This is a genomic window from Streptomyces sp. NPDC057010 (genome assembly GCF_042673805.1).
Lineage (GTDB): Bacteria > Actinomycetota > Actinomycetes > Streptomycetales > Streptomycetaceae > Streptomyces.
This window is the reverse complement of sequence record NZ_JBHUSC010000024.1, coordinates 1-97,637: the sequence shown is the minus strand read 5'-3', so window position 1 is coordinate 97,637 and position 97,637 is coordinate 1. Positions and strand designations below refer to the sequence as shown.

Below are 97,637 nucleotides of genomic sequence, written 5' to 3'. Positions count from 1 at the left end.
GCCCGGCCGGGGGGGCCGCCGCGCGGCCCCGGGGGCGCGGGCCCGGGGCCGGGGGTGGGGTGTCGTCCGGGACGGGCTTCGATGTTCGGCGCCCACTCCGGCGTTGCTTCGTCCGGCGGGGGCTTGCGCCGAAATCATCTCGTTTTAGTCCCGGACGACACCCCACCCCGTCCCCACCCCCGACGGGCGGACGACACCCCTGCCCCGGCGGGCCGGGTGTTACGCCACGAACGTGCGGGGGGGTTCCGAGGTGCTGCCCGCGGCGCCCGTGACCACTAGGGCGGCTGCCGAGGCCAGGCGGGTGGCGGCTTCCTCGGCGACCGGGCCGCCCACCGTGAAGGGGAGGCGGACGTAGCCCTCGAAGGCCCCGTCCACGCCGAAGCGGGGGCCCGAGGGGACCCGTACGCCGACCCGTTCGCCCACCTCGGCCAGCCGGGAGCCGGAGAGTCCGCCCGCGCGGGCCCACAGCGTCAGGCCGCCCTGCGGGACCTCGAACTCCCAGTCCGGAAGCTCCCGTCGGACGGCCGCGACCAGCGCGTCGCGGTTCTCCCGGGCCTGTTCGCGGCGCATCCCGACGGCCTCCTGCCAGCCCCCGGTCCGCATCAGCCAGTTCACCGCGAGCTGCTCCAGCACGGGGGTTCCCAGGTCGGCGTAGGCGCGGGCGGCGACCAGGCTGCGGATGACGTCGGGGGCCGCCCGGACCCAGCCGATCCGCATGCCGGCCCAGAAGGCCTTGCTGGCGGAGCCGACGGTGATCACCGTGCTGCCGGCCGGGTCGAAGGAGCAGACCGGGCGGGGCATCTCCAGGCCCGGGTCCAGCTTGAGCTCCAGCATGGTCTCGTCGGCGACGAGGACGGTGCCCGCGGAGCGCGCCGCCTCGACCATCGCGCGGCGCTGCTCCTCGGAGGCCAGGGCTCCGGTGGGGTTGTGGAAGTCGGCCACGACGTAGGCGAGGCGCGGGGCGGAGTCCCTCAGGACCTGGCGCCAGACGTCCATGTCCCAGCCGGCCAGCCCGCCGGCCATGGCCACCGGTACGAGGCGGGCCCCGGCGGCGCGCATCAGCTGGAGGATGTTGGCGTAGGACGGGGACTCGACGGCGATCCGCTCGCCGCGCCCCGCGAAGAGGCTGCAGATGGCGTCGATGGCGCCCATCGCGCCGGTGGTGACCATGATCTGCTCGGGCATGGTGGGGATGCCCTGCTCGGTGTAGCGCTCGGCGAGCATGCGGCGCAGCGCGGGAAGGCCGGCCGGGTAGTCGCCGTGGGTGTGCGCGTACGGGGGCAGTTCCTCCAGCGCGCCCTGGACCGCCTTGGTGAGCCACGGCTCGGGGGCGGGCAGGGCGGCGCAGCCCAGGTCGATCATGGAGCCCAGGGATTCCGGGGGCAGCGGTTCCAGGCCGCGGGCGGGGAGCGGGTTCCCGGCGGGTACGGAGGTCCAGCTGCCCGCGCCCCGGCGGGATTCCAGGAACCCCTCTCCGCGCAGGGCCTCGTAGGCGGCGGCGACGGTGGTGCGGCTGAGCGAGAGGGCGACGGCCAGCTCCCGCTCGGCGGGGAGCCGGGCGGCGACGGGGACGCGGCCTTCGAGGACGAGGAGGCGGATCCCGTCGGCGAGGGTGCGGTACGCGGGCAGCTTGCGGGAGCCGGGGGCGGGGGGGCGGTCCTGCTGGGAGGTGATGAGGCGGGCCAGCTGTGCGGCACCGACCGCTGAGGTCCATTCGGCCATGGCGTTCGGTCCACCTTCATCGAATTGGCCTCGCGGGGTGAGTCGGAGGCCTGGATTGGATCGGTCTCTGGAGACACAGACTGTCACGGACCAGTCCACTCGCACCAGGGGGCGTGGCCCTCTCCCCGTGCGCCGTTCACCCGCCGGACCACCACCTCTCGCCACCGCGCGGGATACTGCCGCTGTGACGCACGTACGCCTTCGCCATCCGTATCTGGACCACCCGGCTCCGATCCCCTTCGCGCACCGGGGAGGCGCCGCGGACGGACTGGAGAACACCGCCGCCGCCTTCCGCCGGGCCGCCGAGGCCGGCTACCGGTACTTCGAGACCGATGTGCACGCCACGGTCGACGGGAAGCTCGTCGCCTTCCACGACTCCACGCTGGACCGGGTGACCGACGCGCAGGGCCGGATCGCCGAGCTGCCCTGGAAGCGGATCCGCGAGGCGCGGGTGGGCGGCACCGAGCCCCTCGCGCTCTTCGAGGAACTGCTGGAGGAGTTCCCGGACGCCCGCTGGAACATCGACGTCAAGGCCGAGTCGGCGCTCCACCCGCTGGTCAACCTGATCGCCCGGGCCGGGGTCTGGGACCGGGTCTGCGTGGGCTCCTTCTCCGAGGGCCGGGTGGCCCGCGCCCAGAAGATCGCCGGCCCGCGGCTGGCGACCTCGTACGGGGTGCGCGGGGTGCTCGGCCTGCGGCTGCGCTCGTACGCGATCCCCGCCGCGCTGCGCGTGGGGGCGGTCGCGGCCCAGGTCCCGGAGACCCAGGCGGGCATCCGCGTGGTCGACCGGCGCTTCGTGCGGACCGCCCACGAGCGGGGCCTGCAGGTGCACGTCTGGACCGTGAACGAACCGGAACGTATGGAGGCTCTCCTCGACCTCGGTGTCGATGGCATCATGACCGACCGGATCGACATCTTGCGCACGGTGCTGGACCGTCGCGGAGCCTGGGCCTGACATGCCCGCACGGGCCCCCGCGCGGACGCGGCGGCCCGTGCGGTACGGGGACAGGCGAGGGGGCACCCATGAGTGCGCAGACGACGGACGAAGCGGAACCGGGCGCCGAGGACGGCAGAGCGGCGGCCGCGCGCAAGCGCGAACAGCGGGGCTGGTACTTCTACGACTTCGCCGTCTCGGTGTACTCGGCGAGCGTGCTCACCGTGTTCCTCGGCCCCTATCTGACCTCGGTGGCCAAGGCCGCCGCGGACGCCGAGGGCTTCGTGCACCCGCTGGGCATCCCGGTGCGGGCCGGGTCCTTCTTCGCGTACTCGGTCTCGGCCTCGGTGATCCTGGCCGTGCTGCTCATGCCGCTCGTGGGGGCCGTCGCCGACCGGACGGGGCGCAAGAAGCCGCTGCTCGCGGCGGCCGCGTACACGGGCGCGGCGGCGACGACCGGGATGTTCTTCCTGGGCGGCGAGCGCTACCTGCTGGGCGGGCTGCTGCTGGTCGTGGCGAATGCCGCGCTGTCCGTCTCGATGGTGCTCTACAACGCCTACCTGCCGCAGATCTCCACCCCGGACGAGCGGGACACCGTGTCCTCGCGCGGCTGGGCCTTCGGCTACACGGCGGGCTCCCTGATGCTCGTCGTGAACCTGGTGCTCTACATGGGCCACGACTCCTTCGGTCTCTCCGAGGGCGCGGCCGTACGGATCTGCCTGGCCTCGGCGGGCCTGTGGTGGGGGGCCTTCGCGCTGATCCCGCTGCGCCGGCTGCGGGACCGGGCGGTGGTCCGGGAGCCCGGGGCGGGTCCGGCCGTCAGCGGCTGGAAGCAGCTGGTCGCCACGCTGAAGGACATGCGGCGCTACCCGCTGACCCTGTCGTTCCTGCTGGCGTACCTGATCTACAACGACGGCGTGCAGACGGTGATCTCCCAGGCCTCCGTCTACGGGTCGGAGGAGCTGGAGCTGGAGCAGTCCACCCTGATCGGGGCGGTCCTGCTGGTGCAGGTGCTGGCGGTGGCCGGAGCGCTGGGGATGGGGCGGCTGGCCCGGACCCACGGCGCCAAGCGGACCATCCTCGGCTCGCTGGCCGCCTGGGGGCTGACGCTGGCGGCCGGATACTTCCTGCCCGCCCGCACCCCGGTGTGGTTCTTCGCACTCGCCGCGATGATCGGGCTGGTGCTGGGCGGCAGCCAGGCGCTGTCCCGCTCGCTCTTCTCGCACCTCGTGCCGGCGGGCAAGGAGGCCGAGTACTTCTCGGCGTACGAGATGAGCGACCGCGGGCTGAGCTGGGTGGGCCCGCTGGTCTTCGGCCTCACGTACCAGCTCACGGGCAGCTACCGGGACGCGATCATCTCGCTGGTGGTCTTCTTCGCACTGGGTTTCGTGCTGCTGGCGCGAGTGCCGGTGCGGCGCGCGGTGGAGGCGGCAGGCAATCCTGTACCCGAGCGGATCTGAGGCGGAGAGCGGATCCGCGCGTGCGTCCGGCCCGGATCTGCGAACGAATTCCGAACGAATTTAGACGTTGAAGCAAAGGGCCGGTAGTGTACGCCTTTGGCCTGCCAGGCGGACCGTTACTGCGCGCATAAGAAGTGTAGACGTTGGGTGACATCTGCTGCCAGATGTGACAAAACGGGCATTGGTGGGTACAACAAGGGGCGGCACGACGGGCGACGCATGACCCGGAGCGGGAATCTATACCGCCGACCGGACGTTGACCGGATGACGACGACAGCGACACCTGTCCTGTGGGCGACAAGCCCGGGAGGCACGATTCATGAGTGAGCGAGCTCTCCGCGGTACGCGCCTCGTGGTTACCAGCTACGAGACGGACCGCGGCATCGATCTGGCCCCGCGCCAGGCGGTGGAGTACGCATGCCAGAACGGACATCGATTTGAGATGCCGTTCTCGGTTGAGGCAGAAATTCCGCCGGAGTGGGAGTGCAAGGCGTGCGGCGCCATGGCACTCCTGGTGGACGGGGACGGGCCCGAAGAGAAGAAGGGCAAGCCCGCGCGAACGCACTGGGACATGCTCATGGAGCGGCGCACCCGCGAGGAGCTGGAGGAAGTGCTGGCCGAAAGGCTGGCGGTCCTCCGTTCCGGCGCCATGAACATTGCCGTGCATCCGCGGGACAGCCGCAAGTCCGCCTGACAGCCGGACGCCGGATATACGCCGAGGGGCCCCGCCACACTGTGGCGGGGCCCCTCGGCATGTCCTACGGGGCCAGCGGCGGGCGGTAGGCGGTGTCGGGGCCCTGCTGCCCCTGCGGCCGGTCCTCGCGGATGACCTCGCCCTGGACGATCTTGCCGTCGGGGTAGTGGATACGGGCCTGCCGGAAGGCGTCGCCGAAGCCGCCGGCGGGCGCCGAGGTCATCCTGCGCTCCAGCGAGCGGGACGCGCGGCGGCCGATCCAGGCCCGGACCGGCGGGAGCAGGCACAGCAGGCCCGCCACGTCGGAGATCAGCCCCGGCAGCATCAGGAGCAGGCCCGCCAGCATGGTGAGGCCGTTGCCCCGGCCGGGCTGCTGCGGGGTGGGCGCGGTGCCCTGCTGGGCCTGCTGGAAGGTGTCGCTGAGGTTCTTGAAGGCTCGGCGCCCGGCCCGCTTGATGACCACCGCGCCCAGGACCATCCCGCCCGCGAGCAGCGCGGCCACGGTCAGCCCGCCGGCCGCCCCCGCGACCAGGCTGAGCAGCCAGATCTCCAGGATCAGCCAGGCGGCTACCGCCAGGGGAAGGAAGGTGCGGGCGGGCGAGCGCCGCCGGGGGGCCGTCGAGGTCGGAACGCCGGTCGTCATACCCCCAGTGTGCCCGGACCGGCGTAAGAGCGGCCTCAGCCGGAGGTGCCGGGCAACCCCTAGGGGCCGCGGCCGCACGGTCCCCGGGCCGGCGGGCGGGCCGGTCAGGCCCTGCGGTCGCCCGCGTCCTCACCCTTGCCGGGCAGCAGCCTGCCGGGCAGCAGCTTGGCGGCCTGCGCCTTGAGGCCCCACTGGGTGACCCGCCACAGGGCCTCCACCACGATGTCCTTGCTCATCTTGCTGTCGCCGAACTCCCGCTCGACGAAGGTGATGGGCACCTCCACCACCCGGAAGCCCTTCTGCACGGCCCTGCGGGCCAGGTCGACCTGGAAGCAGTAGCCCGCGGAGGCCACCTCGTCCAGGCCCAGGCCCTCCAGGGTCTCGCGGCGGAAGGCCCGGTAGCCCCCGGTCACGTCGCGGATCGGGACGTCGAGCATCAGCCGGGAGTAGGTGGACCCGCCGCGCGAGAGGATCTCGCGGCTCTTGGGCCAGTTCACCACCCGGCCGCCCGGCACCCAGCGCGAGCCGAGTACCAGGTCGGCGCCGGCCAGCGCGGTGAGCAGGCGGGGCAGCTCCTCCGGCTGGTGGGAGCCGTCGGCGTCCATCTCGACGATCACCCCGTAGCCGGCCTCCAGGGCCCACACGAAGCCCGCCAGGTAGGCCGCGCCGAGCCCCTCCTTGCCCTTGCGGTGCAGGACGTGGACGTGGTCGTCGCCGGCCGCCAGCTCGTCGGCGAGCTTGCCCGTGCCGTCCGGGCTGTTGTCGTCCGCGACCAGGATGTGGGCGTCGGGCACCGCCGCGCGGACGCGGCCGACGATCAGCCCGATGTTCTCCGCCTCGTTGTAGGTCGGAATGATCACCAAGGCTGTTCCGAGCGGCCCGTAGGTCCGCTGTCCGCCGTCGCTCACTGAGTCCCCTTTTGTGCTTCCGCACATCCTGTACGTCTGGTCGCAGAGAACGACTCTAGAACAGTGGTCGGAGCCCGCGGTCCTTCGGGCCGATCGGACTCCCGCTGGCTGCGGGCCGCCACGACCGTTGTCTACTGGACCGCCGGGCCCCGACCCGGGGCCACCCTCCCCCAACTGCCGCTGGAGGTGCCCCCACCGGCGAAACCTTCCCTCGCCCCCGAGGCGCGGGCGCGCTTGAGCAGACGGATCCGTCCGGCACGGACGTCCTGTGGTGGACCCGGCCGAACCTATCCGGGTCCGGGGGCCCGCACCGAACCGAGGCCCGCCGGATCACCCCTGTGGGCGTACGAATACCTCCCGGCCGCCGACGACCGTCGCGAGGCACACCGGCAGCTCGCCGCCGGGCGTCAGGTCGGGCAGCCCGGGGGTGCCGGAGCGGGGGTCGGTGGACCAGCGCGCGACCCGGTCGTCGGGGGCCTGGACGACCAGTTCGGCCGTCCGCCAGACCGCGTAGTCGGCCGGGGCGCCCGGGACGAGGACGCCCGCGTCGTCGCGGCCCAGCGCCCGCCAGCCGCCCCGGGTGTGGGCCGTGAACGCGGCCCGTACGGAGATGCGGTGCTCGGGCGTCCGGTGGAAGGCGGCCGCGCGCACGGTGCCCCACGGGTCGAGCGGGGTGACCGGCGCGTCCGAGCCGAAGGCCAGCGGGACACCGGCCTTGAGCATCGCCGCGTACGGATTGAGGGTGCGGGCGCGCTCGGCGCCGAGCCGGTCGGCGTACATGCCGTCCTCGCCGCCCCACGCCGCGTCGAAGGCGGGCTGCACGGAGGCGGTGAGGCCCAGCTCCGCGAAGGCGGCGATGGTGTCCGGGGTCATCATCTCGGCGTGCTCCACCCGGTGCCGGGCCGCGCGGACGCGCGCCAGGCCGACCCTCTCGGCGGCCGCCCGGACCCCCTCCACCACGGAGGTGATCGCCGCGTCCCCGATGGCGTGGAAGCCGGCCTGGAGGCCCGCCTCGGTGCAGGCGGCCACATGCTCGGCGACGGCCCGGGCGTCGAGGTAGCCGGTGCCGGTGTGCGAGGCGTCCTCGTACGGGGCGTGCAGGCAGGCGGTGTGCGAGCCCAGCGCCCCGTCGACGAACAGGTCCCCGGCGGCTCCCACGGCCCCGAGGGCCTTGGCCCGGTCGAGGTCCCGGTCGGCCCAGTAGCCGAAGACGCGCGGTCCCGGCCGCTCGGCGGCCAGGTCCTGCAGGGCCGTGAAGTCCTCGGCGGAGGAGATGTCGGGCCCGCCGCACTCGTGTACGGAGCCGATCCCGAGGGAGGCGGCCCGGTCGAGGGCGGCCCGCTGGGCCTCGGCGCGCTGGGCAGGGGTGACGGCGGCGAGGGCGGCCCGCCGTACGGCGTGGTGGTCGTCGCGGGTCAGCGGCTCGTCACCGGCCGGCCGCACCCCGGGGACGAGGTCGAGGAGGGCGGTGGTGACCACGGCCGAGTGCACGTCGATGCGGCTGAGGTAGAGCGGACGCCCGCCGGCGGCCTCGTCCAGCTCGGCGCGGCGCGGGGCGCGGCGCTCGGGCCAGCGGGCGGCGTCCCAGCCGTGCCCGAGGAGCACCCGGTCCGCCGGACGGCTCGCGGCGTGGGCGCGTACGAGGTCCAGCGCGGCGGAGAGGGACCGGGCTCCGGTCAGGTCCAGCCCGGTGAGGGCGAGGCCGGCGGAGGTGGCGTGGACGTGCGCGTCGGTGAAGGCGGGCGTGACGAGCGCCCCGTCGAGGTCGACGACCTCGTCCACGCCCTGCGCGAAGGCGTCGGCCGCGCCCTCGGAGCCGACCCAGGCGATGTGGCCGCGCTCGACCACCATCGCGGTGGCGAAGGGGTCGGCGGGGCTGTGGACCTCGCCGCCGCGGAGGAGCACGGTGCGGGTGCCTCCGGCGGCGTCGGCGGAGTTGGCGGTGCGGTCAGTCATGGGGAACAGTCTCGCCCCTCGGACGGGCGGGGGCGGACGCGGGTGCCGTCCGAGGGGGCCCCGCGCCGCGAACGCCGGCCCGGTCAGATGCGGGGCGGGCGGGCCTCGTAGGGGGTGGACAGGACGACGGTCGTGCGCGTCGAGACGTGGGCGAGGGCGCGGAGCCGGCCGAGGAGGTCCTCCAGCTCCAGCGGGGTGGCCACGCGGACCTTGAGGATGTAGTTCTCGTCGCCGGCGACGCTGTGGCAGGCCTCGATCTCGGGTACCCCGGCCAGCCGGTCGGCGATGTCGTCCGGGGCGCTCGGGTCGAACGGCTTGACCGAGATGAAGGCCGTAAGCGGAAGGCCGACGGCCTCGGGGTCGACCACGGCCGCATAGCCGCGGATCACACCGCGCTGTTCCAGCCGGCGTACTCGCTGATGGACTGCCGACGTGGACAGTCCCGTGGCCTTGCCCAGATCCGTGTAGCTCATCCGCCCGTCCCGCACGAGCAGATCCACGATCTGGCGGTCCAGCTCCTCCATTGCGCTCATAGCCGCACAACCTAAGGCCCAAGTGCGCTCCAGGCCCAGTGCTGTCCACCCACTGGCGGCACCTGCAGGGGGCATGTGACCAAGGCCACAGGGGTATGCAGGCGTAGGGAGGGCTGTTGTGGTTACTCGTGCCGCGCGACGGGAAGTGCTTGGTGTGGCCGAGGCCGAAGAACCTGCCCGCCCGGCCCACCCAAGGGGGAGTACATCCATGCTGAACACCAAGCGCGCCGGTCGCACCGAACCGGAGCCCCTGGAACTTCTCGATACCGAGGAGGGACCCGACGTCGAATACCTCGACGACGGCGAGGGCTTCGAGATCCATCACGCGGTCTGCCCCGACTGCGGCCAGTCGATCGCCCTCGTCGCCGACGAGGAGTTCCTGCCGCAGCACGCCCTTTGCCTGACCCCGTGGAACCCCTTCGGGCTCACGGTGTGCGCGGGCACCGGACGGCCCACCACCGACGCGCTGCCGACCGTCGGGCTGATCCAGCCCGGGGAGGCGCAGGAGCTGGAGCCCGTGGTCCACCTGAGCCTGCCCCAGGGGCTGGACTGGCGGACGCAGCCCTTCTCGCACGTCGGCGGTCCGGGCTCGCGTCCGGTGCGCATGATGAGCCCCGTGCTGCCGCAGCAGCAGACGCGGCAGCAGCACGCGCAGGCGGCCTGACGGCCCTCCGGGGCTCCTTTTCCGCGGTTACCAGTACGTTCCCTGCACCATGGCGGCCAGGCTGGCATGGTGCAGGATCAGGCCGTCCGGGTCCGCGGGGATCTCGACCTCGCCGAAGTGCGCCTGCCGGTAGGCGATGCGCAGCATCACGATCCCGTGCCGCAGGGCGGCGTAGAGGGTGTGGAACTCCATGTCCCGCGGGGTGTGGCCGGTGAGTTCGGCGTAGCGGCGCTCCAGGTCCTCGCGGCGCAGGAAGTCCGGCAGGCCGGGCTGGCCGAAGCTCACGGTGAGGTCCTGGAAGAACCGGTGGAGGTAGACCGTCCAGCCGAGGTCCACCTCGCGCGGGGCGTACGCCGCCATCTCCCAGTCCAGGACGGCGACCGGCGTGAAGCCGTCGTAGATGACGTTGCCGATGCGGGCGTCGCCCCAGTTGAGGACCGCCTGCCCCTCGTCCGCAGGCCAGAGTTCCTCCAGGCGGTCGAAGGCCCGCTCGATGAGCGGGGACGGGGCGAGTCCGGCGACCACCCAGGCGTAGTAGGCGCGTTGGGCGTCCACGTGGCGGCGCAGGGGGCTGCCCGCACCCTCGGGGAGCAGGAACTCCGCCTCCTTGCCGGGGAACTGGTCGTGCAGGCGGGCCAGCAGGGAGATGCTCTCCTCCTGGAGCCCGGCGCGCTCGGCGTCGGTGGCGGCGTGCAGCCAGTTGCCCTCGTAGGTGTAGGGCATGACGTCGGGCGGTACCCGGCCCTCGGCGCGGGCCATCACGAAGAACGGCGCCCCGAGCGGCTCCGGGTCCTCCTCCAGCCACTGCACGCGCGGGACGGGCAGGTCGGTGTGGCGGGCGACCAGGCTCATCACGCGGTGCTGGCGCGGCATGTCGTACGTCGGGAAGACGGTGTAGGCGGCCGGGTCGGCGGCGAGCCGCAGTGCGCAGGCGCGGACCGGGGCGTCGGGGTGCTCTATGTCGAAGAGCAGGGTCTCGCTGGACATGCCGTTGGACCCGGGGACGGACACGTTGGTGACCTTGGCGCCGGGGAGCCTGGTGTCCAGCCAGGCGGCGAGGCGCCGGCCGAGCTCTTCGGGCTCGCGGGTGGAGGTGCGCGGACGTGGTGCAGTGGCCATGGGTACCCCTTTCCTACGGGAACTGGCTGCTGGGACCGGGCGGCTGGACCTACGGGGCGACGGAGGAGTAGTCGGTGAAGCCGCTCGGGTCGTGCCGGCCGAAGCTGCCGTGTTCGAAGATGCCGTGGCCGGTCTGCCCGTCGAGGGTGAAGCGGGCCGAGTGGTCGGTGACCCCGAACGCCGCCATGGGGTGGGCGGCGGGGTCGGAGAGGTCGTAGACGCGGCGGTCGGTCCAGCCGCGCCCCTGCCAGCTGCCGTGCTGCCAGTCGGCGGCCGGCGGGTAGCCGGCGCCGACGGCGAGCGGGGAGGAGTTGAGTATCTCGACGCCGAGTTCGAGGGGCTTGCGGGCCGGATCGGTGAGGTGAACGACGGCGGTCTCGGGGTGGCGGGTGCCGGACCGGTAGCGGATCTCGGTGTGCGGCCAGCCGAGCTGGACGTCGTGGCGGCCGCTGCCTTCGGGGAAGACCTGGACGGCCTCGCTCAGGGTGCGGTGGCCGTCGGCGTCCTCCTGGGCGATGACCATGAGGAACCGGTCGGCGAAGCGGACGGGGATCCAGAGCCAGTGGAAGCCCTCGGGCCGGTACTCCTCGGCGGCCCGCCCGCCGTCCTCACCGGGGATCGGGCGCACGCCCCAGCTGCGGTCGCGGGTGCCGGTCCACTCCCCGGGCGTGAGGGTGAACTCCTCGCCCTTGGCCCGGATGGTGCCGGTGACGTTCCCGGCCTGCACGAACCGGCGGCCCTCCAGCATGAGCCGGTCGCCGCGCCGCTGGACGTGGTGGGGCTCCCACACGGCCGGGAACTCGGCGGTCCAGGTGACGTCGTACGAGAGCCCGTCCGGGTCGTCGGGATCGGCGGCGCAGCGCAGGGTGAGCCGGCGGAGGGGGGCGTCGACGGTGATGGAGAGCGGGCCGACGGAGAGGTTCATCCGGTCGTCGGTGAGGGCGTCGGAGGCACGGACGGCGAGCAGTTCGTCGCCGATGCGCAGGGTGGCGTAGGCGTCGATGACCCCGGCGTTGGGGTAGACACCGAGGCCGAGGATGAGGACGGCGCGGCCCGCGTGGTCGAAGACGTGGAAGATGCAGCGGTCGTAGGCGTTGCGGTCACCGCTGACGAGGTGCTTCATCGACAGGGGGGCCTGGTGGATGGGGTACTCGTCGAGGCCGATGGGCCGGTCGGCGGACATGGCGAACCTCCTGGACGGGGGCGGGGGCTGCGAGGCGCGGGCGCGGGCGCGGGCCGAGGGGCTGGGCCGGTCGGCCCAGGCGGATATGACGGTACGTCAGAAACCGCCCTCGGGGCCAGGGTTCTGGCACGACCTGACAGGGGGGCAGGATGCGCCGGGGGGGGTGGGGGTGGGGCGGCGGGGCGCGCCGGGCGGACCGAGAGCTGAGGCGGGGGCTTCGGGGGGCGGGGGCCCGGTTACCCGGCATCAGAGAAGGTTTGGGGGTTTCCCGTCAGTCTCATCGTCCTTCCGCGTCGGCCCGGCCTGTCAAGGGCGCTCCTCCTTCGTCGTCGCGTCGCTTCGCGATGGCCTTCGGCCACCCTTGACAGACCGGCCCGCCACGGAAAAACGAAGACCGACGGGAAGCCCCCAAAAGAACGGTCCACGGGTCACACGCATCCACCCGGGGAGGGTCAGGGAAGTGCGGGCCGCTTCCCGAGTTGCACGCCCAGGCCCACCACCCACGCCGGGCAGCACCAAGGGACCCGGCCGCCAGGCAGACGCCCATCCGGCCCCGCCAGGAGGCATGTCCGGACCAGGGGCGGCTCAACCTGCACGAAACAGCGGCGAGGAGCCCCTCGGGGAGCGGTGGGCGCGTCAGATCGCTACGCGCTCCTCGCTTCTCAGCGTCCGGCGGCCGTCTGGGGCTGGGAAAGGGGCCGCCACGGATCGCTACGCGGCTGAGGTGATCCGGCGGCGATCACCCCGCCATGGGCTGGTCATACGTCCAGCCCGGACGGGCGGCGGACGCTGAGCCGGGAGGAGCGCGTGGCGATCTGACGCGCCCACCGCTCCCCGAGGGGCTTGTCTCCGCTGTCTCGTGCGGGGTGGACCAGCCGCAGGCGGTGGTCAGACGCTGAGGGATGAGGAGCGCGTGGCGATCTGACGCGCCCACCGCTACCCGAGGGGCTTGTCTCCGCTGTCCGGTGCGGGGTGGACCAGCCGCAGGCGGTGGTCAGACGCTGAGGGATGAGGAGCGCGTAGCGATCTGGCGCGTCTCCCGCCTCGGGTGGGCTCCTCGCCGCTGTTGGGTGCCGGAAGGCAGATTGGGGAGCGGGCGCCGGCTCCCTGGCTCTGCCCGTGTGGATGCGTCTGACCCGTGGACCGTTCCTTGGGGGGTTCCCGGCAGTCCTTGTCTTTCCGGGGTGGGTCGGTCTGTCAAGGGTGGCCGTAGGCCATCGCGAAGCGACGCGACGACGAAGGAGGAGCGCCCTTGACAGGCCGGGCCGCCCCGGAAGGACTATGGGACTGGCGGGAAACCCCCAAACCCTCTCTGGTGCCGGAGCACTTGGGTCCCGACAACTCCGGAGCCCCCGCCCCGCAGAACGACCCCCTCGAACGGATCCCCGGGCCCGCCCGGCGGTTACCCGGCGCCCTGGTGGCGCGTTGCTTCGGCATGACCACCGTTGAGACTTCCACGCCGCGGATGGGCCGCCGTCGGCGGCCGATGGCGGCCGGTTACGAAGAATCGGTTCAGCAGGGGGGTCGGCAGCGGTATCCCGACCCGCCCATCTACAGCGCCATGATCGCCCGTTGGGCCGAGGACGGCCGGACCGTGCCGGGCCGGCGCGACCCGGAGTGGTCCCGGATCGCCTCCTCCCCCATCTGGCCGAACGGCCCGCTCTTCGGGGGCTGAGCCCGGCCGGGTGCCGCCCCGTGCGCCTACCGCGTCTCCGGACCCGCCAGGTGGCGGGCGATGACCATGCGCTGGATCTGGTTGGTGCCCTCGACGATCTGGAGCACCTTGGCCTCCCGCATCAGCCGCTCGACCGGGAAGTCCGCCGTGTAGCCGTAGCCCCCCAGGACCTGCACGGCGTCCGTCGTCACCGCCATCGCCGCGTCGGTGCAGAACAGCTTGGCCATCGCCGCCTGCCGCGAGAACGGCTTGCCCGCGTCACGCAGCCGCGCCGCCGCGAGGTAGAGCGCCCGGCCCGCCTCGATCTTGGTGGCCATGTCGGCCAGCATGAAGCGCAGTCCCTGGAAGTCGGCGATCGGGTGTCCGAACTGCTTGCGGTCCAGCGCGTACGTGAGCGCCTCGTCGAGCGCGGCCTGGGCCACCCCTATGGCGCAGGCGGCGATCCCGAGCCGCCCCGCGTCCAGTGCGGCCAAGGCGATGGTGAAGCCCTGCCCCTCCTCGCCGATGCGGCGCGCGTCCGGCACCCGTACGCCGTCGAAGTGCAGCTGGGCGGTGGGCGAGCCCTTCATGCCCATCTTCTTCTCGGGCACGGCGGCCGTCAGGCCTTCCGCGTCCCCGGGGACCAGGAACGCGGTGATGCCCTTGGCCCCCTCGACGCCGGTGCGGGCGAGGACGGTGTAGAAGTCGGCGACTCCGCCGTGGGTGATCCAGGCCTTGGTGCCGGTGATGATCCAGTCGTCGCCGTCGCGGACCGCCTTGGTGGTGAGCGAGGCGGCGTCGGAGCCGGCGGCCGGTTCGGAGAGGCAGTAGGCGCCGAGCAGGCCGCCGCCGAGCATGGCGGGCAGGTGGGCGCCCTGCTGCTCCTTGGTGCCGTAGCCGGCGAGGCCGTGGCAGGCCAGGGAGTGCACGCTGACGCCGAGGCCGACGGTCAGGCGGGCCGCGGCCAGCTCCTCCAGGACCTGGAGGTAGACCTCGTACGGCTGCTCGCCGCCGCCGAACTCGCCGGCGTACGGGAGGCCGAGCAGGCCCGCCTCGGAGAGGAGGGTGAAGACCTCTCGCGGGAACCGCCCGGAGTCCTCCTCCTCGGCGGCCCGGGGGCGGATCTCCCGCTGCGCGATCTCTCGTACGAGCGCGAGGAGGTCCCGGGACTCCTCGGTGGGCAGCTGTCGGTCCACCGGCTGCGGGGCGCGGTCTGTCATGGCGGCGCTCTCCTCCCTCGTCGGGCACGGCGGCGACGCGTGAGGTGTGGTACGCGCCACCGGGTCTCGGTGCTCTCACAGCCGATGGTGCCCTTCCGGATCACGGAAGGGGCAGTTCAGAGGCTGCGGCGGGTCGAGTATGCACGATCAGGGGCTTCCCGTCACCGGGGCAAGATCGTCTTTCCCGTCGGCGTCCCGGCCGGCCGTCTCCTCGGGGGCGGGCGGAGCGGGGCACTCCGGGACGAACTCCTCGATGACCGTGAGGGTCGCGCGCAGCTGCCGTACGAGCAGGGCGCCGAGCTCGGCCCGCGCGGGCTGGCCGACGGGGCCGCCGGCGAGGCCGCCGATCCACTCCAGGGTGATCCCCTCGACCGCGGAGAGCCAGCCCACCAGCGCGAGCCGGGCGACGGGAGGGAGGGTGCGGCGGCCGTACGCGCCTTCGGCGATGGTGGCGACCAGTTCCTCGCGGACGGCGTCGCGGATGGCGAGGACCTCGGCGTCGGAGCCGACGCCCCCGGTGACGATGGTGCGGTAGGCGGCGTGGTGGTGTTCGGCGTAGTGGAGGTAGCCGTCGATGGTGCGCCGGACCCGTTCGGCGTTGGGGAGGTCGGTCTCCCCGCCGGCGCGGGCGACGAGCTCGGAGACGGAGTCCTCGACGATGGCGAGGTAGTAGCCGCGCTTGCTCTTGAAGTAGTAGTAGATCAGCCCCTTGGCGACGCCCGCGTGCCTGGCGATGTCGTCCATGGAGAGGGCGTCGTACGAGGTGTCGGCGAACAACTTGCGTCCGGTCGCTATGAGTTCGGCCCTGCGGACCTGCGAACGCTCGGTCGTACCGCGCTGTTGACTATTATTCAAATTCAGCCCTAGCCTCGAACTGCCACAAGACGCCTGAAGTATGGCAGCACTTCCCCTGCGCACCGGACGACGTACGGGAGGAAGACCATGAGCAACGACAGCACGCGCAAGGGCACGAGACCGCCCGCCGAGGGCCGGGTCGACTGGAAGAAGACGGCCGTCGTCGCGATGCCCGCGGTCGTCGCGGTCGGGGCGATGGCCATGATCATGGCGCAGGGCGCGCTCGCCGCCTCCTTCGCCGTCTCGGGGACCAGTTTCCAGGTCTCCTCCTCGAAGCTGACCAGCAAGGGACTGGCCTCCTACGTGCAGACGGACCGCTCCGTCGACGGCAAGGGGCATCCCGTCGCACTGCTGGGCATCGGCGAGGCCACCCTCTCCGACATCTGCCAGTCCGCCGAGGTGGGCACCCCGCTCGGCACGGTGGTCTTCAAGCTGACGGCCGGCGGCCCGGCCGGGGAGGTCACGGCCAGCAATCTGGTGATCGACGGCGAGGACCTCGACGGCGACGCCACCTTCGGCACCGCGCAGATCGGCCGGGACGCCTCGACGCTGGACCAGGTCGGCGGGGTCAAGGGCGAGCCGGGGAAGTTCGGCCTCCAGGCCGGGGACATCGAGGTGGTGGGCGTGAAGTCGCACGCCTGGTCCGCGACCGGCGGCAACTTCAGGCTCAAGGGCATGAAGCTCAACGTCAGCCTGGACGGCAAGAAGTGCTTCTAGGCATCCGGCGGGAGTGGCTCGACCGGCGGCTCCCGCTCCCGGAGCACCGGCGGCGGCTGCGCGCATGGCGGCGGACCCGGCCGTTCTGGGGCGGGCTGCTGCTGGTGCTGGGCGGGACCGAGCTGCTGCTGGTCCCGCTCTCCCCCCTGACGGTGCTGGTCAGCCTGGGCCTGGGCGGGATCGCGGCCATCGGGATCGGGGTCGCGCTGATCCTGGCGGGGCTGTTCCTGTGGTTCCTGCCGCAGGCCCGGGCGTACGTCTCCCTGCACGCCCTGCTGCTGTCGGTGCTCTCCTTCGTGGCGACCAACCTGGGCGGCTTCCTGGTCGGGATGCTGCTCGGCATCGCGGGGAGCGCGCTGGCCTTCGGCTGGACCCCGCTGCCCGACGAGGAGGCGGGCGAGGAGGGTCCGTACGTCCCCCGCCTGGACGGCAGCGGTCCGCGGACACTGGCCGCCGCGCTGCCGGTGGTGCTGCTGGCGGCGCTGGCGACGGGCGCCCCGGAGGCCAAGGCCGCGCCCGTGGCGGGGCCGCCGATGGCGGCGCGGACTCCCCCGACCGTCACCACCTCGCTCTTCGCGCCGCAGGGCTTCGCGTTCGCGGGCGTGACGCACGTGCCGACGGTGAACGGGCCGCTCAAAGTGCTGGTCCTGAAGATGCGCGCGGCCTCGCTGCGCGACTACCGGCTGCGCACGCGCGACGGCGCCGACGAGTACGGGCTGGCCGCGACCTCCCTCGACCTGCGGGGCGACGTCACGCTGTACCTGACGAGGTTCAGCGGCTGCATCGAGGGGCTGCTGTGCGTCACCTTCAGCCCGGACGGGCTGCCCGCTCCCCCGGTGATCTCGCCGTTCGTCTTCATGACCCGGGTCAGCGCGGAACAGGCCCTCGTCACCTCTGACGTGATCGTCACCGACGGACTGCGCCTGGAGGCCTCGTGATCCCGGTGCAGGCGGCACCCCTGTGGGCGTACGGGATCGGTGCCACGTTCGCGGTGGCGGCCGGGCGTCAGCTCCAGTGGTGGGAGCGCTCGGTCCGGGGCGAGGGCGTCCGTACGAGGAGCCGCGCGGCCAATCCGTACCTGGCGCTGACCGTGCTGTACGCGGCCCTGCTGCTCGCCCCGACCGGGACGTACCTGCTGTGGCAGAACCCGGCGTGGGCCACCATGCACGTGGCGCGGGACCACAGCGGGGTCTGGGCGGGGTTCGCGCTGTTCCACGCGGGCTCGGTGGTGGTGGGGGCGCTGCTCGGCTTTCTGGCGGCGCGGCTGTTCGTGCTGGTGGGAGCGGGGTACTGGGGGTACCTGCAGGCGGTCGCCGGCTACTTCCTGCTGTTCTTCACCCTGGTCCACGGGTGGGACGGCAGCGGGTACCGGCGGGTGCTGAGCGCTGATCCGCGGGCCTACGCCGGCTGGTCCGCGGACAGCGTGGTCAACCACTGCCTGGACTTCGTGACCTCGGGGACGTTCCTGGCCCTGCTGGTCTTCGGCACGGCCGTGATCGGCACGATGCTGCTGGCCGAGATCGGCTGGCTGGTGGAGGGCTGGCGGCTGCCGGGGGCGGCGGCGGACCTCAAGGTGCCCCGGGTGCTCGCGGTGGTCATCGCGGGGGCGGGGGTGTACGGGCTGCCGCTGGCCGGGGCGGTGGGGGCGAGCGTCCTCGTACGGCTGCTGGGGTGGTGGCTGGGCGCGGCCCTGTTCGCGGGGGCGGCCGGGCTGGTGCTGCTGCCGGCGCGCTCGCCCGTACGCAGGCTGTACGGGATGGTGGGGATCCCGGACCGGCACTGGCGGGTGGAGCCCGAGGAGGCTCCTGCGGCGGATCGCGGGGCTACAGCCAGCCGACCTGGGTGACGAACATGGCGACGACGACCACGAGGGTCCAGCCGAGGACGTGCTCCAGCCAGGAGGAGTCGTCCTTGGGGCCCCCGGTGCGGGCGAGGTTCCGGGCGCGGGTGGTCGGGGCGGCGCTGTTGGCTGTCATGCCGTCCAATGTGCCAGCGTTCGCGGCTTTCGCGGTAGAGACGAGGCTCACTGGTGGCGCGCGTCACGCCGCCGGGCCCCGGCCACGCCCCCTGCTTCGGGGGGTGGCCGGGGCCCGGCGGCCGGTTCGGTGGGTCGGTTGTCGGACGCGAGTGTCAGACGCGGGTATCGCGGTTGCGGCCGGCCATCGCCGCCATGGCGAGGCCGAGGCACAGGGCGACCGCTCCGGTGATCACGTTGCTGACCACCGTCCGGGTCGTGTCCATCTCACCGGCGATGGCCCACGGGGCGATGATCGTCCACGCGCCGAGGCCGACCGCCGTCCACGCCATCGCGTGGGTGCGCTCGTAGGCGGAGCCGAGACCGCCCATGCACAGACAGAACGCCAGGCCGGCGATCAGGTTGTTGATGGCCAGCGGGGTCAGGACGCTGAACCCGGCGATCCATGGCGAAGCCGCCAGGTACAGGCCCGTGATCAGCGCCAGCGCTTCAACGGCTTGCGCGGCAGGGGTGCTCGTCACCCGCTCGAACCGAGTGCGCATCTCGGCAAGGTCCGGGTGGTGCTCGATGCTGCTGGGATGAGTGGTCATGGCGGGCTGCCTCCTATGAGAAGCCTTATATGCCCTTTATGCCCATATTCCGCCCGTTAAGCCGTTCGGACCAGCGGAGCTTTCTCAGAGCACGCCGACCGCCTGCAGCGCCGCGATCTGCGCCGCGCCCGGACTGGCCGGGGCGTAGAGGTAGCAGACGCCTCCGGTGCCGGAGACGACCTTGCCGGCCGCGTTGTGGCGCTTGGTGCGCAGCCAGATGTTCTCGAACTCTCGCCGCCGGTAGACCCGGCGCACGGAGGTGTTGTCGGGCGAGTTGGGATCGTTGGCGATGACGTCACCGGCGGCCGTGAAGCCGATGACGGTCATCAGGTGGCCGGCGGTGCCGTAGCCCGCGCCCGTGAGCTCCTCGGGACGGAAGGACTGCGAGGTGATGGCGGGGATGCCGGCGCGGACCAGGAGCTCCAGGTCGGTGAGGGAGGCGAGCCTGGTGACGACCCCGGCGAGCCCGCTGTAGGTGGCCGCGTAGGCGGCGTTGAAGGGCCAGTTTCCGCAGCCCTTGTAGGCGGCGTCGTAGGTGGAGCGGGCGGCGTGGCACACCTGCGGGTCGGAGTACTTCGGATCGACCCAGGTCAGGGCGGTGGCGCTGGCCCGGCGGCCCCAGTACTCGATGATCATCTGGGAGGAGGTGGGGCTGCACCAGGCCTCGCCCCCGTTGTCGTACTGGGGATAGCGGCCGGCGTGGACCTCCTGCGAGTAGCGCGGGACCTTCAGCTCGTGGCCCGGCCCGGTGCGCACGGAGGCGGGCACCGTGAACCGGTCCGGGACGGCGGAGGCCATCGCGCCGGCCAGCCAGACGGTGGGGCCGCGGCCGGCGCCGGGCTTGCGGTGGAGGGTGAGCCGCAGCTGCCAGTCGGCGAGGCGCAGGCCGCTCGCGGGGGCGTCGACGGCCACGGTGTCGGTCCAGACGGTGGTGCGGCCGTCGGTCTGGCCGTCCACGGAGGTGCGGCGGATGTCGCCGTCGCCGGAGGCCCAGCGGCCCATGACGTACCAGGGGGTGGCCGTGCCGTCGGTGTAGGTGCCGCGCAGCTCGGTCTGGATCCAGGTGCCGGCCGGCGTGCGGGCGTTCCAGGAGGCGATGGCCTCGGTGGCGGGCACGGTGGAGCGGTGCACCGGGGAGGTCCAGGTGGCGTACTCCCAGGTGCTCTTCTTCCCGGTGTGCGGGTCGGCGTACTCGGTGCGGCCGGCCGGCGTCCTGATCTCCAGCCCCGGGCGGGCGCCGTCGACGGCCGTGGTGCCCCGGTGGGTCCCGGCCCGCCAGTGGTCGTGGGTGAACCAGAAGAGGTTGTCGACGGTCCGGCCGCCGGCGCGGGGGGCGGGCGGGACGGCCGCGGCGGCCTTCCCGCCGGGGACGGTGGCCGCGGTCGCCGCGGTGGCGGCCGCGAGTGCGGCGACGAGTACGGCCCTGCGCGGTGTGGGTGCGGTCATCGCGGGCTTCCCCCTGGGTGGGTCGGTGCCGGTGCTTGCCGGTCTCACCCTTCCAGTTCCCGGCGGCCACGCGCCCAAGCCGGCGCCCGTGTCGGGGATGACGACCGTTCCAGCCGAAGGGGCCGGGCGGACCGGCTCCCGGCCCGGCCCCGCCCGGCCGGGCACCGCCTAGGCTGGGCCGCGTGGAGTCACACCGGTCACTTGAGTCGCTCGCGCGGGAGCTCGCCGCCCTGCCGCCGTCGCTCGGCCCCGTGCGCCTGATCGGGATCGACGGGCACGCCGGATCCGGGAAGAGCACCTTCGCCGGGCGGCTCGCGCAGGCCCTGGGGGGCGCGCCGGTGCTGCACCTGGACGACGTGGCCACCCACGAGGAACTCTTCGGCTGGGAGCGGCGGCTGCGCGCGCAGGTGCTGGAGCCGCTGGCATCGGGACGGCCCGCGCACTGGGCCCCGTACGACTGGGTGGAGCGCCGCTTCGGACCGGCGCGCGTCCTGGAGCCGGCGCCGGTGCTGCTCGTCGAGGGGGTCGGGGCGGGCCGGCGGGCGCTGCGCCCGCATCTGGCGCGGCTGCTGTGGATGGAGACGCCGCGCGCGCAGTCCTGGGGGCGCGGGCGCGACCGGGACGGGCGTGAACTTTCCGATTTCTGGGACGGATGGGAGCGCGCGGAGCTCGCGCACTTCTCCGACGACCCTTCGCGCCCCTTCGCCGACACCCTGGTACGCCAGAGCGGTACGGGATACGAGTGGTCTTCCGGGGCGGATGCAGCCTCGGGAACCCCCGCTTCCGTCACCGAGGGTGACGAACTCCCCCGGGCCTGAGCGGCCGCCGAAATCCCCTCCGCCGGGCCTTGACCGACCCGCTTGACCTGGGGCCCGCAGCGGCCTTACGTTCTGAATGCGCGGCCTTCACCGGCTGCCGCGGACACGAAGCCCCCGATTGTTCCCCCGTGATCGGGGGCTTCGTTCTGCCCGCGGACCCGCCCGCGGACCCCCTCCGCACCCGTGTCACACGAGGCGGATCCGCTCCGCTCCTTCACCCTGCGTCACGGCGTGCGCCCGGGGCGCACACCCGACCGGTGCCCGCCGCACCCTACGTAAGGGGCGAAACCGCAGGTACGATGCAGCCCTGATTTCATCGGCGCCGTAGGCAACTCGCATGCTCGAAGCGGGGTTTGCCGCGCACCACGGGGGCAGGCTTGTGGGGGACGTGATGGATTTCGGCACGCCGGGCAGCGCACACGCCCCGGCCGAGCTCGCCTGGCTCCGCGGGGTCGACGCCTGCACCATGGGGGCCTATCCGCAGGCCGAGGAGGAGTTCCGGGCGGCCGTACGGCTCGATCCCGCGATGGCCGACGCGTGGCTGGGTCTGCACGCGCTCCGGGTCGACACCACCAACGCGTTATTGCGCATGTACGCGCACCGGGACCGCTTCGGCGAGCAGCGCGCCCGGCACCGGCGGACGCTGAACTCCTGGTACTGGCTGGGCTGGTGGGTGCAGCCGGTCCTGGAGAGCCGGCGGGACCTGCTGCTGGCCCACGCCTCGCACTGGCTGGACGGACGCCACGTCCCGGAACTGGACCAGGCGCTGGCCGCGCTGCCTCCGGTGGACACCGATCCGCAGGTCCGGTTCCTGCACGCCTGCCGGGCCTACCTGGTCAAGGACTGGGAGCAGCTGGTCCGGCACACCGAGCCGCTGGTGGACGATCCGCTGCTGGGGATCGAGGCGGGCCTGTTCGGCGGGATGGCCCGGGTCCGGCTGGAGATGTACGGGCAGGCGGAGCCGCTGCTGTCGGCGGCGCTGATGCGGTGTCGCAGCGAGCAGCCGCAGCGCAAGGAGCTGCGGTACTGGCTGGCGCGGGCGCACGAGGGCACCGGCCGCAGCGCGGCGGCGCTGCCGCTGTACCGGGCGGTGCACCGGGTGGACCCCTCGTTCATGGACACCGCGGCCCGGCTGACGGCGATCGAGGACGGCGACGACACCGACGGGATGGCCGACCTGGCGGGCATGGCGGGGTACTCCGGCTACGGGACGTACGGCGGCCACGGCCCGTCCCCGGCCGGCGGGAACTTCGCGGCGGTGGCGCTGGGCGGCGGGCCCGTCCAGGACATCGCGGCGGACGGCCAGGCGGAGCCCGACCCGCTGACCGTGCCGCCGCCCGCGGGCCGGGTGGAGGGCGGCGTACGGCGCAAGACGGCCGTCCCGCCACAGGGCACGCCCGAGGGGCTGCCGCCGGGGCCGGCCGATCCGGAGGCGCTCGCCGAGGCGCTGGCGGAGCTGGAGCGGATGGTGGGCCTGGAGCCCGTCAAACGGCAGGTGAAGGCACTGTCCGCGCAACTGCACATGGCACGGCTGAGAGCGGGCCAGGGGCTGCCGGTGCAGCCGCCGAAACGCCACTTCGTCTTCTCGGGGCCGTCGGGGACGGGCAAGACGACGGTGGCGCGGATCCTGGGCCGCGTCTTCTACGCGCTGGGGCTGCTGGGCGGGGACCACCTGGTGGAGGCGCAGCGGGCGGACCTGGTGGGCGAGTTCCTCGGCCAGACCGCGGTGAAGGCGAACGAGCTGATCGATTCGGCGATCGGCGGGGTTCTGTTCGTGGACGAGGCGTACTCGCTGTCCAACTCGGGCTACAGCAAGGGCGACGCGTACGGCGACGAGGCGCTCCAGGTGCTCCTGAAGCGGGCGGAGGACAACCGGGACCACCTGGTGGTGATCCTGGCCGGCTATCCGGCCGGTATGGACAGGCTGCTGGCGGCCAACCCGGGGCTGTCCTCGCGGTTCACCACACGGGTGGACTTCCCGAGCTACCGGCCGCTGGAGCTGACCGCGATCGGCGGGGTCCTGGCGGATGCGAACGGGGACTTGTGGGACGAGGAGGCGCTGGAGGAGCTGCGGAGCATCAGCGGCCACGTCGTGGAGCAGGGGTGGATCGACGAGCTGGGGAACGGGCGGTTCCTGCGGACGCTGTACGAGAAGAGCTGCGCGTACCGGGACCTGCGGCTGGCCGGCTTCGCCGGGGAGCCGTCGCGGGACGACCTGGCCACGCTGCGGCTGCCGGACCTGATGCAGGCCTACGGCGAGGTCCTGTCGGGCCGCGGCCCCCAGGAACGCCCCGACCCGCCGCCCCTGTAGCCGCTGCGCGGGGCCGACCCCCGCGCCTCAAACGCCGGCGAGGCTATATGCAGCCCCTCCGGCGTTTGAGGAGCGGGGTCTGGGGCGGAGCCCCAGGGAACGGTGGAAGGGCGGGTAGGGGACCGCTCCGCGCAGCGGCTACGCCCCCCGGACGTACGCGCGGTGCGAAGGGTCGCGGACCTCGCCGACCAGCATCTCCAGGACGTCCTCCAGGGCGACGAGGCCCAGCACACGGCCGCCCACGTCGGCGACCTGCGCCAGGTGCGTGGCGTCCCTCCGCATGACGCTGAGGGCATCGTCCAGCGGCAGGGTCGCGGACAGCGTCGTCATCCGCCGCCACACCCGCTGCGGCACGGCCCGTTCCCGTTCCTCCAGGTCCAGGACGTCCTTGACGTGCAGGTAGCCCATGAAGGCGCCGCTGTCGGACCGGACGGGGAAGCGCGAGTAGCCGGTGCGCACCGTCAGCTGTTCGATCTGGCGCGGGGTGACGGAGGGGCCGACCGTGACGATGCGGTCCCTCGCCAGGAGGACGTCGGTGACCGGGCGGCTGCCCAGTTCCAGGGCGTCCTCCAACCGCTCCTGCTCGCCCGGCTCCAGGAGCCCGGCCTGCCGGGAGTCCTCGACGAGCCGGCCGAGCTGGGCGCTGGTGTAGACGGCCTCGACCTCGTCCTTGGGCTCGACCTTGAAGAGCCGCAGGACGAGCGCGGCGCAGGCGCCCAGGGCCCTGGTCACCGGCCCGCAGACGCGGGCGAAGGCGACCAGGCCGGGGCTGAACCACAGGGCGGTCTTCTCCGGCGCGGCCATGGCGAGGTTCTTGGGGACCATCTCGCCGATGACCAGGTGCAGGAAGACCACGGCGGCGAGCGCGAGCGCGTAGCCGAGGGGGTGGATCAGCCCCTGCGGTACGTGGACGGCGTGGAAGACGGGCTCCAGCAGCCGGGCCACGGTGGGCTCGGCGACCGCGCCGAGGGTGAGCGAGCAGACGGTGATGCCGAACTGTGCGGCGGCCATCATGCGGGGCAGGTTCTCCAGGCCGTGGAGCACCTGGCGGGCCCGCTTGGAGTCGGCCGCGAGGGGTTCGATCTGGCTGCGGCGTACGGAGACGAGGGCGAACTCGGCGCCGACGAAGAAGCCGTTGGCGAGGACCAGCAGCACGGCGAAGAGGAGTTGGAGCGCGTTCATCGGGAGGCGCCCTCCAGCTCGGCCGGCTGCGGGGCCGGGTCGCCGGGGCGGCCGGCGCCGATCCGGGCCGGTGCGGCCGCCGGCTGCGCGCCGGCAGCGGCTGCCGCCCGTACGGCCTCGGGAGCGGACCCGGCCGCGGGGACCGAGGTCAGCCGGACCAGCCGGACCCGCTCGGCGCGGTTGCGGCCGACCTGGCGGACGGACAGCTTCCAGCCGGGGAGTTCCGCGCGGTCCCCGGGGGCGGGGATCCGGCCGAGGAGGTCGGCGACGAGACCGGCGACGGTCTCGTACGGCCCTTCGGGCACCTCCAGGCCTATCCGGCGCAGGGTCTGCACCCGGCAGCTGCCGTCGGCCTCCCAGGAGGGGCGGCCGTCCTCGGCGGGCACGGCGGCCAGCTCGGGGGTGTCGTCCTCCACGAGGTCGTGTTCGTCGCGGACCTCGCCGACGAGTTCCTCGACGATGTCCTCCAGGGTGACCACCCCGGCGGTGCCGCCGTATTCGTCGACGACGACGGCCATCGGCTGTTCGCTGCGCAGCCGCTCCAGCAGCGGCTGCACCGGCAGGGAGCCGGGCACCAGCAGCGGGGCGACGCAGATCCGCGCGACGACGGTGCGGGCGCGTTCGGCCTCGGGCACCGCGAGGGCGTCCTTGAGGTGGACCACGCCGGTGATCTCGTCGATGCGGTCGCGGTAGACCGGGAACCGGGACAGGCCGGTGGCGCGGGTCAGGTTGAGCACGTCGGCCGCGGTGGCCGTGTGCATGAGGGCGCTGACCTTCACGCGGGGGGTCATGACGTGCTGGGCCGTGAGCTCGCCCAGTGAGAGGGTCCGTACGAAGAGGTCGGCGGTGTCCTGTTCGAGGGCGCCGGCCTGGGCCGAATGGCGTACCAGGGAGACCAGTTCGCCGGGGGTGCGGGCGGAGGCCATCTCCTCGGTCGGCTCCACGCCGAGCGCCCGTACGAGCCGGTTGGCGACGGCGTTGAGGCCGGCGATGACCGGTCGGAAGGCGCGGGAGAAGGCGTTCTGGGGGCCGGCGACGAAGCGGGCCACCTGGAGGGGCCGGGAGACCGCCCAGTTCTTCGGGACGAGCTCGCCGACGACCATCTGGACGGCGGAGGCGAGCAGCATGCCGATGACGACGGAGACACCGGAGGCGGCTCCCGCGGGCAGGCCGGTCGCGGCGAGCGGCCCGGCCAGCAGTGCGGCGAGGGCGGGCTCGGCGAGCATGCCGACCACGAGGGAGGTGATGGTGATGCCGAGCTGGGTGCCGGAGAGCTGGAAGGACAGCTCCCGCAGGGCCTCGACGACCGTGCGGGCACGGCGGTCACCCTCGGCTGCGGCGCGCTCGGCCTCGGGCTTCTCCACGGTGACCAGCCCGAATTCGGCTGCCACGAAGAATCCGTTGGCGAGGATCAGTACGAATGCCGCCACGAGCAGGAGTAGCGGGATGGTCATGCCGCCGCCTCCGTGGGGAGGGCGGCGCGGGTATTACCGGACGATCCGTCCATTGCTGGAGGGAGTCACTCCTCAAGTCGCAGGGGACCCGCAGGCCCCGGGGGCCCGGGGCGAGGGGGAGGGCGCACGGCTGCGCCCCGCACCAGGGTAGTCATTGAGATCGCGGCCGCAACGGTACGCAGCGACGAGGCTCGGCGGGGTCAGTGGTCGTTTTCGCCGGTTCCGCGGGATTCGGCGAGGGCCCGCAGGGCGCGGGCGTCGCCGATCGCCTGGGCCCTGGCGACGCCGGGCTGGATGCCGAGGACGGGCAGGCTGGTGCCGTCGCTGAGGTCGAGGAACACCCACGGGTCGCCGGGGCGGAGGTTGACGCGCAGGATCTGCGCCCATTCCAGGCGGCGGGTGGTGGTGATGTTGACGACGGTGACCCCGGCCTCGTCCGCGACCACCTTGGGGCGGCTGAGCAGGACGAGGACGGAGGTGAGCAGCACGGCCGTGAAGAGGAAGCTGATCCGCTCCCCGGGGCTGAGGGTCTCCAGGAGGAACGAGATCGATCCGATGGTCACGAACATGGCGGCCCCGACGCCCAGCAGGACGGCCCGGGTCCGGTTCGGCCGGAAGGTGACCGGCAGGGCGGGCTGGGCAGGCTGGGCGGCGGGGTCGCTCATGGTGCTTCGGGTGCCTTCGGGAGGGGTGTCGTGTCGCGGGTCAGAGACGGCAGGCGTGGATCGAGGTGGTGAGGATCGCGCGCGCGCCGAGCTCGTACAGGTCGTCCATGATCCGCTGGGCCTCCTTGGCCGGGACCATGGCGCGGACCGCGACCCAGCCCTCGTTGTGCAGCGGGGAGACGGTGGGCGACTCCAGGCCCGGGGTGAGGGCGACCGCGCGCTCCAGGTGCTCGGCGCGGCAGTCGTAGTCCATCATCACGTAGCTGCGGGCCACCAGGACGCCCTGGAGGCGGCGCAGGAACTGCTGGGCCTGCGGGTCCTCGGGGTCGGTGCCGTTGCCGCGGATGACGACGGCCTCGGAGGTCAGGATCGGCTCGCCGATGACCTCCAGGCCGGCGTTGCGCAGGCTGGTGCCGGTCTCGACGACGTCCGCGATGATCTGGGCGACGCCCAGCTGGATCGCGGTCTCCACGGCGCCGTCGAGGTGCACGACGGAGGCGTCGATGCCGAGGTCGGCGAGGTGCTTGGCGACGATTCCCTCGTACGAGGTCGCGATCGTCATGCCGTGGAAGTCCTGGGGACCCTTCGCGGTGCCGGGCTTGGTGGCGTAGCGGAAGGTGGAGCGCCCGAAGTTCAGCGGCAGGATCTCCTCGGCGGAGGCGCCGGAGTCGAGCAGCAGGTCGCGGCCGGTGATGCCGATGTCGAGCTTGCCCGAGGAGACGTAGATCGCGATGTCCTTGGGGCGGAGGTAGAAGAACTCCACCTCGTTCTCGGGGTCGACGACCACGAGCTCCTTGGACTCCTTGCGCTGGCGGTAGCCGGCCTCATGGAGCATCGCCGACGCCGGTCCGGAGAGTGAACCCTTGTTGGGGACGGCGATGCGCAGCATGGGGCTTCCTTTGATGCGTGGGTTTTACGGGGAATACGGGCGGGTGTACGTGCCGGAGCTCAGAGGTGGGAGTAGACGTCGTCGAGGGAGATCCCGCGCGCCACCATCATCACCTGGACGTGGTAGAGCAGCTGGGAGATCTCCTCGGCGGCGGCTTCCTTGCCCTCGTACTCGGCGGCCATCCAGACCTCGGCGGCCTCCTCGACGACCTTCTTGCCGATGGCATGGACGCCCTTGCCGACGAGCTCGGCGGTACGGGAGGTGCTGGGGTCGCCGTTGGCGGCCTTGAGCTGGAGCTCTGCGAAGAGCTCTTCGAAGCTCTTAAGGGGTTTGTTCGCCATGATGTCCCTAGAGTACGGGCTCACCCGGGTTCCCCCGTGCCGGGGTTCACTCCTTGGACTAGCGCCAGGGTTCGCTGACGGTCCGCAGGGTCATGGCGGTGGAGACGGCGGCGGTGACCGCTTCGTGCCCCTTGTCCTCGTTCGACCCCTCGAGTCCGGCGCGGTCCAGCGCCTGCTCGTCGTTGTCGCAGGTCAGTACGCCGAAGCCGACGGGGACTCCGGTGTCGATCGACACCTGTACCAGGCCCTGGGTGACGCCCTGGCAGACGTAGTCGAAGTGCGGGGTGCCGCCGCGGATGACCACGCCGAGGGCGACGATGGCATCGTAGCCGCGGCCGGCCAGGACCTTCGCCACGACCGGGAGCTCGAAGCTGCCGGGGACGCGGAGCAGGGTCGGCTCGTCGATGCCCAGCTCGTGCAGGGCCCGCAGGGCGCCGTCGACCAGTCCGTCCATGACCTTCTCGTGCCACTGGGCCGCGATCACGGCGACGCGCAGGTCTCCGCAGTTCTTCACGCTCAGTTCGGGTGCGCCCTTGCCGCTCACAGCTCTGCTCCTCGTGGTTCGTGGATGTTCGTACGGGTGGTGGTGCGTGCTTACTGGTTGCCGCAGGCGGACGTGGTCACGGCCCCGTCCAGCCAGGGCAGGTCGTGGCCCATCCGGTCCCGCTTGGTGCGCAGGTACCGCAGATTGTGCTCGCCGGCCTCTACGGGCATCGGCTCCCGGCCGGAAACCTTGATCCCGTGCCGTTCGAGGGCGTCGGCCTTGTCGGGGTTGTTGGTCAGCAGCCGGACGCTGCGCACGCCGAGGTCGGCGAGGATCTGGGCGCCGGCCCCGTAGTCGCGGGCGTCGGCGGGCAGGCCCAGCTCCAGGTTGGCGTCGAGGGTGTCGCGGCCGCGCTCCTGGAGCTCGTACGCGCGCAGCTTGGACAGCAGTCCGATGCCGCGGCCCTCGTGGCCGCGCAGGTAGATGACGACGCCGCGGCCGGCGTCCCGGATCCGTTCCATGGAGGCGTGCAGCTGGGGGCCGCAGTCGCAGCGCTGGGAGGCGAAGATGTCGCCGGTCAGGCACTCGGAGTGCATGCGGACGAGGAGGTCCTCGCCGTCGCCGGCGGCGGCGAGGTCGCCGTGGACGAGGGCGATGTGCTCGACCCCGTCGACGGTGGAGCGGTAGCCGTACGCCGTGAACTCGCCGAAGGCGGTCGGCAGGCTGACCTCGGCCTCGCGGCGCACGGTGGGCTCGGCGGAGCGGCGGTAGGCGATCAGGTCCTCGATGGAGATGATCGTCAGGCCGTGCTTGCGGGCGAAGGGGATCAGCTCGGGCAGGCGCAGCATGACGCCGTCCTCGCCGGCGATCTCAACGATGGCGCCGGCCGGGCGCAGGCCCGCGAGGCGGGCGAGGTCGACGGCGGCCTCGGTGTGGCCGTTGCGGACCAGGACGCCGCCGGGCTTGGCGCGCAGCGGGAAGATGTGGCCGGGGCGGACGAAGTCGCCGGGCTCGCAGGCACCGCCGGCGAGGAGGCGCAGGGTGGTGGCGCGGTCGGCGGCGGAGATGCCGGTGGTGACGCCGTGGGCGCCGCTCGCGTCGACGGAGACGGTGAAGGCGGTCTGCATCGACTCGGTGTTGTGCTGGACCATCTGGGGCAGTTCGAGCCGGTCCAGCTCCGCGCCCTCCATGGGGGCGCAGATCAGGCCGCGGCACTCGCTCATCATGAAGGCGATGATCTCGGGGGTGGCCTTCTCGGCGGCGATGACGAGGTCGCCCTCGTTCTCGCGGTCCTCGTCGTCGACGACGACGATGGGCCGGCCCGCGGCGATGTCGCGGATGGCCTGCTCCACGGGGTCGAGGCGGAAGCTCTCCTCCGGGACGTCGAGCATGCTGGGCACGGGGGTGAGGGAGGTCATGCCGTTGCTCCTTCCAGGGCCGGGGCGGGGGCGGTGCGCGAGCGGAGCCACCAGTCGCGCATGCCCCACAGGACGAGCGCGCCGTAGATGACGTAGACGAAGCCGGAGAACGCGTAGCCGTTGGCGAAGTTCAGGGGGACGCCGACGAGGTCGACCAGGAGCCAGGCGAACCAGAACTCGACCATGCCGCGCGACTGGGCGTACATGGCGACGATGGTGCCGACGAAGATGTAGGCGTCGGGCCAGGGGTCCCAGGACAGCGCCGGGTAGGCGGTGAACAGCAGCGCGACGGCGACGGTGCCGACGGCGGCGGCGCCGACCAGGACGCCGCGCTCGCGCCAGGTGGCGAAGCGGACCGCGAGCCCGCCGTCCTGGGCCTGCTGCCGGCCCCGGTGCCACTGGACCCAGCCCCAGGCGGCGACGAGCATGACGACGACCTGCTTGCCGGCGCTGCCGGACAGGTGGCCGGCGGCGAAGGCCACGAAGAGGATGACGCCCGAGAGGAACTGGGCGGGCCACGTCCATATGGAGCGGCGCCAGCCGAGGGCGAGGGCGATCAGACCGATCGTGTTGCCGATCATGTCGGACCACTTGATGTGTTGGCCGAAGGCGGTGAAGGCCTCGGAGTTCAGCCAGTTCAGCGTGCTCACCGGCCCGCCTCCCGGTCCGCGCCGAGCAGCCGCTCGACGTACTTGGCGAGGACGTCGACCTCAAGGTTGACCGGGTCACCGGGCTGCTTGATGCCGAGCGTGGTCAGCGCGAGGGTGGTGGGGATGAGGCTGATGGTGAACCAGTCGGCGGCGGCCTCGACGACGGTGAGGCTGACGCCGTCGACGGTGATGGAGCCCTTCTCTACGACGTAGCGCGAGAGGTTCGCCGGGAGGGCGACCTTGACGAGCTCCCAGTGCTCGGAGGGGGTCCGGGAGAGGATCTCGCCGGTGCCGTCGACGTGCCCCTGGACGAGGTGGCCGCCGAGCCGTCCGCCGAGGGCCATGGGGCGCTCCAGGTTGACCCGGGAGCCCTTGGTGAGGGCGCCGAGGCTGGAGCGGTTGAGGGTCTCCTGCATGACGTCGGCGGTGAACTCGCCGTCGGCGGTCTCCACGACGGTCAGGCAGACGCCGTTGACGGCGATGGAGTCGCCGTGCTTGGCGCCCTCGGTGACGACGGGGCCGCGCAGGCGGAAGCGGGAGGCCTCTTCCAGCTGCTCGACGGCGGTGACCTCGCCCAGTTCTTCGACGATTCCGGTGAACACTTCAGTGCTCCTTGAGGGCTGTGGTGACGGAGGGAGCCGCGGGGACGGCGGTGATGCGGATGTCCGTGCCGATGCGGACGGTCTCGGTGATCTCGAGCCGGAGCGCGTCGGAGATGGTGGTGATGCCGGCGTCGGCGAGGGCGGCGGGGCCCGCGCCGAGGAGGACGGGGGCGAGGTAGCCGACGACCTTGTCGACGGCGCCCGCGGCGACGAAGGCGCCGGCGAGGGTCGGGCCGCCTTCGAGGAGGACGGAGCGGACCCCGCGCCGGTGCAGCTCGGCGAGGAGCGCGTCCACGGAGATCCCGTACTTGTCGTACGGGAGCCGGGCCAGCTCCACCCCGGCGAGGTGGCGGGTGTCGGCGTCCTCGGCGACGGCGATCAGGGTGGGGGCGGCCTCGTCGAGGACGCGGGCGGTGGGCCGGATGGTGGCGTGGGTGTCCAGGACGACGCGCAGCGGCTGGTCGGCCCCTTCGATGCCGCGTACGGCGAGGTGCGGGTCGTCGGCGCGCAGGGTGCCGGAGCCGACGACGACGGCGTCGGCCTCGGCGCGCAGCCGGTGGACGTCGGCGCGGGACTCGGGGGAGCTGATCCAGCGGCTGGTGCCGTCGGCGGCGGCGATCCTGCCGTCGAGGGTCGCGGCGTACTTCCACAGGACGTACGGGCGGCCCAGGCGCACGGAGGTCAGCCAGGCGGCGTTCCCTGCCTCGGCCTCCTGCTCCAGCAGCCCGGCCCCGGTCTCGATCCCGGCGGCGCGCAGGGTGGCTCCACCACCGCTGGCCTGCGGGTTCGGGTCGGAGACGGCGTAGACCACGCGGGCGATGCCGGCCTCGATGAGGGCCTGGGCGCAGGGTCCCGTACGGCCGGTGTGGTTGCAGGGTTCGAGGGTGACGTAGGCGGTGCCGCCGCGGGCGGCGCTTCCTGCCGCGCGCAGGGCGTGGACCTCGGCGTGCGGGCCGCCTGCCCGCTGGTGCCAGCCTTCGCCGACGACGGTGCCCGAGGCATCGGTGATGACGCAGCCGACGACCGGGTTGGGGCTGGTGGAACCGAGTCCGCGGGCGGCGAGCTCGATGGCTCGGCGCATGGCGCGGGTGCCCGCGTCGGGTGCTGCGTGCGCGGCGTGTGTCGCCACCGGGTCCTCCTGCCTCATCGGGCACGGACTCCGGGGCCTGTCGGGATACGACAGATGAAGCGGTACAGCTCACACGGGGGCGCCGAGGCCGGAAAACGGTCCGATCGGGCACATCCCTGGGGATATGCCGACGAACCGCCGACGGCGGCGTACCGGTGACTGGCCCGCCGCGCACTGCCTCCCATCCGGACTTTAACCGTCGGTCCAGGAATCTCACCTGGTCAACCGGCCGCTGGCTGCGGACGGGTCGCGGACTATAACCGCCGGTTCGGAATTACACCGACCCCGGAGTGCGCTGCTACTGGTACTGAAGCCAGTCTGCCACGGGTGATCGGCGGCCATGCAGGTGATGGGGTGTGGGCTGGCTCACAGCGGGGGGCTTCTTCGGGGAGTCGATCAAGTGGACCGGGGGTTGGTCCAGACCTATTGACGGGTTGGTCTAGTCCTCTTAACGTTCCCTTCATCTTCCCCCGGGAACAGCCCGTCAGATGTGCGCACGTCACGGGCCAACACGCGCCACCTTTCTGCCTGTTGTGTCCTGATGTGTCCTGCCATCCTCCCCTCCCCAGGAGGCACCATGCTGTCCCCCACACGTACGAGAGCGATGCTCCTGGCATCCGGCGCCGCAATCGCCGGACTGCTGGTGGGCGGGCTCTCGGCGGGCGTCTCGCACGCTGCCGACAACGAGTCGTGTCGCCCCGACGGGCTGTACAAAACGGCCGGCGTCGACGTCCCGTACTGCTCGGTCTACGACTCCGAAGGCCGCGAGAAGATGGGCGCCGACCACCAGCGCCGCGTCATCGGTTACTTCACCGGCTGGCGCGACGGCAGCAACGGCGAGCCCGCCTACCTGGCGAACAACATTCCGTGGTCCAAGGTCACCCACCTGAACTACGCCTTCGCCCACGTGGGCGCGGACAACAAGATCTCGGTCGGTGCGGACAACGCGAACAACGCCGCCACCGGAAAGACCTGGCCGGGCGTGGCGGGCGCCGAGATGGACCCGGCCCTCCCCTACAAGGGCCACTTCAACCTGCTGACCAAGTTCAAGAAGCAGTACCCGAACGTCAAGACGCTCGTCTCCGTCGGCGGCTGGGCGGAGACCGGCGGCTACTTCGGGGACGACGGCAACCGCGTCGCCTCCGGCGGCTTCTACTCGATGGCCACCAACGCGGACGGCTCGGTCAACCAGGCCGGCATCGACACCTTCGCCGACTCCTCCGTCGAGTTCATCCGCAAGTACGGGTTCAACGGCGTCGACATCGACTACGAGTACCCGACCACCATGAAGGACGCGGGCAACCCGCTGGACTGGCAGCTGTCCAACGCGCGGCGCGCCGGGCTGGTCCAGGGCTACGCCGCCCTGATGAAGTCGCTGCGCGAGAGGCTCGACCGCGCGGGCGCCGCCGACGGCAAGCACTACCTGCTCTCCGTCGCCGCCCCCTCCTCCGGCTACCTGCTGCGCGGCATGGAGACGTTCCAGATGCAGAAGTACCTGGACTACGTCAACATCATGTCCTACGACCTGCACGGCGCCTGGAACGAGTACGTCGGCCCCAACGCCTCGCTCTTCGACGACGGCAAGGACGCCGAACTGGCGGCGGCCGGCGTCTACTCCACCTCCCAGTACGGCGGCATCGGCTACCTCAACACCGACTGGGCGTACCACTACTTCCGCGGCTCCATGCCCGGCGGGCGCATCAACATCGGCCTGCCGTACTACACCCGCGGCTTCAAGAACGTGCAGGGCGGCACGGACGGCCTGTGGGGCAAGGCCCCCGCGACGACCTGCCCGGCCGGAGCGGGCCTGACCAAGTGCGGCGACGGCGCGGTCGGCATCGACAACCTGTGGCACGACAAGGACACCAACGGGGCCGAGTCCCCCGCGGGCTCCAACCCGATGTGGCACGCCAAGAACCTGGAGAAGGGCGTCGTCGGCGACTACGTCACGAAGTACGGCTTCCCGGCGAACACCACGCTGACCGGCACCTACGCCCGCAAGTACGACTCCACGCTGGTGGCGCCGTGGCTGTGGAACGCCCAGAAGAAGGTCTTCCTGTCGACGGAGGACGAGCAGTCGGTGGCCGCCAAGGCCGACTACGTGGTGAACAAGGGCATCGGCGGCACGATGGTCTGGGAGCTGGCGGGCGACTACGCCTACAACGCGGCCAAGGGCCAGTACGAGATGGGCAGCACGCTCACCACCCTGATGTACGACAAGTTCAAGGCCGCCGCCCCGTACGGCGCGAACAAGGCGGGCGCCGCCCTGCCCGCCCAGGCCGTGGACATCAGGACGGAGTTCACCGAGTTCAAGCTGGGCGACTCCAACTACCCGATCACCCCGAAGCTCAAGATCACCAACAACACGAAGAGCACGCTGCCCGGCGGCACCGAGTTCCGGTTCGACTACGGCACCTCGGCCCCGAACAACGCCTCCGACCAGTCCGGCTTCGGCACGACGGTGATCAGCAGCGGCCACACCGGCACCAACGTCGGCGGCCTGAAGGGCGACTTCCAGCGGGTCTCCCTCAAGCTCCCGGCCTGGCAGACGCTGGCCCCGGGCGCCTCCGTCGACCTGGCCTTCAACTACTACCTGCCGGTGTCCACGCCCTCCAACTGGACCGTGACCATCTCCGGCACCACCTACGCCCTCGCCGGGGACCTGGCGCGCGGCACCACGGTGACGGAGCCCGGCGGCACCCAGCCTCCGACCACGCCTCCCACCACCCCGCCGACCACTCCCCCGACCACGCCGCCGACCACGCCGCCGGGCGGGACCTGCACCAACCCGGCGTACGCGGCGGGCACTGTCTACAACAGCGGCAACGTCGTCTCCCACAAGAGCCACAACTGGAAGGCCCAGTGGTGGACGCAGAACGAGGAGCCCGGCACCACGGGCGAGTGGGGCGTCTGGAAGGACCTGGGCGCCTGCTGACACCCGGTGGGTGAAGCGCACGAGACGTGAGGACCCGGTGGCCCGGCGGCCACCGGGTCCTCGCACGTGTCTACGCTTCGGGGGTGAGCACCCATGCCGCCGCAGCCGTCGCGGACTTCGAGGAACACCGGCCCCGGATGTTCGGCATCGCCTACCGGATGCTCGGCTCCGCCGCCGAGGCCGAGGACACCGTGCAGGAGGCCTACCTGCGCTGGAGCGCCGCCGACCGCAGCGGCATCGAGCGCCCCGGGGCCTGGCTGGCCAAGGCCGTCACCCGCCTGTGCCTCAACAACCTCACCTCGGCGCGGGCCCGGCGCGAGGAGTACGTCGGCCCCTGGCTCCCGGAACCGGTCCTCACCGGGGGCGGAGCGCTGGGCCCGCTGGAGTCCGCGGAGCAGCGGGAGGGCGTGTCCATGGCCCTGCTGGTCCTGCTGGAGCAGCTCACGCCGGCGGAGCGGGCGGTGTACGTGCTGCGCGAGGCCTTCGCGTACGGACACCGGGAGATCGCCGAACTGCTCGACCTCACCGAGGCCAACTGCCGGCAGGTCTACCGCCGGGCGGCGGCCCGGGTGGCGGCGGGCACTCCGGAGCGGCGCTTCGCACCGGACCCGGCGCAGTGGCACGGCCTGGTCGAGTCCTTCCTGACCGCCGCGCGCAGCGGGGACCTGGCCCGGCTGGAGAGCCTGCTGAGCGCCGACGTCCGGTACGTGTCGGACGGCGGCGGGGTCGTCAATGCGGCCAGGCGGCCGATCACGGGCCGGAACAACGTGGCCCGCTTCGCGATCGGGGCGCTGGAGAAGTACGTGGCGGGCGTGCCGATCACGTTCGCGGAGGTCAACGGAGCACCGGCGCTGCTCTTCGGCGACGGGGCGGTCCTCCTGGTCGAATTCGAGAACGGGCTGGTCAGCGGCATGAGCACGGTGGTCAATCCGCAGAAGCTGGAATTCCTCCGGCGGCAGCTGTCACATTCCTGAGGGCTGTCCGGTCTCCGCTGGTGAAGGCACCCGATCGAACCCAGCGGAGGACGACACCATGAGCACCATCCTGGTCACCGGAGGCACCGGAATCGTCGGAAGTCTCGTCAGCGGGCGGCTCGGCGCGGCGGGCCACGAGGTCCGCGTCCTGAGCCGGCACGCCCCGGACCACCCCGTCGACCTGCGGGACGGCAGCGGGCTGGGCGCGGCGATGGCGGGCGCGGAGGTGGTCGTGCACTGCGCGAGCGACACGCGGTACGGGGGCAGGGGCGACGAGACGGCCGCGCGGCACCTGATCGAGGCCGCCCGCCGGGCGGGGACCGTCCGGAACATCGTCTACATCTCGATCGTCGGGGTGGACGAGGTCCCGCTGCGCTACTACGAGACGAAGCTGAGGGTGGAGCGGCTGCTGGAGGAGTCCGGGCTGGGCGTGACGATCCTGCGGACGACGCAGTTCCACGACTTCGTCGCGCAGGTGGTCGACAAGGCGGCGAAGCTGCCGGTCCTGCCGCTGCCGAAGGGGCTCCGGGTACAGCCGATCGCCGTCGAGGAGGTCGCGGACCGCCTGGCGGAACTCGCGGTCCCGACCCCGTCGGGCCGCGTCCCGGACATGGGCGGCCCGGAGGTCCACAGCCTTCCGGACGTGGCCCGCGCCTACCTGGAGGCCACGGGCCGCCACCGCCGGATCCTCCTGTTCCCCCTGGCGGGCAAGGCCTACGCGGGCTTCCGCCGGGGCGGCCACCTGTGCCCGTCCCGGGCGACGGGGCGGGGCACGTTCGCGGAGTTCGCGGCGGGGCGGGGCCGGTAGCGGCAGGACCGCCGCGTCCCGAACCGGTGGGTCAGTATCCGAAGCCTTCCTCGTACGACGTGGACGAGCCGGGCCCTCCCACGCGCCAGACGTCGTACGCGAGCCAGCCGGCCCCCGTCAGCGCGGCGGCGACGACCGCCGCGGTGATGCCTGCCAGCGCCCGGGCGAGCACCGGCCGCCGGCGGGGGTCTGCGACACGGGCCATCAGCAGGATCAGGGCGGACGGGATGAAGGCGAAGGTGCCGAAGCAGGCCAGCACGACGCCGAACACGCAGACGCCCAGGCCGACTCCGAGGCACAGCATCTCGAAGCCGTTGCGTTCCCGGATGAAAACGGTCCAGGCGATCGCCACGAACGGGGGGAAGAGGATCACCCCGAGCGGCGACAGCAGCCCCCAACCCGCCACGAGGGCCGCGAGGAGAACGGCCGCCCCCGCCATGATCCTTTGCAGCCGGTGCACCCGCTCCACCGGCGCCGCCGGGGCGGACGGCTGCTCCGGCGCCACCGGTATCGCCGCACCCGTGCCCGTGCCCGTGCCCGCCATGCCCCTACCTCGGATCCTTCATCGCGCCTGAAACCAGCTTCGCGATGGTAAACGGAGGCTGCGGCATCGACCCAACCAGGGGCGCTCACGTCCCGAACACGGCCTCCTGCGCCGCCTCGCGTGCGGCCTCCCGGGCTCCCGACAGGATGGCGGAGCCGCCCAGGGTCGTGGCGCGGACCGCGGTCGGTACCGGGGTCAGGGTGGTCAGGCGGTGGGCGACCCGGGCGGCCAGGGCGGGGCCGCCCGCGCGGCCCAGTTCGCCCGCCAGGACCACGCAGCCCGGGTCCAGGACGGCGGTGACCGCTGCCGCGCCGAGGGCCAGGCGTTCGGCCAGGGCTTCGAGGAAGGCCTCCCCCGCGGCTCCCGCCACGGCCTCCTCCGCCGGGCCCGTGAACCCGTGTTCCGCGGCCAGGGCCGTCACGGCGTCCCGGCCCGCGAGGGCGTGGAAGCCGCCGCCGCAGTCGGTGGCCGAGGGCAGGGCGCCGGTGCCCGGGACCGGGAGGAAGCCGATCTCGCCGGCCCCGCCGGAGGCGCCCCGGCGCAGCCGGCCGTCCAGGACCACGGCGGCGCCCACCCCGGCGCCGAGCCACAGCAGGACGAAGGAGTCGAGGTCGCGCGCGACGCCCAGGCGCTGCTCGGCGAGGGCTGCCAGGTTGGTCTCGTTCTCGACGATCACCACGGCGGGCAGGCCGCGCTGGAGGGCCGTCACCAGGTCCCGGTGCCAGGCGGGCAGGCCGATGCTGTCGCGGAGTTCACCGGTGGCCGGGGCGACGAGGCCGGGGGCGCCGATGACGACGGTGTGCAGCTCGTCGGCGCCGGCCTCGCGGGCGGTCCGCAGCAGGGCCGCCACCGCGTCCTCGGGGGCTCCGACGGGCAGGGCGGCCTCGGCGAGGGGCCGGCCGAGGAGGTCGGTGACGACGGCGGTGACGCTGTCGGTGCGTACGTCGAGGGCGGCGAGGTGGGCCCGGCGGGCGACGATCCCGTAGAGCTTGGCGTTGGGGCCGCGCCGCTGTTCGCCCGATTCCCCGACGACCTCGATCAGTCCGGCGCCGGTGAGCCGGTCGACGAGGTCGGCGACGGAGGGGCGGGAGAGGCCGGTCATGGTCTTGAGCTGGGTGGCCGTCAGCGGACCCGCCTCCTGCAGGAGTTGCAGGGCGAGGCGGTCGTTGATGGCGCGGGCCGTGCTCGGCGAGGCGGGGGAGAGGGCAGAGGTCACGGCGCCATCCTAGGGAGTCGTATCCACTAACTATCAGGCAGGCTCCCTGATAGTTTAGCTGTCATGACCGGGGACACCGACCTCAGCCCGGCGCGCCTGCGCCATGCCCGTTTCGCGATCGCCGCCGTCTTCTGCGCCCACGGTGCGGTGACCGGCTCCTTCGCCACCCGCATCCCCTGGATCCAGGAACACGCCCAGCTCGGCGCCGGCACCCTGGGGCTCGCCCTCGCCTTCCCCGCCCTGGGCGCGGCGCTCGCGATGCCGCTGGCCGGGCGGATCAACCACCGTTTCGGCGCCCGCGCCGCCCTGCGCGGACTGCTGGCCCTGTGGACCCTCTCCCTCGTCCTCCCGAGCCTCGCCCCGAACCTGCCCACGCTCTGCTTCGCGCTGTTCGTCTACGGAGCCACCTCCGGCATGTCGGACGTGGCGATGAACGCGCTCGGCGTGGAGACCGAGAACCGGCTGCGGCGCTCGATCATGTCCTCGCTGCACGGCATGTGGAGCGTGGGCGCGCTCCTCGGCTCGGCCGCCGGTACCGTCGCCGCGCACGCGGGGGCCGACGCGCGGCTGCACCACCTGATCGCCGCGCTGGCGCTCACCGCGGCCGGGCTGGTCGCCGTAAGGGGGGTGCTGGATCTGAAGGCCGCCCCGGACGCGGAGGCTCCGGCGCACTTCGCGCTGCCGCCGAAGTCCGCGGTGCTCATCGGGGGGATCGGGTTCTGCGCGGTCTTCGCGGAGGGCGCGAGCCTGGACTGGTCGGCGGTCTACCTGCGGGACGTGCTGAACACCGACGCCGGTCTGGCTGCGGCCTCCACCACCGCCTTCGCGCTGACCATGGCGGTCGTCCGGCTCGCCGGGGACCGGGTGGTGGACCGGTTCGGGGCCGTGCGCACGGTCCGGGTGGGCGGGGCGTTCGCGACGGCGGGCGGGCTGCTCGTGGTGACGGCCCGGCATCCCGCGGCGGCGCTGGCCGGCTTCGGGCTGATCGGGATGGGCGTGGCGGTGGTGGTCCCGCTGGCCTTCGCGGCCGCGGCGCGCAGCGGGCCGGCCCCGGCGCAGGCCATCGCGGGCGTCGCGACGATCACGTACACGTCGGGGCTGATCGCGCCGTCGGCGATCGGGGCCGTGGCCGACGCGAGCTCGCTCGTGGTCTCCTTCGGGCTGGTCACCCTGCTGGCGTTCGCGTTGGTGGCGGGGGCCTCCGTACTGCGCCAGAAGACCCCCGGACAGGGGGCTGACCTGCCCAATCGGGACGAGCCCGCCGCGATACGGCCGTAAAATCGGTGCCGGCCCGCGCCGTGAACCGACGCCGTGCGGCCTTGGATGCCCGACCGGCTGACGAAACGGAAGTGGTGGACCATGGGCCTCGGCGTGCGCTGGACCCTGCACGGAGACGGGCGGACCCCCGCCCCCGGCGCGGTGGTGCGGCCGGACGAGCGGCTTTCGTGGCCGCGGACCGCGGGGCTCGGCGCCCAGCACGTCGTGGCGATGTTCGGCGCGAGCTTCGTCGCGCCGGTGCTGATGGGTCTGGACCCGAACCTCGCCATCATGATGTCCGGCATCGCGACGGTGATCTTCCTCCTCGCGACGCGCGGCCGGGTCCCGTCCTACCTGGGCTGCTCGCTCTCCTTCGTCGGCGTCGCCGCGGCGATCCGCGCCTCGGGCGGGGACAGCGCGGTCGTGACCGGCGCCGTCTTCGTCGTCGGCGCGGCGCTGTTCCTGGCCGGTCTGGCCGTGCAGCGCTTCGGCGCGCGGATCATCCACGCGGCGATGCCGCCGGTGGTCACGGGCGCGGTGGTGATGCTGATCGGCTTCAACCTGGCGCCGGTGACGGCCTCGACGTACTGGCCGCAGGACCAGTGGACCGCGCTGCTGACGATGCTGTTCACGGGGCTCGCGGTGGTCTGCCTGCGCGGGTTCTGGTCGCGGATCGCGATCTTCCTCGGGCTGGTCTTCGGGTACGGGATCTCCTGGATCTTCGATCTGCTCTTCGGCCGGATCCACTCCCCCGCGGGCGGCGCGGAGGCCGTGGACCACTGGCGCCTCGACCTGTCCGGGGTCGGCAAGGCGGACTGGATCGGACTGCCGTCCTTCCACGCGCCGGCCTTCGAGTGGTCGGCGATCCTGATCGCGCTGCCCGTGGTGATCGCGCTGATCGCCGAGAACGCCGGTCACATCAAGGCCGTCGGCGAGATGACCGGCGACCCGCTGGACGACGAGCTGGGTACCGCCATCGCGGCCGACGGCGCCGCCTCGATGCTGTCCACCGCGGTCGGCGGCCCGCCGAACACCACCTACTCCGAGAACATCGGCGTGATGGCCGCGACCCGGGTCTACTCCACGGCGGCGTACTGGGCGGCGGCGGGCTTCGCGCTGCTCTTCGGGCTGTGCCCCAAGTTCGGCGCGGTCGTCGCCGCGATCCCGGGCGGAGTGCTCGGCGGCATCACCGTCATCCTGTACGGGATGATCGGCCTGCTCGGCGCCCAGATCTGGCTCAACGGGCGGGTGGACCTGCGCAATCCGCTGAACCTGGTGCCGGCCGCGGCGGGCATCATCATCGGCGTGGGCGGGGTCAAGCTGCACCTCACCGACAGCTTCGAGCTGGGCGGCATCGCGCTCGGCACGATCGTGGTGATCACGGGCTACCACGCGCTGCGGTACTTCGCCCCCGCGCACCTGAAGCGGCAGGAGCCGCTGCTGGACGCCGGCACCTCTGCCTACGACGACCAGGACGGCGTGGACACGCCGCGTTGACGCGGGCGTTGACGCGGTTTCGCCCGAACCGGGGAAGCGCACGGCCAAGCTCCCCGGATCCGCCGCGCGGCCTGCGACCCTGCCCTTCATGGAAGCGGTGCTGGCGCGGATGCGCGCCCTGGACGAGCGGCTCCCGCCACAGGACGGTGTCGCCGTCTTCAACCGGGTCTACCTGACGGTGACGCAGACCCTGCACCGGCGGATCGCGGACGGCGGGTTCCCGGCGCCGCGGCGGGCCGAGACGCTGAGCGTGCGGTTCGCCGAGCGGTACCTCGCGGCGGTGGAGGCCGACCGGCCCCCGGCCTGCTGGCGGCCCCTGCTCCAGCACCGCCGCCATCCCGGGATCCGCCCGCTCCAGCACGCCCTGGCCGGGATCAACGCGCACATCGGGCACGACCTGGCGCTGGCGGTGGTCTCCACGTGCCACGCCCTGGGCTGCGGGCCCGACGCGCTCGAAGGCGACTTCGACCGGGTGGGCGACACCCTGGTCGCCCTGGAAGAACACATCCGGGAGGAGCTGATGCCGGGCCCGGACCTCCTGGAGATCGCCGACCCGCTGACCCACCTGGTCGGCTCGTGGAGCCTGGACCGGGCCCGCGCGGGCGCCTGGGCGGCGGCCCGCCTGCTGTGGACGCTGCGCCGCTCCCCCGAGCTGGCCGAGGAGTTCCGGGAATCGCTGGACGCGGGCGTCGGCCTGGTCGGCCGCTGCCTGCTGACGCCGACCGCCTGTGTCCCCGTACGGGCGTGACGGCGGGCGCGGGAACCCGCGTACGGCATGAGAACGGGCCGCCGCCGCGCTCGTGCGCGGGGGCGGCCCGTGGCCGGGGATCCCGGAGGATCAGTCCTCGGGGAGTTCGACCGGGGCGATCTCGTCGTAGACGTCGCCCGGGCCGGGGTTGGTGGCGTCCGTGGAGCCGCCGAGGTGGTGCATGACGCCCCAGACCGCGTTGAGGGCGGTCTGGACGGCGCCCTCGGCCCAGCCGGCCGTCCAGGAGATGTCGTCGCCCGCGAGGAAGATGCCGCGCTTGTCCTCGGGGAGGCGGTCCTGCATGAAGTGGGTGAACAGGCGCCGCTGGTAGCGGTAGTGGCCCGGCAGGTTGGCCTTGAACGCGCCCATGAAGTAGGGCTCGTTCTCCCAGGACACGGTCACCGGGTTGCCGATGACGTGGCGGCGGATGTCGACCTTGGGGTAGATCTCGCCGAGGGACTTCAGCATGACCTCCATCCGCTCGTTCGCGGACAGCGGCAGCCACTTCAGGCTGTCGTCGCACCAGGTGTAGGACAGGCAGATGACGGCCGGCTGGTCCGGGCCGTTGTCCAGCAGGTAGGTGCCGCGGGTCATGCGGTCCGTCAGGGTCATCGACATGACGTCGCGGCCCGTCTCCTCGTCCTTGTCGAGCCAGAACGGGCGGTCGACGGGGATGAAGAGCTTGCTGGACTCCATGTAGTGGGTGCGCTCGATCGCCGTCCAGTGGTCGATCGGGAAGAGCGTGTCGTCGCACGCGATCTTCGACAGGAGCATCCAGGACTGCGCCGTGAAGATCGCGGCGCGGTACGTGCGGATGTCGCCGGAGGCGTCGGTGACCGTGATGCGGTTGCCGGCGGTGCGGTGCAGGCGGGTCACCGCCGGGCGCGGGGTGCCCTCGTGCAGGGAGGACAGCGAGGTGCCCTGCGCCCAGTGGACGATCTTCTCGGGCTCGCGCTCCCACAGGCGCACCGGCAGCTGCTGCGAGCCGCCCACGATGCCGCGGTGGTGGTCGTCGGCCTCGGTGTAGACGACGCGCAGGATCTCCAGGATGGAGTTCGGGAAGTCGGTGTCCCAGCCGCCCGTGCCGAAGCCGACCTGGCCGAAGATCTCGCGCTTGCGGAAGGACTGGAAGGCCTCCGACTTGCAGAGGAACCCGTAGAAGGTCTCGTCGTCGAGCTTCTCGACGAGCTTCGCCCAGATCTCGCGGATGCGCGGGACGTCCCGCTCGCGCATCGCGGTGTTCATGTCGGAGAAGTCGGCGCCCTCGTCGAGGCAGGCGTTCCACGCGTCGGCGACGTCGCGGTAGATCTGCGGGAGGTCGGCGATGGTCTCGGCGTAGTGCGTCTCGCCCTTGAGGTCGACGACCGTGGAGGGGGTCGACTCGGCGAGCGGGTTCGGGAAGGGCTCCGTGACCAGGCCGACGAGGTCGATGTAGTGCTGGAGGGCGGTGGAGGACGGCGGGAAGCGCATGGCACCCATCTCCGCGGTCAGGCCCTCGGTGCCGGCGCCCTCGAAGCCGACGGTGCGCAGGCGGCCGCCGATCTGGTCGGCCTCGTAGACGACGGGCTTGAGGCCCATCTTCATCAGCTCGTACGCGGAGATGATGCCGGACAGTCCGCCGCCGATGACGGCGACCTCGGTGCCGTGCTCGGTGGCCGGAATCTGGCCCAGGCCCGCCGGGTGGGCGAGGAAGTCGTCGTACGCGTACGGGAAGTCCGGACCGAACATGGTGATCGGCGGCTGTCCGTCGCTGTGCGGGACGGCGGTGGTGGGCACCGTGGACGTCATGGGGCCACGTCTCCTTGCGGCAGAGCTGAGGGGGGCGGGAAGCGGGGTTTTTCAGACGAGGGAGGCGTAGAGCCCGGGGCGGCGGTCGCGCAGGTAGGGGTTGGTCGTGCGCGACGCGTGCAGCAGCTCGGGGTCGGCCTCGCCGAACACCAGCTCCTCGCCGCGGCCGGCCCGGGTGCGGGTGACCCCGTCGGGGCTCGCCAGGCAGCTGAGTCCGACGAACTCGAACTCGCCTTCCGGACCGGTGCGGTTGACGTACGCGATGTACATCTGGTTCTCGAAGGCCCGTACGGGGACGAGCTGTTCGGCGACGAACTGGAACGGGTGCATCTGCGCGGTCGGCACCAGGAGGAGGTCGGTGCCGGCGAGCGCGTGCGCCCGGACGTTCTCGGGGAACTCCACGTCGTAGCAGATCATGATGCCGATGCGGAGGCCGCCGAGGTCCGCCTGGACGACGGGGGTGTCGCCGGGGGTGAAGGCGTCCTGTTCGAAGCAGCCGAAGAGGTGCGTCTTGCGGTAGTTCGCGAGGCGCGCGCCGTCGGGGCCGATCAGCTGCGCCGCGTTGTACACGGCCTCGCCCGACCGCTCGGGGTAGCCGTACAGGACGGCGACCCCGTGGCGGCGGGCGATCTCGCCGATGGCGCGGGCGGACATGCCGTCGGCCGGTTCGGCGAGGCCGGCGATGTCCTGGGGGGCCAGGGCGTAGCCGGTGAGGAACATCTCCGAGGTCACGAGGAGCCCGGCCCCGCTCTGTGCGGCGCGCTCCGCGGCCTCGTCGAGCGCCTTGAGGTTCTCGGCGGTGTCGCCGAGCCGTCCGGAGCTCTGGAGGAGTGCGGTGCGCAGCGGGGGCATGGGCTGACCTCTGTGGCAGGAGGGGTGGGGGCCATATGACGGTACGTTCGCGCGTTCGACCGGGACAAGCCGTGACCGTTGCGCTGCGCGCATCGATTCGTTGCGTGTTGGCGGGCGGGGGCGGTGATTCGTTGCGCGGGGTCCCCGGGAGGCCCTGCGGGCCCCCTTACCGGCCGGTGCGGAAGGCCGGGTGGGTGGCCAGGAAGCGCAGGTCGTCGAGGATGTCGGGGGTGTGGTTGGAGACGACGCGGCCGCTCCAGGTGTCGACGAGGGCGGGGACGGTCAGGTCGCCGTCGAAGTGGTGCCCGGCGGCCTCGTAGGCGAGGCGCAGCGCGGTGTGTCCGGCGGGGGCCTCGGTGTCCGGGACGAGGAGGGTGGCGGGGACGGTGTCCCCGAGCCCCAGCTCGGCGAGGGCGGCGGCCGCCTGCCGGGAGCGGGGACAGCCGGCGGAGAGGTAGAGGCGGTAGCGGTACGGAACCGGCGAGAACCCGGCCCCGAGGCGGCCCCGCAGCTCGGGGGCGGGCGCGGTGCGGGGCAGAACGGTGTGCGACATGACTCTCCTGAGGCGGGAGGGGCCGGGCCGGACTCCTGGCGGAGGGCCGGCGGAGTCGACCGGGGGGGACGGTGCGGTCGGCCCCGGGGCTCCTTGTGGGGGCCGTCCGGGGTCGAGCACAGGTCGCGGCGCGGTCGGCGTCGGATCCTGGCGGGGCCTGGGGTTGTCGAGGGGCGGGCGGTGGGTGCCGGTGCCCCTCGTGGGGCCGTCTGGGGTGAGCCGAGGGGGCGGCGTGGCCCAGGGGCCGAGAGCCGTACCGGGGCAGCCCGGCAGGCGGCGCGGTCAGTGCCCGGCGTGGGCCCCGGGCCGTGCCGCGGTACCGCCTGCGCAGGCGGTACCGGGCGGGGGCCCGTGGCCGTGCCGCGGTGGCCGGGCCGCGGTGGCCGGGAGGCCTACGCCGGGCGGTGCCGGGCGTGGGCCCGTGGCCGTGCTGCCACAGCCTGGAGGCCTACGCGGGGCGGGTGCCGGGCGTGGGCCCGTGGCCGTGCTGCCACAGCCTGGAGGCCTACGCGGGGCGGGTGCCGGGCGGGGGCCACGTAACCGTGCAGCCGTGACCGGGAGGCCTGCGCGGGCGGTGGCCGGGAGGCTTGGGCGGCGGCGTCAGGCGCGGGGGCCGAAAGCGCTGCAGACTCGGAGGAGGTCGATGTGGAGGCGCCGCGTCAGCCACCAGCGGCGGAGGGTCTGTGCCCCCGCGTACGCCGTTCTGGCCTCGTCCACCGGTCCCGCCCCCGTCCCGTCAATCCCGCCCCGCCCCGCGGTGGTTACGCTTCCCGCTGGGGGCGCCGGCCAATCCTGGCCGCCCTCGCAGTCTCATGGCGGCGTACGGGGCCGTCAAGAAGGCGGTGACGACCGACCGGGTCGCCGCACCGACGGAAGGAGCTCCGCACCCATGTCCGCCGAGGTAGCCGAGGTACTCGACAATCCGGTCTGGGCCGCGCTGACCGGGCCGCACCGCGGCTTCGCCGAGTACGGACCCGCGGGGCTGGCCGCCCGCTACACCGGGGACACCGCCCCGTGGGCCGGGCTCGCCGATCCGGAGGACCCGCGCGCCTGGGCGGACCTCGCCGAGCTGGCGGGCCCCGGGGAGGAGGTCTGGCTGACGGGGCTGCCGACACCGCCGCCGGGCTGGGAGACGGTGCTGAACCTGCCGGGCGTACAGCTGGACGGCCGGGCGGTACGGGCCGAGGCGGCGCCGGAAGCGGTGGTGCTGGGGCCCGCCGACGTACCGGAGATGCTGGAGCTGGTCGAGCTGACCCGGCCGGGGCCGTTCCTGGACCGCACGGTGGAGCTGGGCACGTACCTCGGGATCCGGCACGAGGGACGGCTCGTCGCGATGGCGGGGGAACGGATGCGGCCGCCCGGGTGGTCGGAGATCAGCGCGGTGTGCACGCATCCGGAGCACCGGGGGCGGGGGGTGGCGGCCCGGCTGATACGGGCCGTGGCGCTGGCGGTGCGGGAGCGGGGGGACGAACCGTTCCTGCATGCGGCGGCGGCCAACACGTCCGCGGTGCGGCTGTATGAGGCGATGGGGTTCACGCTGCGGCGGCGGCCGGTGTTCGTGGGCCTGCGGACCCCCGCCAAGGAGGCCTGACCGCCGGGCCCGTGGGGCTCTGCCCCCGGGACCCCGTGGGTGGGTGCGGCTCGCTCGCCGGTGCGGCTCAGGGATTCGGGGCTCCGCCCCGGACCCCGCTCCTCAAACGCCGGAGGGGCTGGTTTTTGCCCGGCCGGGGCCGGATGCGCCCAGAGGGGCGGGATGCGCCCGGACGGGCGGGGCGCGCCCCGGCGATGTGCTCGCCGGGTGGGCCGGGGCGCCCGGGGTGGTCGAGGCGCCGGTCAGGCGGGTGTGCCCGAGGATGGTCGGGGCGCCGGTCAGGCGGGTGTGCCCGAGGGTGGTCGGGGCGCCGGTTAGGCGGGGGCGCCCGAGGGTGGTCGGGGCGCCGGTTAGGCGGGGGCGCCCGGGGGGCCGGGGCGCCGGTTAGGCGGGGGCGCCCGAGGTGAAGCGGCGCAGGAGGGGGGAGAGGACCAGGACCGACTTGGTGCGCTCCACGAACGGTTCGCCCGCGATGCGTTCCAGCACCCGCTCGAAGTGCCGCATGTCGGAGGCGAAGACCTGCACGAGGGCGTCCGCGTCGCCGGTGACGGTCGACGCGGACACCACCTCGGGGTACCGCTCCAACCCTCGCCGGATGTCGTCCGGCGAGGTGTTGTGGCGGCAGTAGATCTCGATGAAGCCCTCGGTCTCCCAGCCCATGGCGGCGGGATCGACGCGGACGGTGAAGCCGGTGATGGCCCCCTCCGCCCGCAGCCGGTCCACGCGCCGCTTCACGGCCGGGGCCGAAAGCCCGACCTCGGAGCCGATGTCCGCGTAGGAGCGGCGGGCGTCCTCGGCGAGGGCGTGCACGATGCGTTCGTCGAGATCGTTCAGTCGCACTGCGGGTGGATCACTTTTCTGCTGTGGCCACTTCTTCCGTGGCCAGTCGGGAGCGGCGGACGCCGTAGAGGAAGTAGAACACGAGGCCCACGATCATCCAGCCACCGAAGACCATCCACGTGGCGGTATCGAGCTCGAACATCATGTAGGCGCAGGCGACGGCGCCCAGGATCGGGGTGACGGGGAAGAGCGCCACCTTGAAGGTGCGCGGCATGTCCGGGCGGGTCCGGCGCAGGATGATGACGGCGACGTTGACCAGGCCGAAGGCGAAGAGGGTGCCGATGCTGGTGGCGTCGGCGAGCTTGCCCAGCGGGATGAAGGCCGCGAGGACGCCGCAGAACAGGGACACGATCACCACGTTGGCGCGGGGGGCGCCGGTCTTCTCGTCGACCTTGGCGAAGACCTTGGGGACGAGGCCGTCGCGGGACATTGCGAAGAGGATGCGGGTCTGGCCGTAGAGGACGGCGAAGACGACGGAGAAGATCGCGACGATGGCTCCGGCGGCGAGGACGACGCCCCACACGCTGGTGCCGGTGACGTCGGTCATGATCTGGGCGAGCGCGGCCTCGGTGCCCTCGAAGTCCTGCCACGGCATGGCGCCGACGGCGACGAAGGCGACGAGGACGTAGAGGACGGTGACGATCGCCAGCGAGAGCATGATCGCGCGCGGCAGGTCCTTCTTCGGGTTCTTGGCTTCCTCACCGGCGGTGGAGGCGGCGTCGAAGCCGATGTACGAGAAGAACAGGGTGGAGGCGGCGGCGCTGATGCCGGTGACGCCGAGCGGGGCCAGCGGGGTGTAGTTGCCGGCCTTGATGCCCATGACGCCGATGCCGATGAAGAGCAGCAGGGTGACGATCTTGACGGCGACCATGATCGAGTTGACCGTGGCGCTCTCCTTGGCGCCGCGCATCAGGAAGACCATGGAGAGCAGGACGACGACCAGCGCCGGAAGGTTGATGAACCCGCCGTCACCGAGCGGCGTGGAGACCGATTCGGGGATGGTCTTGCCTACGGTCCCTTGGAGGAACTCGTTGAGGTACTCGCCCCAGCCGACGGCGACGGCGGCGACGGAGACGGCGTACTCCAGGACCAGGCACCAGCCGCAGATCCAGGCTATGAGCTCGCCCATGGTGGCGTACGCGTACGAGTACGAGGAGCCGGAGACCGGGACGGAGCCGGCCAGCTCGGCGTAGGAGAGGGCCGAGAACAGGGCGGTCAGGCCCGCGAGGATGAAGGAGATCGTCACGGCGGGGCCGGCCTTGGGGGCGGCGGTGCCGAGGACGACGAAGATGCCGGTGCCCAGGGTGGCGCCGATGCTGATCATCGTCAGCTGCCACATGGTGAGCGAGCGGCGCAGCGTGCCGCCCTCGCCCTGGCCGCCCTCGGCGACGAGCCGCTCGACGGGCTTGCGGCGCAGCAGCGGGTTCACGGGCTTGCGCGTCTCCGGGGAGAGCGGGGGTGCCTGGCCCTGATCGAGCACGAGGGGACTCCTTTGACACTGCGGATGGGGACGGTTCAGGCGTCGACCGCAGCGGTCCGGAGCAGTTATCAGACAGGTTCGGGCCCGTCTGGGCATGGGGGGACCGCCGAGCAGGCGGTCCGCGCCACTCCACGTACAGGGGGTGAGCCTACGAGCTGAGTGATACCGCCCGTAATGCACCATCCTTGCACATTGGCGGACGATCGTTGCGCGGATCCGCCCGCCATGGTCGTTTGTTGCGCGCGGACGATCGATCACTGCGCAGCCCACCCGCGCACCCATTCTTGACACTTCGTCAGATCTGCCGCAGCGTGCCGCCATGGATCTGGACGTGCTCTACGAGATCGACGTACCGAGGCCCTGGCACGGGGCCCACCCGCACGGTCAGCGGGCCGCCGAGCAGCGCGCCTACCGGGAGGCCGTCGAGCAGATCCGGCTCGCCGACCGGATGGGTTTCCGCACGGTGTGGGCGGTCGAGCACCACTTCCGCGAGGGCCGCTCCCACTGCCCGGCCCCCGAGGTGCTCCTCGGGCACCTGGCCGGGCTGACGGAGCGGATCCGGCTCGGCTTCGGGGTGACCCTGACCCCCTTCGGCTTCACGCCTCCGCAGCGGATCGCCGAGAAGGTGGCCACCGTGGACGTGCTCTCCGGGGGCCGCGTGGAATGGGGCACCGGGCGTTCCACGCCCATGGAGCAGACGGCCTTCGGGGTGGACCGGGAGCGGTCCCGGGAGGACTGGCGCGAGGCCATCGGGATCGTCACCGGGATGTGGCGGGAGGAGTACTTCGAGTACGCCTCCGAGCGGTTCCGCTTCCCGCGCCGGATGGTCACGCCCAAGCCCGTGCAGGACCCCCACCCGCCCGCCTGGATGGCGGCCACCTCCCCCGGCTCCGCCGAGGTCGCCGGGGCGGCCGGGCTCGGGCTGCTCTCCTTCTCGATCATGCAGCCGCTGGAGGCGATGGCCCGGCAGGTGGCGGCGTACCGGAATGCCGCGCGCACTCCGCAGCCGCTCACCGACGTCACGACGGACCGGGTCAGCGCCTACACCCTCGTCCACGCGACCGCCCCGGGCACGGCGCCCGGCGCGCGGGTGTGGTCCTCGGTGGCCTGGTGGTACTCGAACCTCGCGCAGTTCACCCTGGAGTGGGAGCTGCCGCACCTGGATCCCGAGGAACGCGAGCGGACCTTCCCGCTGCTCACCCCGATACTGGAAGGGGAAGTTCCGGTACGGGAGTTCAGCGACGGGGACATGATCCTGATCGGGGACGCGGAGACGATCGTCGCCAAGGCCAAGCGGTACGCGGACCTCGGCGTGGACCAGCTGATCTGTTACGTGCAGTGGGGCTACCTGGAGCACCGCGAGATCCTGCGGACCCTGGAGATCCTGGGGAAGGAAGTCATTCCGGAACTGGCCCGCTACCAGCCCCGGACGGCCGCCCCGTGACCGCGCCGGCCGGCGGCCCCGACACCTCGCCCGTACCCGACTACGCCGCCCTGCACCGCCTGGACGGCCACCGGCTCGTGCTGCTCGGCGCCGGCAACGGCATCGGCCGCCAGACCGCCCACGCCCTCGCCGCCGCCGGCGCCCGCGTGCTGTGCGCGGACCTCGACGGCGAGCGCGCCCGCGCCGTGGCCGCCGAGACCGGGGGCGTCCCGTACACCGCCGACGTGACCCGCCGCGCCGCCGTACGGGCCCTCTTCGAGGAGGCGCCCGCGCTGCTGGGCGGCCCGGTGGGCGGGGTCGTCGACATCGTCGGCATGGCCCGGTACGCGGGGCTCACCGACCTCGACGACGCCGGCTGGGACTGGCACTTCGACATGGTCCTGCGGCACGCCTGGCTCGCCGTCCGGTACGGCGGCGAGGCCGTCGCCGCGGCCGGCGGCGGCCCGCTCGTCTTCGTCGCCTCGGTCTCCGGGCTGACCGCGGCCCCGCTGCACGCCGCGTACGGGGCCGCGAAGGCCGGGCTCATGTCCCTGGTGCGCTCGGCGGCGGTGGAACTGGGCCCGCGCGGGGTACGGGTGAACGCGGTGGCGCCGGGCGTGGTGTGGACCCCGCGGGTCGCCGCCCTGCTGGGCCCCGAGGGGCGGCGGCGCAACGCGGAGAACGCCCCGCTGGGCCGGGTCGCCGAGACCGCGGACATCGCGGCCGCCCTGTACTTCCTCGTCTCACCGCTGTCCTCGTACGTGACGGGACAGACACTGGTGGTGGACGGCGGCGTCGGGGTGAAGTTCCCGTATCCGACGATCGGAGGCGAAGAGTGAGACCACTGGGCGCTGACGGTGACGCCGGCGGTGCCGCCGCCGGACGGTGGCAGGACCCCGGCCCCTTCCTGCGCGGGGTCGCCTGGCTGGACAAGGGCCGGCCGGTGCGGGCGGACCCGGCGGACACCATGCGGCTGCCGTGGGACACGGGCGAGCGGGCCACCCTGCCCATCGGAGTGCGGCTGGAGTTCACCACCGCAGCGGCGCGGGCGGTGGAGATCCGCTACCGGGCGACCGTGCCCGGCCCCACCGACGCCCTGCGCGACCTCGCGCACGGCTTCGCCCTGTGGGACCGGCACGGCGTGGTCTGCGAGGTGTTCACCGAACCGGCCGCGGAGGCCGTCGTACGGATGGAACTGGGCGGCGGCACCGGCCCCTTCACCCTCCACCCGCCCGAGACCCAGTCCCCGGTCATCCTCGGGCTGCGCGGGATCGGCGGCCCGCTCGCGCCCGCCCCGCCCGCCCCGCGCTGGGTGGTGCACGGCGACTCCATCACCGAGGGCTGGTGGTCCACCCGCCCCGCCCACGGCTGGCCCGCGGTCACCGGGCGGGCCCTGGGCTGGGACACCGTCAACCTCGGCTACGCGGGAGCCGCCCGCGGCGAACTCGCCACCGCCGAACAGCTCGCGGGCCTGCCCGCCGATGTCCTCACCCTCGCCTTCGGCACCAACTGCTGGTCACGGGTGCCCTATTCGGCGCCGCTCCTGTACGAGACCACGCGCGTGTTCCTCGAACTGGTCCGGCAGGGACATCCGCGGACCCCGCTCCTGCTGGTCTCCCCCGTCCTGCGGCCCGACGCCGAGCGCACCCCGAACCGGCTCGGCGCCACCCTGGGCGCCCTGCGCGACGCGATGGAGCGCGCCGCCCGGGAGCGGATCGCCGCGGGCGACGACCGGCTGGCCGTTCTGCCCGGCCGGGACCTGCTGGGGCCCGAGCACCTGGAGGACGGACTGCACCCCAACGACTCCGGACACCGGGTCCTGGGCCTCGCTGTGGCCACGGCCCTGCGGCGCGCCGGGTTCGACGGGGGGTGAGTGAAACACCCCACAGCGACCGCCGTGAACAGATCGCTCCCGACGGGGCGTGTCCTGAGCACAGTTGCCGGCGCCTAGGCGGCGGGCACGACGGACACCACAGTGGGAGAGATCAAGATGGGCATGAAGCGCGGAACCACCCTTGCCGCGGCGGCGATCGCCGTCGTCCTGGCGGCGAGCGCATGCGGTCCGGCGGACGACAAGGCCGCCGACACGGCCCAGCCGGCCGGCGCCGCCTCCGCCCAGGCCTCCTCACCGGCCGCGGCGGCGGCCGGCTCCGGGGCCAAGCCGGCCGGGCAGCTGGCGGTCGCGAGCAGCGACCAGCTCGGCCCGGTCCTCACCGACGGCTCCGGACTCACCCTCTACCGTTTCGACAAGGACACCGCCAAGCCGTCCAAGTCCAACTGCGACGGGGACTGCGCGAAGACCTGGCCGGTGGTCGCGGCCGGTGACGCCACCGCCGCGGCGGGCATGGACCCGGCGCTGCTGGGCGAGGTGGTGCGCAGCGACGGCACCAAGCAGCTGACGGTGGCCGGCTGGCCCGCGTACCGCTTCGCCAAGGACGCCAAGCCGGGCGACTTCAACGGACAGGGCGTCGGCGGGGTGTGGTTCGCGTTCGCCCCGGACGGCAAGAAGGCGGCGAAGGCGGCTCCGGCCGCGGGCGGCGCGGCGGAGGCCGGCGCGGGTCTGTCCGTGGCGAAGGACCCCAAGCTCGGCGACCACATCGTCGACGGCAAGGGCATGACCGTCTACCGGTTCAAGCCGGACACGGCGTGGCCGATGGTCTCGAAGTGCGAGGGCGACTGCGTGGCCAAGTGGCCGGTGGTCCCGCCGGTGGACAAGGCCAACGCCAAGGGGATCACCGAGCGCAACTACCTGGTGCTGGACCGCCCGGACGGCAAGAAGCAGCAGACGGTCGACTGCTGGCCCGTCTACACCTTCACCGGTGACAAGAAGCCGGGCGACATCAACGGCCAGGGGGTGGGCGGCACCTGGTACGCCGTCTCCCCCGACGGCAAGCTCATCACCGTCCAGTAGCCCCATGTGACCGCGCGGCCCCTCGCCCGACCTCCCCCCGGGCAGGGGCCGCGCACCGTTCCGCCCCGGCGGGCCGGTGCCTAGACTCGGCCGCATGCTGCGCGCACTGGCCGTCGACGACGAGAAGCCGCTCCTGGAGGAGCTCCTCTACCTGCTGCGCTCCGATCCGCGGGTGCGCAGCGCGGAGGGCGCCTCCGACGCCACCGAGGCGCTGCGCCGGATCACCCTCGCCCTGGAGGCCGGGCCGGACGGCGCGGACGGCATCGACGTGGTCTTCCTCGACATCCACATGGCCGGGCTGACCGGTCTGGACATCGCCCGGCTGCTGGCCGGGTTCGCGCGGCCGCCGCTGATCGTGTTCGTCACCGCCCACGAGGGTTTCGCCGTACAGGCCTTCGACCTCAAGGCCGTGGACTACGTGCTCAAGCCCGTGCGCCCCGAGCGGCTGGCCGAGGCCGTGCGGCGGGCGTGCGCGCAGCTGGGCCGGGCCGGGGAGGCTCCGCCTCCGGCCGCCGGGGCCGCCCCCGCCGTGCCGGTGCAGCGCCGGCCGGCCGCCGAGGTGACCGTCGCCGACCGTACGCCGGACCAGATCGCCGTCGAACTGGGCGGCGTCACCCGGTTCGTGGCGATCGCCGACATCTCCTATGTGGAGGCGCAGGGCGACTACGCCCGCCTGCACACCGACGAGGGCAGCCACCTGGTGCGGATCCCGCTGTCCACGCTGGAGGAGCGGTGGGCGGCGCGCGGGTTCGTACGGATCCACCGGCGGCACCTGGTGGCGCTGGGCCGCATCGACGAACTGCGGCTGGACGCGGGCACGACGAGCGTGCGGGTCGGGGCGGCGGAGCTCCAGGTGAGCCGGCGCCATGCGCGGGAGCTGCGGGACCTGCTGATGCGGCACGCGACCGGCTGACCGTCCGGCGACGTCGTGGTGCCGTTCGTCGCACGGCGAGCGGCGTACGGCGATCCGGCGGGACCGTCGGCCGCCGAGGGCTGCGCGCCCGGCTATCGTGGATCTTCCGGTGCGGGAGGAGCGCGATGTCCGAAATCCAGGCGCTGCTCGACGCGTTGAGCGGGGTGCCGCGCAGCGTGCCGGCCGGGCCGGCCGAGGCGGAGGCGCTGCTGGCCCGGCTGCGGAGTGCGGCCGCGCGGTGGGCGGACGTCCTGTACGAGGCCGGGGAAGGTGTCCGCGGCCAGGTCCCACCCCGCGCGGAGGCCGCGCTCACGCTGGCCTTCCGGCGGGCCGAGGAGTCGTACGTGGAGCTGGAAATCGCCCTCCGCGACTGCGCCGACCACCACGACCCGGCCGTCTGACCGGCTGATTTCAGCCCGTCCGGCGTTTGAGGACCGGGTCCGGGCGGAGACCGGGGGGACGGTGGAAGGGCGGGTAGGGGACCGCTCCGCGCAGCGGCACCCCGCCCACCGGGGCCGGGCCGGATCATGCCTGTCGCGGGTCCGCAGCCCTGCATAGACTCCCGTAACCCGCCCCCGTCCGAAGGACCCCCGGTGAACCAGACGTACGCGCTGACCGCGGTCGCCGTAGTCGTCCTCGCCACCGTCCTCGTCGGCGCCCTCGGCCTCCGCATATCCCGCACCACCTCCGACTTCTACGTCGCCTCCCGCACCGTCGGCCCCCGCCTCAACGCGGCCGCCATCAGCGGGGAGTACCTCTCCGCCGCCTCCTTCCTCGGAGTGGCCGGGCTGGTGCTGCTCCAGGGGCCCGAGATGCTCTGGTACCCGGTCGGCTACACCGCCGGATACCTCGTGCTGCTCGTGCTCGTCGCGGCCCCGCTGCGCCGCTCGGGGGCGTACACGCTGCCCGACTTCGCCGAGGCGCGCCTCGAGTCCCAGACGGTGCGCCGGATCGCGGTGCTGTTCGTGGTGGGGGTGGGCTGGCTGTACCTGCTGCCGCAGTTGCAGGGCGCGGGGCTGACGCTGGAGATCCTGACCGGGGCCCCGCACTGGGTGGGCGGGGTGGTCGTCGCCTCCGTGGTGGGCGCGGCCGTGGCCGCCGGCGGGATGCGCAGCATCACCTTCGTGCAGGCCTTCCAGTACTGGCTGAAGCTCACCGCCCTGCTCGTCCCCGCCTTCTTCCTCCTCGCCGCCTGGACCGGGGACGGTACGCCGCGGGCCGTCTTCGACGCCCCGGCGGTCTTCCGCGAGCACACGGCCGTCACGCTCGCCGAGGACGTCCGGATGTCGGTGGACGCGCCGCTGACGCTGACGGTGACCGGTCAGGTGGACGGTCGGACGTACGAGGCGGCCCCGCTGACCCTCGCCGCCGGGCAGCACTCCGTACGGGCCCGCGCGCGGCTGGAGTTCACCCCGGGTTCGGTGGTCCCGGAGACCCGGGCGGAGGCCGGGCTCAGTGCGTCCAGCTGGTCGCAGCCGCTGGCCGGGGACCGGCCCGAGTACCGGCTGTACGCGACGTACGGGCTGATCCTGGCCACCTTCCTCGGCACCATGGGGCTGCCGCACGTCGCCGTGCGCTTCTACACGAGCCCCAACGGGCGGGCCGCGCGGCGCACCACGCTGGTGGTGCTCGGGCTGGTCGGGGTCTTCTACCTGCTGCCGCCGGTGTACGGGGCGCTGGGCCGGATCTACGCCCCCGAGCTGGCGCTGACCGGCGACGCGGACGCGGCGGTGCTGGTGCTGCCGGAGCGGATGGTGGGCGGGCTGCTCGGGGAGCTGCTGGGGGCGCTGCTGGCCGGGGGTGCCTTCGCGGCGTTCCTGTCGACGGCGTCGGGGCTGACGATGGCGGTGGCCGGGGTGCTGCACCAGGACCTGCTGCCGGCGCGCGGGGTGCGCAGCTTCCGGTTCGCGGTGCTCCTGGCGGTGCTCGTGCCGCTGGCCGGGAGCGTGGCGGCCCGCGACGTGCCGGTGGCGGACGCGGTGGGGCTGGCGTTCGCCGTGTCGGCTTCGTCGTTCTGTCCGCTGCTGGTGCTGGGCATCTGGTGGCGCGGGCTGACCCCGCCGGGTGCGGTGGCCGGGCTGGTGACGGGCGGCGGGGCGGCGCTGAGCGCGGTGCTGGCGACGCGGGCCGGGCTGGCGCCGGCGGGCTGGGTGCACACGCTGCTGGCGTGGCCGGCGGCCTGGTCGGTGCCGCTGGGGTTCCTGACGATGGTGCTGGTGTCGCTGGGCACCCGGTCGCGGATCCCGGCCGGTACGGCGGCCACCCTGGCCCGGCTGCACCTGCCGGAGGACGTGGCCGGGGACCGGGCGGGGGGCGGCCGGTGACCGGGGCCGTGGTGGCGGTGCTGGCGGTCGCGGGTGCGGTGCTGCTGCTGGGCGCGGGCTGGGCGGCGGGCCGCCGGCACGCCCTGCGCGGGGAGCGGGCGGCCGGGCCTGATCTGGGGACGCCGGTGGAGCGGGCGACGTTCCACACCCTGCACACGGCTTCGCTGGCCGCTCCCCCGCTGCGGGCGGGGCTGACGGAGGACGCCGCGCGCAAGGCCGCCCGGCGGCTGCGGTCGCTGCTGGGCACGGAGGCGCTGTGCCTGACCGACCGGGAGTCGGTGCTGGCGTGGGACGGCCCGGGCGCCGACCACCACGAGCGGCGGGCGATGCAGCGGGTGGCGGTGATGCTGGAGTCGGGGCGCAGTCAGAGCGTGCGGACCGAGTGCCAGCGGCCGGAGTGTCCGCTGAAGTGGGCGGTGGTGGCGCCGCTGACGGGCGAGGACGGGATGCTGGGGGCGCTGGTCGCCTACGGGTCGCGGGAGTCGGCGGTGCTGGTGCGGGCCGCGACGGAGGTCGCGCGGTGGGTGTCCGTCCAGCTGGAGCTGTCCGAGCTGGACCGCTCGCGGACGCGGCTGATGGAGGCGGAGATCAAGGCGCTGCGGGCGCAGATCTCCCCGCATTTCATCTTCAACTCCCTGGCGGCGATCGCCTCGTTCGTGCGGACGGATCCGGAGCGGGCCCGGGACCTGCTGCTGGAGTTCGCGGACTTCACCCGGTACTCCTTCCGCCGGCACGGCGAGTTCACCACCCTCGCCGAGGAGTTGCGCTCCATCGAGCAGTATCTGGCACTGGCCGGGGCCCGGTTCGGGGACCGGCTGAAGGTGACCCTGCAGGTGGCTCCGGAGGTCCTGCCGGTGGCGCTGCCGTTCCTGTGCCTCCAGCCGCTGGTGGAGAACGCCGTCAAGCACGGCCTGGAGGACTCCACCGAGGAGTGCCGGATCACCATCACCGCGCAGGACGCCGGTCCGGAGGCGGTGATCACCGTCGAGGACAACGGGGTCGGGATGGATCCGGCCGTGCTGCGCCGGATCCTGGCCGGTGAGGGCGGCGGTTCCGCCTCCGGCATCGGGCTGCCCAACGTCGACGAGCGGATCCGGCAGGTGTACGGCGACGCGTACGGGCCGGTGATCGAGACGGGGGTGGGTGCGGGCATGAAGGTGACGGTGCGGATCCCGAAGTACCGTGCGGGCGTGCACAGCTCCCCGCCCGGCCGCCGCGGCTGAGGCCGGTGCGGCGGGGCCGGGAACGGCCGTGGCCCCGGCCGTCCGGTGGGGACGGGCGGGGCCACGGAAAAGCGGGAGGGGGTTAGCTCCAGCTGGCGTGCAGCGGCTTGCCTTCGGCGTAGCCCGCCGCCGACTGGACGCCCACGACGGCCTTCTCCTCGAACTCCGCCAGGGAGCCCGCACCCGCGTAGGTGCAAGAGGAGCGGACACCGGCGATGATCGAGTCGATCAGGTCCTCGACGCCCGGACGGGCCGGGTCCAGGAACATGCGCGAGGTGGAGATGCCCTCCTCGAACAGACCCTTGCGGGCCCGGTCGTAGGCGGACTCCTCCGACGTGCGGTTCTGGACCGCCCGCGCCGACGCCATGCCGAAGGACTCCTTGTAGAAGCGCCCGTCGGCGGACTGCTGGAGGTCGCCCGGGGACTCGTACGTCCCCGCGAACCAGGAGCCGATCATCACGTTGGCGGCACCGGCGGCCAGCGCCATCGCCACGTCACGCGGGTGGCGGACACCGCCGTCGGCCCACACGTGCTTGCCGTACTTCTTGGCCTCCGCCGCGCACTCCAGCACCGCGGAGAACTGCGGGCGGCCCACGCCGGTCATCATGCGGGTGGTGCACATGGCGCCGGGGCCCACACCGACCTTGATGATGTCCGCGCCGGCCTCGATCAGGTCGCGCACGCCCTCGGCGGCGACGATGTTGCCCGCGACGATCGGGACCTGCGGGTCCAGCGCGCGGACGGCCTTGATCGCGTTGATCATCGACTCCTGGTGGCCGTGGGCCGTGTCGATGACGAGCGTGTCCACGCCCGCGTCGAGCAGCTGCTTGGCCTTCTGCACGAAGTCGCCGTTGATGCCGACGGCCGCGGCGATGCGCAGCTTGCCGTTGGCGTCGGTGGCCGGGGTGTACAGGGTCGCGCGCAGCGCGCCCTTGCGGGTCAGGATGCCGACGAGCCGGCCGTCCTTGTCGACGGCGGGGGCCAGCTTGCGGTGGCCGGCGTCGAGCTGGTTGAAGGCCTCACGGGGGTCGATGTCGGCGTCGATGAGCAGGAGCTCCTTCGACATGACCTCGGAGAGCTGGGTGAAGCGGTCCACGCCGGTCAGGTCGTGGTCGGTGACCACGCCGATCGGGCGGTTGTCGGCGTCGACGACGACACCGGCGCCGTGGGCGCGCTTGGGCAGCAGGGACAGCGCGTCGGCGACGGTCTGGGTGGGCGCCAGCGTGATCGGGGTGTCGAGCACGAGGTGGCGGGTCTTCACCCAGGAGATGACGTCGGTGACGACCTCGATCGGGATGTCCTGGGGGATGACCACGATGCCGCCGCGGCGGGCGACGGTCTCGGCCATCCGGCGGCCCGCGATGGCGGTCATGTTCGCCACGACCAGCGGAATGGTGGTGCCGGTTCCGTCGGGCGACGAGAGGTCGACGCCCTGGCGGGAACCCACCGCGGAGCGGCTCGGCACCATGAACACATCGTCGTACGTCAGGTCGTACGGCGGCTTCAGGTCATTGAGGAAACGCACGTGCTGAACATCCCAGTCGATCGGAGGGGCCGGCCCTGCCCGTCAGGGCAAGCCGAGGAAACGCACGTACTTCATTCTCCCACGTCCCGGCGTTCACCACTCCCGGGCTGATCGTCCAGGACATACCGGGCCCTGTGGTCTGTTCCTACGGGACTTTGGTCCTGGTGCGGTGTACGGGGCCCGTGCGCCCGGTGAGGGGGAGCACCGATCCGCCGTACCGGACGGCCGTGAGTTCGGCGGCGATGGCCAGGGCGGTCTCCTCGGGGGTTGCGCCGCCCAGGTCGAGGCCGATCGGTGAGCGCAGCCGGTCGAGGGAGGCCTGCGGGACGCCTTCCTCGCGCAGCCGCCGGGCCCGGTCGGCGTGGGTGCGGCGCGATCCCATGGCTCCGACGTAGGCGAGCGGCAGCCGCAGGGCGAGTTCCAGCAGGGGTACGTCGAATTTGGCGTCGTGGGTGAGGACGCAGACGGCCGTACGGGCATCCAGGCGGCCGGCGTCCCATTCCGCGGCCAGGTGGCGGTGCGGCCAGTCGGCGATCACCTCGTGGGCGTCGGGGAAGCGGGCCGGGGTCGCGAAGACGGGCCGGGCGTCACACACGGTGACCCGGTGTCCCAGGAAGGCGCCGATCCGGGTGAGGGCGGCGGCGAAGTCGATGGCTCCGTAGACGATCAGCCGGGGCGGTTCGGCGGCCGATTCGACGAGCAGGGTCAGCGGCTCCCCGCACAGTCCGCCCGCGGCGCCGAGCTCGGCGGTGCCGGTGCGGCCGGCCAGCAGCAGGGCGCGTGCCCGTGCGGCGGCGGCCCGGTCGAGGGCGGCCCCGCCGCCGAGGCCGCCTTCGTGGGTTCCGTCGGCGTGGACGGCGAGCGCGCGGCCGAGCCGGTGCGGCGGGCCGCAGACCACCCGGGCCAGCGCGACCCGCGTCCCGTGGGCGGCGGCGTCGAGCACGGAGCCGATGACGGGCCGTACGGGGTCGTGCCCGCGGACCGGGGTGACCAGGACGTCGAGGACTCCCCCGCAGGTCAGGCCGACGGCGAAGGCGTCGTCGTCGCTGTAGCCGAAGCGGTGCACGCCGCCCTTGCCGGATTCGATGGCGTCGAGGCAGAGCTCGTGCACGGCGGATTCGACGCAGCCCCCGGAGAGGGAGCCGAGGGCGGTGCCCCGGTCGTCGACGGCCAGGGAGGCACCGGGTCCGCGCGGGGCGCTGCCGCTGACGGCGACGACGGTGGCCAGGGCGAAGTCGCGCTGCGCGGCGTACCAGGCACGCAGTCCGTCGGTGATGTCGAGCATCAGCGGATGTACTCGCGGCGCGTGGCCTGCCCGGGGATGAGGGGCCGGGGCGGCAGCGCGGCCGGGGTGGGGGGCCGTGCTGTGGGGAGCCGGGTCGCGCCGGGCGGGGCGGCGGCCTGCCGGGTGGCGGCGGACCGGGCGGCTCCGGCGTATCCCTCGGGGGTGCGGCTGCGGGCGCCGAGGAGTTTCGCGGCGTGGGCGACGCTGGCGAGGGTGGCGTGGTGGTGCCAGCCGCGGAATGAGCGGCCTTCGAAATCGCGGATGCCGACGGGTTCGCAGGTCTCGGTGAAGTCGAGGGAGACGCGGTCGGTGAGTTTGGCGAGCAGGAAGAGCTGGGCGAGGGGACGGTCGCCGATGTTGGTGATCCAGAACTCGGAGGGCAGCAGGGCTGCCTCGGTCCAGGCGCCGACGAGCAGCAGTGGCGGGGACGGGGCGGGCAGGGGCCGGTCTTCGCTGGGGGTGGCGAGGATGGAGGCCGAGGTCAGCAGGGTCACGGCGCCCTCGGCGCGGCCGTGGCGGGTCCATTCGACGACGCGGCGCTGGGAGCGCAGGGAGTCGATGAGTTCGCGGGCGGGCGCGGTGTGCGGCCCTGGTTTGTGGCGGCCGGCGCCGCCGAAGGAGACGGGCAGTGAGCCGTCGACCTTGAAGACGAAGGGGATGTCCTGGAGGGCGAAGGATTCGACGCTCTGCGGCAGGTCGGAGTTGGCGACCTCCATCACCACGGGCCGGCGCTGGAGTTGCCAGGTGGCGGCCATCCGCTGGACGGCGTGTACGGCGTCCTGGGCGGGGGTGAGGGAGCGGGCGGTGTCGGGGATGCCGGCGCGGCGGCGGCGCAGGAGTTCGCTGGTCCAGGGCCCGGGGAGGGTGAGGGTCCATTCGACCGGGAAGCTGGCCTCGCTGGAGGCGAGCCAGATGCCGCTGGCCTGCTGGCAGTTGGCGGTGCGTCCGAGCTGGGGGACGAACTGCCGGCCGACGCCGACCGAGCGGTCGCCGGCCTTCTCTATGACCATGGGCTGGAGCACCCAGGCCAGGGGGCGCTGGGCGGTGCGTTCGAGGTGCTGGGCGAGGGAGCGGCGGACCGGGGTCCAGTCCCAGGGGGACTTGCTGATGAACTGCTGGAGGCTCTGCTCTACGGAACTGGCCCCTGTTCCGGCGATGTTACGGATTGTTTTCTTCCCGTTGGTCCGCACCAGGCCGTTCAGATAAACGCGGGCCCAGTTTCGCTGGTCCCGCCGGGGTAATGATTCGAAAAGGAGCGAGATCAGGACGTCGATCAATTCGGAGACTTCCTTGGTGGAATCCTCCGGCAGGACTACGCGAGCCATCTGGTGCCTCCCCCGCGACCAGCTAGATCCAATACCCTACTTGACCGCGGAGAACGGCCGTAGGCCCCGGCGGCTACTTCCTGAGGTCGCTGGCAGAATCGAGCCGCTCTTCCTCTATCACGAGGGGGATGGGGATCTGGTTCGCCGCATAGTAGAGCGCGATCAGGAAGTGCGCGACAAGGGTGAGCGTCGCCGAGTAGAAGGCCAGGCCCACGGTGAGGGGGTAGGCGATTGCGCCGAGGCCGAAACGCACCCGGGTGGCCCGGGCCCCTTCCTTGTCGACCTGCTCGTGGAAGAGGTGGCCGAGGCGGGTGACGTACCACCAGAAGGCCAGGAACGCCAAGGCGTAGGCCACGGTGACGGCACTGTAGAGGACCGCGGCCGCGTTGGCGGAACCGCCTTCCTCCACGAGGTGCTCGGCGAGGACGTTGGTGGTGTACGGCACCACCGACACCACCATCAGTACCAGGAGATTCAGGAACAACAGCGGGCGGTCGACCCGCTTGATGTTGCTGAAGATGGTGTGGTGGTTCACCCACATCACACCGATGATGAGGAAACTCACGACATAGGCGGCGTAATGGGGCCACTGTTCCCGGACACCGTGCCAGAAATCCGATCCCGTTTCCTCCGGAACCTTCAATTCCAGAACGAGGATGGTGATGATGACGGCGAATACACCATCGCTGAATGCCTCGACCCGCCCGGTTTCGCTTTCCATGACCTCCCCTTCACCACGTCTTGCATATATCTACAACGTGCCACGCATACGGGGAGGGCGGACCCGCCCTCCCCGCACACGCTACCCAGATTTCGGCGGTCAGCCGCCGAAGCCGGCCGTTTGCCGCCAGATCCGGCCATCGCGGACGACAAGTGTCCCGAACGCGTGCTCCGGTTCGCCGTTCAGGTTCATGATCGCGCGGTAGAAGATGGTGTCGTCGGTCTCGATGTACTCCTGGAGTTCGACGAGGGTGGGCTTGACGGTGAGATAGCCGGTGAACGTCTCGCGAACGGCGTCGATACCGACCGAGACCCCCTCGAAGCGCAACAGCACCGCGTCGTCGGTGTAGTTCTTCATCACCGCCTCGATGTCCAGGGCCGCCAGGGCTTCCATCTGGCGGACGAACACCGGGTGCAGCTTGGAGATGTCGTACTTGGCCATGTCGACTCCCATTCGTTCAACTGGTGGAGGAACCGGTGGAGGTGGGTGCTTCGGCAGCTGTGCCGGCAGGGGTATCGGCAGGTGAGGCGCACGCCGGGGAACTGCCGGCCCCGCCTTGGGCGAAGGGCAGCCGGACGACCATCCGGGTCTCCCCCGGGCGCGAGCGGGCCGTGATCGACCCGTGGTGCCGCTGGGTCACGATGCGGTAGCTGAGGTGCAGCCCGAGGCCCGTGCCCTTGCCGACGTCCTTGGTGGTGTAGAAGGGTTCGAAGATGCGCGGCAGGGAGTCCTCCGGGATGCCGCGGCCGGTGTCGGTGATCTCCACGACCATGCAGGCGCCTTCGGCGCGGGCGCGCAGCGTGAGGACGCCGGAGCCCTCCATCGCCTCGGCGGCGTTGTCGACCAGGTTGGTCCACACCTGGTTCAGCTCGCTCGGATAGCCCGTCAGTTCGGGCAGGCCGGGTTCGTACGCACGCACGATGCTGATCCCGGTCAGCTTGGAACGCAGTACGACCAGCGTGTTCTCCATTCCGTCGGTCACCGCGAAGCGCTGTTCGGGGGCCCGGTCGAGATTGGCGTAATCCCGGGTGGCGGAGACGAGCTGGGAGATGCGCGGGCCGGCGGCCCGCAGCTCGGCGGCGAGCGACCGGATCTCCAGGAGCGCCGCCAGGTGGTCCAGGGCGGCTGCGAGGGCCGGCTCGCCGACGCCCTCCAGCCGCTCCAGCAGCCAGCCCAGCTCCAGCCCGAGGTCGGAGACGCCCGACCCGAGCAGCCCGGGCCGTTCGGCGCCGGCCTCCTCGGCCCAGTCGGTGATCTCCTCCTCGGCGTCGGCCTGGGCGAGCGGGTCGGTGCTCGCCGGCGGCGGCAGCTTGTCCAGTTCGTCGGCGAGCCGGTCGAAGACGGAGCGTTCGGCGCCGCCGGCGGCGGCTCCCCACGCCTGGGCGGTGCGGGTGAGCCGGTCCAGGGCGGGGGCCAGTTCCTGCGCGGCCCGGGCCACGGCGGCCGCCGGGTTGTTGAGCTCGTGGGCCAGCCCGGCGGCCAGGGTGCCGAGCGCCTCCACGGTGGCCCGCTTGCGGGCCTGCACCTCGGAGGACTTGATCCGCCAGGCCAGTACGGGGATCAGTACGGCGGCCACCCCGTGGCAGCGGGTGAGCATCTCGAAGAACACCGGCTTCGGATAGGCGACGACGGTGGTCGACGGCCCGCTCGCGGCCGCGGTGGCCACGTAGGCGCCCTCGGTCAGCAGCGGCAGTTCACCGGTGAACCGGTGGGCGGCCGAGGGTTTCCCGTCGTGGTCCTCGGCGGCGACGCCCTCCTCCTCGGTGGAGTGCCGGGTCAGGACCTCCTCCCGCCCGTCGACGACCTTGGTGACGACCAGCCCGCCCGAGAGCAGGACGTGGAAGCCGGTGGCCTCCTCGCCGTCCCGGAAGAGGACCTCCCCGTCGGCCAGGACCCGGGGCTCGGAGACGGAGACCAGCCAGTCCAGCTGTTCCTCGCTGATCCCGGCGAAGATCTCCAGCCCGCGCAGCGCGGACCTCAGTTCCGGCGCGTTCACGCGGCGCTCCCCTCGGCCCGGGTGCGGGCGGCCAGCCGCAGGGTCACCAGCAGGGCCAGCGCGCACACTCCGGCGACGGCGGCCATGAAGCCGACCGAGGTGCGGTGCAGCCCGTGGATGTTGGTCAGCATGCCGGCGAGGACCGCCGGGACGCTCATCGCCAGGTACGCGAAGACGTAGACGGCGGCAGTCAGTTCGCCGCGGTGCGCCGGATCGGCGAGCCCGCTCAGCGCCCGGAACGAGCCGAGGAACGCGGCGCCCCAGCCGCTGCCCAGCACGGCGGTGGCCACCAGGAACACGGCGGCCGAGCCGAGGCCCAGCGCCAGCAGGACCAGGCCGAGCCCGGCGAGCAGCCCCAGCAGCCCGAGGACGGCGGTGCGCAGGGCCTCGGTGCGGCCGAGCATCAGCTGGGCGGCGGTCGCGGCCCCGGCGAGGAGGGCGACCGTGGCCCCGCCGACGAGGTAGTTGGTGGACCGGAGCAGGGAGAGGGCCAGGTGCGGGCCCAGGGAGAGGTAGAAGCCGCCCACCGACCAGACGGCGACGATGGTCAGGACGAGGACGGCGAAGCGGCCGCGGGCGCCGGCGGGCACGTGGATCCGGTGCGGGACCACCCGGAAGCGGCCGCCCGCGCCGGGTGCGCTCTCCCGCATCCGGACCACGCCCACCAGGGTCACGGCGAAGGCCCCGACCAGCAGCAGGTAGCTGAGGACGGTCGGCGCGGGCGCGTACTGGACGAGCAGACCGGCCCCGATGCCGCCGAGCCCGATCCCCACGGTCGGCCCGGCGCTGTTGACCTGGGCGCCGAGCGCGGGCCGGGTGCGCGGGGCGAGTTCCAGGAGGGCCGCGCCCATGGCTCCGGTGGCCAGGCCCACGGCGAGTCCCTGGACGGCGCGGGCGGCGAGGAGCAGCCCGAGCCCCTGGGCCCCGGCGAACAGGCCCATGGAGACGATCGCCAGGACCAGCCCGGCACCCAGGACCGGGCGCCGGCCCAGGGTGTCGGACAGGGATCCGAACAGCAGGAGCCCGGCGAGCACGGTGACGGCGTACAGGGCGAAGACCACCGTGATGATGCCGGAGGACAGCCCCCATCTCTCCTGGTAGAGCACGTAGAGGGCGGAGGGCACGGAGGAGGAGAGCATCAGCAGGACAAGGACCGCGCCCACCACCCAGAAGCCGGAACCTCTGGGCGCACTGGCCGCTGTGGCGGCTGGGTGCACGGTGACTCCTGTGGTCGTCTTGGATGTGTCGGCCACTGCTTAACTCAACTCCCCCGTGGTGGACGGTCAGGCGAGGGCCTGGGCCCTCGCCAGCGCGCGGGCGGTGAGCACCCCCGCGAGATGGCCGAGGTACTCGGCCGAGGTGCCGCGCCCGGGGACGAACAGCTCCCGGGGCTCGCCGCGGAAGGCCGCGAGCACGGCGTCGGTGGTGTACGGGCCCCCGCGCAGCCGGTCCTCGACCCCGCGCAACCGCAGCGGGCGGGCGGTGGCGCCGGTGACGGCGATGCGCGGCCCGTCGGACGTGATGCGTACGGCGGTGGCGCACACCGGGTAGCGGGTGGCCCGGTCGGCGGTCTTCTCGAAGGCGCCGGCCGGTCCGGCGGCGGGCGCCAGCAGCGCGGTGAGCACGGCTCCGGCCGGCACGCCGGAGACCGCGAGCTCCTCCGCCGGTACGGTGCTCCGCCCGCCGGGGCCGGCCAGTTCGGCCACCGCGCCGGCGGCGATCGCGGCGACCGGCAGGTCGGTGGCGCGCCCGCCGGCGGCGAGGTTGCCGCCGACGGTGCCGAGGTTGCGGACCTGGGGGTCCCCGTTGGCGCGGGCGGCCGCGGCCAGCTCCGGCGCCCGGGCGAGGACCAGCGGGTCGGCGGCGAGCTCGGCGAGCGTGGTGAGCGCGCCGATCCGGATACCGTCGGCGGTGCTGCCGATGCCCCGCAGCTCCTCCAGGCGGCGTACGTCGACCAGCAGGTCCGCCCGGTCGTCGCCGGCCCGCAGGGCGGGCAGCAGGGACTGCCCCCCGGCGAGGACCCGGGCGCCGCGCGTCCCGGAGAGCAGGGTGAGCGCCTCGTCGAGGCCGACGGGCCGGACGTACTCGAACTCGGTGAGGATCACTGCGCTTCTCCTCGCAGGCGGCGCCAGACCTTCTCGGGCGTGAGCGGCATGTCGATGTGCTGCACGCCCAGGTCGGACAGGGCGTCGACGACGGCGTTGACGACCGCCGCGGCGGGCGGGACGGTGGCGATCTCGCCGGCGCCCTTGGCGCCGAGCGGGTTGTGCGGGGACGGCGTGACGGTCTTGTCGAGCGCGAAGAACGGCACGTCGGCGGCGCGCGGCAGGGCGTAGGTGGTGAGGTCGGAGGTGACGAGCAGTCCGTTCTCGTCGTATTCGGCGGCCTCCATCAGCGCCTGGCCGAGGCCGTGCACGATGCTGCCCTCGATCTGGCCGAGGACCACCTTCGGGTTGCCGATGTTCCCCGCGTCGTCGACGGCGGTGTAGGCCACCACCTCGGTCTCGCCGGTGAGTTCGTCGATCTCGACGACGGCGACGTGCGTGCCGAACGGGTAGTTGAAGTCCGGCGGGTCGAAGTGGGTGGTCTCGTCGAGGGCGGGCTCGATCTCCGGTGGCAGGCCCCAGCCGTACCACATGCCCATCGCGAGCTCGGCGAAGGTCTTTGCGTTCTCCTCGTTGCCCGCCTCGAAGGCCTTGCCGCCGGAGTAGACGACCTTGTCCTCGGGGACGTTCAGGAAGACGGCGGCGGCCTTCACCAGCTTGGCCTTGAGCTTGCGGGCGGTGAGGGCGACGGCCGGCGCGGCCATGCTGTAGGAGCGCGAACCGTAGGTGCCCTGCCCGTAGGGGGCCTTGAGGGTGTCGCCCTCGTAGACCTGGACCTGGGCCGGGTCGATGCCCAGCTCGTCGGCGGCGACCTGCGCGAAGACGGTGCCGTGGCTCTGGCCGGTGGAGGCGGAGCCGACGGTGACGGTGACCTCGCCGGTCGGGTGGACGCGGATGTTGGCGCTCTCCCACGTGCCGCCGAGCATGCCCTCCTGCGACATCCGGGTGGAGGGGCCGACCCCGCAGATCGCCACGTAGGTGGCGAGGCCGACGCCGAGCCGCTTGCCGCGGGTGCGGGCCTCCGCCTTGCGGGCGGGCATGTCGGCGTAGCCGGACAGCTCGATGGCCTTGTCGAAGTTCAGCTGGTAGTTCCCGGAGTCGTAGGTCCAGCCCAGACCGTTGTCGTACGGGAACTTCTCCTTCGGCACCAGGTTCTTGCGCCGCACCGCCGCCGGGTCCATGCCGATCTCGGAGGCGTACCGGTCGACCAGGCGCTCCATGAGGAAGGCGGCCTCGGCGCGCCCGCTGCCGCGCTGGGCGCCGAGCGAGACGGTGTTGGTGAAGGCGGCGTAGACCTCGCAGAAGGCGGCGTCGATGTCGTACATGCCGCTGATGGAGCGGCCCATCAGGGCGGTGGCGACACCGGGGCCGATCGTCGAGGGGTAGGCGCCGAGGTTGGCGTAGCTGGTGGCGCGCACGGCGGTGATGCGGCCGTCGCGGGTGCCGGCGAGGGTGACGTGCTGGCGGTGGTCGCGGCCCTGGACGGTGGAGTTCATCAGCCCGGTGCGGGTGTCCACCCATTTCACGGGCCGGTTCAGCGCCTTGGAGAGCAGCAGGACCAGCGCCATGTCGGGGTACAGGTAGCCCTTGGTGCCGAAGCTGCCGCCGACGGTCGGGGCGATCACCCGGAGTTTGTTGAAGGGGATGCCGAGGACCAGTGCGGAGAGCAGGAAGCGGTGGTTGTGCGGGCCCTGCGTGGAGGCGTAGAGGGTGTACTCGCCGGTGGCCGCGTTGTAGTCGCCGACCGCGCCGCGGGGCTCGATGGGGCTGTTGATGGTGCGCTGGTTGACCAGGTCCAGCTCCACGGTCACTTCCGCCTCGGCGATGGCCGCGTCGGTGCGGTCCTTGTCGCCGCAGGTCCAGTACGCGTTCAGGTTGCCGGGGACGGCCTCGTGCAGCTGGGGCGCGCCGTCGGCGAGCGCCTCGTCGGCCCGGGTGACCACGGGCAGCGGCTCGTACTCGACGGCGATGGCGGCCAGCGCGGCGGCGGCCTGGCGCGGGGTCTCGGCGACGACCACGGCGATGGGGTCGCCGACGTGCCGGACGGCGTCGCCGGTCAGGACCGGGCGTGCGCCGGGAAGTCCGTAGGGGTGGGGCGGGAAGTGGCTCTCGACCCCGCCGGGGATCCAGATGCAGGGCAGCGGCATGACGTCGGCGAAGTCGGCGGCGGTGGCCACCTTCAGGACGCCGGGCATCTGCTGCGCGGCCTTGGTCTCGATGGAGAGGATCTTCGCGTGGGCGACCGGGCTGCCCAGGATCGCCATGTGGGCGGTGCCGGGCAGGTCGATGTCGGCGACGTACGTGGCCTCGCCGCGCAGGAGCTGCGGGTCCTCGCGGCTGTCGAGCGGCTGCCCCAGCACGGTGTGCTCGGGTTCGGGTGTGGGTGCGGCTTCCTGCGGCTGCGCGGTCTGCTCCCCCGTCACTGCGGTCATGTCCTCACGCCTCCTGTCTCGCCGTGTCGGTGGGCTGCTGCGCCGCGGGGGCGCAGGCGCGCTGCACTCCCCGTACGACGCTGTGGTAGCCGGTGCAGCGGCACAGGTTGCCGGTGAGCCACTCGCGGATCTCGGGCTCGGTGGGTGCCTCGCCGCCGGCGGTGGAGTCGACGAGCTCACCGAGGGCCATGACCATGCCCGGGGTGCAGAACCCGCACTGGGTGCCGTGTTCCTGGCGCAGGGCCTCCTGGAGGCCGGAGAGTTCGCCGCCCGCGGTGGTGACGCCCTCGATGGTGGCCACTTCGGAGCCCGCGGCCGCGGCGGTGAGGATCAGGCAGCTCTTCACGGAGCGGCCGTCGAGGCGGACGACGCAGGAGCCGCACTGGCCGGTGTCGCAGCCGACTTTGGTGCCGGTGAGACCGAGGCCTTCGCGGAGCCGTTCCACGAGCAGTTCGTTCGGCTGCGCCGAGAACCGTTCGGGTCTTCCGTTCACGTTCAGTGTGATATCCATGCCAGCGCCTGCGCTTCCGTGAGCGGCCGGTTGAAGAGGGGCCCGCCGGGCTGCTGGAGAATTCCCCCGGAGTGCAGCGGGCCGGTGTCGACGGGTGCGAATCCCAGATCCGTGATGATTCCCGCGACGATTTCCTTCGATTTCCCGTCGTCGCCGGCCGTGAAATGCGCCAGGCGCTCACCGGTCGCAGTTCCGGCGACGGCGAGGGTTTCGAAGTGCATGGTGTTCAGGGATTTCACGACCTGGGCGCCGGGATACCACTCGGCGACCAGATCGCTGGAGCCTCGCCCGCCAAGATCGGCGGGGGCCCCGGCGCCGGCGAACGCGTTCGTGGCGTCCACCAGCACCTTGTCCTGTACGACGTGCGGTGGCAGGAGCCCCCGCACGCTCGGGAAGGGCACCATCAGCACCAGCAGGTCGGCCCGGCCGGCCGCCTCGGCGGGGTGCGCCGCCGAGGCGGCCGGTCCCAGTTCGGCCACGAGCGGGCCGATGGTCTGCGGGCCCCGTGCGTTGGCGAGCACGACCTCGTGGCCTGCCGCCACGAGGATCCGGGCGAGGACCGTGCCGATCCGCCCGGTGCCGATGATGCCTGTCCGCATTGACGCTCCTCGGGAAAGGGGGGTCTCGAGCCGTGCCGGTCTCAGTCCATGCCGATCCAGACCGACTTGGTCTGGGTGTAGCTCTCGAGGGACTCGGGCCCGCACTCGCGGCCGTAGCCGGAGGCCTTGTAGCCGCCGTAGGGCACGGAGGGGTCGTACTGGTTGTAGCAGTTGACCCAGACGGTGCCGGCCTTGATCTGCGAGGCGACGCGGTGGGCGCGCCGCAGGTCCTTGGTGTGGACGCCGGCGGCGAGGCCGTACGCGCTGTCGTTGGCGATGCGCACGGCGTCCTCCTCGGTGTCGAAGGGGATGATCGACAGGACGGGTCCGAAGATCTCCTCCTGGGCGATCCGCATCCCGTTGTCGACGCCGGTGAAGACGGTCGGCAGGAAGTACAGGCCCTGGCTGGAGGCGCCCTCGGGGGTCCAGCCGGTGCCGCCGGTGCGCAGGACGGCGCCTTCCTTCTCGCCGATCTCGATGTACGAGCTGACCTTGTCGAACTGGCCGCGGTGGGCCAGCGGCCCGAACAGCGTGGCCGGGTCGCGCGGGTCGCCGGGCTTGAGGGCGGAGGCCCGGCGGACGAGGCGTTCGACGAGTTCGTCGTGGATGGGGCGCTGGAGCAGCAGGCGGGAGCCGGCGGTGCAGATCTCGCCCTTGTTGTAGTAGATGCCGAAGAAGGCGAGTTCCTCGGCGGCGTCGAGGTCGGCGTCGGCGAAGACGATGTTGGCGGACTTGCCGCCGAGTTCCATCGTCACCTTCTTCAGGGTGCCGGCCGCCTTGCGGATGATGGACTGGCCGACGACGGTGGAGCCGGTGAAGGCGATCTTGTCGATGTCGGGGTGGTCGGTGAGGGTCTCCCCCAGTTCCACGCCGGGACCGGTGATCACGTTCAGTACGCCGTCCGGGATCTCCGCCTCCTGGAAGAGCTCGGCGATCTTCAGTGCCGTGAGCGGGGTGGCCGGGGAGGGCTTGTGGACCACGGTGTTGCCCGCCGCGAGCGCCGGCGCGATCTTCGTCATCGACAGCAGCAGCGGGAAGTTGAACGGGGTGATGGCGCAGACCACGCCGAGCGGTTCGCGCAGGGTGTAGGCGAGTTGTCCGCCGGCCGGGGCCCGCGAGGAGCCGTCGACGCGGGTCACGGCGCCGGCGTAGTAGTGCATGAGCTGGGCGGCCATGGGGGCGTCGACCGTGCTGGAGAACGCGAACGGCTTGCCCATGTCCACGGTCTCCAGCAGGGCGATCTCCTCCAGGTCGCGCTCGATGAGCTCACCGACCCGGTTCAGCCGCAGCGCGCGCTCCTGCGCGGACAGTCTGCTCCACGGACCTTCCTCGTACGCCTTGCGGGCGGCGGCGACGGCCGCGTCCGCGTCGGCGGCGGTGGCCTGGGCCACCGGCACGATCTCCTGGCCGTCCACGGGGCTGATGTCGGGTTCGGTCCGGCCGTCCTGGGCCGAGACCCACTTGCCGCCGATGAACAGCTTCCCGGGGTTGGCCAAGGGCTGGTCGCTGAGCACGCGCTTGGACATGGCTGCCTTCCGGTGTCGGATGCGGGGGCGGTACTAGCCCTTCGCGAGCTGCGTTAAGAACGTCTCCGCGAGGGCCTTGGAGGAGTACGGGTTCTGGCCGGTGGTCAGCTTGCGGTCCACGACCACGTGCGAGTCCCAGATCGCTTCGGCCTTCTCGTAGCGGGCGCCGAGGCGGGTGAGTTCGACCTCGAGGATCAGCGGGAGCCGGCCGGCCATGTTGGTGACCAGTTCCTCGCTGTGCGAGAAGGCCGTCATCCGGTAGCCCTCGAAGGGCCAGCGGCCTTCGCCGTCGCGCAGGGCGAGGAGCGAGGTGTGGCCGTGGCAGACGGTGGCGAGCGGCTTGTCCTGGGCGATGACCCAGCGCAGGATCTGGGCGAGTTCGTCGGACTTCGGCAGGTCGCCGATGGCGCCGTGGCCGCCGCTGACGTAGACGCCGTCGTAGTCGGCGATGTCCTTCTCGGTCAGTGTTTCGAGGGCGATCGGGGACGCCAGCTGCGGGGTGCTCCCGATGACCCGGACGTACTCGGCGGCGTTGGCCGCGTCCTCGTCCGGCGAGCCCTGCGGGCGGACCCACTGGAGGAACTGGGGGTCGATGCTCGTCTGGTCGACCGTGGGCGCCTTGCCGCCGATCGTCGCCACGTCCACGCTGTGGCCGGCGGCCTTGAACAACTGGTAGGGAACGACGAATTCCTCGGCCCAGAATCCCGAGGGGTGCTGTTCGCCGTCCAGCAGATGGAGCGTGGCCTTGGCCGTCATGACGACGAGAATCTTCATGATTCTCTCCTTGTTCTGGATTCGCTGCCGATTCAACACGCCCCCGCGCGGGGGGCGTAAGGGGGTGGCGTCAGGCACGTGATACTTCGTCACGTGCGTCCAACGCCGAGATGATGGTGCGGAATTCACCGACCAGGGGATGGTCGGGATGGGCTTCTGCGAATATGCGTTCTCCGTACAGGGCCGCCATTTCCGGCGAGTACGGAAGGATTCCGGCCAGGGGTGCCCCGTAGACGTCCTCGGCGCGCCGCCGGGCCTCCACCGGGTCGATCCCCTCGGGGGCCATGCTCAGCACCAGGGTCCGCCGGCAGGCCAGGCGCCCGGCGAGGGCGATCGTCTCCTCCACTCCGGAGAGGTCGATCCGGTCGGCCCGCGCCATGATCATCAGTACGTCGGCACTGGCCATGGCGGTCACCGACTCGTTGTTGAGTCCCGCGTGGGTGTCGAGCAGCAGCACGTCGAGCGCGTAGTGCTCGGCGAGCCGGTCGAAACCCTCCGGGAGCAGCCCCACGTCGTACCCGCTGGCCATGATCTCCCGCAGGGCGGCGGTGCCGGTCCTGGCCGGTACGACGTACAGCCCGGGCGCGCCCGCCTGCTGGGCGGCGGCCTCGATCTCGCAGCGGCCGAGCAGGTAGTCGGCCAGCGAGGGGCCGGGCCCGAGGCGGAACAGCAGGTCCAGGGTGGGTGACTGGATGTCGGTGTCCACCACCCCCACCCGGCGTCCTTCGGCCGCGATCAGCAGCGCCAGGTTCGCCAGGACCGAGGACTTGCCCGTGCCACCGCGGTGCGAGTGCACCACGATGGTGCGGGTCATCAGGCCACCACCCGGTAGCCGGTGCCGTCCGCGTGCGGCCCCCGCGCCGCACGTGGCCGGTGCAGGGCCAGCATGGTGACGTCGTCGTGCTGTTCGGCGGTGCCCGTGTGCTCGCGCACCGCCAGGTCCATCCGGTCGACCACGTCCTTGCCGCTCGCCGGGGTGACGGCGAGCAGTTCCAGCATGCGTTCGTCTCCGAGGAAGCTGCCGTTCGGGCAGCGGGCCTCGGGGACGCCGTCGGTGTAGGCGAAGAGCGTGTCGCCGTGGTTGAGCTGGGCGTAGCCGAGGGTGTAAACGCAGTCGGGCAGGACTCCGACCGCGGGGCCGGTGACGTCCAGTGCGATGGGCCGGCTGCCGTCGGCGCGCAGCAGCAGGGGCGGGTTGTGGCCGCCGTTGATGTAGACCAGGCTGCCGGTGAGCGGGTCCAGCACCCCGAAGAACAGGGTGGCGAAGTAGCCCTGCCGCAGGTGGTTGCGGGTGAGGTAGCCGTTGGTGGCGGTGACCGCGTTGAGCAGCGGGGTGGCGCCGACCACCGGGATGCGCCGGCTGCCGCCGGTGCGCCCGGCGGCCACCAGGTGCTGCAGGCCGCTGTTCTCCGCGGTGTGCCGGAGCAGGGAGCGGATGAGCGCCATGAAGAGCGCCGCGCCGACGCCCTTGTCGCAGACGTCGGCGACGACGAAGGCGAGGCGGCGGCCGCGGGAGATCTCGAAGACGTCGTAGAAGTCCCCGGCGACCTGGCGTGCGGGCCGGAAGCGGACGTCGATCTCCCAGCCGTCCGGGACGGGCAGGGATTCGGGCAGGAAGCCGGCCTGGATCTCCCGGCCGATCTCCAGTTCCTTCTCGTAGCCCATGAGTTCGGCGCGGGCGTCGGCTTCGCGCAGGGTGCGGCCGAGTCCGGCGCGCTCCGAGCAGCTGTGCAGGCGGGCTCCGACGAGGGCGGGCAGGAAGGGCGGTACGAGGTAGTCGTGGCCGATGCGGACGTGCTCTTCCAGGGCGGCGAACTCCGTCACCGTCCAGACGACCACGATGGGGGCCCCGGCCCAGCGGCGCAGCCGGCGTACGGCCAGCCGTACGGACTCTCCGTCGGACTCGGCCGGGGCGAGCAGCACGTCGGCGACGGGCAGCAGGTCCTGGGGTCCGTCGCGGAGCTCCGCCAGCGTCCGGGTGACGAGTTCCGCGTCCATGGTCCGCAGCGCGTCGAGCAGTTCGAGCGGCGGTGGCGGGTACTCGTCGAGGATGATCACGGTCGTGGAGGGCATGGGTCCGTCCCCTCAGTCCCTTTGGCCTTCACAGTCAGCGTGCTGATGTTGCGGCCGTCCCTGTGCACGTAGGTGAACTCGTCCACGCTGGTCAGGGCCAGGTGGATGCCGAGGCCGCCGATCCGCCGGTCCTGCGGGGGAACCCCGGGGGCGGGCGGGAGGCGGCCTTCGACGGGATCGAAGGGGGGTGCAGTGTCCATGAGGGTGATCTGCACCCCGCCCGGGCCGGAGCGGCCGCGGACGGTGATCCGCCCGTCGCCGCCCCGGTACCCGTGCATCACGACGTTCGTGGCCAGTTCGTCCACGGCCAGCCGGATCCGGTAGGCGGAGCCCTTGTCCAGGCCCGCCCGTCCGGCCAGCCGCTGGACGAACGCGGCGATCTCGCCCAGCGCCCCCACGGTGGCGGGCACCTCCAGTACGGCGGGCGTCCTCGCCAGTTCGACCACGTTATTCATCGGGCCCGTGGTCACGGTGGTCACTCATCGGAGAGGAGGATGCTCCGGTCGAGCCCGGCCGTCCGGATGGTCCGGGACACCGGCTCGATGGCGCCGACCACCTTGATGGTGACGTGGTCGGCGACCTTCTGCTGGGCGAAGACCAGCGAGCGCAGTCCGGCGCTGGCCATGTAGCCGACGCCGGCCATCCTGATCTCGACGGTGCTGGTGCCGTGGCCCGCGGCCTTCTCGATGGTCTGGTGGAAGTCGGGCGCGGTCTTGGCGTCGAGTTCGCCGGTCAGCTCGATCACGGTGGTGTCGCCCTCGATGCTCAGGGACACGGAAAGCGGCATGTCAGGTCTCCTCAGGATCGTTGGTGCGGCCCACCAGGATCACGACCGAGCGCGGGCCGATCAGGTACTTCCCGGCGTTGTCCAGTTCCTGCTCGGCGCCCGGGGTGCGGATGTCGTGCGGCGCCTCGGCCCCCGTGTCGGCGAACAGGTGCCAGCTGCGGCCGCCGGGCAGGGCGGGCAGTTCCAGGTCGTGCGACTCCCAGTGCGCGTTCATGGCCACGTACACCACGTCGTCGTCGCCGGTGCCGCAGCGGGCCACCGCCAGCAGCCGGCTGTCGGCCGACCAGTCGGGCTGCCAGGCCCGCTCCCCGTGCCAGCTGATGTCGGGCAGGCCCAGGTTCTCGCGGACCTGTCCGGTGGGGTGTGCGGTGGAGCGCAGCTCGCGGTGGTGCTTGCGGAAGGCGATCATCTCCCGGGTGAACCGGAGCAGTTCGGCGTTGTCGTCGACCTGGTCCCAGTCGAACCAGGAGAGCTCGTTGTCCTGGCAGTAGGTGTTGTTGTTGCCCTGCTGGGTCCGAGCGACCTCGTCGCCGGCCAGCAGCATCGGGATGCCCTGGCTGGTGAAGAGGATGGCGATGGCGTTCTTCATCTGCCGGGTGCGCAGCGCGTTGACCTCGGGATCGTCGGTCGGGCCCTCGGCGCCGCAGTTCCAGCTGTTGTTGTCGTTGGCGCCGTCGTTGTTGTTCTCGCCGTTGGCCTCGTTGTGCTTGTCGTTGTAGGAGACCAGGTCGGCGAGGGTGAAACCGTCGTGCGCGGTCAGGAAGTTGACCGAGGCGGCGGTTCCGCGGCTGGAGTAGAGGTCGGGGGAGCCGGCGACGCGGGTGGCCAGTTCGCCGGTGACCCCGGGGTCACCCTTCAGAAAGCTGCGGACGGTGTCGCGGTACTTCCCGTTCCACTCCGCCCAGCGGCCGTACGCCGGGAAGTTGCCGACCTCGTAGAGTCCGCCCGCGTCCCAGGCCTCGGCGATGAGCTTGGTGTGCCGCAGGACGGGGTCGTAGGCGAGCAGTTCCAGCAGCGGCGGGTTGGGCAGCGGGGTGCCGTCCAGGGCCCGGCCGAGGATGGCCGCGAGGTCGAAGCGGAAGCCGTCGATGTGGTAGTCGGCGACCCAGTGGCGCAGGCAGTCGAGCACGTAGTTGCGCACGACGGGGTGGTTGCAGTTGACGGTGTTGCCGGTGCCGCTGAAGTTGAAGTAGTAGCCCTCGGGCGTGAGCATGTAGTACGTGGCGTTGTCGAGGCCCTTGAAGGAGATCGTCGGGCCCTGCTCGTTGCCCTCGGCGGTGTGGTTGAAGACGACGTCGAGGATGACCTCGATGCCGGCGGCGTGCAGGTCCTTGATCAGGGTGCGGAACTCGTCGCCCTGCATCCCGTAGCGTCCGGTGGCCGCGTAGCCGGCCTTGGGCGCGAAGAACGAGACGGTGTTGTAGCCCCAGTAGTCGAAGAGCTGCTCGCCCGTCTCCGGGTTGGTGCGCGGGTTGTCGCTCTCGTCGAACTCGAACACGGGCAGGAGCTCGATGCAGTTGACCCCGAGTTCCTTCAGGTACGGGATCTTCTCGCGCAGCCCCGCGAAGGTGCCGGGGGCGGTGACCTGCGAGGAGGGGTGCCGGGTGAAGCCGCGCACGTGGGTCTCGTAGATGACGAGGTCCTCGGCGGGGATGCCCAGCGGGGTGTCGTCGCCCCAGTCGAAGTCCTGGAGGCAGACGCGGGAGCGGTACTGGTAGCCGCGGCTGCGGTCGGGCTCCACGCCCCACACGTCGCGGCCGGCGATCAGCCGGGCGTACGGGTCGGAGAGGACCTGGCGGGCGTCGAAGCGGTGCCCGGTGACCGGGTCGTAGGGGCCGTCGGCCCGGTAGCCGTACTCGATGTTCTCGTGGTCGAGGCCGAAGACCGTCATGGCGAAGACGCTGCCGGTGCGGAATTCCTCGGGGAACTCCAGCTCGGCCATCGGCTCGGGCTCTCCGCGCTTGTAGATGACCAGGGTCATGGAGGTGGCCTGGTCGGAGAAGACGGAGAAGCTGACCCCGCCGGGGACCACGTTGGCCCCGAAGGGGAACGGTTTGCCGGCGCGGACGCGGTACCCGCCCACCTCGTGGGTCGGGTACGCGTCGACGCGCAGCACCTGCTCGGACTGGGCCTCGCTCATCGCGCGGCCCTGGCCTTGGACTTGGCGGCCGCGGCCGCCGCCTCGCCGGTCTCGAAGAAGTCGAGGAACCCGGTGGCCGACATGACGAACCGGACTTCCTCGCTCACCCCGTAGAGGGTGACGGCGACGCCGGCGTGCTGGGCCTCGCGGTAGACGACGAGCAGGGTGCGCAGGCCGGCGCTGGAGACGTAGGTGACGGCGGTGAGGTCGATCTTCAGCGGCCGGCCCTCGCGGACCAGCGGCAGCAGTGCCTGGAGCAGCGAGCCGGAGGTCTCGCTGTTGATCTCGCCGGTGGCGACGAGCACGGTGCCCGTCTTGTTCCGGCGTTCCTTGAGGTTGAGAGTCATCGCATTCCCCTCTGGTTGGGGCGCCCCCCGTTGAGCGCTACTTCTTGGCCACTGGACGCAGCCGGACCTTGACCTTCACCCGGCCCTGGACGTCGGGGAGGTGGACGGTCAGCTCGTCCGCGTCGAACTCCTCGTACGGCTTCTCGTCGATCTCCACGGAAGCGATCCGCACCGAGCCGGCCGGGAGCAGGTCGGGCGAGACGCGCAGGATCCGGTCGGGCAGGTTGGTCGGGTCGGGCTGGAAGTGGAAGTCCATCTCCCGGCCGTTGATGAGCAGGTTGTTGTAGACGGCGGCGAGGTAGCACAGCTCCGCCGAGTGGTACATGGACATCGAGTGGCTGCCCTTGAGCCGCTCGGTGCCGAGGAGGTACGGCGTGCCGCTGGCGAGCACGTTGAAGTAGACCGCTCCCTCGTCGTGGTCGAGGAAGAAGGTGTTGTAGAAGGCCTCCGCCTGGCGGGCCTCGCGCAGGTTGGCGTCGCCGCCGACGGTGCCGTTCAGGATGAGGTAGGCGAGGATCGCCTGCTCCTGCTGCCACCAGGCCTTTCGGTCGTGCCAGGCGAAACGATACGCCTCCTGGTCCCCGTCCTTCACACGCTCCACGACGTCGTACCAGCCGCCGCGCTGCACGTCGCTGCCGACCGCCGGCATGATCTCGCCGATCTTCTTGGCGAGCTCCTCGTACGCCGGCTTGGCCTTCAGCGAGTTCATCCGCATCAGGTTCCAGGCGATCTTCAGGTTGTGGCCGACCACGGCGCGGTCCTGCTGCCAGCTGTGCGCCTTGTCGTGCGACCAGTCGCGGAAGAAGCGCTCCTGGACGAAGGGGCTGTTCTTGTAGTCCGGGAACTTGTCCGCGATGGTGTCGAAGGTGTATTCGAGGAAGTCGGCGTACTTCTGCTCGCCGGTCGCCAGGTACAGGTTGATCAGGTAGGCGGGCGCGTGGTCGCCGACCGAGTTCCAGTTCTTGCGCTCGGCGTTCTCGCCCAGGGACTCGTGGTCGGCGCTGAAGAGGATCGGGTCGATGTGCGAGTAGTAGCCGCCCTGTTCCGGGTCGAAGAAGAACTTGTCGAACAGCCGGATGGTGGCGTCCGCGTCGTTCTTGATCCGGACGTCACCGGTGACCCGGTACGTCTGGATGGGGCCGGCCAGCGCGTAGATCTGCTCGTACATCGGGATCGCGTCGTAGTCGTCGGAGAACTCCGAGGTGAACAGCTTGCGTTCGCTGTCCCCGTCGACGCTGATGCCGTGGTACCAGAAGACCACGTCCTCCTCGCTGTCCACGACCCGCATGTGCTTGCGCAGGTACTCGGTGCCGCGCTCGGCGACCTCCAGGTACTCGTCCTTGCCGGTCAGCAGGTAGGCCGAGGCCATGCCGTAGACCAGGCGGGAGATCGTGTCGGTCTCCTGGACGTGGCTGGCGGTCTTGTCGCCGCCGAGCCGGATCTCGGTGCGGTACTCGGTGAAGTCCACCGGCCCGTCGCCGAACTGCGCCCGCTTGTAGAAGTCGGCCAGCGACTCGATCTGCTTGATCCACCAGCTGGGCTCCTCGAAGCGGTAGTCCTCGGCGCCGCGGCCCAGGAACACCAGGCGCTTGGCGTCGAAACGCCCGCCCTTCTCCGGGTAGTGGACGCCGTAGACGAAGAGGAACCGGCCCGGGGAGAGCATCTCGTCGATGTGCCCGGAGGCGTCGATGTAGGGCTCCTCCAGGTTGCGGACCAGCTCGGCGCTGGGGCCGCCGGCGAGCGAGACGTCGAACTCGCGCCCGTCGGAGGTCTTCAGTCGCAGCACCCGCGACCCGGAGTCGAAGCGGGCGACGTATCCGGCGATGGTGTCGGAGAAGGAGAAGCTCACGGCGTCCGCCATGTCATGCACCGTCCTTGTCGTGAGTCGTGTCGTCCTCGTATCCCTGGCTGACCTCGACGATCACCCCGTCCGGGTCGCGGACCCACACGGTCCGCCAGCCGCAGATGAAGTCGTCGAAGTCCAGCGGCCCCAGGGTCACTTCGGCCGCGTCCCCCAGCTGCGCCAGGAACGCGTCCACGTCGTCGGTCTGGAAGGCCAGGTGGCGCATCCGGCCCGGGGCCTGCGGCCCGTCGTCGTGCGCCTCGCGCGCCGGTTCGGCGCCGACCGCGAAGAGCTCCAGGTACGCGTCCCCCTTGCGCAGGAACACGATCTGCGTCTCCCCGAGATCGACCACCCGGGCCCGGGCGAAGCCGAAGTACCGGGTGTAGAACTCCTCGGTGGTCTTCTGGTCCGTGCAGTTCAGGCCCACGTGCGACCAGCGCAGCCCGGCCGCCATCAGCCGGCCCCCCGGCCCCGGCCGGCCGCGATCAGCTCGATGATCCGGCGGGCGAAGAGGTGGTGGTGGGCGCCGGTGCGGCCGGTGACCAGGTCACCGTCGACCACCACGTCCGCGTCGACGTACTCGCCGCCCATGTTGCGGACGTCGCCGATGAGGTTGTTGTGGCAGACCACCTTGCGGCCGCGGATCTTGCCGGGGATCGAGGAGGCCAGCCACATGCCGTGGCAGATGATCCCCTTGATGACCGTCGGCTCCTCGAAGGCCCGGCGCAGCAGCTCGGTCGCCGGCGCGAGGACGTCCACGTCCTCGGTGTAGCGCAGCCGGTCGGCCACCATGCCCGAGGGCACGATGATCGCGGCGTACCGGCGCAGCTCGTCGTCGCTCAGCCCCTCCAGGGACTTCTCGGCGGTGAACGGCGCCCGGTACTCGTGCCCGGAGAAGGTGATGGAGTCGTTGCCCCACAGCCGGGTCAGGAAGTCGACCTCGGCGCCCTCCTCCGCGAACCGGTGCTGGTAGTAGAAGATCTCCGGCTCGTAGAAGTCGCTCTCGACCAGGACCGCGATCCGGGTCCCGCTCAGCGCGCCCTCGCGCACCACGGCGTCAGGCACGGGAGGCCCCCTTCAGGAAGTCCGCCGCGCGCTCGGCGATCATCGCGATGGCGGTGTGGCAGTTGCCGGACGGAACCGCGGGCATCACGCTCGCGTCGACGACCCGCAGGTTCCGTACGCCGTGCACCCGCAGCTCGGGGTCGACGACGGCGAGGTCGTCGATGCCCATGCGGCAGGATCCGGCCTGGTGGTGGTAGCTCTCCGACTTCTGCTTCACGAAGGAACGCAGGTCGTCGTCGCTCACGTGGCCCGGCCCGGGCTGGAGCTCCTGCTTGTACCAGGGGGAGAACGCGGAGGTCGCGAAGAGCTCCCGGGCGATCTTGACGCCCTGCACCATCCGTTCCAGGTCCCACCGGTCGCCCAGGTAGTTCGGGTTGATCAGCGGATGGGCCAGCGGGTCGGCGCTCGCCAGCTTGATCCAGCCGCGCGAGACCGGCCGTACGACACCGGGCAGGATGGACACCGTGTTCGGGTGGTCCTGGCCGACGATCACGTCGAACGGGACGTGGACGAAGGCGATCTGCAGGTCCGGCGCGGGCAGTCCGGGCCGGGAGGACAGGAACAGAGCGCTCTCCGACAGGTTCTGCGCCGGCGGCGGCAGCTCCTGGGTGACCTCGGCCATCAGCCCGGTCAGGACGTGGTTGTGGAAGTTCTCGCCGACCCCGGGCAGGGCCGCGGTCACCTCGATGCCGTGCTCGCGCAGCTGTACGGGGTCTCCGATGCCGGAGAGCAGCAGCAGCTTGGGGGACTCGATCGCCCCGGCGGCCACGATCACCTCCCGGCGGGCCCGTACGGTGTGCAGCCCCGGCGCGCCGGCGGCGCTGTGGGAGTCCGCGACGGTCCGGCCCGGGAACTCGGCGGGGGCCTCCAGCTGGACGTACTCGACGCCCGTGCAGGTGTCCCCGTCGAAGAGCAGCCGGGTGGACTGCGCACTGGTGCGCAGGGTCAGGTTGGGGCGGACGAGCGCGGGCTCCAGGTAGGCGGCGAGGGCGCCCTGGCGGCGGCCGTCCGCCACGTCGATGTGGTGCCAGCCGGTGCCGAAGAGGCCGCGGCGCGGCCCGTCGGTGTTGAAGTCGGCGATCTCCTCGTGCCCGAGCTCCACGGCCGCGTCGATGAAGGCGCGGGAGACGGGGTTGGGGTGGTGCCGGCCGGCGTGGGTGATCCGCTGCGGGCCCCGGGTTCCGGTGGTGGCGGCGGTGGCGTCCTCCTGGCCCTCCAGCAGGGCGAAGTACGGCAGCACGTCCTCGTACGCCCAGCCGGCCGCGCCCTGGTAGGCCCAGTTGTCGAAGTCCGAGGCGTGGCCCCGGATGTGCATCATGATGTAGAGGTTGCTGCTGCCGCCCGGGGCCTTGCCGCGCGGTTCGTAGGTACGGCGGCCGCCCAGGCCGGGCTGCGGGGTGCTGGTGTAGCCCCAGTCCACGGGCCCGCCGAGCAGCTTGTACCAGGAGGACGGGTCGTCCACCTCGGGCGGGATCCGGGAGCCGCCCGCCTCCAGGACGAGGACGGAGACGTCCGGGTCCTCGGAGAGGCGGCCGGCCAGCACGCTGCCCGCGGTGCCGGATCCCACGATGATGTAGTCGTACTCTTCAGCGCTCACGGATCGGCCCCCTCAGCCCTGGTTCAGCACCTGGAAGGGGACGGTGTCGTGGTAGTTCGCCATGTAGGCGATCTTCCCGTCCACGATCCGGAAGAAGTTCATGACCTCGGCCTCGATGGCCTCGCCGGAGGCGCTGACGGCCGTCAGGTGCGAGACGGCCGCGGCCTTCTCCCCGGCGCCGTCGACGATGAAGTGCACGGGCTCGTTCCGGAAGACCCGGTACATCGTGCCCAAGCCCTTCATCATCGAGCGCAGCACGTCCAGGCCCTCGATGTGCCCGGCGAGCTGCTCGTCCATGACCTGGTCGTCGGCGAACAGGTCGCACCAGCGGTCCCAGTCCCCGGCGTTGGCGTACTCGTAGTACTTCTGCAGGATCTGCTTCGCGTCCATCGCGCTCATCCCCCTATCGGTCCCTGCGGGTTCCGTCCGGCGCGAACGGCGCCCAGAACTGGCTGAAGGCGGAGGCGGTGTCGCCGAAGAGCCCGTCGCGGCCCTCCACGACACGGCCGCCTCGCCAGCGCAAGAAGTGGAAGACGGGGTAGTCCATCCGCTCGTACGGGGAGAGGCTGTCCCCGTCCGCGCCGTCCCGCAGGGCGACGTTGCGGCACACGTCGGCGGAACAGTCCTCGCCGACGAGGATCGCCTCCAGGTCCATGCGGAAGGTGCCGCCCGTGAGCTTGTGGGTCTGCCCCATCAGCTCCAGGAAGGCGTCCAGGCTCTCGTACCAGCCGGCGAGCGGGTGGTTGCCCGGGACCAGCCAGCGCAGGTCCTCGGAGTAGTACTCCAGGATGCGGGCCCGGTCGCCGGAGCCCAGGGCGGCGTAGGCCGCCCGGACCCGCTCCGGTGTCACTTCGGTCATCGTCGGTCCTCCTTGGCCGGCGGTCAGAGGGAGCCGGAACCGGGCATCGGAGCCAGGTCGTTGACGGTGTACTGCTTGATCAGCGGCCCGTCGGGGCCCGCCACCACGGTCCAGGTCTGGTCGGCGTCGAAGCCGAGCCACTCGCTGCGGGCGGCCGGCGGGTCCCAGATCTTCGCCTGCCAGTTGACGAGGACCCGGACGACCGCTCGGTCGCCCTCGATGACCGGCTCCACCTTGGTGACGGTGTGCACCTCGTCGAAGAACCGGTTCGTGACGGCCTCGTACCAGCGGCCGAAGCCCTGGTGTCCGAGGAAGGTGTCCTCGGGGACCTTGAACTCCAGGTCCTCGGTGATCAGGGCGAGCACCTGGTCGAGCTCTACGTGCCGGTCCAGCGCCACGTACCAGTCCTCGGCGAACCTGCGGATCGCGTCCTCGGTCAACTGCCGCTCGGCGGGCATGCGGTCTCCTCCTGTCCGGTGGGTGTCTCAGATCTGGATGTCGACGAGGAACGGTCCGGGGTGGGCCAGCATCCGGCTCACGGCGGCGGGTGCCTCGTCCGGCTTCTCCACCCGTATCCCGCCGGCGCCGAGGGACCGGGCCAGCCCGGCGAAGTCGATCTCGGGGTGGGAGAGGTCGAAGGAGCCCGGGAAGCCGTGCTCCGGGATGTCCCGCTCGCGCCAGTACTGGGCGATGTTGTCGTCCAGCAGCCGGTACTTGCGGTTGTTGCAGACCACGAACTTGGCGTCGATCCCGTGCCGGACCGCCGTCCACAGCGCCTGGTAGGTGTACATCGACCCGCCGTCGCCCGCGAAGCCGACGACGAGCCGGTCCGGGTGCGCGAGCTTGGCACCGACCGCGCCCGGGAAGCCCACGCCCAGCGAACCGCCCCGGGTGAGGTGGTAGTCGCCCGGGCGCTCCGGCGGCAGGTACTTGGTGACCAGCGGGGAGGTGGTCAGCGCCTCGTCGAAGACGATGAGGTCCCCGCCGGTGCGCTCGGCCAGCGTCCGCAGGAAGGCGGACATCGCGGTGCCCTCGTCCGTGACCGACCGCGCCTCGCGGGCCCGCTCCCGGGTCCGTACGTCGAGGCGGGCGGCCGCGGCGGCCCGCCGCTGCGGGGTCAGCAGGTGCTCCAGTACGGCGGCCAGCGCGCGCAGCGCCTGCTTGGGGTCCGCGGCGAGGCCCAGGTCCACCGGGTGGTTCTTGGCGATCTCGTAGGCGTTGAGGTCGATGTGGACGACCTTCGCGCCCGGCCGGAAGGGGCTCTCCAGCTCGGGGAACACCTCCGGGAAGACGTAGGTGCCGACGATCAGCACCCCGTCGGCGTCACCTACGAGTTCCTTGCTGTGCGGGCCGAACATGTGGCCCGTCTGGCCCCGCCGCAGCGGGTGCGAGGCCGCGATGTTGACCTCCGAGGAGTCGACCTCGTACACGTCGGCGCCCAGCAGCTCGGCGACGGCGACGAGTTCGCGCTGCGCCCCGGAGAGCGAGACCCCGTCGCCGATGAGGACGACCGGGCGCTCGGCGGAGGCGAGCAGCTCGGCCGCCCGCCCCACCGAGGCCGGGGAGGGCGCCACGTCCGTGAGCGGCACCGTGGCGGGCAGCACGGGCTCGGAGTTGAGCTCGTCCAGCACGTCCATGGGCAGCGCCACGAACACGGGCCCGCGGGGCGGGGTGAGCGCGATCTTCACGGCCCGCCGGATGGTGCGCAGCACGGACCGCGGGTCGGTGACCCGGGTCGCGTACTTGGTCACCGGCTTCGCCATCGCCACCAGGTCGGACGCCATCTGTGCGTCCATGGCGTCGTAGCGCACCCCGGCGTCGCCGGCGACCACGACGAGCGGGGTGTGGCCGCGCAGCGACTGGTAGAGCATGCCGATGCCGTTGCCCAGCCCCACCCCGGAGTGCAGCTGGAGGAGGGCCGCGCCGCCGGTCGCCCGGGCGTATCCGTCGGCGATACCGGCGGCCACGGTCTCCTGGAGGGCGAGGACGTAACTGAAGTCCTCCGCCGCGTCGACCGCGTCGAGGAATCCCTGTTCCACCGTCCCGGGATTTCCGAACATCACCTTCAGGCCGTCGGCCTTGAACTGCTCGATCAGCCTTTCCCGTCCGGGAGTGGCTCCGGTATTCATCGAACTCCCCCTCATTCCCACGAGTTGCCGGCCCACGAGTTTCAGGACCTACCAGCCGTAACGGGTGAGACCGTCCTCCAGTACTTCCACGATCTTCTGTCCCGTGAGGTACGAGTCAGGCGTGGAACGTCCGGTCACGAACGGGAAGTCGACGATGACCGAAACCGGCTTTCCGAAATTCCCGTGGTACGCGCCGCGCGGCCCGGTGGCGTCGCGCAGGATGTACTCCAGCGGATACGGCGGCGGCCCCATGTTGAAGTCCGTACCGAGGAATCCGGTGCCGTCCTTGTAGTCGTACTCCTTGCAGTGGCCGGTCACGTGCTTGCCCCAGATGATGCTCTTGCGGTCGCTCCAGTCCCGGGCGAAGGCCAGGCAGGCGACCCCGTAGCACTCCGCGGCCACGACCTTGCCGGCCTTTTTGAAGGCCAGGATCAGGGCGTGCACGCGCTCGTTGTTGGCGAGGTCGGCGATCGGGCCGCTGCCGCCGACGATGAGGATCGCGTCGTAGTCGGCGATGTCGGCGTCGAGTTTGTCCAGATCGCGGTGGTACTGCTCCAGCTTGCGCAGGTAGCCCTCGTCGCTCGTGTACGGGCGCTCGGGGACCCACGCCTCGATGTCCAGCGGCGAGTCCAGCCGGCTCGACTGCTCGAACTCCCGCCCCAGCCGGGCGTTCTCCTCGGTGGTGACCGAGCGTCCCAGTGGAGGATCGATGTAGTTCGCGTCGAGGCTCGGCGGAAGAGCGTGCGCACGCTTTCCGGTCGGCGTGGCGAATGTGATCTCGTAGCCGCGTTCGTCGAACTTCGATACCGGCCCTATCAGTTCCTCGGCCCAGTAACCGTGTTCGGAGACAATGACCAGAATCTTTCTGCTCACGTATTCCTCCAGGCGCCGCCTGTTGTCGTTGGCGTCCACCACACTGGCCGGGCCCGGAGCCCGCGTCAAAGCGCGGGTGTGCGACTTCGTGAGGTAGCGGGCCAGGTCGTGGGGGCACCTCAGGAAGTCGTCCCGCGACGTCATGAAGTAGCTTCAGGACTACCTGACTTCGGCCGAATCACTGAACCATTACCGGGGCCCCGCCTTATGGTCTGGACGCGCCGGGATTCACGGGCGCGCGCACTGTGCGGCCGAGCAAGCGTGAGCAGGAGAGGGACGGGGACGATGACGATGGACCTGTTGTGCACACACATCGATCAGATACGTCCGGTGAAGCCCGGCACCGAGGGCTGCGAGGAGTGCCTCGTCGCCGGCGACACCTGGGTGCACCTGCGGATGTGCCTCAGCTGCGGGCACGTCGGATGCTGCGACTCCTCGAAGAACCGTCACGCCACCCGGCACTACCGCACGACCGAGCACCCCATCGCGGCCTCGCACGAGCCCGGCGAGGACTGGGCCTGGTGCTACACCGACAAGCTCATGCTGGACCCGGCGTGAACGCGGCCGGGGAGAGCGGCGCCGCCGCCGTCACGACCGACGCCGCCACCACGAAGGACGCGGCCACCGCACGCGCGGAGAACAGGAAGCCGGTCATCCTGGCCGTGGACGACGACCCGCAGGTGCTGCGCGCCGTCCGCCGCGACCTGCGCAGCGCCTACGGCGACCGCTACCGCGTCCTCGGCGCCTCCTCCGCCGCCGACGCCCTGAAGATCCTGGACTCCCTCGACGAACGCGGTCACGACCCGGCACTGTTCCTCGTCGACCAGCGGATGCCCGACGTCACCGGCGTCGAGTTCCTCCTCGAAGCCGTCAGCCGCTTCCCCGACGCCCGCCGCGTCCTGCTCACGGCGTACGCGGAGACCGACGCGGCGATCACCGCCATCAACCGGGTCCGGCTGGACTACTACCTGCTCAAGCCGTGGGACCCGCCGCACGAGCGGCTCTTCCCGGTCCTCGACGACCTGCTGTCGGACTGGCTGGCCACCTACCGCCCGGCGTACGACGGGATCATCGTCGCCGGCCACCTGGTCTCCCCCGGCACACACGCCGTCCGGGACTTCTTCACCCGCAACGGCCAGCCGTTCCGCTTCCTCAACGTCGAACGCGACCCGGAAGCCCTGACGCTGCTCGCCGCCCAGCCCGACGCGGCCCTCCCCCTCGTCCGCTTCCCGGACGGATCGGTGCTCTCCGCGCCGACCGACACCCAGCTCGCCCAGCGCCTGGGCCTGGCCACCACCGCCTCCCGCCCGCACTACGAGTGCGTCATCGTCGGCGCGGGTCCGGCCGGCCTCGCCGCGGGCGTCTACTCGGCCTCCGAGGGCCTGTCCACCCTGATGCTGGACGCCCGCGCCCCCGGCGGCCAGGCCGGCACCTCCAGCCTGATCGAGAACTACCTCGGCTTCCCCTCGGGCCTCTCCGGCGGCGACCTGACCCGCCGCGCCACCATCCAGGCCTCCCGGTTCGGCGCCGAGATCCTGCACCCGGTGGAGGTGGTCTCGCTGACCCGGGACGACCCCGCGAAGATCCTCACCCTGGCGGACGGTACGGAGATCAGCGCGGAAACGGTGCTGCTGGCCACGGGCGTCTCGTACAACCGCCTGGAGGCCCCCGGCGCGGACCGCTTCGAAGGCGCCGGGCTCTACTACGGCGCGGCCACCACCGAAAGCTCCGCCTGCATCTCCCAGCACGTGTTCATCGTCGGCGGCGCCAACTCGGCCGGCCAGGCGGCCGTCCACTTCGCCAAGTACGCCGCCCGCGTGACGATCCTGGTCCGCGCGGCCTCCCTGGACGCGAGCATGTCCCGCTACCTGATCGACGAGATCGACCGCACCCCGAACATCGAGGTCAAGGTCCGCACGACGGTGGTGCGCCTGGACGGCGAGGAGCACCTCGAACGTCTGACCCTGCACGACGCCGCGACGGGCGGGGAAACGGAGATCCCGGCCCGGTTCATGTTCACCTTCATCGGCGCCCGCCCGCACACCGACTGGCTGTCGGGCGTCGTCGAGCGCGACGAGTACGGCTTCGTCCTCACCGGTTCGGACCTGATCTCCAACGGCGGCGAACTCCCGGCCGAGTGGAGCCTGGAACGCGCCCCCTACCCGCTGGAAACCAGCGTCCCCGGCGTCTTCGCGGCGGGCGACGTCCGCGCCCACTCGGTGAAACGGGTCGCCTCGGGCGTCGGCGAGGGCGCGATGGCGGTCTCCCTGATCCACCGCTACCGCTCGATGGGCTGAGAGCGAACATCTGGGCCCTTGCGATCAAGAGCCCACCGGACGCAACGTTGATTACATGATTACAGCCGAACAGAGCGAACAGCTCCGCACGTGGTTCGCCGACCGCCTGCCGGTGGACATCTACGCATCCCTCGTCTCGGTCACGGTCGACCGCGAGGAGATCACGGTCGTCGGCACCATCCCGGCGACCGAGTCGGTCAAAGAGTTCCGCGAACGCACCCGCGAGCAGCGCATCGAGGTGGCCCGCGAGGCCGAGGAGCTCTACCGCCGCAAGGTCGCCTGGGGTGTCCGGGTGGGTGAGGAGACGGCCCTCTTCACCCACCTCGCCGTCCCGGTGATGACCCGCCTGCGCCAGTCCGAGCGCCAGGTCCTCGACACCCTGGTCGCCGGCGGCGTCGCCCGCAGCCGGGCCGACGCCCTCGCCTGGTGCGTCCGCCTCGTCGGCCGCAACACCGAGGCCTGGCTGACGGAGCTGCGCGAGTCCCTGGACAAGGTTCACCAGGTCCGCGCCCAGGGCCCGGACGTATCGGACTCGGACGCCGACTCCATGAAGTCCGGGTCCGAATGACCAAAACGCCCCACACCGGCGCATGATCGCGTAAGGCTGGCCACGACCACCACCCAGGGAGGGCACGCACCATGACCACGACCGTCGAATACATCCGCTACCGGATCGCATTGGACGACCAGCCGGCCTTCGAGGACGCCTACACACGGGCCGCCGAGGCCCTGGCCGCTTCGCCCGAGTGCATCGACTACGAGCTGGCCCGCTGCGAGGAGGAGAAGGACCGCTACATCCTCCGCATCCGCTGGACCTCGGTCGACGCGCACCTCAACGGCTTCCGCAAGGGCGAGCACTTCCCTGCCTTCTTCACCGCGATCCGCCCGTACGTGACGGCGATCGAGGAGATGCAGCACTACACGGTGACCGACGTCGCGGGCACCGGAAAGGCCTCCGCATAACCATGAGCACGACACCCACCATCTACGAGTGGATGGGCGGCGCCGAGGCGATGAACCGCCTCACCGACGCCTTCTACGCCCACGCCCTGAGGGACGAGATCCTGGCTCCGGTCTTCGCCGGCATGGACTCGCAGCACCCGCAGCACGTCGCGGTCTGGCTGTCTGAGGTCTTCGGCGGCCCGGCGGACTACTCGGCCCACCACGGCGGCCACCAGCACATGGCCACCAAGCACCTGGGCCGCGGCATCACCGAGCAGCAGCGCCGCCGCTGGGTGGACCTCCTGATGGACACGGCCGACGAGGTCGGCCTCCCGACGGACCCGGAGTTCCGCGCGGTGTTCGCCTACTACATCGAGTGGGGCACCCGCATGGCCCTGATCTACTCGGGCCCCAACCCGCCCCCGGTGGACGCGGCCAAAATCCCCGTCTGGTCCTGGGGCCAAACCCCGCCCTGGATCCCGAAGTCCACCCAGACCTGAGCACTGCCGCCCCGGGCCGGCTCCAAGGCCCGGGGCACGTTCAGCCCCGCCGGCGCTTGAGGCGCGGGGCCCGGGGCGGAGCCCCGTCCGCGGAGTCGGCCAGGACCACCGTGAGCCCCGGCGCCCCCTCCTGCTCCCGCCAGAAATCCACGGTCCCCTCCAGGACCTCCCGCAACGTCGACCACTCGGCCGGCCGCACGGCGGCGAAAACCCGCCACGACGTCACCGCCACCAGCCGCCCCGCGGCATCCGGCAGCCACGACAGGTCCCGCAGCGCATCGGCCAGCGCGTCCCAGTTCCCCCCGAACCACTCCGGCAGCCGCAAGGCCTCCCCGCAGCGCTCCATCAGCTCGGCCTTGCTCCGTACGCCGTCCAGGTCCAGCCGTACGGTCGTCCAGCCCGCCTCCTCGGCGGCGGCGAGCGCCGGGGCGAGCGGCTGCGGGTCCAGGGTGGTCATCGGAGAACCGCCTTGAAGGTCTCGTAGTGGTCGTCCGTGTAGAAGAACTCCCCGCCCTCACCCGTGACGATCCGCCGGGCCCCGCGGTCCCGCTTCCCCGGCGTCCGCACCGTGAACTCGTGGTAGTAGCCGCGCTTCTGCTTCGGCAGCGCCTTCTCGAAGTTCCCGAAGACGGTCCCGTCCTGCCGGTACGGGTACGGCCCGCCCCTGTCGATGAGCGCGAGCACCTCCCGCGCCTGCTGCGGCAGCGCGTCCGCCCGTACGGTGGCCATCCCCTTGGCCCATCCGGGCAGGGCGGTACCACCGGTCGCGCCACTGGAGGCACCGGCGGCGGCAGGCGCGGCCTTCTGCCCGCCGCACCCCACCGCACCGACCAGCGCGGCGCAGAGGAACAGGGCCCCCAGCAAACGCAGCAACGATCGGGGCACGTTCCGAAAGATCATGCACCGATCGTGCCAAATATCCGATTCGCTCGCGAATCGCCCGATGGCCTCAGAGGGCGGCCATCTTGGTGTACGGGCTCAGGACTCGTTTCTGGACCGACCCGAAGTCGACGAGAACAGCGATCCCCTCCTCGATTCCGACGACACGGCCGAGGCCGTGCTCGTCGTGAGTGACCCGGTCGCCGACGCTGAACTGCCGGATCGGCTGTTCCACGGGCGCCTTGAACGGGCTGGACGGCAAATGGCGGCGAGGTACTGCTGACTTTGTCATTGGGACCAGTATGCGCCCAGCAGCCCTCCGCGCGGTCCGCCGTGCGGATCTCGATTACGGCACCATCCGCACCGCCGGCCGCACCCGGAACGGTCGAGGCGGCGCCTACAGGTCGTCCGGGTCGGCCCGCTCCAGTGCCGGCCGCAGCCCGGGGGCGGACTCGGTCAGCAGGTAGTCCGCGACGGCCGTGTCCGTGACGAGGCTGGTCACCAGCCCCGACCGGAGCACCGCGCCGATCGCGGAGGCCTTGCGCAGCCCGCCCGCGATCGCCACGACCTCGGGGATCCGCCGCAGCCGGTCCGCCTCGACGGTGATGCACCGCTCGCCGAGGTCCCGGCCGACCCGCCGCCCCTCGGAGTCGAACAGGTGGGCGGACATCTCGGCCGCCACGCCGAGCGAGGCGTAGTGGGCCCGCTCCTCGTCGCTCAGCATGTCGTGGACGGTGGAGATGCCCGGCTCCCACGAGCCGATGGACACGGCCGCGACCGTCACCTTGTCGAAGTACTCGAAGGCGCGCGCGATCCCGGTCTGGCTGCGCAGCGCGGCCGCGGTCGCCGGGTCGGGCAGCAGCATCGGCGCGTAGATCGGGTGCGCGTCGCCCCCGGAGACCTGGGCGGCCCGGCGCACGGCCTCGACCGAGCCGCGCTCGGCGGTCCCCGCGTCGTAGACGCCCGTCAGCTGCACCACCGTGCAGGGCGGCAGCCGGTGCAGGGAGGCCGCCATGTGGATGGTCGACCGCCCCCACGCGAGGCCCAGTACGTCACCCTCGTTGACCAGCTCGCCCAGCAGGTCGGCGGCGACCGCGCCGAGGTTCTCCGGATCGGGCGCGTCCTCGGTGGCGTCGGCGGGCGACTCCACGACGACGGCGTGCCGGAGCCCGTAGCGGGCCCGGAGCGCGTCCGACCGCTCCGCGTCCAGTTCGGCCGGGACGCGGATCTCGATCCGTACGAGGTCGCGTTCCAGCGCGGTCTCCAGGACCCGGGCCACCTTGAAGCGGCTCACGCCGAACTCCTCGGCGATCTGGATCTTGGACTTGCCCTCCAGGTAGAAGCGGCGCGCCATGGCCGCCGCCTGAACCAGCTCCGCGGGTCCCATCCGCAGGGCTGACCGTCCCGCCGACATTGCAGACACCGCGCTCTCCTCACTGCTGTTCACACTCTCGTGTTCACACTCTCGACTCGCCGTTCATCCTGTCAGATCCAACGGCTGTTGATCAGCCTGGACAGCTCCCGTTCACCGAGCTGTTCACCAACGCTTGGCTCAGTGGTCGCAAGCCCACGGCGCGACGGAGATCGCCGCATCCGCCTGCTCACGCAGCGTGCGTACCGCGGAGGACGGATCGACCGCGCCGTAGACCGCGCTGCCCGCCACGAAGACGTCGGCGCCGGCCTCGGCACAGCGTTCGATGGTCGACGCCGAGACCCCGCCGTCCACCTGGAGCCACAGTTCCAGTCCGTGCTTGGCGATCAGCTCCCTGGTACGGCGGATCTTGGGCAGCATGATGTCGAGGAAGGCCTGGCCGCCGAAGCCCGGCTCGACCGTCATGATCAGCAGCATGTCGAGCTCGGGGAGGATGTCCTCGTACTGCTCGATCGGGGTCGCGGGCTTGAGCGCCATCGACGCCCGCGCCCCCTTGGCCCGGATCTCCCGCGCCAGCCGCACCGGGGCGGCCGCGGCCTCGGCGTGGAAGGTGACGGAACCCGCGCCGGCCTCCACGTACTGGGGGGCCCAGCGGTCCGGGTTCTCGATCATCAGGTGGAGATCGAGGGGAATGTCCGTGGCCCTGCTCAGGGATTCCACGATCGGCATGCCGAGGGTGAGGTTCGGGACGAAGTGGTTGTCCATGACGTCGACATGCAGCCAGTCGGCTCCCTCGACGGCCTTCGCCTCCTCGGCGAGTCGGGCGAAGTCGGCGGACAGGATGCTGGGGAAAATCTGAGCGGCCATGCCCCAAGCCTGCCATGCCCCCGCACGGTTCCGGCCACGACCCCGGAACTCACACGCCGCGCAGCGCCGCGCAACCGTGCGGGCCGGCTGCGTCGTCCCGCTACCCCCGTCCCCGTGCCCGTCTCCGTCCCGCCACGACCCGTACCAGCGCCCACAGCGCCGTGGCGTTGATCAGGGCGCCGGCCAGGATCGCGCCGTACCAGCCGAATCCCGCCCACGCGCCCAGCGCGTCGAGCGGCTCGGTCACGGAGGGGTCCGGGCTCCAGTCGGCCGCAGGCGGCGGCAGCTCCGAGGGTGCGGGCAGGGGCGTGGGCGGCTCCGGGCCCGTGTGGACCAGGCCGTCCGGGGGTTCGGGGGGCGCCCCGGCACCGGGTGTGAAGGCCAGCAGGGCCAGCACGCTGAAGGGTGCCGTGGCGAACACCGTCCACACGCCCGCGAACCCCGCGTCCCCGGTCCTGCTGAGCACCTCCACCCAGATCTGGACCCCCACTACCGCGGCCAAGTAGCCGCCCGGCACCCACACTTCGAGCCGTGACCGTCGTCCCACTGTTCCGACACCCTTCCCCGTTCGTCCGGTGGCCAGTATCGGAACCGCCGGAACCCCGTCACCTGAGTACGGCTACTCAGCCCGCCCCGCCCCGGTACCCAACTCCGCCCGCCGGCGCCCGGAAACCGCTCCGGGGAAGGCCTCCGAGGGGTCGAGCCCGTCGGGGGCGGGCCAGACGACGTTCACGTCGTCAGATCACGTCAGCTCGCACGTCCGCGAAAGCCCTGTGCGCACCGTGCGCACCGTGGAGCGCAACACGGCCGTGAGAGACGGCCGTCCGCTCTACGGGCGGGCGTAGCCCCGCCCCGCCCCCTACGCCACCCGTCGCAGCAGCGCCAGGTACATCGCGTCCGTCCCGTGCAGGTGCGGCCACAGCTGGACGTCCGGGCCGTCGCCCAGGCCCGGGACTCCCGGCATGTACGGGCGGGCGTCGATCAGTTCGGCGGCGACCGGGGAGGCGCCCGCGCCGCGGCCCTTCAGGACGTCGTCCACGACGACCCGGGTCTCGGCGAGGTGCGGGGAGCAGGTCGCATAGCCCACGACGCCGCCCACGCGTACCGCCGACAGGGCCTCGCGCAGCAGTGCCCGCTGGAGCGGGGCGAAGCCCTCCAGATCCTCCGGACGCCGGCGCCAGCGGGCCTCGGGGCGGCGGCGCAGGGCGCCGAGGCCCGAGCAGGGCACGTCCATCAGGACCCGGTCGAAGGAACCGGGCAGCCACGCCGGACGGGTGCCGTCCGCCGCGATCACCTGGTACGGCCCGGGGTTCCCCGCGAGCGCCCGCTCGACGAGGCGCGCCCGGTGCGGCTGCTTCTCGGAGGCCAGCAGGAACGCCCCGCGCTGCGCCGCGAGCGCCGCGAGCAGCGCCGCCTTGCCGCCGGGGCCCGCGCAGCCGTCGAGCCAGCGCTCGTCGCGGCCCTCTACGGGCGCGGCGGCGAGCGCCATCGCCACCAGCTGGCTGCCCTCGTCCTGGACGCCGGCGCGTCCGTCGCGCACGGCCTCCAGCGCGCCCGGCTCACCGCCCTCGGCCATCCGGACGGCGTACGGGGACCAGCGGCCCGGCAGCGCCGAGTCCTCGCCGACCGCCTCCAGCAGTTCCTCCGGGGTGGACCGCCCCGGCCGTGCGACCAGGGTGACCTCGGGCCGTTCGTTGTCGGCCTCCAGCAGGTCCTCGATGCCGGCGCGCCCGCCGCCGAGGGAGTCCCACAGGGCGCTGACCACCCAGCGGGGGTGGGAGTGGTAGACGGCCAGGTGTTCCTCGGCATCGTCCTCGTAGGGCGGAGCGACGCGCTCCAGCCAGGCGTCGAGGTCGTGCGCGGCGATCTTGCGCAGTACGGCGTTGACGAACTTCGCGCGCCCGTCGCCGAGCACCACCCGGGCGAGCTCCACGCTCGCCGAGACGGCCGCGTGCGTGGGGATGCGGGTGCCGAGCAGCTGGTGGGCGCCGAGCGAGAGCACGTCCAGCACCGGCGGGTCGACCTCGCGCAGCGGCCGGTCGATGCACGCCTTGATGACCGCGTCGTAGGTGCCCTGGCGGCGCAGCGTCCCGTAGACCAGCTCGGTGGCCAGCGCCGCGTCGCGCGCCTGGAAGCTCTCGTCCTGGCGGGCCTTGCGCAGCAGCGGGGGCAGCACGAGGTTCGCGTACGCGTCGCGCTCGTCCACCGCGCGCAGCACCTCGAAGGCCAGCATCCGGACGGGGTCCTTCTGGGGCCGTCGGTACGGCCTGGCCGGCTTGTTCTGCTTGCCGCCCGCGCCTTGGGCGGGACGACGACGGGGCTGTTCGCTCACGTGAAAGGTGCTCCGGATTTACGAGGTGCTGAAGGTGTTCGGGCTGGACTGATTCAGCCTACGTCGGTGCCGCCGAGCCGCTCGCCGGGAGCGATCCGCACCCCGCGGGCCCAGTCGGCGCCGCGCATCGGCTTCTTGCCCTGAGGCTGCACCCACAGCAGCTCCACGGCGTGCGAGCCGGTGCCGACGTAGACGTTGTTCTTGGCCGGGGCCAGCACGCCGGGCGCCAGGTCGGTGCGGTCGGGCACCAGGCCGACGGAGACCAGCTTGAGGCGTTCGCCGCGGAAGACGGTCCAGGCGCCCGGGGCCGGGGTGCAGCCGCGGACGACGCGGTCGGCGCGCATCGCGGGGGCCGTCCAGTCGATCCGGGCGTCCTCCACCGTGATCTTGGGCGCGATGGAGATCCCGTCGGCGGGCTGCTCGACCGCGCGCAGGGTGCCGTCCTCGATGCCGTCCATGGTGGCGGCGAGCAGGCCGGCTCCGGCGAAGGCGAGGCGGGTGAGGAGGTCGCCGCTGGTGTCGGTGGCCCGGATCTCCTCGGTGAGGATGCCGTAGACCGGGCCGGAGTCCAGGCCCTCCTCGATCCGGAAGGTGGAGGCGCCGGTGAGCTGGTCCCCCGCCATGATCGAGTGCTGGACGGGCGCGGCGCCGCGCCAGGCCGGCAGCAGCGAGAAGTGCAGGTTGACCCACCCGTGCCGGGGGATCTCGATGGCGCTCTTGGGGATCAGCGCCCCGTACGCGACGACCGGGCAGCAGTCGGGGTCGATCTCGCGCAGCCGGGCCTGGAACTCGGGGTCGCGCGGCCGGGCGGGCTTCAGGACCTCGATCCCGGCTTCCTCGGCGCGCTCGGCGACCGGGCTGGCGACGAGCCGCCGACCGCGGCCGGCCGGTGCGTCCGGCCGGGTGACGACGGCCGCGACCTCGTGCCGCCCGGAGGCGATCAGGGCGTCCAGGGCGGGCACGGCGACCTCGGGGGTGCCTGCGAAGACGAGCTTCACTGGGTCCTACCTCGCTATCTCGGCTGTCAGCAGCGCACCAGTCTATGGGGCGGGCGGCCGGTGCCCCACCTGCGGTCCCGAGGGGGCGTACGCGCACACACGCGCCTCTCGCATATGCCGACACGCCCCCACAGCGTGACCTGGGCGCCGGGTGGCGCGTTGGTCAAAAGAGATTGACCAAAACGGGCCGCGTTGTGAACGGTGTCTGCGGCCCGATCCGCCCTTCAGCACCGGTTCGAGAGGCTTCTTCATGGCCGACCACGCCACCCACGACGCCCAAGCCCGGGCCAGCCTGCACCTCTTGGTGCGGGACATCGAGCGGGTTCGCCGGCAGGTGGATGCACTGCGTACGCTCACCGCCCAGCTCGGCAACGTGTACCGCCCGCGCCGCTCGGGCCCCTCCACTGGCTTCGTCGTCTACGGCCGGGCGCCCGCGCCCACCGTCCGGCTCGCGCAGGAGCTGCGGGACAGCGTCGAGACGCTGGTGACCGCCGCGGTGGACTTCGACCGCTCGCTCGGCTTCTCGTGGGACGCGGTCGGTTCGGCGCTCGGCGTCACGAAGCAGGCCGTGCACCGGCGGTACGGGGCGCGGCGCGCGCAGGCGGCCGAGTCCGCCGAGCCGCCGGCCGAGGGCACCACCACGCGGACGCTGGGGCCCCTGCCCTCCATTCCGGCGGCGCGCTCGGTGCCGCCGCAGCCGCTGCGCGAGGAGTCCCAGACGGCGGCGGGCGCCTCCCGCTCCCCGGCGTTCCCGGGCCCCCGCAACGGCTGACCGCCCCCGCCGCCGGGACGCCGACCCCCGACGGCCACGCGCCTCGAACGCCGGGCGGGCTGGACATCCAGCC

The 97,637-nt window shown here is 72.3% G+C and carries 95 protein-coding genes and 1 riboswitch; of the genes, 30 read left to right on the top strand and 65 right to left on the bottom strand.

Annotated elements, in window-relative coordinates; genetic code table 11:
• Window positions 1-219: 219 nt before the first annotated feature.
• Window positions 220-1,722, bottom strand: a complete 1,503-nt coding sequence (locus tag ACFTXQ_RS21055) for a PLP-dependent aminotransferase family protein (RefSeq protein ID WP_382642863.1) — start codon at window positions 1,720-1,722, stop codon at window positions 220-222.
• A gap of 184 nt (window positions 1,723-1,906) precedes the next feature.
• On the opposite strand from ACFTXQ_RS21055, the gene ACFTXQ_RS21050 reads away from it, so the two are divergent.
• The 3 genes from ACFTXQ_RS21050 to ACFTXQ_RS21040 all read left to right on the top strand — a co-directional run bounded on the left by ACFTXQ_RS21050 (window position 1,907) and on the right by ACFTXQ_RS21040 (window position 4,810).
• Complete coding sequence (locus ACFTXQ_RS21050; protein ID WP_382642861.1) at window positions 1,907-2,677, top strand: glycerophosphodiester phosphodiesterase family protein; 771 nt, start codon at window positions 1,907-1,909, stop codon at window positions 2,675-2,677.
• A gap of 68 nt (window positions 2,678-2,745) precedes the next feature.
• Window positions 2,746-4,116: an MFS transporter gene (locus ACFTXQ_RS21045; RefSeq protein ID WP_382642859.1), complete on the top strand. Its 1,371-nt coding sequence runs from the start codon at window positions 2,746-2,748 to the stop codon at window positions 4,114-4,116.
• A gap of 319 nt (window positions 4,117-4,435) precedes the next feature.
• Window positions 4,436-4,810, top strand: a complete 375-nt coding sequence (locus ACFTXQ_RS21040; protein WP_007262928.1) for an RNA polymerase-binding protein RbpA — start codon at window positions 4,436-4,438, stop codon at window positions 4,808-4,810.
• A gap of 64 nt (window positions 4,811-4,874) precedes the next feature.
• Here ACFTXQ_RS21040 and fxsA read toward each other — a convergent pair whose 3' ends face one another.
• The 4 genes from fxsA to ACFTXQ_RS21020 all read right to left on the bottom strand — a co-directional run bounded on the left by fxsA (window position 4,875) and on the right by ACFTXQ_RS21020 (window position 8,841).
• The gene (gene fxsA, locus ACFTXQ_RS21035; protein ID WP_382642857.1) at window positions 4,875-5,453 is read right to left on the bottom strand and encodes an FxsA family membrane protein; all 579 of its coding nucleotides are present in this window, start codon (window positions 5,451-5,453) and stop codon (window positions 4,875-4,877) included.
• Window positions 5,454-5,557: 104 nt separating this feature from the next.
• Window positions 5,558-6,361, bottom strand: a complete 804-nt coding sequence (locus ACFTXQ_RS21030) for a polyprenol monophosphomannose synthase (protein ID WP_382642855.1) — start codon at window positions 6,359-6,361, stop codon at window positions 5,558-5,560.
• A gap of 330 nt (window positions 6,362-6,691) precedes the next feature.
• A complete protein-coding gene (locus ACFTXQ_RS21025) occupies window positions 6,692-8,317 on the bottom strand; it encodes an amidohydrolase (RefSeq protein ID WP_382642853.1) in 1,626 nt (541 codons plus the stop codon).
• Window positions 8,318-8,400: 83 nt separating this feature from the next.
• Window positions 8,401-8,841 (bottom strand): Lrp/AsnC family transcriptional regulator, encoded by a 441-nt coding sequence (locus tag ACFTXQ_RS21020; RefSeq protein WP_179178588.1) that lies wholly within the window; start codon window positions 8,839-8,841, stop codon window positions 8,401-8,403.
• A 217-nt stretch (window positions 8,842-9,058) separates the two neighbouring features.
• On the opposite strand from ACFTXQ_RS21020, the gene ACFTXQ_RS21015 reads away from it, so the two are divergent.
• Entirely contained in the window at window positions 9,059-9,514 is a 456-nt protein-coding gene (locus ACFTXQ_RS21015; protein ID WP_382642851.1) for a hypothetical protein, read from the top strand.
• A 27-nt stretch (window positions 9,515-9,541) separates the two neighbouring features.
• On the opposite strand, the gene ACFTXQ_RS21010 is transcribed toward ACFTXQ_RS21015, so the two are convergent.
• The 4 genes from ACFTXQ_RS21010 to ACFTXQ_RS20995 form a co-directional block, all read right to left on the bottom strand.
• A complete protein-coding gene (locus ACFTXQ_RS21010; RefSeq protein ID WP_382642849.1) occupies window positions 9,542-10,633 on the bottom strand; it encodes a phosphotransferase family protein in 1,092 nt (363 codons plus the stop codon).
• Between the two features lie 49 nt (window positions 10,634-10,682).
• A complete protein-coding gene (locus tag ACFTXQ_RS21005) occupies window positions 10,683-11,816 on the bottom strand; it encodes a hypothetical protein (protein ID WP_382642847.1) in 1,134 nt (377 codons plus the stop codon).
• Window positions 11,817-13,517: 1,701 nt separating this feature from the next.
• Window positions 13,518-14,690, bottom strand: a complete 1,173-nt coding sequence (locus ACFTXQ_RS21000; protein WP_382642845.1) for an acyl-CoA dehydrogenase family protein — start codon at window positions 14,688-14,690, stop codon at window positions 13,518-13,520.
• A 147-nt stretch (window positions 14,691-14,837) separates the two neighbouring features.
• Entirely contained in the window at window positions 14,838-15,545 is a 708-nt protein-coding gene (locus ACFTXQ_RS20995) for a TetR/AcrR family transcriptional regulator (protein WP_382642843.1), read from the bottom strand.
• Window positions 15,546-15,713: 168 nt separating this feature from the next.
• On the opposite strand from ACFTXQ_RS20995, the gene ACFTXQ_RS20990 reads away from it, so the two are divergent.
• From ACFTXQ_RS20990 to ACFTXQ_RS20980, 3 genes are read left to right on the top strand one after another with little or no spacing between them, the layout of a single operon-like run.
• On the top strand, window positions 15,714-16,262 hold the full coding sequence (locus ACFTXQ_RS20990) for a DUF6230 family protein (RefSeq protein WP_382642873.1): 549 nt from the start codon (window positions 15,714-15,716) through the stop codon (window positions 16,260-16,262).
• Window positions 16,253-17,200, top strand: a complete 948-nt coding sequence (locus tag ACFTXQ_RS20985) for a DUF6114 domain-containing protein (RefSeq protein WP_382642841.1) — start codon at window positions 16,253-16,255, stop codon at window positions 17,198-17,200. The genes ACFTXQ_RS20990 and ACFTXQ_RS20985 overlap by 10 nt, the downstream gene beginning before the upstream one ends.
• Window positions 17,197-18,108 (top strand): hypothetical protein, encoded by a 912-nt coding sequence (locus ACFTXQ_RS20980; protein WP_382642839.1) that lies wholly within the window; start codon window positions 17,197-17,199, stop codon window positions 18,106-18,108. The genes ACFTXQ_RS20985 and ACFTXQ_RS20980 overlap by 4 nt, the downstream gene beginning before the upstream one ends.
• On the opposite strand, the gene ACFTXQ_RS20975 is transcribed toward ACFTXQ_RS20980, so the two are convergent.
• The 3 genes from ACFTXQ_RS20975 to ACFTXQ_RS20965 all read right to left on the bottom strand — a co-directional run bounded on the left by ACFTXQ_RS20975 (window position 18,086) and on the right by ACFTXQ_RS20965 (window position 20,273).
• The gene (locus tag ACFTXQ_RS20975; RefSeq protein WP_382642837.1) at window positions 18,086-18,238 is read right to left on the bottom strand and encodes an SCO1431 family membrane protein; all 153 of its coding nucleotides are present in this window, start codon (window positions 18,236-18,238) and stop codon (window positions 18,086-18,088) included. The genes ACFTXQ_RS20980 and ACFTXQ_RS20975 overlap by 23 nt on opposite strands.
• A 154-nt stretch (window positions 18,239-18,392) precedes the next feature.
• Window positions 18,393-18,827 carry an SPW repeat protein gene (locus ACFTXQ_RS20970; protein WP_382642836.1) on the bottom strand — a complete coding sequence of 145 codons (435 nt, stop codon included), beginning with the start codon at window positions 18,825-18,827 and terminating at the stop codon, window positions 18,393-18,395.
• 84 nt (window positions 18,828-18,911) lie between these two features.
• Entirely contained in the window at window positions 18,912-20,273 is a 1,362-nt protein-coding gene (locus ACFTXQ_RS20965) for a peptidase C39 family protein (RefSeq protein ID WP_382642834.1), read from the bottom strand.
• Between the two features lie 182 nt (window positions 20,274-20,455).
• Between ACFTXQ_RS20965 and ACFTXQ_RS20960 the strand changes: the two genes are divergently transcribed.
• Together ACFTXQ_RS20960 and ACFTXQ_RS20955 are read left to right on the top strand one after the other, a co-directional pair.
• Window positions 20,456-21,091, top strand: a complete 636-nt coding sequence (locus tag ACFTXQ_RS20960) for a uridine kinase (protein WP_382642832.1) — start codon at window positions 20,456-20,458, stop codon at window positions 21,089-21,091.
• 391 nt (window positions 21,092-21,482) lie between these two features.
• Window positions 21,483-23,402: an AAA family ATPase gene (locus ACFTXQ_RS20955; protein WP_382642830.1), complete on the top strand. Its 1,920-nt coding sequence runs from the start codon at window positions 21,483-21,485 to the stop codon at window positions 23,400-23,402.
• A gap of 138 nt (window positions 23,403-23,540) precedes the next feature.
• On the opposite strand, the gene ACFTXQ_RS20950 is transcribed toward ACFTXQ_RS20955, so the two are convergent.
• The 10 genes from ACFTXQ_RS20950 to ribD form a co-directional block, all read right to left on the bottom strand.
• Window positions 23,541-24,584: a hemolysin family protein gene (locus tag ACFTXQ_RS20950; protein WP_382642828.1), complete on the bottom strand. Its 1,044-nt coding sequence runs from the start codon at window positions 24,582-24,584 to the stop codon at window positions 23,541-23,543.
• The gene (locus ACFTXQ_RS20945) at window positions 24,581-26,038 is read right to left on the bottom strand and encodes a hemolysin family protein (protein ID WP_382642826.1); all 1,458 of its coding nucleotides are present in this window, start codon (window positions 26,036-26,038) and stop codon (window positions 24,581-24,583) included. The genes ACFTXQ_RS20950 and ACFTXQ_RS20945 overlap by 4 nt, the downstream gene beginning before the upstream one ends.
• Window positions 26,039-26,238: 200 nt before the next feature.
• Window positions 26,239-26,703, bottom strand: a complete 465-nt coding sequence (locus tag ACFTXQ_RS20940) for a PH domain-containing protein (protein WP_382642824.1) — start codon at window positions 26,701-26,703, stop codon at window positions 26,239-26,241.
• A gap of 40 nt (window positions 26,704-26,743) precedes the next feature.
• A complete protein-coding gene (hisG, locus tag ACFTXQ_RS20935; protein ID WP_382642822.1) occupies window positions 26,744-27,592 on the bottom strand; it encodes an ATP phosphoribosyltransferase in 849 nt (282 codons plus the stop codon).
• A gap of 59 nt (window positions 27,593-27,651) precedes the next feature.
• Window positions 27,652-27,933, bottom strand: a complete 282-nt coding sequence (locus tag ACFTXQ_RS20930; protein ID WP_382642820.1) for a phosphoribosyl-ATP diphosphatase — start codon at window positions 27,931-27,933, stop codon at window positions 27,652-27,654.
• Between the two features lie 58 nt (window positions 27,934-27,991).
• The gene (gene ribH, locus ACFTXQ_RS20925; protein ID WP_007262951.1) at window positions 27,992-28,477 is read right to left on the bottom strand and encodes a 6,7-dimethyl-8-ribityllumazine synthase; all 486 of its coding nucleotides are present in this window, start codon (window positions 28,475-28,477) and stop codon (window positions 27,992-27,994) included.
• A gap of 50 nt (window positions 28,478-28,527) precedes the next feature.
• The gene (locus ACFTXQ_RS20920) at window positions 28,528-29,835 is read right to left on the bottom strand and encodes a bifunctional 3,4-dihydroxy-2-butanone-4-phosphate synthase/GTP cyclohydrolase II (RefSeq protein ID WP_382642818.1); all 1,308 of its coding nucleotides are present in this window, start codon (window positions 29,833-29,835) and stop codon (window positions 28,528-28,530) included.
• Window positions 29,832-30,476 carry a nicotinamide riboside transporter PnuC gene (locus ACFTXQ_RS20915; protein ID WP_382642871.1) on the bottom strand — a complete coding sequence of 215 codons (645 nt, stop codon included), beginning with the start codon at window positions 30,474-30,476 and terminating at the stop codon, window positions 29,832-29,834. The genes ACFTXQ_RS20920 and ACFTXQ_RS20915 overlap by 4 nt, the downstream gene beginning before the upstream one ends.
• Before the next feature lie 5 nt (window positions 30,477-30,481).
• Window positions 30,482-31,087, bottom strand: coding sequence for a riboflavin synthase (locus ACFTXQ_RS20910; RefSeq protein WP_382642816.1), 606 nt, complete (start codon window positions 31,085-31,087; stop codon window positions 30,482-30,484).
• A gap of 1 nt (window position 31,088) precedes the next feature.
• Window positions 31,089-32,234: a bifunctional diaminohydroxyphosphoribosylaminopyrimidine deaminase/5-amino-6-(5-phosphoribosylamino)uracil reductase RibD gene (gene ribD / locus ACFTXQ_RS20905; protein WP_382642814.1), complete on the bottom strand. Its 1,146-nt coding sequence runs from the start codon at window positions 32,232-32,234 to the stop codon at window positions 31,089-31,091.
• 149 nt (window positions 32,235-32,383) lie between these two features.
• Window positions 32,384-32,514, bottom strand: a riboswitch (FMN riboswitch).
• 279 nt (window positions 32,515-32,793) lie between these two features.
• Here ribD and ACFTXQ_RS20900 point away from each other — a divergent pair.
• The 3 genes from ACFTXQ_RS20900 to ACFTXQ_RS20890 all read left to right on the top strand — a co-directional run bounded on the left by ACFTXQ_RS20900 (window position 32,794) and on the right by ACFTXQ_RS20890 (window position 36,933).
• Window positions 32,794-35,151: a chitinase C-terminal domain-containing protein gene (locus ACFTXQ_RS20900; RefSeq protein WP_382642812.1), complete on the top strand. Its 2,358-nt coding sequence runs from the start codon at window positions 32,794-32,796 to the stop codon at window positions 35,149-35,151.
• 83 nt (window positions 35,152-35,234) lie between these two features.
• Entirely contained in the window at window positions 35,235-36,125 is an 891-nt protein-coding gene (gene sigJ / locus ACFTXQ_RS20895; protein WP_382642810.1) for an RNA polymerase sigma factor SigJ, read from the top strand.
• A gap of 58 nt (window positions 36,126-36,183) precedes the next feature.
• On the top strand, window positions 36,184-36,933 hold the full coding sequence (locus ACFTXQ_RS20890) for an SDR family oxidoreductase (RefSeq protein WP_382642808.1): 750 nt from the start codon (window positions 36,184-36,186) through the stop codon (window positions 36,931-36,933).
• A gap of 31 nt (window positions 36,934-36,964) precedes the next feature.
• On the opposite strand, the gene ACFTXQ_RS20885 is transcribed toward ACFTXQ_RS20890, so the two are convergent.
• Entirely contained in the window at window positions 36,965-37,477 is a 513-nt protein-coding gene (locus tag ACFTXQ_RS20885) for a hypothetical protein (RefSeq protein ID WP_382642806.1), read from the bottom strand.
• 85 nt (window positions 37,478-37,562) lie between these two features.
• Window positions 37,563-38,693, bottom strand: coding sequence for an ROK family transcriptional regulator (locus tag ACFTXQ_RS20880; RefSeq protein WP_382642804.1), 1,131 nt, complete (start codon window positions 38,691-38,693; stop codon window positions 37,563-37,565).
• 63 nt (window positions 38,694-38,756) lie between these two features.
• Between ACFTXQ_RS20880 and ACFTXQ_RS20875 the strand changes: the two genes are divergently transcribed.
• The 3 genes from ACFTXQ_RS20875 to ACFTXQ_RS20865 all read left to right on the top strand — a co-directional run bounded on the left by ACFTXQ_RS20875 (window position 38,757) and on the right by ACFTXQ_RS20865 (window position 42,195).
• Complete coding sequence (locus ACFTXQ_RS20875; protein ID WP_382642802.1) at window positions 38,757-39,971, top strand: MFS transporter; 1,215 nt, start codon at window positions 38,757-38,759, stop codon at window positions 39,969-39,971.
• Window positions 39,972-40,052: 81 nt separating this feature from the next.
• Window positions 40,053-41,447 carry a uracil-xanthine permease family protein gene (locus ACFTXQ_RS20870; RefSeq protein ID WP_382642869.1) on the top strand — a complete coding sequence of 465 codons (1,395 nt, stop codon included), beginning with the start codon at window positions 40,053-40,055 and terminating at the stop codon, window positions 41,445-41,447.
• Window positions 41,448-41,535: 88 nt separating this feature from the next.
• Window positions 41,536-42,195, top strand: coding sequence for a DUF5995 family protein (locus ACFTXQ_RS20865; protein ID WP_382642800.1), 660 nt, complete (start codon window positions 41,536-41,538; stop codon window positions 42,193-42,195).
• A gap of 90 nt (window positions 42,196-42,285) precedes the next feature.
• Here the strand turns inward: ACFTXQ_RS20865 and ACFTXQ_RS20860 are convergent, their stop codons facing one another.
• From ACFTXQ_RS20860 to ACFTXQ_RS20850, 3 genes are all read right to left on the bottom strand, one after another.
• Window positions 42,286-43,983, bottom strand: a complete 1,698-nt coding sequence (locus ACFTXQ_RS20860; protein WP_382642798.1) for a flavin monoamine oxidase family protein — start codon at window positions 43,981-43,983, stop codon at window positions 42,286-42,288.
• A 51-nt stretch (window positions 43,984-44,034) separates the two neighbouring features.
• Window positions 44,035-44,835: a carbon-nitrogen hydrolase family protein gene (locus ACFTXQ_RS20855; protein WP_382642796.1), complete on the bottom strand. Its 801-nt coding sequence runs from the start codon at window positions 44,833-44,835 to the stop codon at window positions 44,035-44,037.
• Between the two features lie 166 nt (window positions 44,836-45,001).
• Window positions 45,002-45,388 (bottom strand): hypothetical protein, encoded by a 387-nt coding sequence (locus tag ACFTXQ_RS20850; RefSeq protein WP_382642794.1) that lies wholly within the window; start codon window positions 45,386-45,388, stop codon window positions 45,002-45,004.
• Window positions 45,389-46,277: 889 nt separating this feature from the next.
• On the opposite strand from ACFTXQ_RS20850, the gene ACFTXQ_RS20845 reads away from it, so the two are divergent.
• Window positions 46,278-46,979: a GNAT family N-acetyltransferase gene (locus ACFTXQ_RS20845; protein ID WP_382642792.1), complete on the top strand. Its 702-nt coding sequence runs from the start codon at window positions 46,278-46,280 to the stop codon at window positions 46,977-46,979.
• 384 nt (window positions 46,980-47,363) lie between these two features.
• Here ACFTXQ_RS20845 and ACFTXQ_RS20840 read toward each other — a convergent pair whose 3' ends face one another.
• Both ACFTXQ_RS20840 and ACFTXQ_RS20835 read right to left on the bottom strand, forming a co-directional pair.
• Complete coding sequence (locus tag ACFTXQ_RS20840) at window positions 47,364-47,819, bottom strand: Lrp/AsnC family transcriptional regulator (RefSeq protein WP_007262967.1); 456 nt, start codon at window positions 47,817-47,819, stop codon at window positions 47,364-47,366.
• 10 nt (window positions 47,820-47,829) lie between these two features.
• Window positions 47,830-49,299, bottom strand: coding sequence for an amino acid permease (locus ACFTXQ_RS20835; protein ID WP_382642790.1), 1,470 nt, complete (start codon window positions 49,297-49,299; stop codon window positions 47,830-47,832).
• A gap of 319 nt (window positions 49,300-49,618) precedes the next feature.
• On the opposite strand from ACFTXQ_RS20835, the gene ACFTXQ_RS20830 reads away from it, so the two are divergent.
• From ACFTXQ_RS20830 to ACFTXQ_RS20795, 8 genes are all read left to right on the top strand, one after another.
• On the top strand, window positions 49,619-50,743 hold the full coding sequence (locus ACFTXQ_RS20830; RefSeq protein WP_382642788.1) for an LLM class flavin-dependent oxidoreductase: 1,125 nt from the start codon (window positions 49,619-49,621) through the stop codon (window positions 50,741-50,743).
• On the top strand, window positions 50,740-51,561 hold the full coding sequence (locus ACFTXQ_RS20825) for an SDR family NAD(P)-dependent oxidoreductase (protein ID WP_382642787.1): 822 nt from the start codon (window positions 50,740-50,742) through the stop codon (window positions 51,559-51,561). The genes ACFTXQ_RS20830 and ACFTXQ_RS20825 overlap by 4 nt, the downstream gene beginning before the upstream one ends.
• A complete protein-coding gene (locus ACFTXQ_RS20820) occupies window positions 51,558-52,595 on the top strand; it encodes a GDSL-type esterase/lipase family protein (RefSeq protein ID WP_382642785.1) in 1,038 nt (345 codons plus the stop codon). The genes ACFTXQ_RS20825 and ACFTXQ_RS20820 overlap by 4 nt, the downstream gene beginning before the upstream one ends.
• A 117-nt stretch (window positions 52,596-52,712) precedes the next feature.
• A complete protein-coding gene (locus ACFTXQ_RS20815) occupies window positions 52,713-53,633 on the top strand; it encodes an SCO0930 family lipoprotein (RefSeq protein ID WP_382642867.1) in 921 nt (306 codons plus the stop codon).
• Window positions 53,634-53,727: 94 nt separating this feature from the next.
• Window positions 53,728-54,546, top strand: a complete 819-nt coding sequence (locus ACFTXQ_RS20810; protein WP_382642783.1) for a LytR/AlgR family response regulator transcription factor — start codon at window positions 53,728-53,730, stop codon at window positions 54,544-54,546.
• A gap of 125 nt (window positions 54,547-54,671) precedes the next feature.
• On the top strand, window positions 54,672-54,947 hold the full coding sequence (locus tag ACFTXQ_RS20805) for a hypothetical protein (protein WP_382642782.1): 276 nt from the start codon (window positions 54,672-54,674) through the stop codon (window positions 54,945-54,947).
• Between the two features lie 192 nt (window positions 54,948-55,139).
• Window positions 55,140-56,870: a cation acetate symporter gene (locus tag ACFTXQ_RS20800; protein ID WP_382642780.1), complete on the top strand. Its 1,731-nt coding sequence runs from the start codon at window positions 55,140-55,142 to the stop codon at window positions 56,868-56,870.
• A complete protein-coding gene (locus tag ACFTXQ_RS20795; RefSeq protein WP_382642778.1) occupies window positions 56,867-58,093 on the top strand; it encodes a sensor histidine kinase in 1,227 nt (408 codons plus the stop codon). Before ACFTXQ_RS20800 ends, ACFTXQ_RS20795 begins: the two co-directional genes overlap by 4 nt.
• 82 nt (window positions 58,094-58,175) lie before the next feature.
• Here the strand turns inward: ACFTXQ_RS20795 and ACFTXQ_RS20790 are convergent, their stop codons facing one another.
• The 28 genes from ACFTXQ_RS20790 to ACFTXQ_RS20655 form a co-directional block, all read right to left on the bottom strand.
• Window positions 58,176-59,618, bottom strand: a complete 1,443-nt coding sequence (locus ACFTXQ_RS20790) for a GuaB1 family IMP dehydrogenase-related protein (protein ID WP_382642776.1) — start codon at window positions 59,616-59,618, stop codon at window positions 58,176-58,178.
• A gap of 145 nt (window positions 59,619-59,763) precedes the next feature.
• Window positions 59,764-60,903 carry an XdhC family protein gene (locus ACFTXQ_RS20785; protein ID WP_382642775.1) on the bottom strand — a complete coding sequence of 380 codons (1,140 nt, stop codon included), beginning with the start codon at window positions 60,901-60,903 and terminating at the stop codon, window positions 59,764-59,766.
• A complete protein-coding gene (locus tag ACFTXQ_RS20780) occupies window positions 60,903-62,228 on the bottom strand; it encodes an IS701 family transposase (RefSeq protein WP_382642774.1) in 1,326 nt (441 codons plus the stop codon). The genes ACFTXQ_RS20785 and ACFTXQ_RS20780 overlap by 1 nt, the downstream gene beginning before the upstream one ends.
• Window positions 62,229-62,301: 73 nt before the next feature.
• Complete coding sequence (locus ACFTXQ_RS20775) at window positions 62,302-62,949, bottom strand: TMEM175 family protein (RefSeq protein WP_382642772.1); 648 nt, start codon at window positions 62,947-62,949, stop codon at window positions 62,302-62,304.
• Between the two features lie 99 nt (window positions 62,950-63,048).
• Window positions 63,049-63,390 carry a nuclear transport factor 2 family protein gene (locus ACFTXQ_RS20770; protein ID WP_257557273.1) on the bottom strand — a complete coding sequence of 114 codons (342 nt, stop codon included), beginning with the start codon at window positions 63,388-63,390 and terminating at the stop codon, window positions 63,049-63,051.
• A gap of 16 nt (window positions 63,391-63,406) precedes the next feature.
• Complete coding sequence (locus tag ACFTXQ_RS20765) at window positions 63,407-64,945, bottom strand: ATP-binding protein (protein WP_382642770.1); 1,539 nt, start codon at window positions 64,943-64,945, stop codon at window positions 63,407-63,409.
• Entirely contained in the window at window positions 64,942-66,198 is a 1,257-nt protein-coding gene (locus ACFTXQ_RS20760; protein WP_382642768.1) for an MFS transporter, read from the bottom strand. The genes ACFTXQ_RS20765 and ACFTXQ_RS20760 overlap by 4 nt, the downstream gene beginning before the upstream one ends.
• Before the next feature lie 30 nt (window positions 66,199-66,228).
• Window positions 66,229-67,050: an FAD binding domain-containing protein gene (locus ACFTXQ_RS20755; RefSeq protein ID WP_382642766.1), complete on the bottom strand. Its 822-nt coding sequence runs from the start codon at window positions 67,048-67,050 to the stop codon at window positions 66,229-66,231.
• Complete coding sequence (locus ACFTXQ_RS20750; protein WP_382642764.1) at window positions 67,047-69,482, bottom strand: xanthine dehydrogenase family protein molybdopterin-binding subunit; 2,436 nt, start codon at window positions 69,480-69,482, stop codon at window positions 67,047-67,049. Before ACFTXQ_RS20750 ends, ACFTXQ_RS20755 begins: the two co-directional genes overlap by 4 nt.
• A 4-nt stretch (window positions 69,483-69,486) precedes the next feature.
• Window positions 69,487-69,975: a (2Fe-2S)-binding protein gene (locus tag ACFTXQ_RS20745; protein WP_382642762.1), complete on the bottom strand. Its 489-nt coding sequence runs from the start codon at window positions 69,973-69,975 to the stop codon at window positions 69,487-69,489.
• Window positions 69,976-69,977: 2 nt separating this feature from the next.
• The gene (locus ACFTXQ_RS20740; RefSeq protein ID WP_382642760.1) at window positions 69,978-70,592 is read right to left on the bottom strand and encodes an NADPH-dependent F420 reductase; all 615 of its coding nucleotides are present in this window, start codon (window positions 70,590-70,592) and stop codon (window positions 69,978-69,980) included.
• 41 nt (window positions 70,593-70,633) lie between these two features.
• Window positions 70,634-72,118, bottom strand: a complete 1,485-nt coding sequence (locus ACFTXQ_RS20735; protein ID WP_382642758.1) for an aldehyde dehydrogenase family protein — start codon at window positions 72,116-72,118, stop codon at window positions 70,634-70,636.
• A gap of 33 nt (window positions 72,119-72,151) precedes the next feature.
• Window positions 72,152-72,892: a type 1 glutamine amidotransferase domain-containing protein gene (locus ACFTXQ_RS20730; protein WP_382642756.1), complete on the bottom strand. Its 741-nt coding sequence runs from the start codon at window positions 72,890-72,892 to the stop codon at window positions 72,152-72,154.
• A gap of 70 nt (window positions 72,893-72,962) precedes the next feature.
• A complete protein-coding gene (locus ACFTXQ_RS20725; protein ID WP_382642754.1) occupies window positions 72,963-73,706 on the bottom strand; it encodes an AAA family ATPase in 744 nt (247 codons plus the stop codon).
• A complete protein-coding gene (locus ACFTXQ_RS20720) occupies window positions 73,706-74,965 on the bottom strand; it encodes a PP2C family protein-serine/threonine phosphatase (protein ID WP_382642752.1) in 1,260 nt (419 codons plus the stop codon). Before ACFTXQ_RS20720 ends, ACFTXQ_RS20725 begins: the two co-directional genes overlap by 1 nt.
• Window positions 74,947-75,444: an ATP-binding protein gene (locus ACFTXQ_RS20715; protein ID WP_382642750.1), complete on the bottom strand. Its 498-nt coding sequence runs from the start codon at window positions 75,442-75,444 to the stop codon at window positions 74,947-74,949. The genes ACFTXQ_RS20720 and ACFTXQ_RS20715 overlap by 19 nt, the downstream gene beginning before the upstream one ends.
• Window positions 75,441-75,752 carry an STAS domain-containing protein gene (locus ACFTXQ_RS20710; protein WP_382642748.1) on the bottom strand — a complete coding sequence of 104 codons (312 nt, stop codon included), beginning with the start codon at window positions 75,750-75,752 and terminating at the stop codon, window positions 75,441-75,443. Before ACFTXQ_RS20710 ends, ACFTXQ_RS20715 begins: the two co-directional genes overlap by 4 nt.
• 1 nt (window position 75,753) lies before the next feature.
• The gene (gene glgX, locus ACFTXQ_RS20705) at window positions 75,754-77,892 is read right to left on the bottom strand and encodes a glycogen debranching protein GlgX (RefSeq protein ID WP_382642746.1); all 2,139 of its coding nucleotides are present in this window, start codon (window positions 77,890-77,892) and stop codon (window positions 75,754-75,756) included.
• The gene (locus ACFTXQ_RS20700; protein WP_382642744.1) at window positions 77,889-78,239 is read right to left on the bottom strand and encodes an STAS domain-containing protein; all 351 of its coding nucleotides are present in this window, start codon (window positions 78,237-78,239) and stop codon (window positions 77,889-77,891) included. Before ACFTXQ_RS20700 ends, glgX begins: the two co-directional genes overlap by 4 nt.
• A 37-nt stretch (window positions 78,240-78,276) precedes the next feature.
• A complete protein-coding gene (locus tag ACFTXQ_RS20695; protein ID WP_382642742.1) occupies window positions 78,277-80,100 on the bottom strand; it encodes an AGE family epimerase/isomerase in 1,824 nt (607 codons plus the stop codon).
• A 1-nt stretch (window position 80,101) separates the two neighbouring features.
• Window positions 80,102-80,536 carry a VOC family protein gene (locus ACFTXQ_RS20690; protein ID WP_382642741.1) on the bottom strand — a complete coding sequence of 145 codons (435 nt, stop codon included), beginning with the start codon at window positions 80,534-80,536 and terminating at the stop codon, window positions 80,102-80,104.
• Window positions 80,536-81,147: a DJ-1/PfpI family protein gene (locus tag ACFTXQ_RS20685; RefSeq protein WP_382642739.1), complete on the bottom strand. Its 612-nt coding sequence runs from the start codon at window positions 81,145-81,147 to the stop codon at window positions 80,536-80,538. The genes ACFTXQ_RS20690 and ACFTXQ_RS20685 overlap by 1 nt, the downstream gene beginning before the upstream one ends.
• Entirely contained in the window at window positions 81,140-82,744 is a 1,605-nt protein-coding gene (locus ACFTXQ_RS20680; RefSeq protein WP_382642737.1) for a GMC family oxidoreductase, read from the bottom strand. The genes ACFTXQ_RS20685 and ACFTXQ_RS20680 overlap by 8 nt, the downstream gene beginning before the upstream one ends.
• A 12-nt stretch (window positions 82,745-82,756) precedes the next feature.
• A complete protein-coding gene (locus ACFTXQ_RS20675) occupies window positions 82,757-83,143 on the bottom strand; it encodes a nuclear transport factor 2 family protein (RefSeq protein WP_382642735.1) in 387 nt (128 codons plus the stop codon).
• A gap of 4 nt (window positions 83,144-83,147) precedes the next feature.
• Window positions 83,148-83,603: a nuclear transport factor 2 family protein gene (locus tag ACFTXQ_RS20670; protein ID WP_382642733.1), complete on the bottom strand. Its 456-nt coding sequence runs from the start codon at window positions 83,601-83,603 to the stop codon at window positions 83,148-83,150.
• A 23-nt stretch (window positions 83,604-83,626) separates the two neighbouring features.
• Window positions 83,627-84,061, bottom strand: coding sequence for a nuclear transport factor 2 family protein (locus tag ACFTXQ_RS20665; protein ID WP_382642732.1), 435 nt, complete (start codon window positions 84,059-84,061; stop codon window positions 83,627-83,629).
• Between the two features lie 27 nt (window positions 84,062-84,088).
• On the bottom strand, window positions 84,089-85,732 hold the full coding sequence (locus ACFTXQ_RS20660; protein ID WP_382642730.1) for a thiamine pyrophosphate-binding protein: 1,644 nt from the start codon (window positions 85,730-85,732) through the stop codon (window positions 84,089-84,091).
• A gap of 48 nt (window positions 85,733-85,780) precedes the next feature.
• The gene (locus ACFTXQ_RS20655) at window positions 85,781-86,605 is read right to left on the bottom strand and encodes a type 1 glutamine amidotransferase domain-containing protein (protein WP_382642728.1); all 825 of its coding nucleotides are present in this window, start codon (window positions 86,603-86,605) and stop codon (window positions 85,781-85,783) included.
• Window positions 86,606-86,890: 285 nt separating this feature from the next.
• On the opposite strand from ACFTXQ_RS20655, the gene ACFTXQ_RS20650 reads away from it, so the two are divergent.
• The 5 genes from ACFTXQ_RS20650 (at window position 86,891) to ACFTXQ_RS20630 (ending at window position 90,344) form a co-directional block, all read left to right on the top strand.
• A complete protein-coding gene (locus ACFTXQ_RS20650; RefSeq protein ID WP_382642726.1) occupies window positions 86,891-87,163 on the top strand; it encodes a UBP-type zinc finger domain-containing protein in 273 nt (90 codons plus the stop codon).
• Between the two features lie 98 nt (window positions 87,164-87,261).
• A complete protein-coding gene (locus ACFTXQ_RS20645; protein WP_382642865.1) occupies window positions 87,262-88,902 on the top strand; it encodes an FAD-dependent oxidoreductase in 1,641 nt (546 codons plus the stop codon).
• Between the two features lie 55 nt (window positions 88,903-88,957).
• The gene (locus ACFTXQ_RS20640) at window positions 88,958-89,470 is read left to right on the top strand and encodes a hypothetical protein (protein WP_382642725.1); all 513 of its coding nucleotides are present in this window, start codon (window positions 88,958-88,960) and stop codon (window positions 89,468-89,470) included.
• Between the two features lie 71 nt (window positions 89,471-89,541).
• A complete protein-coding gene (locus tag ACFTXQ_RS20635) occupies window positions 89,542-89,865 on the top strand; it encodes a putative quinol monooxygenase (RefSeq protein ID WP_382642723.1) in 324 nt (107 codons plus the stop codon).
• 2 nt (window positions 89,866-89,867) lie between these two features.
• Entirely contained in the window at window positions 89,868-90,344 is a 477-nt protein-coding gene (locus ACFTXQ_RS20630) for a group II truncated hemoglobin (protein ID WP_382642721.1), read from the top strand.
• 40 nt (window positions 90,345-90,384) lie between these two features.
• On the opposite strand, the gene ACFTXQ_RS20625 is transcribed toward ACFTXQ_RS20630, so the two are convergent.
• From ACFTXQ_RS20625 to fmt, 8 genes are all read right to left on the bottom strand, one after another.
• A complete protein-coding gene (locus ACFTXQ_RS20625; protein WP_382642719.1) occupies window positions 90,385-90,801 on the bottom strand; it encodes a barstar family protein in 417 nt (138 codons plus the stop codon).
• On the bottom strand, window positions 90,798-91,244 hold the full coding sequence (locus ACFTXQ_RS20620; protein ID WP_382642718.1) for a ribonuclease domain-containing protein: 447 nt from the start codon (window positions 91,242-91,244) through the stop codon (window positions 90,798-90,800). The genes ACFTXQ_RS20625 and ACFTXQ_RS20620 overlap by 4 nt, the downstream gene beginning before the upstream one ends.
• A 49-nt stretch (window positions 91,245-91,293) precedes the next feature.
• Entirely contained in the window at window positions 91,294-91,515 is a 222-nt protein-coding gene (locus ACFTXQ_RS20615; protein ID WP_215147924.1) for a CarD family transcriptional regulator, read from the bottom strand.
• Window positions 91,516-91,620: 105 nt separating this feature from the next.
• Entirely contained in the window at window positions 91,621-92,670 is a 1,050-nt protein-coding gene (locus ACFTXQ_RS20610; protein WP_382642715.1) for a sugar-binding transcriptional regulator, read from the bottom strand.
• Between the two features lie 105 nt (window positions 92,671-92,775).
• On the bottom strand, window positions 92,776-93,462 hold the full coding sequence (rpe, locus tag ACFTXQ_RS20605; protein WP_382642713.1) for a ribulose-phosphate 3-epimerase: 687 nt from the start codon (window positions 93,460-93,462) through the stop codon (window positions 92,776-92,778).
• A 100-nt stretch (window positions 93,463-93,562) separates the two neighbouring features.
• Window positions 93,563-94,009, bottom strand: a complete 447-nt coding sequence (locus ACFTXQ_RS20600; RefSeq protein ID WP_382642711.1) for an SCO4225 family membrane protein — start codon at window positions 94,007-94,009, stop codon at window positions 93,563-93,565.
• Between the two features lie 312 nt (window positions 94,010-94,321).
• Entirely contained in the window at window positions 94,322-95,794 is a 1,473-nt protein-coding gene (locus tag ACFTXQ_RS20595) for an RsmB/NOP family class I SAM-dependent RNA methyltransferase (protein ID WP_382642709.1), read from the bottom strand.
• Window positions 95,795-95,847: 53 nt separating this feature from the next.
• On the bottom strand, window positions 95,848-96,792 hold the full coding sequence (fmt, locus tag ACFTXQ_RS20590) for a methionyl-tRNA formyltransferase (RefSeq protein WP_382642707.1): 945 nt from the start codon (window positions 96,790-96,792) through the stop codon (window positions 95,848-95,850).
• 250 nt (window positions 96,793-97,042) lie between these two features.
• On the opposite strand from fmt, the gene ACFTXQ_RS20585 reads away from it, so the two are divergent.
• Window positions 97,043-97,564: a hypothetical protein gene (locus ACFTXQ_RS20585; protein WP_382642705.1), complete on the top strand. Its 522-nt coding sequence runs from the start codon at window positions 97,043-97,045 to the stop codon at window positions 97,562-97,564.
• Window positions 97,565-97,637 lie beyond the last annotated feature (73 nt).

What these genes read in the sequence shown, in the direction of transcription:
- ACFTXQ_RS20615 (WP_215147924.1), bottom strand. Translation starts at nt 91,515, where the DNA reads ATGACAAAGTCAGCAGTACCTCGCCGCCATTTGCCGTCCAGCCCGTTC.
- ACFTXQ_RS20855 (WP_382642796.1), bottom strand. Translation starts at nt 44,835, where the DNA reads ATGCCCCCGCTGCGCACCGCACTCCTCCAGAGCTCCGGACGGCTCGGC.
- ribD (WP_382642814.1), bottom strand. Translation starts at nt 32,234, where the DNA reads ATGAGGCAGGAGGACCCGGTGGCGACACACGCCGCGCACGCAGCACCC.
- ACFTXQ_RS21025 (WP_382642853.1), bottom strand. Translation starts at nt 8,317, where the DNA reads ATGACTGACCGCACCGCCAACTCCGCCGACGCCGCCGGAGGCACCCGC.
- ACFTXQ_RS20875 (WP_382642802.1), top strand. Translation starts at nt 38,757, where the DNA reads ATGACCGGGGACACCGACCTCAGCCCGGCGCGCCTGCGCCATGCCCGT.
- ACFTXQ_RS20930 (WP_382642820.1), bottom strand. Translation starts at nt 27,933, where the DNA reads ATGGCGAACAAACCCCTTAAGAGCTTCGAAGAGCTCTTCGCAGAGCTC.
- ACFTXQ_RS20780 (WP_382642774.1), bottom strand. Translation starts at nt 62,228, where the DNA reads ATGGCTCGCGTAGTCCTGCCGGAGGATTCCACCAAGGAAGTCTCCGAA.
- ACFTXQ_RS20720 (WP_382642752.1), bottom strand. Translation starts at nt 74,965, where the DNA reads ATGCCCTCCACGACCGTGATCATCCTCGACGAGTACCCGCCACCGCCG.
- ACFTXQ_RS20775 (WP_382642772.1), bottom strand. Translation starts at nt 62,949, where the DNA reads ATGGAAAGCGAAACCGGGCGGGTCGAGGCATTCAGCGATGGTGTATTC.
- ACFTXQ_RS20710 (WP_382642748.1), bottom strand. Translation starts at nt 75,752, where the DNA reads ATGCCGCTTTCCGTGTCCCTGAGCATCGAGGGCGACACCACCGTGATC.
- ACFTXQ_RS20690 (WP_382642741.1), bottom strand. Translation starts at nt 80,536, where the DNA reads ATGGCGGCCGGGCTGCGCTGGTCGCACGTGGGCCTGAACTGCACGGAC.
- ACFTXQ_RS20650 (WP_382642726.1), top strand. Translation starts at nt 86,891, where the DNA reads ATGACGATGGACCTGTTGTGCACACACATCGATCAGATACGTCCGGTG.
- ACFTXQ_RS21000 (WP_382642845.1), bottom strand. Translation starts at nt 14,690, where the DNA reads ATGACAGACCGCGCCCCGCAGCCGGTGGACCGACAGCTGCCCACCGAG.
- glgX (WP_382642746.1), bottom strand. Translation starts at nt 77,892, where the DNA reads ATGAGCGAGGCCCAGTCCGAGCAGGTGCTGCGCGTCGACGCGTACCCG.
- ACFTXQ_RS20740 (WP_382642760.1), bottom strand. Translation starts at nt 70,592, where the DNA reads ATGCGGACAGGCATCATCGGCACCGGGCGGATCGGCACGGTCCTCGCC.
- ACFTXQ_RS20620 (WP_382642718.1), bottom strand. Translation starts at nt 91,244, where the DNA reads ATGATCTTTCGGAACGTGCCCCGATCGTTGCTGCGTTTGCTGGGGGCC.
- ACFTXQ_RS21010 (WP_382642849.1), bottom strand. Translation starts at nt 10,633, where the DNA reads ATGGCCACTGCACCACGTCCGCGCACCTCCACCCGCGAGCCCGAAGAG.
- ACFTXQ_RS20920 (WP_382642818.1), bottom strand. Translation starts at nt 29,835, where the DNA reads ATGACCTCCCTCACCCCCGTGCCCAGCATGCTCGACGTCCCGGAGGAG.
- ACFTXQ_RS20585 (WP_382642705.1), top strand. Translation starts at nt 97,043, where the DNA reads ATGGCCGACCACGCCACCCACGACGCCCAAGCCCGGGCCAGCCTGCAC.
- ACFTXQ_RS21005 (WP_382642847.1), bottom strand. Translation starts at nt 11,816, where the DNA reads ATGTCCGCCGACCGGCCCATCGGCCTCGACGAGTACCCCATCCACCAG.
- ACFTXQ_RS20990 (WP_382642873.1), top strand. Translation starts at nt 15,714, where the DNA reads ATGCCCGCGGTCGTCGCGGTCGGGGCGATGGCCATGATCATGGCGCAG.
- hisG (WP_382642822.1), bottom strand. Translation starts at nt 27,592, where the DNA reads ATGCTGCGCATCGCCGTCCCCAACAAGGGTTCACTCTCCGGACCGGCG.
- ACFTXQ_RS20970 (WP_382642836.1), bottom strand. Translation starts at nt 18,827, where the DNA reads ATGACCACTCATCCCAGCAGCATCGAGCACCACCCGGACCTTGCCGAG.
- ACFTXQ_RS21045 (WP_382642859.1), top strand. Translation starts at nt 2,746, where the DNA reads ATGAGTGCGCAGACGACGGACGAAGCGGAACCGGGCGCCGAGGACGGC.
- ACFTXQ_RS20660 (WP_382642730.1), bottom strand. Translation starts at nt 85,732, where the DNA reads ATGAATACCGGAGCCACTCCCGGACGGGAAAGGCTGATCGAGCAGTTC.
- ACFTXQ_RS21020 (WP_179178588.1), bottom strand. Translation starts at nt 8,841, where the DNA reads ATGGAGGAGCTGGACCGCCAGATCGTGGATCTGCTCGTGCGGGACGGG.
- ACFTXQ_RS20845 (WP_382642792.1), top strand. Translation starts at nt 46,278, where the DNA reads ATGTCCGCCGAGGTAGCCGAGGTACTCGACAATCCGGTCTGGGCCGCG.
- ACFTXQ_RS20945 (WP_382642826.1), bottom strand. Translation starts at nt 26,038, where the DNA reads ATGACCATCCCGCTACTCCTGCTCGTGGCGGCATTCGTACTGATCCTC.
- ACFTXQ_RS20950 (WP_382642828.1), bottom strand. Translation starts at nt 24,584, where the DNA reads ATGAACGCGCTCCAACTCCTCTTCGCCGTGCTGCTGGTCCTCGCCAAC.
- rpe (WP_382642713.1), bottom strand. Translation starts at nt 93,462, where the DNA reads ATGGCCGCTCAGATTTTCCCCAGCATCCTGTCCGCCGACTTCGCCCGA.
- ACFTXQ_RS20940 (WP_382642824.1), bottom strand. Translation starts at nt 26,703, where the DNA reads ATGAGCGACCCCGCCGCCCAGCCTGCCCAGCCCGCCCTGCCGGTCACC.
- ACFTXQ_RS20900 (WP_382642812.1), top strand. Translation starts at nt 32,794, where the DNA reads ATGCTGTCCCCCACACGTACGAGAGCGATGCTCCTGGCATCCGGCGCC.
- ACFTXQ_RS20830 (WP_382642788.1), top strand. Translation starts at nt 49,619, where the DNA reads ATGGATCTGGACGTGCTCTACGAGATCGACGTACCGAGGCCCTGGCAC.
- ACFTXQ_RS20860 (WP_382642798.1), bottom strand. Translation starts at nt 43,983, where the DNA reads ATGACGTCCACGGTGCCCACCACCGCCGTCCCGCACAGCGACGGACAG.
- ACFTXQ_RS20770 (WP_257557273.1), bottom strand. Translation starts at nt 63,390, where the DNA reads ATGGCCAAGTACGACATCTCCAAGCTGCACCCGGTGTTCGTCCGCCAG.
- ACFTXQ_RS20850 (WP_382642794.1), bottom strand. Translation starts at nt 45,388, where the DNA reads ATGTCGCACACCGTTCTGCCCCGCACCGCGCCCGCCCCCGAGCTGCGG.
- fxsA (WP_382642857.1), bottom strand. Translation starts at nt 5,453, where the DNA reads ATGACGACCGGCGTTCCGACCTCGACGGCCCCCCGGCGGCGCTCGCCC.
- ACFTXQ_RS20965 (WP_382642834.1), bottom strand. Translation starts at nt 20,273, where the DNA reads ATGACCGCACCCACACCGCGCAGGGCCGTACTCGTCGCCGCACTCGCG.
- ACFTXQ_RS20635 (WP_382642723.1), top strand. Translation starts at nt 89,542, where the DNA reads ATGACCACGACCGTCGAATACATCCGCTACCGGATCGCATTGGACGAC.
- ACFTXQ_RS20700 (WP_382642744.1), bottom strand. Translation starts at nt 78,239, where the DNA reads ATGACTCTCAACCTCAAGGAACGCCGGAACAAGACGGGCACCGTGCTC.
- ACFTXQ_RS20810 (WP_382642783.1), top strand. Translation starts at nt 53,728, where the DNA reads ATGCTGCGCGCACTGGCCGTCGACGACGAGAAGCCGCTCCTGGAGGAG.
- ACFTXQ_RS20750 (WP_382642764.1), bottom strand. Translation starts at nt 69,482, where the DNA reads ATGACCGCAGTGACGGGGGAGCAGACCGCGCAGCCGCAGGAAGCCGCA.
- ACFTXQ_RS20975 (WP_382642837.1), bottom strand. Translation starts at nt 18,238, where the DNA reads ATGACAGCCAACAGCGCCGCCCCGACCACCCGCGCCCGGAACCTCGCC.
- ACFTXQ_RS20675 (WP_382642735.1), bottom strand. Translation starts at nt 83,143, where the DNA reads ATGAGCGCGATGGACGCGAAGCAGATCCTGCAGAAGTACTACGAGTAC.
- ACFTXQ_RS20870 (WP_382642869.1), top strand. Translation starts at nt 40,053, where the DNA reads ATGGGCCTCGGCGTGCGCTGGACCCTGCACGGAGACGGGCGGACCCCC.
- ACFTXQ_RS21055 (WP_382642863.1), bottom strand. Translation starts at nt 1,722, where the DNA reads ATGGCCGAATGGACCTCAGCGGTCGGTGCCGCACAGCTGGCCCGCCTC.
- ACFTXQ_RS20630 (WP_382642721.1), top strand. Translation starts at nt 89,868, where the DNA reads ATGAGCACGACACCCACCATCTACGAGTGGATGGGCGGCGCCGAGGCG.
- ACFTXQ_RS21040 (WP_007262928.1), top strand. Translation starts at nt 4,436, where the DNA reads ATGAGTGAGCGAGCTCTCCGCGGTACGCGCCTCGTGGTTACCAGCTAC.
- ACFTXQ_RS20730 (WP_382642756.1), bottom strand. Translation starts at nt 72,892, where the DNA reads ATGAAGATTCTCGTCGTCATGACGGCCAAGGCCACGCTCCATCTGCTG.
- ACFTXQ_RS20885 (WP_382642806.1), bottom strand. Translation starts at nt 37,477, where the DNA reads ATGGCGGGCACGGGCACGGGCACGGGTGCGGCGATACCGGTGGCGCCG.
- ACFTXQ_RS20955 (WP_382642830.1), top strand. Translation starts at nt 21,483, where the DNA reads ATGGATTTCGGCACGCCGGGCAGCGCACACGCCCCGGCCGAGCTCGCC.
- ACFTXQ_RS20665 (WP_382642732.1), bottom strand. Translation starts at nt 84,061, where the DNA reads ATGCCCGCCGAGCGGCAGTTGACCGAGGACGCGATCCGCAGGTTCGCC.
- ACFTXQ_RS20890 (WP_382642808.1), top strand. Translation starts at nt 36,184, where the DNA reads ATGAGCACCATCCTGGTCACCGGAGGCACCGGAATCGTCGGAAGTCTC.
- ACFTXQ_RS20640 (WP_382642725.1), top strand. Translation starts at nt 88,958, where the DNA reads ATGATTACAGCCGAACAGAGCGAACAGCTCCGCACGTGGTTCGCCGAC.
- ACFTXQ_RS20785 (WP_382642775.1), bottom strand. Translation starts at nt 60,903, where the DNA reads ATGCTCGACATCACCGACGGACTGCGTGCCTGGTACGCCGCGCAGCGC.
- ACFTXQ_RS21015 (WP_382642851.1), top strand. Translation starts at nt 9,059, where the DNA reads ATGCTGAACACCAAGCGCGCCGGTCGCACCGAACCGGAGCCCCTGGAA.
- ACFTXQ_RS20625 (WP_382642719.1), bottom strand. Translation starts at nt 90,801, where the DNA reads ATGACCACCCTGGACCCGCAGCCGCTCGCCCCGGCGCTCGCCGCCGCC.
- ACFTXQ_RS20695 (WP_382642742.1), bottom strand. Translation starts at nt 80,100, where the DNA reads ATGGCGGACGCCGTGAGCTTCTCCTTCTCCGACACCATCGCCGGATAC.
- ACFTXQ_RS20735 (WP_382642758.1), bottom strand. Translation starts at nt 72,118, where the DNA reads ATGTCCAAGCGCGTGCTCAGCGACCAGCCCTTGGCCAACCCCGGGAAG.
- ACFTXQ_RS20670 (WP_382642733.1), bottom strand. Translation starts at nt 83,603, where the DNA reads ATGACCGAAGTGACACCGGAGCGGGTCCGGGCGGCCTACGCCGCCCTG.
- ACFTXQ_RS20805 (WP_382642782.1), top strand. Translation starts at nt 54,672, where the DNA reads ATGTCCGAAATCCAGGCGCTGCTCGACGCGTTGAGCGGGGTGCCGCGC.
- ACFTXQ_RS20815 (WP_382642867.1), top strand. Translation starts at nt 52,713, where the DNA reads ATGGGCATGAAGCGCGGAACCACCCTTGCCGCGGCGGCGATCGCCGTC.
- ACFTXQ_RS20725 (WP_382642754.1), bottom strand. Translation starts at nt 73,706, where the DNA reads ATGACCCGCACCATCGTGGTGCACTCGCACCGCGGTGGCACGGGCAAG.
- ACFTXQ_RS20865 (WP_382642800.1), top strand. Translation starts at nt 41,536, where the DNA reads ATGGAAGCGGTGCTGGCGCGGATGCGCGCCCTGGACGAGCGGCTCCCG.